The organism is Noviherbaspirillum aridicola (assembly GCF_019656455.1).
GTDB lineage: Bacteria > Pseudomonadota > Gammaproteobacteria > Burkholderiales > Burkholderiaceae_D > Noviherbaspirillum > Noviherbaspirillum aridicola.
Genome location: NZ_BPMK01000003.1, coordinates 1 through 109977 on the forward strand (window position 1 = coordinate 1; position 109977 = coordinate 109977).

The window sequence follows — 109977 nt, forward strand, 5'->3', positions numbered from 1 at the left end:
GAGCGCGCCGAAATGCTCCATCAGTGGAACCACCACTACAACTGGCACCGCCCGCACCAAGGTATCGGCGGCAAAGCACCAATGTCCAGACTCTCAACCAACCGAAATAACCTCTTGCAACTTCACACCTAGCCCGCCAGCTTCTTCTTGAGCAGCTCGGTCAGCTGGGCCGGGTTGGCCTTGCCGCGCGTGGCTTTCATTGCCTGGCCGATGATGGCGTTGAAGGCCTTTTCCTTGCCGGCGCGGTACTCCTCGACCGATTTGGCGTTGGCCGCCAGCACTTCATCGACGATCTTTTCCAGCGCGCCGCTGTCGGAAATCTGCTTGAGTCCCTTGGACTCGATGATTTCGTCGGCCAGCGCCGGGCTGTCGGACTTCGCTTCCCACATCGCGCCGAAGACTTCCTTGGCGATCTTGTTGGAGATGGTGCCGTCGGCGATGCGCTGCAGCAGCAGGGCGAGCTGTTCGGCCTTCACCGGCGCCTCGGCGATGTCGACGCCCTCGCGGTTGAGGGTGGAGGAAACATCGCCCATCAGCCAGTTGGCGGCGGGCTTGGCCTGCTCGCGGCCGGCCTTCGCCACCACGGCCTCGAAGTAGCCGGCCATCGCCTTGGACTGGGTCAGCACCGCGGCATCGTATTCGGGCAGGCCATAGTCGCCGACGAAGCGCTCGCGCATCGCGCCCGGCAGTTCCGGCATCGCGGCCTTCACCCTTTCCACCCACTCCGGCGCGATCACCAGCGGCGGCAGGTCGGGGTCGGGGAAATAGCGGTAGTCCTGCGCGTCTTCCTTGCTGCGCATGGAGCGGGTTTCCTTGCGGTCCGGGTCGTACAGCCGGGTTTCCTGCACCACGGTGCCGCCATCCTCGATCAGTTCGATCTGTCGGCGCACTTCGTAGTTGATCGCCTCTTCCAGGAAGCGGAAGGAGTTGAGGTTCTTGATCTCGCAGCGGGTGCCGAATTCCTTCTGCCCGAGCGGGCGCACCGAGACGTTGGCGTCGCAGCGGAAGGAGCCTTCCTGCATGTTGCCGTCGCAGATGCCGAGCCACACCACCAGCGAATGCAGGGCCTTGGCATAGGCGACCGCCTCGGCGGCGCTGCGCATGTCGGGTTCGGTGACGATCTCCAGCAGCGGCGTGCCGGCGCGGTTGAGGTCGATGCCGGTCATGCCGTGGTAGTCCTCGTGCAGCGACTTGCCGGCGTCTTCCTCCAGGTGCGCGCGGGTCAGCTGCACGCTGCGCACTTCGGCCTTGCCGTTCTGCTCGAGGATGAAGGACACGCGGCCGCCCTGCACCACCGGGATCTCGTACTGGCTGATCTGATAACCCTTGGGCAGGTCGGGATAGAAGTAATTCTTGCGGGCGAAGATGGACTTCGGCGCCACCGTGGCGCCGATCGCGAGGCCGAACTGGATCGCCTTTTCCACCGCGCCCTTGTTCATCACCGGCAGCACGCCGGGCAGGGCGAGATCGACCGGGCTGGCCTGGGTGTTGGGGGCGGCGCCGAAGCGGGTCGAACTGCCGCTGAAGATTTTCGATTCCGTCGAGAGCTGCGCATGCGTCTCGAGGCCGATCACGATTTCCCACTGCATAGTTTCCTCACTCATTCTTCATGACGGCACTTGCCGGTCTTCAGGTCGACCGACAGTTCCGTGAAATTCGGGCGCGATCCGCACAGCGCGGGGCAGGTCGGCTTCACCTGCAGGCTGTCGCCCTCGCGCACCAGGCGGATCGTGCAATTCATGCGGCGATCGAAGGTGTAGCCGCGCGCGTCGCGCGCCGCCCTTGCATCCCTGAGCGCGACCCGCCAGGTGGCCCGCGCGCCGTCCTCGCTCACCTCCGCGCTCAGGCCGTCGCTGTCGTCGATGCTGCAGTCGAAGCCGTGGGTGCTGCGGTGCAGCGCCGACTCCCAGCTGAAGGCTTCGATCCGGTCGCCCTTGAGCCGCATCGTCGCGACGTCGGTGTAGACGACTTTTTCACCATCCTCGTTGCGCTCGCTGCTGCAGGCGAAGCGGGCGTCCAGCGCCTGTCCCGCCGCCGCGCCGCAGGCGAGAGCAAGCAGTGCGGGCAGCAGGCGGCGCATGATCAGACTCCCTGCGGCACGCGCCGGTGCCAGTCGGTGGCCAGCTGGAACTGGTGCGCGATATTGAGCAGCTTCGCTTCGCTGAAGGTATTGCCGATCAGCTGCAGGCCGACCGGACGGCGCCCGTTCTTGTCGCCCTGGCCGAAGCCGCAGGGGATGGACATGCCGGGCAGGCCCGCGAGGCTGGTGGACAGCGTGTAGATGTCGGCCAGATAGTTGGCGACCGGGTCGTCCGCTTTGGCGCCGAGGTCCCAGGCCACGGTCGGTGACACGGGCCCCATGATCACGTCGCACTGGGTGAACGCGTTCTGGAAATCCTCGGCGATCAGGCGGCGCAGCTTCTGTGCCTGCAGGTAGTACGCGTCGTAATAGCCGTGCGACAGCACATAGGCGCCGACCAGGATGCGGCGCTTGACCTCGTCGCCGAAACCCTCGGAGCGGGTCTTGCGGTACATGTCGGCGAGGTCCTTGTAGTCGCTCGCGCGATGTCCGTAGCGCACGCCGTCGAAGCGGCTCAGGTTGGACGAGGCCTCGGCCGGCGCGATCACGTAATACACCGGGATCGACAGCTCGGTCTTGGGCAGCGAGATGTCGACCAGCGTCGCGCCCAGCTTTTCATACTCGGCGAGCGCCGCGCGCACCGCCTGCTCGACGTCGGCCGCGAGACCCTTGCCGAAATATTCACGCGGGATGCCGATGCGCAGGCCCTGCAGGCTGTTGCCGAGTTCGCGGGTGAAGTCTTCCGCCGGACGGTCGAGGCTGGTCGAGTCGCGTTCGTCGTGTCCCGCCATCGCATTGAGCAGCAGCGCGCAGTCCTCCGCGGTCTGCGCCATCGGACCGCCCTGGTCGAGCGAGGATGCAAAAGCGATCATGCCGAAGCGCGACACACGGCCATAGGTCGGCTTGATGCCGGTGACGCCGCACAGCGATGCCGGCTGGCGGATCGAGCCGCCGGTGTCGGTGGCGGTGGCCGCCGGCGCCAGGCGCGCGGCGATCGCGACGGCCGAGCCGCCGGAGGAGCCGCCCGGGATCGCTGTCCTGTCCCACGGGTTCTTCACCGGGCCGAAGAACGAGTTCTCGTTCGAGGAGCCCATGGCGAATTCATCACAATTCAATTTTCCGAGCGTGACCGTGCCCGCCTTGTGGAACTGATCCACCACCGCCGCATCGAAGGGGCTTGTGTAGCTTGAGAGCATCTTCGAGCCGGCGGTGGAACGCCAGCCGCGCGTGACGAAAATGTCCTTGTGCGCGATCGGAATGCCGGTCAGCGGCGTGGTGTCCCCGGAAGCGATGCGGGCGTCGGCCGCAGCGGCCTGCTGCAGCGTGAGCTGCTCGTCCACGTGGATGAAGGCATTCAGGTCGCTGCTCCCGATACGGTCGAGATACAGGCGGGCCAGTTCGGTCGCCGAGATCTGCCTTGCCTGCAGCAGCGCGGAAAGTTCTTTGATGGTCTTGGTATGCATGGGAAGGACTGGCGGCGCGAGGCGCCGGCCGTGTTATTCGATGACTTTCGGGACCAGGTAGAGGCCGTCCTGCACCGCAGGCGCCACTTGCTGGTATTCGTCGCGGCGGTCGGCCTCCGTGACGCGGTCCTCGCGCAGCGGCAGGGCGATGTTGTCCTGGTAGGCGGCGATCGGGTGGCTCAGGGGTTCGACGCCGGTGGTGTCGACGGCGCGCATCTGCTCCACCAGGGCGAAGATGCCGTTGAGCTTGTCGAGCGTCTTGCCCGCCTGTTCATCGTTGAGGTCCAGCTGCGCGAGGCGCGCGAGACGTTTGACATCGGTTAGGTCGAGTGACATGTCGGGGTGCCGGAGAGTGATCGTTGGGGGATCGTTGGAGTTCGTTGCAATCGGAAATATTCAGGAAGTCAAAGGCTGTTTTTGTTCTGGCAAAAGCTTGTCAAAAATGGCGTTGCAACAGGGGTTTCGCCGTGATTTTTGGAGTTTCCCTCGACTAATTTCACGTGAATTATAAGGTAGAATGACGGGCTTATCGCCGCCCCGCGCCAGCGCGGCAGAAGCGGCCCAGCCCGGGTTTTACCCACCATTGTTTAGCGCGCCTGTGATGCGCATCGGGACAATACATGTTTGGATTCTTACGCAGTTATTTTTCTAACGACCTGGCCATCGACCTGGGTACCGCGAACACGCTGATCTACGTACGCAACATGGGTATCGTGCTGGACGAGCCCTCGGTGGTGGCGATCCGCCAGCAGGGCGGCCCGAACGGCAAGAAGACCATTCAGGCGGTCGGCAAGGAAGCCAAGCAGATGCTGGGCAAGGTGCCCGGCAACATCGAGGCGATCCGCCCGATGAAGGACGGCGTGATCGCCGACTTCACCGTCACCGAGCAGATGCTCAAGCAGTTCATCCGCATGGTGCACGACTCCAAGCTGTTCAAGCCGTCCCCGCGCATCATCATCTGCGTGCCCTGCGGCTCGACCCAGGTCGAGCGCCGCGCGATCCGCGAATCCGCGCTCGGCGCCGGCGCCTCCCAGGTCTACCTGATCGAGGAGCCGATGGCCGCGGCGATCGGCGCCGGCCTGCCGGTGTCGGACGCGACCGGTTCGATGGTGGTCGACATCGGCGGCGGCACCACCGAGGTCGGCATCATCTCCCTCGGCGGCATGGTCTACAAGGGCTCGGTGCGCGTCGGCGGCGACAAGTTCGACGAAGCCATCGTCAACTACATCCGCCGCAACTACGGCATGCTGATCGGCGAGCAGACCGCCGAGCTGATCAAGAAGGAAATCGGTTCCGCCTTCCCGGGCTCCGAAGTCAAGGAGATGGAAGTCAAGGGCCGCAACCTGTCCGAAGGCATCCCGCGCTCGTTCACCATCTCCAGCAATGAAATCCTGGAAGCGCTGACCGACCCGCTCAACAACATCGTCTCCGCCGTCAAGAACGCGCTCGAGCAGACCCCGCCGGAACTCGGCGCCGACATCGCCGAGAAGGGCATGATGCTCACCGGCGGCGGCGCGCTGCTGCGCGACCTCGACCGCCTGCTGATGGAAGAGACCGGCCTGCCGGTGATCGTCGCCGAGGATCCGCTGACCTGCGTGGTGCGCGGCTCCGGCATGGCGCTCGAACGCATGGACAAGCTCGGTTCGATCTTCTCCTACGAGTAAGCCCTGCATCACGCGCATCCCGCCGCAGCGGGATGCGCCGGCGGACTCACACTGCACCGCACCTACCGCACTCGCTAGCCTCTGATGGATTACAGTCCACCGCCACTCTTCAAGCAAGGCGCCTCCGCCCGCGCCAAAGTGGTGATCTTCTCCCTGATAGCCCTGACCCTGCTGATCGCCGATGCGCGCCTGCGCTCGCTGGGGGCGATCCGCCAGGTCGTCGGCACCGCCCTCTACCCGTTGCAGGTGGTGGCGCTGCTGCCGCGCGACGGCGCCATGCTGGTCGCCGGCTATTTCTCGACCCTGTCGGCGGTGCAGCGCGAAAACCAGCGGCTCAAGCAGGAGCAGGTGGCCAACGCGCAGACGCTGCAGCAGATCCAGCAGCTGTCCGCCGAGAACGCGCAGCTGCGCAGGCTGCTCGATGCGAATGAGCGCCTGCCGGTGAAGTCGGTGATGAGCGAGATCCTGTACGACGCCCGCGACGCCTTCACCCGCAAGATCATCCTCGACCGCGGCAGCCGCAACGGCGTGCGCCCCGGCCAGCCGGTGATCGACGACCTCGGCGTGGTGGGCCAGGTCACCCGCGTCTACCCGTTCACATCGGAAGTCACGCTGCTGACCGACAAGGACCAGGCCATTCCGGTGCAGGTGGTGCGCTCCGGGCTGCGCAGCATCGCCTATGGCCAGGGCCATGCCGGCACGCTCGATCTGCGCTTCATGCCGGTCAACGCCGACGTGCGCAATGGCGACATTCTGGTGACCTCCGGCCTCGACGGCGTCTATCCGCCAGGCCTTGCGGTGGCCAAGGTGGCACAGGTCGAGAGCAAGTCGTCCGACGCATTCGCCCGTATCGTGCTGCAGCCGCTGGCCGGCATCGACCGCAATCGCCAGCTGCTGATCCTGCTCACCGAGGACAACTTCCCGCCGCGTCCGTCGGCGGACGATGCGGCGGCTCCCGCGCACAAGAAGCCCGCGGCCGAAGCCGCCAGGGATGGCAAGCAGGCGGCTCCGGCGGCAGCGGCCGCCAGCACGCCGCAGGCGCAGGCGCAGGCGGCGGCACCCGCCGCGCAACCCGCGGCCCAGCCCGCCGCCGCCAGCCCGGGACCGGCAAAACCCGCTTCACCCGCTGGCGCCGGGGCTGCCTCGCCGCCCGCCGTGACGCCGAAGGCACCGGCGCAGCCCGCGCCGGCCGCGGCCGCGCCCGCGGCACCCGCATCCAGACCCGCTACGGCCGCCGTAGCGCCTGCCGCGCCGACGCCTGCGCCGCCTGCCGCCGCGCCGGCACCGGCATCACCCGCACAGCCGAAGCCATGAACCGACCGCACTACATCCTGCTGCCCGCCAATCCGCTGTTCATCGCGGCGAGCATCGTCGTGGCCTTCCTGCTGAACATCCTGCCCTGGGGGCAGGCGGTCGGCGTGCCGGATTTCGTCGCCCTGGTGCTGGTGTTCTGGAGCATTCACCAGCCGCGCCGCGTCGGCATCGGCATCGCCTTCACCATGGGGCTGCTGATGGACGTGCACGACGCCAGCCTGCTCGGCGAAAACGCGCTGTCGTACACGCTGCTGTCGTATTTCGCGATCATGATTCACCGTCGCGTGCTGTGGTTCAAGGTCTGGACCCAGGCCGCCCACGTGCTGCCGCTGCTGTTGCTGATGCAGGCGGTGCAGCTGGTGATCAGGATGCTGGTGAGCGGCCGCTTCCCGGGCTGGAGCGTATTCCTCGAGAGCGTGGTGGCCTCGCTGCTGTGGCCTCTCGTGACGGCGATCCTGCTGGCGCCCCAGCGGCGCGCGGTCGACCGCGACGACACGCGACCCATTTGAGCGCGCCCCGACGGGCGCCTGTTGATCAGGACGTAGCACCCTAGCGCACGGCCTCCGGCCGTCAAGTCAAAAAGTCAGGTATGACCGAATTCAAGAACACGGAACGCGAACTGCATTTCTTCCGCATGCGGCTGTCGGTGGCGGCCGTGTTCGTGCTGATCTGCTTCGGCCTGCTGGTCTCGCGCTTCGTCTGGCTGCAGGTACTGCGCCACGACCATTACCAGGCCCAGGCCGAGGACAACCGCATCTCCATCGTGCCGGTGGTGCCCAACCGCGGCCTGATCCTGGACCGCAACGGCGTGGTCCTGGCGCGCAACTTCTCCGCCTATACCCTGGAAATCACGCCGTCCAAGATCCAGCAGCCGCTGGACAAGCTGATCGACGAACTGTCGACGCTGGTCGACATCCAGCCCAAGGACCGCCGCCGCTTCCGCCGCCTGCAGGAAGAGGCCAAGAACTTCGAGAGCCTGCCGATCCGCACCCGCCTGAGCGACGAGGAAGTCGCGCGCTTCACCGCGCAGCGCTACCGCTTCCCCGGTGTCGAAATCCAGGCCCGCCTGTTCCGCCAGTACCCGCAGGGCAAGGTCGCTTCGCACGTGATCGGCTACATCGGCCGCATCAACCAGCGCGAGGCCGCCCGCATCGAGGAGAGCGAGGACGCGGCCAACTACGCGGGCACCAACCATATCGGCAAGGAAGGCCTGGAAAAGCGCTACGAGCGCGAGCTGCACGGCACCACCGGCTACGAGGAAGTGGAAGTCTCCGCCGGCGGACGCGCGGTGCGCACGCTGTCGCGCACGCCGGCCACCCCCGGCCACAACCTGATCCTGTCCATCGACGTCGAACTGCAGAAGATCGTCGAGGAAGCCTTCGGCGACCGCCGCGGCGCGCTGGTGGCGATCGAGCCGGCGACCGGCGACGTGCTGGCCTATGTGTCCATGCCGACCTTCGACCCCAACCTGTTCGTCGACGGCATCGATCCGCAGAGCTGGAATGAACTCAACAACTCGCCCGACCGGCCGCTGCTGAACCGGCCGCTGATCGGCACCTATCCGCCCGGCTCCACCTACAAGCCCTTCATGGCGCTGGCCGCGCTCGAGCTCGGCAAGCGCACGCCGAACCAGGCGATTTCCGACCCCGGCTATTTCTGGTTCGGCAATCACAAGTTCCGCGACGACAAGGAGGGCGGGCATGGCATGGTCGACATGTACAAGTCGGTCGTGCATTCCTGCGACACCTACTACTACATCCTGGCCAATGAACTCGGCGTCGATACCATCCACGACTTCATGAAGCCTTTCGGCTTCGGCCAGCTCACCGGCATCGACCTCGAGCATGAAAAGCGCGGCATCCTGCCCTCCACCGAATGGAAGCGCAATGCCTACCGCCGCCCCGAGCAAAAGAAATGGTATGCGGGCGAGACCATCTCGATCGGCATCGGCCAGGGCTACAACTCGTTCACCATCCTGCAGCTCGCGCACGCCACCGCCAACCTCGTGAACAACGGCGTGGTGATGAAGCCGCACCTGGCCAAGATCATCGAGAACGGCGCCACCAAGGAGCGCACGCTGACCGTGCCCAAGGAAAGCTACCGCATCCCGCTCAAGCAGCAGAACATCGACTACATCAAGCACACGATGGAAGGCGTGGTGAAGGAAGGCACGGGCGCGCGCGCGTTCGCCAACGCCGGCTACCAGTCGGCGGGCAAGACCGGCACCGCGCAGGTGATCGCGATCAAGAAGAACGAGAAATACGACGCCAGCAAGATCGCCGAGATTCACCGCGACCACGCGCTCTATACCGCCTTCGCCCCGGTCGACAATCCGCGCATCGTGCTCGCGCTGATCGTCGAGAACGGCGGCTTCGGCGCGCAGGCCGCGGCGCCGATCGCGCGCAAGGCGATCGACTACTGGCTGCTCGGCAAGCGTCCCGAGGACAAGGCCGCGCCGCCAGCGGGCAAGCAGGCACCGGCGCTGCCGCCTGAGGCCGCTGCGGCCGGCAGCACCACGGTCAAGCCCGTGGCGCTGCAGACCCCCCAGCAGGTGCCGCAACAGGCGCCACAACAGGCGCCGGCGCAAGCGGCACCGCAGAGCGGGCAACCGCCGGTGCAGCAGCAGACACCGCAGACGCAGCAGGCACCCCGGGCGCAGGCGCCGCAGAAACCGCAGCCGCAACCCCAGCAGGCGCCCCGGCAGCAGCCGACTGCGGCGCAACCGCCCCAGCAGAGAGACTGACGACGATGCACAGCATGCACATTCCCGAGCGCCGGCATCCCTGGCAAGTCATCAAGCCGTATCTGAACGTGTTCGACGGGCCGCTGATGCTGATCCTGTTCCTGCTGCTGTCGGTCAGCAGCATGGCGATGTACTCGGCCGGCTATGACCACGGCAGCCGTTTCGACGACCACCTGCGCAACATCATGATTTCCTTCGTGGTGATGTGGATGGCGGCGCTGATGCCGCCGCAGATGCTGATGCGTCTGGCGGTGCCGCTGTACACCATCGGCGTCGGGCTGCTGATCGCGGTCGCGATGTTCGGCATCGTCAAGAAGGGCGCGCGCCGCTGGATCGACGTCGGCGTGGTGATCCAGCCCTCCGAGCTGCTCAAGATCGCGGTGCCGCTGATGCTTGCCTGGTTCTTCCAGAAGCGCGAGGGTACGCTGCGCTGGCAGGATTTCGCCGGCGCCGCCATCCTGCTGGTGATCCCGGTCGCGCTGATCGCCAAGCAGCCCGACCTTGGCACCTCGCTGCTGGTGCTCGCGTCCGGCTTCTATGTGATCTTTCTGGCCGGCCTGTCGTGGAAGGTGCTGCTCGGCCTGTTCCTGACCGGCATGGCGAGCCTGCCGATCGTCTGGTCGGTGCTGCACGACTACCAGCGGCAGCGGGTGCTGACCCTGATCGACCCGACCACCGACCCGCTCGGCAAGGGCTTCCACATCATCCAGTCGATGATCGCGATCGGCTCGGGCGGCGTGAGCGGCAAGGGCTGGTTCAAGGGCACGCAGGCGCACCTCGAATTCATCCCGGAGCGCACCACCGACTTCCTGTTCGCGGTGTATTCGGAGGAATTCGGCCTGATCGGCAACCTGGCGCTGCTGTTCATCTACCTGCTGCTGATCGGCCGCGGCCTGCTCATCGCGGCCAACGCGCCGACCGTCTTCACGCGTCTGCTCGCGGGCGCGCTGACGATGATTCTGTTCACCTATGCCTTCGTCAACATGGGCATGGTGAGCGGCATCCTGCCCGTGGTCGGCGTGCCGCTGCCCTTCATGAGCTACGGCGGCACCGCGTTCGTGACGCTCGGCCTCGGCGTCGGCATGCTGATGAGCATCCAGCGGCATCGCAAGCTGGTCCAGACCTGAACCATCCCCGGCCCTCGCCGGGGGCATCCTGTCGGTCCGGTAACAATTCTGTTGTTGCGGCAAAACTCTTGCCAAGGCACACTTTCCTCCTTCGCCGTCCGGCCCTCACGCCGGGCGGCCTTCGCGGCAGCGAGCCCTCGCGCCGCTCCTTGCCCAGAACCCGCACGGAGGAAACCACAGGATGCGCATTCGCTTCCAGGCCTGTCATCGCCATCTGAACACGTCCCTGCTGCTGCTGCCGCTCATCCTGGCCGGCTGCAGCAGCGTCCCGCTGAACGAGCCCGCGCCCGTCGCCACCGCGCCGGCCGTCGGCAAGAAGCCGTCCAATCTTCCCGCGCTGCCGCCCGCCGGTTCGGGACGCGGCGGCTACTACAAGGACGACGGCCCGGGCGACAATCCGCCCGACGGCCTGCTCGACACGCCCGACGCCGAGCCGCGGGTCGAGCCGCCGCTGGCGCGCGCCAACCGGCCCTATGTCGTGTTCGGCAAGACCTACACGCCGATGCCCGACGGTCGCCCGTACAAGCAGCGCGGCATCGGCAGCTGGTACGGCAAGAAATTCCATGGACAGAAAACCTCTTCCGGCGAGCTCTACGACATGTACAAGATGACGGCCGCGCATCCGACGCTGCCGATTCCCTCTTATGTGCGCGTGACCCATCTCGTCAACGGCAAGCAGGTCATCGTGCGCGTGAATGACCGCGGACCCTTCCATTCCGGCCGCATCATCGACCTGTCCTACACCGCGGCGCTCAAGCTCGGCTATCTCGGCAAGGGCAGCGGCGAACTCGAGGTCGAGCTGCTGCTGCCGGATGAAATCGCCCGCATCAACGCCGGCCGGACCCAGCTCGCCTCCCGGGCGGAGGCGCCGCAGCAGGCGGAGGTGATGGCGGTCTCGCTGGCCGGCGCCGATGCCGGCATCGAGACCCGGCCGCTGCCGCCGCCGGAAATCCTGCCCGCCGTGGTCCAGCAGTCGGCGCCGGCGGTCGTGCCGATGCCGGCGGGCGCCGCGGGCTACTATGTGCAGCTGGGCGCCTTCTCGCGCCAGGCGAATGCCGAGGCCGAGCGCGGCCGGCTGCAGCAGAACCAGGCGGCCGGCCCGCAAGCGATCGAGGTGGTGCAGGCCGGCGGACTGTACCGGCTGCACAGCGGTCCCTTCGCCTCGCGCGAGGAAGCCGCCGCCGCGGCCACGCGCCTGCAGTCGGCGAGCGGCGCCCGGCCGGTGATCGTGCAGCGCTGAGTCAGTCGCCCGACTTCATCTTCAGCGCCTGTTCATACAGGGCGTTCTTCTTCAGCCCGGTGATGCGGGCGGCCAGCGAGGCCGCCTGCTTCACGCTGCATTCCTCCAGCAGGATCGCGAGCAGCCGTCGTGCTTCCTGATCGTCGTCGCCATCGGCAGCCGATGCGCCTTCCACCAGCAGCACATATTCGCCCTTCTCGCGCTTGGCGTCCGCGGCCAGCCAGGCCGGCGCCTCGGCCAGGGAGCAGCGGTGAATCTCTTCGAACAGCTTGCTCAGTTCGCGTGCGAACACCACCTGCCTCTCGCCGCCGAGCACCGACAGCAGTGCCTGCGCGGTGTCGACGATGCGATGCGGCGCCTCGTACAGGACCAGCGTCGCTTCCACGTCCGCCAGCTTGCGCAGGGCATCCTCGCGCTGCTTCGCCTTCGACGGCAGGAAGCCGGCAAACAGGAAGCGGTCCTGCACCAGCCCGCTCGCCGACAGGGCCGCCACCGCCGCCGACGGCCCCGGCAGCGGCATCACCTGCAGGCCGGCCGCGCGTACCGCATCCACGATGCGCGCCCCCGGGTCCGATACCGCCGGCGTGCCCGCGTCCGACACCAGCGCGATACGCTGACCCGCCCGCAGACGCTCGACGATGCGCTGCGCCGCTTCGCGCTCATTGTGTTCGTGCGCGGCCAGCAGTTCCTTCGACAGGCCGTAGCGCGACAACAGCTGCCCGGTGTTGCGCGTGTCTTCGCAGGCCACCGCATCGGCGATCGCGAGCGCATTGATGGCTCGCAATGTGATATCCCCCGCGTTTCCGATGGGGGTGGCCACCACATATAATGTCGCGGTTGGCCATGCCTGCTGCGACACTTCCTGCATCAGGGCGGCAACAGAGGGAGTGGCGGAATGGGAAGCTGTCATAAGGAGAGGGCGATGGTGAGCCGGATGGCGAATGCGGTGCTGCTGGTCTGCGTGCTGAGCGGATTGTGCCTGCCCGTGCAGGCAAATACAACCGCGAAGGCCGCGACAGCCGTGACGGGCCCGGGCGCCTCTGCCGCCGTTCATCCGCCGCAGCTGCTGGCCCAGACCGATCTCGCGCTGCCACCCGTTCCGGTGCCGCTGACCGACCAGCCGATGGTGCGCATCGCGCTCCTGCTGCCGACCCAGTCCGAAGCGCTGCGTACCGCCGCCGAGATGGTGCGCGCGGGATTCCAGGCCGGTTTCGAGCGCGACCCGCACGGCGTGGATGTGCAGCTGGTCGAGACCGGCGATGCGCCCCAGGATGTGCTGACCGGCTTCAACGCGGCCAGCATCGAACACGACATCGTGGTGGGCCCCCTGTCGCGCACCGGCGTGACCGCGGTGGCGCAGAGCGCCAGCCTGCAGCGGCCCACCATCGCGCTCAACACGCCGGACGCCAACGCCAGCGGCGACGTGCCGCTCGCGCTGCCGGCGCAGATGCTGCCGATCGGACTGTCGGTCGAGGACGAGGCCAGGCAGGTGGCCGGCTGGGCCGCAAGCCAGCATCCGCGCGCCCGCGCCCTCATCGTATTCACCGGGACCGCGTGGCAGCGCCGCGCCGCCCGCGCATTCGAACAGCAGTGGCAGCAGCTCGGCCGCGAAAGCGAGCCGGTGGAGCTGCAGTCCAGCGACGGCTTCGTCAATGCGCGCGCGCTGTTGCAGATGAAGCCGCAGCTGGAGCAGCAGCCCGAAGTCCCGGTGCTGATCTTCGCCGCGCTCGACGCCCGCCAGGCGCGCCAGGTCCGCGCGCTGATGGGGCCGGAGCTGCCGCTGTACGGCACCTCGCAGCTCAATTCCTCGCCGCCGCCGCAACTGCAGGCCGCGACGCCGGGCATGCCGGACATGGACGGCGTGCGCCTGGTCGAAATCCCCTGGCTGCTGCAACCGGATCATCCCGCGGTGATGGCTTATCCCGTCTTGCCGCCGCTGCCGAACGCGCTGCGCAGCGCCGACCTTGAGCGGCTGTACGCGCTCGGCATCGACGCCTATCGCGTGGCGCACGAGATCGCGATGCAGCGCCGCAGCTTCGAACTCGACGGCGTCACCGGCAAGCTCGCGGTCAGTCTCGATGCCGCCGGCGCCCGCTTTTCGCGCAGCGCCGATCGGGCGGTGTATCGCAACGGCGCGGTCGTGCCCCTGCCGAACGGGCGTTGAGAAGGGCATGGGCCTGCTGGCGCGGCTGAAGGGCGTCCGCACCGCGCGCCAGCAGGCCGGCGACGCGGCCGAGGACAGGGCGCTGCATTACCTGGCGGCGCAGGGCATGCGACTGGTCGAACGCAATTTCCGCTGCAGGGGCGGCGAGATCGACCTGATCATGCAGTCCGGCGAAACCCTGATCTTCGTCGAAGTCCGCCAGCGCACCGGCGACAGCCATGGCGACGCCGCCGCCAGCATCACCCCGCGCAAGCAGGCACGCATACTGCTCGCCGCCCAGATCTTCCTGCAGCGCTACCGCGAGCCGCCGCCCTGCCGCATCGACGTGATCAGCATCGACGGCGCAAGGCTGCAGTGGCTGCGCAACGCTATCCAGGCCTGATTGCAATTGCTCAACACGCGGGAAATCCGCGCCAGACCGAGTCCTGCTCCTGCTCTATAATTCCACGCATCATGACGAACCAACGCATCCAGGCGCACTTCCAGGAAAGTGCCGACCTCAAGACGCGGTCCGCGGCCCTGCTGGCGGAACCGATTTCCGAAGCCGTGCAACTTATGTTCTCGGCATTGTCTAATGGCAACAAGATCCTTGCGTGCGGCAACGGCGGCTCGGCCGCCGACTGCCAGCATTTCGCTGCCGAACTGGTCGGACGCTTCGAGCGCGAGCGCCTGCCGCTGCCCGCGCTGGCGCTGACGACCGACACCTCGATCCTGACCGCGGTCGGCAACGACTACGCGTTCAACGACATCTTCAGCAAGCAGGTGCAGGCCTTCGGTCAGGCCGGCGACATCCTGCTGGCGCTGTCCACCTCGGGCAACTCCGCCAACGTGGTGGCGGCGGTGGAAGCGGCGCTCGAGCGCGACATGCGCGTGGTGGCGCTGACCGGCAAGGGCGGCGGCGCGATCGCCAGGATGCTGACCGACGCCGACGTGCACATCTGCGTGCCGCACGACCGCACGGCGCGGATACAGGAAGTGCATTTGTTGACGATTCACTGTTTGTGCGACGGCATCGACGTCGCCTTGTTTGGGGAGGATATGCATGAATAAACGTTTCACCCGCGCCGCGGCCAGGGCCGTGCTGTGCGGCGCCCTCGTCGCCAGCCTTGCCGGCTGCGTCGAGATGGCCGTCGGCACCGCCGTGCTCGGCACGCTCGCGGCCACCGATCGCCGCACCTTCGGCGCACAGACCGAGGACAAGGCCATCGTGTTCAAGGGCGAAACCCGGATTCCGAACATCGTCGGCAACGCCGGCCATGTCAACGTCACCGCCTTCAACCGCAAGGTGCTGCTGACCGGCGAAGTGCGCGACGAGCAGATGAAAGCCGCGGTCGAGCGCGAGGTGGCGGCGATCGAGGGCGTGCAGTCCGTCGTCAACGATCTCGCCGTCATGCTGCCGTCGAGCTTCGCATCGCGCTCTAACGACACGCTCATCACCGGCAAGGTCAAGGCGAGCTTCGTCGACGCCAAGGACCTGTACGCCAACGCCATCAAGGTGGTGACCGAGCGCGGCGAGGTTTACCTTATGGGACGCGTGACCGAGCGCGAAGGCCAGCGCGCGGCCGACCTGGTGCGCACCATCGGCGGCGTCACCAAGGTGGTCAAGGTGTTCGAGTACATCAGCGAGGACGACCTGCGCCAGCTCACCCGCACGTCGGATACCGCCCAGAGCGGCCAGACCCAGAGCGGCCAGGCCCGCTAGACAGGACGGAATATTTCCCCCGGGATGCTATAGTAGGCCGCGGACCGCAAGGATCCGCGGCCTTTTTCCTTGGAGGGAGTCATGACCTCAGCCATCGTCGCAGCCGTCATCGCGCTGCTCATCCTGTTCTGGGCCGTCGGCGCCTACAACCGTCTGGTCAGCCTGCGCAATCAGTTCAAGAATGCCTTCGCCCAGATCGACGTGCAGCTCAAGCGGCGCTACGACCTGATACCCAATCTGGTGGAGACCGCGCGCGGATACATGAAGCATGAGCGCGACACGCTGGAGGCGGTCATCAATGCGCGCAACCAGGCCGTCAGCGCCAGCACGAGAGCGGCCGCCGCGCCCGGCGACGCCGACGCGGTGCGCCAGCTGGCGGCAGCGGACGGCATGCTCAGCGCCTCGCTCGGCAAGATGTTCGCGTTGTCCGAATCCTATCCCGATCTCAAGGCCAACCAGAACATGATGCAGCTCACCGAAGAGCTGACCAGCACCGAAAACCGCATCGCCTTCGCCCGCCAGGCCTACAACGACGGCGTGATGGAGTACAACAACTCGCGCGAGCAGTTCCCCGGCTCCATCATCGCGGGCATGTTCGCCTTCACCCCTGCGCAACTGCTGGAAGCGACCGAATCGCCCGAAGAGCGCAAGCCGGTCAAGGTTTCTTTCTGACACCGCGATGAATTTCTTCGCGCAGCAGGAGCATGCGCGGCGGCAGACGCGCAAGCTGGTGGTGCTGTTTGCGCTCGCGGTGCTGGCCATCGTCGCCGCGGTCAACGCGGTGGTCGCGCTGGCATGGAGCTGGACGCAGACCGGCGCCGTGTTCGGCATCCGCGACTGGCCGCGCGGCTTCTTCGCCACCAACACCGGCGTGACCCTGGCGCTGATCGGCGTCGGCACGCTGATCGAAATGCTGAACCTGCGCGACGGCGGCGACGCGGTGGCGAAGATGGCCGGCGGCCGGCAGGTGCCGCCATCCTCCACCGACCTGCTGGAGCGGCGACTGCTCAACGTGGTGGAAGAAATGGCGATCGCCTCCGGCATCGCGGTGCCCCGCGTCTATCTGCTCGACCGCGAAACCGCGATCAATGCCTTCGCCGCCGGCTACAACCCCGACGAAGCGGTGGTCGCGGTCACCCGCGGCGCGCTCACCCGGCTTACCCGCGACGAGCTGCAGGGCGTGATCGGCCACGAGTTCAGCCACATCCTCAACGGCGACATGCGGCTCAACATCCGCCTGATCGGCCTGCTCGCGGGGCTGCAGATGATCGCCGGTTTCGGCCGCCATCTGATCGACTTCGGCTCCCACAGCTGGAGCGGGCGCGAGGAGCGCCGCAAGCAGGGCTCGCTGCGCGTCGTGCTGGTGCTGACCGGTTTCGGCATGCTTGTGGTCGGCTACATCGGCGTCTTCTTCGGAAGGGTGATCAAGGCCGCGGTATCGCGCCAGCGCGAATTCCTCGCCGATGCGAGCGCGGTGCAGTTCACCCGCAACGCGGACGGACTCGGCAACGCCCTGCGCAAGATCGCCGGTCTCTCGCGCAGCATCCAGCCCGGCTCGCGCATCGAGCATCCGAGCGCGGAACAGTTGTCGCATCTGTTCCTCGGCGCGGCGAGCGGGTCGCTCGCCGCCGGCTGGCTGGCCACCCATCCGCCGGTCGAGGAGCGGCTGCGCCGCATCTATGGCCGCAGCATGACGCCGCTCGACGCCGCCGAGATGCCGGCGCCCGCGGCGCGGCAAGAGACGCTGCCCGACATTCCCTATGAGGCGACCGGCTTCGCGGCGGCGTCGGTCATGGAACGGCCTCGCCTCGGCGATCCGGCGGTGCTGCCCGCGGATGTCGATGCCGCGCTGCGTCAGCCGCAGTCGGCCTGCGATATCGTGCATGCGCTGCTGCTGGAGCAGGGCGCCGCGCGCGCCGCGCAGCTCGCGACGCTGTCGCCGGCACGGGCACGCATGGCGGAATACCTGGCGGACAAGATCGCCGGCCTGCCGCAGAGCGCGCGCCTGCCGCTGCTCGATCTCGCGATGCCGGCGCTCAGGGAGCTCGATGCCGCCCGGCGGGCGCAGCTGCTCGCCTCGGTGGCCGGTCTCATTGCCGCCGACCGCCGCGTCACCCTCGTGGAATTCGTGATCCAGACCGTGCTCGCGCGCCGCCTGTCGCCACGCGCCGCCCGTCCGGTGCCGGTGCGCCATCACGATCTGTCCGGGATCCGGGACGCGTGCCGCGTGCTGCTGTCGATGGTCGTGCACCTCGCGTCCGCGGGCGGCGATGCCGGCGCGCGTTTCGCCGCCGGCGCAGCGCGCCTGCCCCAGGCTGGGCTATCATCCGAACTCGCGCTGCCGGTCGCGGAACTCGGTTTTCCGAGAGTCAATGAAGCGCTTGAGCAGGTGCACCGTCTCGCGCCGCTGGCCAAGCCCTTGCTGATCAAGGCATTGCTCGCGGCGGCCGGCGAGCCCTTGCCCCCGCAGGCCGCGGATCTGCTGCGCGCGATATGCGCCGCGATCGAGGCTCCGGTGCCCGAGGCGGTCTCCGCGAGCTATCCCCGTTTTCACTGGAAATCCTGATGAGAAGACAATTCCTCAAACTTGCCGCCGGCCTGCTGGCGGCCCTGGCGCTGCCGACGGCGGCGACGGCCGAAGAGCCGATGAAGGTGGTCTACCACCTGACCGAGGGCATCGACCAGGCCGCGCGCGCGATGGGCAACATCCGCAACCATCTCCGCGCCGAGCCCGATACCAGGATCGTGGTCGTCACCAACGGAGACGGCATCCGTTTCCTGCTCAAGGGTGCGCGCGAGCGCAACGGCCGGCCCTTCGACGCGGCCGTCGCCGCGCTGGCCGAGCAGGGCGTGGAATTCCGCGTATGCAAGAACACGCTGACCGCGCATGACGTGCCGCTCGACCAGCTGCTGCCGCAGGCCAGGCTGGTGACGTCCGGCGTGGTGGAAGCGGCGCGCCTGCAGACGCGCGAAGGCTACGCCTACCTGCGTCCCTGAAGCGCCGGGCGGCGCGGAGAACTATAATCGCGCTATCCGCACCTTCCCGCACCTTCTTACGCCGCCCCGTCATGGAAGCAGAAATCGCCAGTTCCCGTACCCGCAACCTGGTCAAGATCGCCATTGCGCTCATCGTCGCCGCGCTCGCCGTCGTCGGCTATCTGTCGCTGTCCACGTCCAAGCCCGCGCCCGAGGTCACCTTCAGCAGCATCACCGGCGAGAAGCTGCCGATGCAGAGCCTGCGCGGCAAGGTGGTGATGGTCAATTTCTGGGCGACCAGCTGCACCACCTGCATCAAGGAGATGCCGGCGATGGTCGAGACCTACAACAAGTACAAGGACCGCGGGCTGGATTTCGTCGCGGTGGCCATGAGCTACGATCCGCCCAACTATGTGCTCAACTATGCGCAGACCCGGCAGCTGCCGTTCAGGGTCGCGCTCGACACGCAGGGCGAGGTGGCGAAGTCCTTCGGCGACGTGCAGCTGACACCGACCACGTTCGTCATCGACAAGGATGGGCAGATCATCAAGCGCTATGTGGGTGAGCCGGATTTCGCGGCGCTGCATCAGTTGCTGGAGAAGGCGCTGGCGGCCTGAAAACGGCAGGGCAGGCGTTGCTGCCTGCTTCCGGCGCCGGTCCGGAGCAAGGCCTGTACCGCGGCATTCTCGGGCCGGCCCCGCCGTCTACTGAATACTCGTCCCGTCCTTCGCTGACGGACCCCGCCCCTCGCGCCATGCCCCCCGCGACACAGGCTGTTCGTGACCGGTGATGAGCAGGGTGACCTTGGTCAGCCATTGCTGGGTGGGCGCCGGATACACATAGGGCGCATGCAGCAGGGCGAGCAAGGAGAGCGACAGCCGCAGCGGGGTGAAGACGTGGCGGCGCAGCGTGCAGCTGGCGATCCAGAGGAAGCCGACGCTGACCGAGGCGCCGAGCAGGAAGCCGAGCGCGATTTCGGATACCGAATGCGCATGCAGCGCGACCCGCGAGACGCCGACCAGCATGCCCCCCGCGAGGCCGGCCAGTGCGCCGAGCGCCCGCAGGCTGCGCGGCGCCCGCTCCAGCATCAGGTAGAACAGTACCGGCAATACCGCCGTCGCCCGCATCGCGTGCCCGGAGAATCCGGCGAAGTCGATCGCGCGTATGCCGATGCCCCAGCCGATGAAGGCGATCTTGGTGGCGACCACGATCGCCATGCCGAACGAGAACAGCAGGCTCCACCAGAAGGCGAGACGCTGCTCGCCCTCGGCCAGCAGCCAGGCGGCGATGGCGAGTGCGGCGAAGGCGGTGATCGTGAGATCGCCGAAATGGGTGATTTCAGTCCAGGTGATCATGTCTGCAGGTAAGGCAGGGCAGGTCAGGTGAAGTTCGTTCCGCTTTGTAACCGGATTTGATGGGGGCGACAAATCTCAAGCGCCCGCTGCTGCGGCGCAGCATACAACCCCGGATTGTGCGCCCGGCGCGGGCTTCACCCCTTTAACTTCGTCAAACCCGCCGGCTGCCGTTGCGGACAGCCGACACAGCCGACAATCAGACGACGCCGGCGTTGTGCGCCTGCAGATCGGCGTGGTACGAACTGCGCACCATGGCGCCCACCGCCGCATGCACGAAGCCCATCTTGTAGGCCTCGTCCTCGAACATCCTGAACGTGTCCGGATGCACATAGCGGCGCACCGGCAGGTGGTCGCCGGAGGGCATCAGGTACTGGCCGATGGTGAGCATGGTGACGCCGTGCTCGCGCAGGTCGCGCATCACCTGCAGGATTTCATCGTCGGTCTCGCCGAGGCCGACCATCAAGCCGGACTTGGTCGGCACTTCCGGATGCAGGTCCTTGAAGCGCTTGAGCAGGCTCAGCGAATACTGGTAGTCCGAGCCGGGGCGGGCCTCCTTGTACAGGCGCGGCACGGTTTCCAGGTTGTGGTTCATGACGTCGGGCGGCGCGGCCTTGAGGATTTCCAGCGCGCGGTCCATGCGGCCGCGGAAGTCCGGTGTGAGGATTTCGATGCGGGTATTGGGCGACAGCTCGCGCACGCGTCGGATGCAGTCGGTGAAATGTCCGGCGCCGCCGTCACGCAGGTCGTCGCGGTCGACCGAGGTGATCACCACGTACGACAGGCGCAGCGCGGCGATGGTCTTCGCGAGGTTTTCCGGCTCGCTGGGATCGAGCGGATCGGGACGGCCGTGGCCGACGTCGCAGAACGGGCAGCGGCGGGTGCACTTGTCGCCCATGATCATGAAGGTCGCGGTGCCCTTGCCGAAGCATTCGCCGATGTTGGGGCAGCTCGCTTCTTCGCATACCGTCACCAGCTTGTTCTGGCGCAGGATGTCCTTGATTTCATAGAAGCGGGTGGTCGGCGACGCCGCCTTCACGCGGATCCAGTCCGGCTTGGCCAGGCGCTCGGCCGGCACGATCTTGATCGGGATGCGCGCGGTCTTGCCGGCGCCCTTCTGCTTCTCGCTGGGATTGTAGGCGGCCGGTTCGGCGGCGGCGGCAAGGGGGGCTTTGTCGGTGGTCATCTCGGTTCCTTCGTCCGCCGCTTCGGCGCAACGACAAGCGTGTCTCTCACGCTGTTAACAAATCGATCAGCTTGCGGCTCAATGCCCGCTGGACGTCGCCCAACGGGGCAGTGACGCCGACGGTTTTCATGTCCACCGTCTGCAGGCCGGCATAGCCGCAGGGATTGATCCATGAGAAAGGCGCGAGGTCCATGTCCACGTTCAGCGACACGCCGTGATAGGTGCAGCCGTTACCGCGGACCTTGAGCCCGAGCGCGGCGATCTTCGCGCCCTGGAAGCTGCCGTCGGCCATATAGATGCCCGGCGCGCCGGCCTTGCGTTCACCCGCGAGATTATACGCCTGCAGGGTCTCGATCACCGCCTGCTCGATCTTGTGCACGAATTCCCGCGCGAACAGCCGCGCCCCCGGTCGCCGGCGCAGATCCATCAGCAGGTAGACCACCACCTGGCCCGGCCCGTGGTAGGTGACTTCGCCGCCGCGGTCGGTCTGCACCACGTCGATGCCGTGGGCGTCGAGCACATGGCTGCGGTCGGCGCCGAGCCCGAGCGTGAACACCGGCGGATGCTCGACGATCCACAGCTGGTCGGCGGTGTCCGGCCCGCGCGCATCGGTGTAGGCGCGCATGGCGTCGAAGGTGGCCTGGTACGGCTCGCGGCCGCGCTCGATCAGTTCCGGTGTCTGCATGAAGGCTATAGCGGGATGGTGTAGAAGTGGTGCTGGTCCTTGTGCGGCGAATTGTCGATGACCTTCAGTATGGATGCGTCGATATCGCCGTCCTGCGGATCGAACAGCCCGCAGCGCCGCATCGCGCGGCGGCGGTCGATGTCCTTGCCGAGGAATTCGAATACTACCCGGGCGCAGGCGATCGCGCGCTGATTGCTCGACGAGACGCCGAGCATGAGTCCCGACAGCCGCGCCACCTTGTTCTTGTAGGTCGGGAACAGGATGGTCTGCGCGATCTCGTTGCCGGTCAGGGATTCATAGTCGACCAGGAAGATGCGGTCGTTGAGATAGAAGGCGCCGCCGAGGTATTTGCAGCGGTAGGTCTCGTCGAGATTGGCATGCCGCGGAAACCGCTCGAGCCGCTCGTGGTAGACCGCGCCGTCGTGGCTGAAGATGTGCACCAGGCCGCGCAGCACCTTTCCGGGCGAACTCATCGAATGGTAGTACTCGTAGTAATAGCCGAGATACTTGTCGAACTTGCCGGTGCTCTGGTGCTGCAGCCGGGCGATGTGCTCGGCATGGACGGCGCGCTCCATGCGCTGGCGCGGCCGCACCTGGACCACCTGCCGGAAGTGCTCGCGCGGCAGGAAAATCTCGGCCGCCTCCACCCCGAAGAAATCGCAGATGCGTTCCAGGGTATGGGTCGAGGGCTTGCTCGAGCCGTTCAGGTAGCGGTTGAACTGGGCGCGGTTGATGTTGAGCTTGCGGCAGACGTCCGCCACCGAGCGGTAGTAGCTGCACAGCATGCGCAGGTTTTCGCAGAATTCGCGCTGGGCCGCCTGCGCGCCGCGAACATGGGTGTCCGGCATGCCTTTCCTTTCTGTCTGGAATCGAGTTGATGCTGGTTGGCGCGAGTTTAGCATCAACCAGCATCAACTGGCGTCAGGTAGCGAAATGGCGCTCCTGCAGGATTGCTCCTAAAGTTGCGATCCAGTTGTGGCAGCTCTTTCAACAAAAGAGTCATACGGGGTCATCATTAAAAAAAAGCCACGACGGGCAATACCCGCAGCAGGGAAGGCCGGCCACAAACCGGACCGTTTCCGCCGCGGCGTAACCTCACAAAGGAGACATGGATGACACACGATTACCTGCTCGGGAATGCGGTCCTGCACGCCCGTTTCATCGCCACCACGCAGATTCTCGCCAAGATGGTCTCGCGCGCGCCGCGGGCGCTCAGCATTTCCCAGCTCGAAGACGAAACCGGCCGCCCCGCGCGCGAACTCGGCAAGCTTTGCCATGCGCTCGGCCGCGCCGGGGTGCTGTGCCGGGACGGGGAGTGCCTCGATCGCTGGCGCCTCGCCGGCGAGCCGAGCGAAGTGACGCTGGAAGACGTGTTCCGCTGCATCGTCGAGCAGCAGACGCCGGCCCGCCCGGGCAAGCCCGAGGCGGCGGCGAGCGAAGTGGACCTGCTGCTGATGCAGGCCATGATCGCGATCAACCAGAGCGTGTCAACACAACTGCGCCGTTTTTCGTTGGACCGGGTCCGGGCCAGCAGCAGCGCCCCGTTCCCCTTGCCGCGCCGCGCCGCCCTGGCGCGCGGCTTCGAGGACGAGGCTATACAGGATTCGCCCGTGCACGCGGCGGCATAGGCGAGCATTGCAGTACCTTCACTTCGTTCAAACCCTCAAGGAGAAAACAAGATGTTCAAGACAAAAATGATTCCGTTGGCGGGTGCGATTGCATTTGCCTTCGCAGGTGCTGCATCCGCGCAGGAAGAGGTCGTCCGCATCGGCCACGTCGGCCCGATCTCGGGCGCCATCGCTCACCTCGGCAAGGACAATGAAAACGGCGCCCGCATGGCGATCGACGAGCTCAACGCCAAGGGCGTGACCATCGGCGGCAAGAAGGTCAAGTTCGAACTGCTGGCCGAAGACGACGGCGCGGATCCGAAGCAGGGCACGGCCGCCGCGCAGAAGCTGGTCGACGCCAAGGTCCACGGCGTGATCGGCCACCTGAACTCCGGCACCACCATCCCGGCTTCCAAGATCTACCATGACGCCGGCATTCCGCAGATCTCCCCGTCCGCGACCAATCCGAAGTACACCCAGCAGGGCTTCAAGTCCGCCTTCCGCGTGGTGGCCAATGACGGCCAGCTCGGCGGCACCCTCGGCCGCTACGCAGCCGACCAGCTCAAGGCGAAGAAGGTCGCCGTCATCGACGACCGTACCGCCTACGGCCAGGGCGTGGCGCAGGAATTCATGAAGGGCGCCAAGGCCAAGGGCGTGGACATCGTCGCGCAGCAGTACACCAATGACAAGGCGACCGACTTCAACGCCATCCTGACCGCGATCAAGGCCAAGCAGCCCGACGTCGTGTTCTTCGGCGGCATGGATGCGGTGGCAGGCCCGATGCTGCGCCAGATGAAGGCGCTGGGCATCAACGCCAAGTTCATGGGCGGCGACGGCATCTGCACCGAGGCGCTGGCCAAGCTGGCGGGCGACGCGCTGGGCGACAACCAGGTCGTCTGCGCGGAAGCGGGCGGCGTGCAGGAAGCGCAGAAGAAGGGCATGGAAGACTTCCGCGCCAACTTCAAGAAGAAGTTCAACGCCGACGTCCAGATCTACGCACCGTACGTCTATGACGCCGTGATGGTCATGGCCACCGCGATGCAGAAGGCCAACTCGAGCGATCCGAAGAAGTACCTGCCCGAACTGGCGAAGATCAACTACCAGGGCGTGACCGGCAACATCGCCTTCGACAACAAGGGCGACATCAAGGAAGGCACGCTGACCCTGTACACCTACAAGGGCGGCAAGCGCGAGCAACTCGCCGTCGTGAAGTAAGCGACAGGCGGACCGACGGGGCCGGCGAAAACAGCCGGCCCTGTTTTTTTACATTCATCCATTCATGCAGACTCCGCGTATCGGCATCATCACCGGATCCGGCCCGGAAGCGGGCATCGATCTCTGGACCAAGCTGCTGCGTGCCAACCGGCGGCTGTATGGCGCCGCCTACCGCGGCGACCTCGACGCGCCCGCGGTCTCCATCGTGTCGGAACCCGCGCTCGGACTGTCGATGGAACTCGAGCAGAACGACATCGCCGTGTGGGACTGCCTGCGCCGCTGCGCCACCGATCTCGCGCAGCGCGTCGACTACTACGCGATCGCCTGCAACACACTCAATCACTATCAGGACCGGCTGGAAGCGCTCGGACTGCCGGCGCGGCTGGTGTCGTTCGCCGATGTCGCGCTGCATGCGCTGCGCGCGCAGGGCATAGACCGTGTGGCCCTGCTCGGCGCGCGGCCGGTCACCGATCTCGGTCCCTGGTCGCATTACCGGCGGCTGGCGCAGCATGTGCAGGTGGAACTGCCGCAGCCGGCACAGGCGCGCGAGCTGCACCGGCTGATCTACGAGGTCAAGGCGGCAGGCGGCGACGCGCCCGGCGTGCGGCAGCAGTTCGCCGGCTTGATCGACCGCCTCGAATCGGATACGGTGCTGCTGGCCTGCACCGAGCTGCCGCTGATCCCGCTGCTGCCGACGCGCAAGCAGGTGATCGATGTCACCGATCTCGTCGCGCAGCGGCTGGCCGAACTCGTTCAACCCCATTACTGGAACACGCGCGCATGAGCCGCAGACATATCGCTCTCCTCTACACCGGCGGCACGGTCGGCATGACCCGCACCGCGCAGGGCTATGCGCCGATGGAGAACTTCGCGGAGGTGCTGTCGGACCTGCTCGACGGCTACGGCGACCGGCTGCCGCGCTGCACGCTGCATGCCTACGCCGACCCGATCGACAGCTCCAACGCGACGCCCGCCGACTGGCTGCGCATCGCGGCCGACATCGCCGCCCGCTACGACGACTACGATGGTTTCGTGGTGCTGCACGGGACAGACACGATGGCCTACACCTCGGCCGCGCTGTCCTTCATGCTGCGCGGCCTGCGCAAGCCCGTGATCGTCACCGGGTCGCAGATTCCGCTCGGCGTCGAGCGCTCGGACGCGGCGCGCAACCTGATCACGGCGCTGCAGCTGGCCGCATCCGACGACCTCAGCGAAGTCGCGCTCTTCTTCGACCAGCGGCTGTTGCGCGGTAACCGCGCGACCAAGGTCAGCGCGCAGCGCATGGCGGCCTTCGACAGTCTCAACTATCCGTGGCTGGCGGAAGCCGGCATCGACATCGTCTTCAACCGCGCGGCGCTGCTGCCGCGCCCGCAGCGCGAAGCATTTGCCCTGCCCGCCGCCTTCACGCACACCGTGCTGCCGCTGCGCTTCGTGCCCGGCATGCCGCTGGCGGCGCTCGACGCGCTGCTCGGGCTGCGTCCGCGGGGACTGATCCTGGAATGCTACGGCTCCGGCAACGCGCCCGACCGTGACCCGGCCCTGCTCGACATGCTCGGCCGGGCGAGCGCCGACGGCTGCGTGGTCGTCGCCTGCAGCCAGTCGCCGCATGGCCGGGTGGCGATCGGCACCTACGCCGCCGGCGCCGGCATGCGTGCAGCGGGCGTCATCGGCGCCGCCGACATGTGCTTCGAGGCGGCCTACGCCAAGCTGCATTGCCTGCTTGCCCTCGGAATGAGCGCAGAAACCGTGCGCGATCAGTTTCCGGTCAGCCTCAGCGGAGAGGTCGGCGCCTGAGCCATCCACGTGCCGTCGGTCTCAGCCGCCGCGCAGCTCGCGGGCAGCGTCCACCATGTTCTTCAATGCCGGCCTGACTTCCTCCCAGCTGCGTGTCTTCAATCCGCAGTCGGGGTTGACCCACAGCCGGGCGGGAGGAATGCGGCGCGCCGCCTCGCGCATCCGTGCCACGATCTGCCCGCGTCCGGGAACGTTGGGAGAGTGGATGTCGTAGACGCCGGGGCCGATGGCGTTCGGGTACTCGAAGCTGTCGAAGGCGTCGAGCAGTTCCATGTTCGAGCGCGACGTCTCGATGGTGATGACATCCGCATCGAGCGCCGAGATGGCATCGACGATATCGTTGAACTCCGAGTAGCACATGTGGGTATGGATCTGGGTGTCGTCCCGCACGCCGCCGGCGGCGATGCCGAACGCCTCGACCGCCCACCGCAGGTACTCGCGCCATTCGGAGCGGCGCAGCGGCAAGCCTTCGCGCAGCGCGGCTTCGTCGATCTGGATGATGCGTATGCCCGCGCGCTCCAGGTCCAGCACCTCCTGCCGCACCGCGAGCGCCAGCTGACGGCATGTCGCCGCGCGCGGCTGGTCGTCCCGTACGAACGACCAGTTGAGCAGGGTGACGGGGCCGGTGAGCATGCCTTTCATCGGTTTTTCGGTCAGCGACTGGGCGTAGACCATCCAGTCCACCGTCATGGCTTTCGGACGGCGGACGTCGCCGTACAGCAGCGGCGGTTTCACACAGCGCGAGCCGTAGGACTGCACCCAGCCGTGTTCGGTGATCGCGCAGCCTTCTAGCTGCTGGCCGAAATACTCGACCATGTCGTTGCGCTCGGCTTCGCCGTGCACCAGCACGTCCAGGCCCAGGGCCTCCTGTTCGCGCACGCATCGGGCAATCTCTTCCCGCATCAGAAGGCGGTAGGCATCGTCGCCGAGGTCGCCGCGCCGCAGGCGTCTGCGCGCCTCGCGAATGGCGGCGGTTTGCGGAAACGATCCGATCGTGGTGGTCGGATAGAGCGGCAGCTTCAGCGCCGCCGCCTGTTTCTCCCTGCGCTGCGCGTAGCGGCTGACGCGCCTGGCGTGCGACGCGTCGAGCTTCCTCAGTGCCTGCTGCACCTCGGGCTTGTGCACGCGCGCGGATGCGCGCCGTCTTGCGATGGCGGCGTTGTTCGCCACCAGCGCTTCCTGCACATGCGCCCGCCCCTTGTTCAGGGCGCCCGCCAGCACTTGCAGTTCTTCCAGTTTCTGCACGGCGAAGGCCAGCCAGTAGCGGATATCAGCATCGAGCCTGTCTTCGCCCGCGAGATCCATGGGTACGTGAAGAAGCGAGCACGAGGGCGCGAGCCAGAGCCGCTCGCCCAGCAGGTGGTGAAGGGGTTCCAGCCATTCCAGCGTTGCGTGCAGATCGGTCTTCCAGACATTGCGGCCATTGATGACGCCGAGCGACAGGATGCGGTCCGCCGGCAGCAGCCTGACGGCCGCCGCGATCTCGGCGCGCGCGCTGATCGCGTCGATATGCAGGCCGTCGACGGGCAGCGCGCAGGCCAGCGGCAGGTTCTCGCGCAATTCGCCGAAGTAGGTGGTCAGCAGCAGCCTGACGCCGCAGCCGCCGAGGGCCTCGTATGCCCTTGCACAGGCGTCGCGCCACCCCGCGTCCAGTTCGGTCACCAGCGCGGGTTCGTCGACCTGCACCCACTCCGCGCCGGCGGCGGCGAGCTGCCGCAGCAGTTCGCGATACACCGGCAGCAGGCGCGGCAGCAGGGCAAGCCTGTCGGACTGGTCCCGGGCCTTGCCCAGCCACAGGTAGGTGAGGGGGCCGATGATGACCGGCCTGCCGCGCACGCCGGACTGCCTTGCTTCTTCCAGCTGGCTCAGAAGCCGGGAGGCGTCGAGCGAGAACGCGGTGTCGGCGCTGAACTCGGGCACGATGTAGTGGTAATTCGTATCGAACCACTTCGTCATTTCGCCCGCGGCCGCGCAGGCGCAGTCTCCGTGCGCCGCGCTGCCGCGGGCCACGCGGAAATACTCGTCGAGCGCATCGCTGCCCGGCCTGCGCGCCCGCTGCGGAACATTGCCGAGCGTGAAGCTCATGTCCAGCACATGATCGTAGAACGAGAAATCGCCGACAGGCACCTGGTCGAGCAGGGCCTGGCTGGCCAGGTGCCGCCGGCGAAGCTCCGTGCCGACGGCGGTCAGCTCGGCGCGGGAAGCTTCTCCGCGCCAGTATTTTTCGAGCGCGAACTTCAGTTCGCGATGCGCGCCGATGCGCGGATAACCGAGGTTGTGCGTCGTAGCCAATGCCTGCTCCCTGTGAATGGACGGGAGCATGGTAGGGCTTCTCCCCCATGAGCAGAAGTGGCATTATTTCAGGAATTTATTAATTCTGTTCATATATGACGATAGAGAGGAGCCACCTGGCGATCATCCGTGAAGTCGACCGCAAGGGTTCGCTCACGGCGGCGGCGGATACCCTGTGCCTGACGCAGTCGGCACTCAGCCACGCGATCAAGAAGATGGAGCAGGCGCTCGGCATCACGGTGTGGCGGCGCGAGGGCCGGCAGCTGCGGCTGACGCAGGCCGGGCGCCACCTGCTGGCCCTGGGCGAGCGGGTGCTGCCGCAGCTGGAGCATGCCGAGAACCTCATGCGCGAGTATGCGCAGGGGCAGCGGGGCATCCTGCGCATCGGCATGGAGTGCCACCCCTGCTATCAATGGCTGCTCAAGGTGGTGTCGCCCTACCTGGCGGCGTGGCCGGACGTCGATGTGGATGTGAAGCAGAAGTTCCAGTTCGGCGGTCTCGGGGCGCTGCTCGGCTACGAGATCGACCTGCTGGTCACGCCCGATCCATTGCCCCGGCGCGGCCTGCGCTTCGAACCGGTATTCGACTACGAACAGGTGCTGGTGGTCGGCAGCGGCCATCGTCTCGCCGCGCAAGGCCGGGTCTCGCCGGAGCAGTTGTGCGAAGAAACGCTCATCACCTATCCGGTGCCGGTCGAACGCCTGGACATCTACACCCATTTCCTGCTGCCGGCGGGATGCCAGCCGCGCAGGCACAAGGTGATTGAAACCACCGACATCATGCTGCAGATGGTGGCCAGCGGCCGCGGCGTCGCCGCGCTTCCCGCCTGGCTCGTCGCGGAGTATGCGCGGAAGGTCGACGTGCGCGCGCTGCGGCTGGGGCGCTCGGGCATCGCCAAGCAGATATTCCTCGGCATGCGCGAGTCCGACGGCGACATCGATTACCTGTCGGCCTTCGTCGAGCGTGCCCGCGGCACCGCGGCGGATGCCGGCCGGCCTGCTTCCCGGCGCCGCTCGCGCCAGGGAGCGTGCGGAAAAGCAAGCACCTGAGGCAGCGGAAAACTGTGTCAAATTGGCGCAGTTTCCGCCGCCGCGGCGGTGCTACACTGCGCTGACGATGCAGCCGGGACCATGATTCCCGGCGCCGCCGGTGGAGACAAGACATGACCCAGACCGCAGACCCGCGAGCGGGAAAGCCGGGCACGGACGCATCCCGCGTGCCGGCCCCGCAGGAGTGCGCCGTTCCCGAACCGGCCGCCATCGGCCGCATCATCGAACAGTCCTGGCAACGCTCCGCCGCCTACGGTCTCGATGCCCACAGCCTGCCCGACTTCAGCCCGCTCGGCCGCGCCGAACTGGCGCTGCTGGTCGAGCGCAACCGCCTCCTGTACCGGCACGCGCTGCCGGTGATGGAAACCCTGCACGAACAGATCGCCGGCACCCACAGCATGGTGGTGCTGACCGATGCCGGCGGCACCATCGTGCATTCCGTCGGCGATGACGATTTCCTGCGCAAGGCCGACCGCGTCGCGCTGCGGCCGGGCGCCGGCTGGTCCGAGCAGTGCAAGGGCACCAATGCGATCGGCACCGCGATCGCCGAACGGGTGCCGTCGCTGGTGCACGCCGGCCAGCACTATCTGCGCGCCAATCATTTCCTGACCTGTTCCGCCGCGCCCATCTTCGACCACGAGGGCAAGGTGGTCGGCGTGCTCGACGTCAGCGGCGAACAGCACAGCTACCATCGCCACACGATGGCGCTGGTGCGCATGTCGGCGCAGATGATCGAAAACCAGCTGTTCTCGGCGGTGTTCCAGGACGCGATCACGCTGCACTTCCACAGCCGGCCGGAATTCATCGGCACCCTGATGGAGGGTATCGCCTCGTTCACGCCCGGCGGGCGCTTCCTCTCCGCCAACCGCAACGGCCTGTTCCAGCTCGGCCTGCCGCTGGCCGCGCTGCGCGCGCACAGCCTGCCGTCGCTGTTCGGCCTTCCGGTGTCGGCGCTGATGGACCACTACCGCTCGGCGGCGCCCGGGCTGCTCGACCTGTGCCTGCACAGCGGCGTGCGGGTCTATGCGCGGGCCGAGCTGCGGCTGGCGAACCGGCTGTCGCCGGCCGAGCTGCCCGCCGCCGCCGCGGCGCCGCGCATGGCCAGCCTGCGCGCGCTCGACACCGGCGATGCGCAGGTCGCCGGCCTGCTGGCGAAGGTGGAAAAAGTCATCGGCCGCGACATCCCGGTGATGATCACCGGCGAGACCGGGACCGGCAAGGAATTGCTCGCGCGCGCCATCCACCAGGATTCGCCGCGCGCGGGCGGACCCTTCGTCGCCGTCAACTGCGCGGCGATTCCGGAAAGCCTGATCGAGTCGGAACTGTTCGGCTACGAGGACGGCGCCTTCACCGGCGCCAGAAAGAAGGGCAGCGCCGGCAAGATCGTGCAGGCCCACGGCGGCACCCTGTTCCTCGACGAGATCGGCGACATGCCGCTGGCGATGCAGGCGCGGCTGCTGCGCGTGCTGCAGGAAAGAACGGTGACGCCGCTCGGCGGCCGCGCGGCGATTCCGGTCGATGTCGCGCTGGTGTGCGCCACCCACCGCAACCTGCGCGACATGATTGCCGCGCGCGCCTTCCGCGAAGACCTGTACTACCGGCTCAACGGCCTGGTGGTGAAGCTGCCGGCGCTGCGCGACCGCAGGGATCTCGCGCAGGTGATCGACAGGCTGCTGATGCTGGAATCGGCGGGCAGTAGGCCGGCCCGGGTAAGCGAGGAAGCGATGGCGCTGTTCCGCCGCCATGCCTGGCCGGGCAATATCCGCCAGCTCGCCAGCCTGTTGCGTACCGCATTGCTGATGGCCGGCGAGGGCGGCGAGATCCGGCCCGAACACCTGCCTGAGGATTTTCTGGAAGACGTGACCGCCGATACGGCGCAGACCGGGCACGCGCAGCCGGCGGGGCTGCAGCAGATCGCGCTGTCGGCGATGGAGCAGGCACTGCGCGAACATGGCGGCAACGTCAGCGCCGCCGCCAGGGCGCTCGGCATTTCGCGCAACACCATGTATCGCCGCCTCAGGCCAGCGCAGCGCACTCCTCGTCAGTGAAGAGCCGGGAGCGCGTGAGGAAGCGCTTGCCGGTGCCGTTGTCGAGCGAGAACATGCCGCCGTTGCCCGGCACGACATCGATGATGAGCTGCGTGTGCCGCCAGTATTCAAACTGCCCGTGGCTCATGTAGAACGGCACGCCGCCGATCTCGCCGAGCAGCACATCCGCCTCCGACAGCGGAAAATCCCCGTTTGCGAAGCACAGCGGCGCGCTGCCGTCGCAGCAGCCGCCGGACTGGAAGAACATCAGCTCGCCGTGCGACGCGCGCAGCCGTTCGATCAGCTGCAGTGCGTCGCCGGTCGCGACGACCCGTGGCGGTTTCTGCGTCATCTGCCTCTCCCAGAAATGCGGGCGGCCCGCGCCGCCCGCGCCGCGCTCAGAAGAAGCCCAGTGCGTTGGGGCTGTAGCTGACCAGCAGGTTCTTGGTCTGCTGGTAGTGGTCGAGCATCATCTTGTGGGTCTCGCGGCCGATACCCGACTGCTTGTAGCCGCCGAAGGCCGCATGCGCCGGATAGAGGTGGTAGCAGTTGGTCCACACGCGGCCGGCCTGGATGTTGCGGCCCATGCGGAAGGCGCGGCTGCCGTCGCGCGTCCACACGCCGGCGCCGAGGCCGTACAGCGTGTCGTTGGCGATCTCCAGCGCTTCATCCTCGTCCTTGAAGGTGGTGACCGAGACCACCGGGCCGAAGATCTCTTCCTGGAAGATGCGCATCTTGTTGTGGCCGCGGAAGACGGTGGGCTTCACGTAGTAGCCGTCGGCGAGATCGCCGCCGAGCAGATTGCGCTCGCCGCCGGTGAGCACCTGCGCGCCTTCCTGGCGGCCGATGTCCATGTAGGACAGGATCTTTTCCAGCTGCTCCTGCGACGCCTGCGCGCCGAGCATCGTGCCGCGGTCGAGCGGATTGCCCTGGCGGATCGCCTCGACCCGCTTGATCGCGCGCTCCATGAAGCGGTCGTAGATCGACTCCTGGATCAGCGCGCGCGACGGGCAGGTGCAGACCTCGCCCTGGTTCAGCGCGAACATCGCGAAACCTTCCAGCGCCTTGTCGAAGAAGGCATCGTCCTGCTCCATCACGTCGGCGAAGAAGATGTTGGGCGACTTGCCGCCGAGTTCCAGCGTGACGGGGATGATGTTCTGCGCCGCGTACTGCATGATCAGGCGGCCGGTGCCGGTCTCGCCGGTGAAGGCGATCTTGGCGATGCGCTTGCTGGTGGCGAGCGGCTTGCCGGCTTCCAGGCCGAAGCCGTTGACGACGTTGACCACGCCCGGCGGCAGCAGGTCCCCGATCAGTTCCACCAGCACCATGATGGACGACGGCGTCTGTTCGGCCGGCTTGAGCACCACGCAGTTGCCGGCGGCGAGCGCGGGCGCCAGCTTCCATACCGCCATCAGCAGCGGGAAATTCCAGGGAATGATCTGGCCGACCACGCCGAGCGGCTCATGGAAATGATAGGCGTAGGTGTCGGCGTCGATCGGCGCGATGCTGCCTTCCTGCGCGCGGATGCAGCCGGCGAAATAGCGGAAATGATCGATCGCCAGCGGCACGTCGGCGGCCAGGGTTTCGCGGATCGGCTTGCCGTTGTCGAGGGTCTCGGCGGTGGCCAGCAGCTCGAGATTGGCTTCCATGCGGTCGGCGATGCGGTTGAGGATGTTGGCGCGCTCCGCCGGCGAGGTCTTGCCCCAGGCGGCGCGGGCGGCGTGCGCGGCGTCCAGCGCGAGCTCCACATCCTCGGCGGTCGAGCGCGCCACTTCGCAGAAGGCCTGGCCGACCACCGGGCTGATGTTTTCGAAGTACTCTCCCTTGGCCGGCGGGGTCATGCGGCCGCCGATATAGTTGTCGTAGCGCTGCCTGAACGGGTTCTTGATGCCGAGCTTGCTGATGTCCGCGAGATTCATGTCTTCCTCCTGTGATTGATATGGATGGGTGCAGCGCGGAGGTCATCGCAAGCCGCATGCCATCCACGGGCGCGCGGGGTTTTCAGAGGGAGAGGCGGCGCATCGGGCCGCGAAGACGGTGCCGGCACTGTGCCATTTCGTGACAGTGTCGCGGGACACTGTGACAGACGGGCGCACCGATGCGCCGAACAAAATCCGGACCGATCCATGCCACAATGCCGCTCTCGTTTCGCCGGGATGCATCATGTCTGTCTTCAGGGATTTCTCGCTCTCCGCGCTGGCCGCCGGTTTCGTCACCGTGCTGGTCGGCTTCACCAGTTCCGCCGTCATCGTGTTCCAGGCCGCTGCGGCACTCGGCGCCGGTCCGGCGGAGATCGCCTCATGGATGGGCGCGCTCGGGCTGGGCATGGGGCTGACCTGCATCCTGCTGTCGCTGCGCTACCGGATGCCGGTGGTGACCGCCTGGTCGACGCCGGGGGCGGCGATGCTGATCACCGGCGCCGCCGGCGTCGGCCTCGGCGAGGCCACCGGCGCTTTCCTCGTGTCGGCGGCGCTGATCGCGGTCTGCGGTTTCTCGGGGTGGTTCGAGCGCGCGATTAACCGCATTCCCGTCTCCATCGCCTCCGGCATGCTGGCCGGGGTGCTGCTGCGTTTCGGCATGGATGCCTTCGTCGCGATGAAGACGCAGTTCGCGCTCGCCTTCGCGATGTTCATCGTCTATCTGCTCGGGCGGCGGCTGTTCCCGCGCTATGCGGTGATCGCCACGCTCGCGCTCGGCGTGGCGGTCGCGGCCGGGCAGGGGCTGCTGCATTTCGGCGACGTGCGGCTGGAGCTGGCGCGCCCCGTGTTCACGGCTCCGTCGTTTTCCTTCGCGGCCTTGATCGGTGTGGCGCTGCCGCTGTTCATCGTCACCATGGCGTCGCAGAACGTGCCCGGCGTCGCGGTGATCCGCGCCTCCGGCTACAGTCTGCCGATCTCGCCGGTGGTGGGCTGGACCGGCGTCGCCAACCTGATGCTCGCGCCCTTCGGCGGCTATGCGCTCAACCTCGCCGCGATCACCGCCGCCATCTGCATGGGACGCGAAGCGCATGAAGATCCCGCCCGGCGCTATACCGCCGCGATGGCGGCCGGCGGCTTCTACCTGCTGGTCGGCCTGTTCGGCGCCACCGTGGGCGCGGTGTTCGCCGCGTTTCCGAAGGAGCTGGTGCTGGCGATCGCGGGTCTCGCGCTGTTCGGCACCATCGGCAACGGACTGGCGGCGGCGATGGCCAATGAAAAGGAAAGGGAGCCGGCGCTGGTGACCTTTCTCGTCACGGCGTCGGGCGTGACGCTGTTCGGCGTCGGCTCGGCGTTCTGGGGGCTGGTGGCGGGTGCGCTGGCGCTACTGCTGCTGAATTTCCGGCGCTGACAGGCGCTTGCAGAGGAAGCTGGCGGAGGCCGGGCACAGGCCGGAAAACTGCGCGGTCGCGCGGATCGCATCCGGCGCATGCGCACGGTCCGCGGGCATGTACTGGCGGGCGCTGAAGAACCCGGCGGCGGTCGTCGTCAGCAGGAAGAGCGTGTCGGCGCCCGCGGCCGCCGCTTCATGTTCGGCATGGCGCACCAGTATCCCCGCAAGTCCCCGCCCGCGATAGTCGGGCGCGACCGCGAGCGAACGCAGCAGCGCGCAGCTTCCATGCGGCTCCAGCCCCACGCATGCGACCAGCTGCCCGTCCTCGCGGATGCCGAAAAAGCGCATCCGCGATGAAAGATCCGACAGCGGCAGACCGGCGTCGGCGAGCAGCGCGCGCAGCTCCGCATCGGGAAGGATGACCTCGACGACCGGCGCGGGCGTGGCCATCAGGTGTCCTGCCGCAACGACTTGGCGTAGCTGGCGCGGTCGATGTCGATGATCTCCGCGCACAGTTGCAGGTGCAGGCCGGGCACGCGCGGCGTGGCCGCCTGCAGGGCTTCGAGCAGGGTCTCCGACACCCGCTTCTTCGTGTCCTCGCTGCGGCCCGACAGGATGGCCAGCTTCGCATGAATGAAGCCGCGCTGGTCTTCCTCGGTGCCGACGATGAAATCCTCCACCCGGCGCGCGCGCGCCTTGATGTCGATCTCCTTGAACTCGCCGGTGGCGGCGAGCGCCCGGTTCATCGCGCGCAACGCCGGCAGCGGGTCGAAACCCGCGACATTGGCGCTGTATTCCACGGTCAGATGCGGCATCAGACGCTCCCTTCCTTCTCGACCACCAGGATGCGGGCGGCGCCGCGCGGATGGGCGACGTGTTCGCAACCGATGCCGGCGAAGAACACATCGCCCGCGCTGAGCGCCGCGATTTTTTCCACGCCCTGTTCGCGGTAGTGCATGTCGACGCTGCCGTCGAGCACCGCGAAGACTTCCTCGCCATCGTTGACATGCCACTTGTACGGCTGGTCGGTCCAGTGGAGGCGGGTGGTGACGCCGTTCATGCTGGCGATGTCGAGCGCGCCCCAGGCGCGCTCTGCGGTGAATTCACGGCTGCGGATGATTTTCAAGTGGGCTCCCTTTGTTGTCGTCATGCCTGTGCGGCGGCCGCCTCAGCAGGCGCTGTTGCAGGCGCGGTCGCGCTGCAGCGAGGTCTTGACCGTCGGCGCCACGGTCAGGCCGCGGCCGGCGCGGGTCAGCAGCCGGCCGGCCAGGCGCAGCAGGGCAAACGGCTGGCTGCGGCGGCGCTCGATGCGCGCATCCTGCTCCGCCTGCAGCACCGTCAGGCGGCCCGGGACGGCGGTGAAGCTGTCGCCGGCATGCAGGAAATAATCATGGCTGATGCCTTCCACCGTGATCCAGACCCGGCCCTGCCTGATGTGCAGGGTCTCGGCCCGCGCGGCGGTGCCGGAAAGCACTTCGCCGGTGTTCAGGGAATGTGACAGGTTTGTGAAAAGGTCTCTCATGATTTGATGCTCCTCTCGGTGGAGGGTGCGCCGCCGCGGTATGCGGGAGCAGGCTTTTCCCTTGGTGATGGGAGGATTCTAGTGCTTGTCTTCGGCATGTCTAAACGATATATTTTCGATTCCCTTGTTAGGAATTCTCACAATGCACGACTTCCGCCGCCTGCCCAACCTGGCCGCCCTGCGCGCCTTTGAAGCCGCCGCCCGCCACGGCAATTTCACGCGCGCGGCGGAAGAGATCCACGTCACCCACGGCGCCATCAGCCATCAGGTGCGGGCGCTGGAGGAAGAGCTGGGGGTGACGCTGTTCGCCCGCCACGGCAAGCGCATCACCGTCACGCCGGAGGGCGAGCGCTTCGCCGAAACCCTGCGCCGGGCGCTCGGCGACATCGCCGGTGCCGCCGACGCCTTGCGCGCCGACTCGCGCCACAACAAGCTCACCATCACCGCGCTGCCCTCGTTCGCCGCGCGCTGGCTGTCGCCGCGCATCGGCCGCTTCATCGAGCAGCATCCGGACCTCGAAGTCATGCTGCAGTCGAGCAGCGGCCTCACCGACTTCGTGCGGGAGTCGGTCGACCTCGGCATCCGTTTCGGGCTCGGCAACTACCCGGGCATGCATTCCGAAAAAATCATGGATGACCATTACTACCCGGTCGCCAGCCCGCGCTACAACGGCGGCAGGCTGCCGGCGACGCCGCGGGAGCTTGCCGCCAGCACGCTGCTGCGATGCGAGATGGAGCCATGGACGCCCTGGTTCCGCGCCGCCGGCCTGAGCGCGATCGAGCCCACGGGCGGACTGGTGTTTCAGGATTCATCGATGCTGGTGCGGGCGGCGGCGGAGGGGCATGGCATCGCCCTGGCGCGCCATGCGATCGCGATGACCGAGCTGGCCTCGGGCGAACTGGTGCGGCTGTTCGATATCAGCATCCCCTGCCCGGATTCCTATTTCTTCGTGTGCCCGCCGCAGTCGCTCGACAAGCCGCAGGTGCAGGCCTTCCGCAGCTGGCTGCTCAAGGAGCTGGAGGAGGTGCCCGGCGTGTAGCGGCCGGCGCCTGAGCCGGTTCATCCGCTGCGGTCGCGGTCGCGCCGCCGCGCAGCACGTCGTTGGCCTGGTCCGCCAGCCGGTGCAGTTCGCGCCGCTGCGCGCGGGTCGCCCGCATCCGGTAGGCGACCGCCGGTCCGAGCAGCGGATCGGTGGTGGAGTCCACCGCATCCGCGACGCCGCCGACCACCTTTTTCCAGACCGACTTCGCGCGGCCGAGACGGCCGAGGCTGCGCTGCTGCTGGTAGTAGTAGGGCTGCAGATCGGTCAGGCCATTGATCTGTCTTTGCGTCTTGCCCCCGTGTTCCCACTCGAAGGCGACCGATTGCGGCACGCGACCGGACTTGAGCAGCGAGACCACCGCGTCCGGCGGAAGCTGGTAGGGCGTCGCCGGTTTATCGGACGCATGCAGTTGGAGCGTGACCGGCGCGTTGTCCCCGGGCGCGGCAGCCGGATCCGGCGCATGCCGTTTGTAGGCCGGGCCGAGCGGGGAGACGACAAAGGACGGCGGCACGGTGGCGCCGAAACCGCCGGCAGTGATGGCACCGTCGCTGAGATCGGCGGCGCGCAGGCAGTTGTTGACGGCGCCGTACACGCCGCCCGCCATCAGGCCGGTCATGGCGCCGGCGCCGAGGCAGTAGCGATAGCGGTCGGCCACGTCCTTCTGCAGCGACAGTGCGCGTGCCGCCGCTCGCGTCTGCTCTTTCATGTCGCGCTCGAACAGGGCGCGCGCCTCGTCGTCGCGCACCGCGAGCAGATGGTCGGCCGCCGCGGCCAGCGCCCGGTCGCGGCGCTCGTGGTCGCCGTTGCGATCGGCGTCGCCGGCTTCGCCGGCCAGTTCACCGGCACGCCGGAGGTTGAACACGTCGGTCAGAAGATATCTTGCAGTCAGTACGGCCTCCCCGGGATTGCCCTTCCCCTCGCGGCTGACGGCTCTCATCAATGCCACGTCTTCGGAGACCATGCCCGCGGGTCCCGTCCGGGCAAGCTTGTCGAGGACCTCGGCCAGCTTGCCGCGCAACAGGACGCTTGCCATCGACATGCGCATCGAGACGGGCAGGACGATCAGCGCACTCAGCTTGCCCGCGTCGATGGCGCCGGCGCGGTTCAGCTCATTCGCGAGATCCTCGCGCGTCATCCTGCCGCTTTCAAACTTTTCGTACATCTCGGCGATGCGCGCCGGCGCCATCTTGCGGCGGTCGATCCAGTCGGCGCTCTTGATGAAATTGAACAGCTGTTTCAGCTTGCCGCGGCTGGCATCCTTTCCGTCCCAGTCGCTGACCCGGTACATCAGGTGCAGTCCCGCCGCCCCCGCGAGCGCCGCCGGAATCGCGATCGGCGCGGCGGGCGGAGCAAAGGCGGCGGCGACCGAGCCGCCGGCGATCAGTCCGGCGGCGCCGGAACGCACCGCCGCTTCGCGCCATCTGCATGCCCAGTTTTCCGCCGAAATATTCAGCCGATGCTTGATCGCGTTTTCGCTGGCAAACACGGTCTCGTCCGCTTCCTTGAGCAGCGCTTCGAGCGCGCTTCTGCCTCCGGGCTCCTCCGCCGCCTCGATCGCTTCCCGCAGGCGCTTCGCCAGCGCGGGTGCCTTGCGCATCCGGTCGGTGAGTTTCGCCGCGGTGTTCATGGCCGGCGTGCTCGCCGCCCGCTTGGCGAGATTGACGCTTAGCGCCGCGGCCAGGTCTTCCTGCGGCTTGCGCACCATGCGCTCACGGCCTGTATTGAGCTCGTTGTAGGCCTGCGCCAGCGCCATGCCGCTGCTGACCGTGGCAGCGGCGGCGGCCGACTCGACACCGGTGAGCATGGCGAAGGCGCCGAGCTGCGAAAGATAGTTCGACCAGATCGACTTGCCCTTCTGCTCGTAGCCGGTCGAACCGGCGGCATAGCCCTGGCTCAGGGTTTCGATGTCCAGCGTCTCGTCCATCGAAAATGCCCTGAGCAATGCCGATATCGCCTCATCGCGCCACCGCCGGTCCCCGTCGGCACGCCAGCGCTCGCCGCAGGCGATCGCGTGCGCCAGTTCCACCACGTCGGCCTGCCCGGGATCGAGCTTGCGCTGTTCCCAGTGCAGGGTGCGCACCAGTTCCGTCGCCGCCGTGGGCGACCACCCGCCGAGTTGAATTGCCGGCGGCGCTTCGCAGGACGACAGCGTGGCCGCGCCGGCCAGCCGTTCGCGCAGCCGTTCCGCCATGCCGGTCCGGCTGGCCTGGTGACGTCTTTCCTTCTGGTCGTGCATGAACTGCTCGGCCGAGCGCGGCGCCGGCGGATCCTGCGGCTCATGCGCCGAGGACGCCGTCGCGGAAGAGGCACCGGTCGAGCGGGATGTCTTCGGCAAATGCGTGGCGAAGACCTGGGTCCAGGACGGACGCCGGTCCATCTTCCGTTTCATGTCCGACGATGTGTACCGGTCCTCTTCATTGGAGGGCGGTTTGGCCGCGGCGTCGGATGCCGCGCGTTTTGCCGGCCATGACGGCAGGCGTAGGGAACACACTCTTGCGGCCATGGATGTCTCCTCGCATGGAACGCTCAGTAACTGCTGTATGGCGCCGCATGCACACCCCCTTTCAATGAGCTGTCGGGGGGGGCTTCAGGCGGGCGCCGGCTTGTAATTGTCTTGCTTACTGTTTGGGTGTGACGCAGCGAAGAAACGTATCCATGCCCCGCTCCTTTTTTTGATGTGCGCCGCGGCATGGTATACGGCGGGCGGGATGGTTATGCGACGAGGGCAGCGTGTCAGCCAGGTACCAGCGCGGAACGGAGTACGAGGTGTTGGACGACGAGGATTACTTGTCGGTTCTCATTGCGTCCCGGTTGTCCTCCGAGTGGAGTTCGTCGTCGATCTCGATATTGGTACGCACGATATCTCTGCAAAGTGGTGTCTGTGCACACACTCGTACATGGCGCGTTTCGGCGCAAGTCCGCTCCGCTGTTCCCCGGCCGAAGCGACCGGCAGCAGTATGGGATACTGCCCCTTCCCGCCGACCGGCGGCCGTTCACCGACAGGAGAAAACGTGATTTCCCACATCTTCATCGGCATCGCCGACTTCGATCGCGCGCTGGCTTTCTACACCGCGCTGGCGGATTGTCTCGGCTGGCCCGCGCGTTTTTGCGACCGAAGCAGGCCATGGGCCGGATGGGAGCAGCCCGGCGGCGGCCGTCCGCTGCTCCTGATCGGCAAGCCCTTCGACGGCCAGCCGCATCACCCCGGCAATGGCCAGATGATTGCGTTCGCCGCCGCCACCCGCGAGGCGGTGCGCCGGGCCTATCATCTCGCGCTCGCCCATGGCGGCAGCGACGAAGGCGGGCCGGGATTGCGGCCGCATTATCACCCGGACTACTATGGCGCCTACTTCCGCGACCCGGACGGCAACAAGCTGTGCGTGGTCTGCCATGAAGCGGAATGACGGCACGCTGCCCGTCTCACCTCACACGAAAGGATCGCACCCATGAAACTCATCGGCATGCTCGACTCCCCTTATGTGCGCCGCGTGGCGGTCTCGCTGCAACTGCTCGGCCTGCGTTTCGAACATGAGGCGCTGTCGGTGTTTCGCACCTTCGAGCAGTTCCGGCAGATCAACCCCGTGGTGAAGGCGCCGACGCTGGTGTGTGACGACGGCGGCATCCTGCTCGACTCCACCCTGATTCTCCAGTACGCCGAAGCGCTTGCCGGACGCAGCCTGCTGCCGACGGCCCTGCCGGCACTGCAGCGGGAACTGAAGATTATCGGTCTGGCGCTGGCCGCCTGCGAAAAGGCGGTGCAGATCGTCTATGAGCATGAATTGCGGCCGGCCGAGAAGCTGCATCAGCCCTGGGTGGACCGCGTCCACGCGCAGTTGCTGTCGGCCTGGCGGATGCTGGAAGAGGAGGCGCTGCGGGCGCCGCTGCCGGTGACGAGCGCGACCATGTCGCAGGCCGGCGTCAGCGTCGCGGTGGCGTGGCAATTCACGCAGCAGATGTTGCCGGGGGCGGTGCCGGCCGGGGACTTTCCGGTGCTCGCCGCCTGGTCCGCCCGGGCGGAGGCGCTGCCCGAATTCCAGGCGGCGCCGCACGGCCTCGGGACCGTGCGGGCCGGGTGATTACAGCACCACCTTCACCATCGGATGCGAGCTCAGCTCCCGATACAGGTTATCGAGCTGCTCGCGGCTGGTGGCGACCACGGTGACGGTCAGCGACAGATAGGTGCCCTTGGACGAGGGCCGCATTTCCATCTTGCCAGCGTGGAAGTCGGGGTCGTGGCGGGTGACGACCTCGACCATGGTTTCTGCAAAATTGTCCTGCATCAGCCCCATGATCTTGATGGGGAAGTCGCTCGGATATTCGATGAGGGTATCGGTGGGAGTGGTCATGATGGTGTGGCGCGCGACGCGGTTGCCGCGCCGCGCCGCCGAAGAAGGCACGCGCCCTGGCGCAATGCGCGTATTTTACGCCTTCCTCGCCTCCACATAGGCCGCATGCAGCGCCCGGAAGACCGGGCCGGGGCGGCCGTCGCCGACCGGGCGTCCGTCGATGCTCGCCACCGCCAGCACTTCCTTGCTCGCCGACGACAGCATCACTTCATCGGCCTGCATGACTTCCTCGCGGCTGATGCGGCGCGATTCGAACGGTATGCCGCGCGCCGCGCACAATTCCTCGATGAAGCCGTAGCGTATGCCTTCCAGGATCAGCTCGTCGCGCGGCGGCGCCATCATCTTGCCGTCCTTCACCACCCACACATTCGACGACGAGCCTTCGCTCAGCCAGCCGTCGCGGAACTGGATCACCTCGGCCGCATCGTGCTCGACCGCGTACTGCGCGGCGAGGACATTGCCGAGCAGGGAAATGGACTTGATGTCGCAATGCAGCCAGCGCTTGTCTTCCATGGTCACGCAGGCCACGCCGTTCTCCACCGCCTGCGCCGACGGAAGCGTCATCGGGTTGGTCATGATGAAGACCGTCGGCGTCACCGCTTCCTTCGGAAACGCATGGCCGCGTTTCGCGACGCCGCGCGTCACCTGCAGATAGATCAGCTGATCGTCGGACGGGTGGGCGTGCGCCACCTTGCCGATCAGCGCCATCCATTCCTCCTCGCTGTGCGGATTTGTAATCGACACCGCCTTCAGGCTGCGGAACAGGCGGGCGAGATGCTGCTTCGCACGGAATAACTTTCTTGCATACATCGGCACGACTTCATAGATGCCGTCGCCGAAGATGAAGCCGCGGTCGAGCACCGGGATGCGCGCCTCCGACAGCGGAGTCAGGGTGCCGTTGAGGTAGACGAGGGGGTCTTGCATGGTTGGAGCCTTTCGGGTGGGGAGAGCTTATTTTTGCACAGGCGGTGGCGGGTGATCATGCAAAAAAAGAATGGTTCGGCATGTTACGGAAAGCGTAGTGGCGCGTTCAGCCCGAAGAACCAGCACGAAAGTAGGGCCGGCCTCCCTGCCGGCGCCAGTGGCGGCAGCGCGGAGAAAGAGCAAAGCCTCTCTCCGTATCCGGCGTGGTTTGTGCCGGCACGGAGGCCGGCACCACCTGGACCTGCACCCGAAAGTAGGGCCGGCCTCCGTGCCGGCCCCGCCGGCGGCAGCGCGAAGAAAGAACAAAGCCTTTCTGCGTATCCGGCGTGGTTTGTGCCGGCACGGAGGCCGGCACTACCTGGTCCACGAACGGAGAACCTGCACCCGAAAGCAGGGCCGGCCTCCGTGCCGGCCCCGGCGGCGGCAGCGCGAAGAAAGAACAAAGCCCTTTCTCCGTATCCGGCGTGGTCTGTGCCGGCACGGAGGCCGGCACCACCTGGACCTGCACCCGAAAGTAGGGCCGGCCTCCGTGCCGGCCCCGGCGGCGGCAGCGCGAAGAAAGAGCAAAGCCTCTCTCCGTATCCGGCGTGGTTTGTGCCGGCACGGAGGCCGGCACCACCTGGTCCACGAACGGAGAACCTGCACCCGAAAGCAGGGCCGGCCTCCGTGCCGGCCCCGGCGGCGGCAGCGTGAAGAATGAACAAAGCCTTTCTCCGTATCCGGCTTGGTTTGTGCCGGCACGGAGGCCGGCACTACCTGGTCCACGAGCGGAGAACCTGCACCCGAAAGCAGGGCCGGCCTCCGTGCCGGCCACAACGGTGGCAGCGCGAAGAAAGAATCAAACCTCCTTCCCCCCCAATCCCCGCCAAACCCACCGCACAAAAAAAACGGCAGCCCGGAGGCTGCCGCACACACATCCTGCGATCAGACGATCACTTCATCCAGAGCCGTACCGAATCCACCGCACGGCCGAAGATGCTGGCCTGGTTCACCTGTTCCAGCGCCACCACCGGCAGCTCGGTCAGCGGCTTGCCGTCGACGACCATCTTCAGGGTGCCGACCCTGGTGTTCTGGTTGACGGGCGCGACCAGCGGGTCGGTGCGCTCGAGTACCGGCTTCATCTTGTCGGCCACGCCCTTGGGCACGGTGACGAAGACGTCGCGGGTGAAGCCGATCTTGACCTGGTTCTGCGAACCCTTCCAGACTTCCGGCGTGGCCACCGGCTGGCCCTTCGCGTACAGGCGCACGGTGTCGAAGTTCTGGAAGCCCCAGTTCAGCAGCTTCTGGCTTTCCTGCGCACGCACCTGATCGGAGACCGTGCCGAGCACCACCGACACCAGGCGGCGGTCGCCGCTCGGGCCGTTCGGGCGCTTGGCGGTGGAAATCAGGCAGTAGCCGGCGGCGGCGGTGTGGCCGGTCTTCATGCCGTCGACCGTCGGGTCCAGCCACAGCAGGCGGTTGCGGTTGGGCTGCTTGATCTTGTTGTAGGTGAACTCCTTGGTGGAGTAGATCTTGTAGAAGTCCGGATGGTCGTTGACCATGCGCGTGGCGAGGATGGAAAGATCGCGCGCGGTGGTGTAGTTGTTGGGGTCGGGCAGGCCGTGCGGATTGGCGAAGCGCGTGTTCTTCATGCCCATGCGCTCGGCCTCGCGGTTCATCAGCACCACGAAGGCATCCTCGGTGCCGGCCACCGCTTCGGCCAGGGCCACGGCGGCGTCATTGCCGGACTGGACGATCAGGCCGTACAGCAGGTCGTTGACCGAAACCGGGGTGGCCGGATCGATGAACATCTTCGAGCTGCTCGGATCGACCTTCCATGCGCGCACGGAGACATTGACCATCTGGTTGATGTCGAGGCGCTTTTCCTTGAGCGCGGAAAAGGTCAGGTAGGCGGTCATGATCTTCACCAGCGAGGCCGGCTCGACCCGCATGTCGGGATCCTGGGCGGCGAGCTGCTGGCCGCTGGTCGCATCGAGCAGCAGCCAGGACTTGGCGGCGATCGTCGGAGGAGGAAGCGCCTGCGCGAATGCGACAGACACCGAGAAGGCAGCGGCTGCCAGGGCAGCTAGAAGTTTTTTCATGGGCGTAGCGTTGAAATACCGCCAGGGCGGCGGATGACAAGGGAAAACAAGGACCGAATTATAGCGGCGCCGACTTGCCCCTCAGACAGATTCCGTATTCTTTGCCAGAACCAAAATCATTTCTTTCAAGAAAGTCAGCGATGCCAGCTTTCGACCACGAAATTCTTAATGTGTTGCAATTTGCGGTGAAAAAAATGATCGGCGCCCGGAATGACCAGCACAGGCAGCTCCTGCGGCCGCGCCCAGTCGAGCACGTCGGACAGCGGTATGGTCTCGTCATACTCGCCGTGGACGAGCAGGGTATTGGCGGGAACGGGCGGCACTTCCCATTTGCCGGCGGCGGTGCCGACCAGGACCAGGCGCTCGGCCGGCGTGCCGGCTTCGGTCAGGCGCTGCTGCAGCCGGGACTGCACGACGGTGCCGAAAGAGAAACCCGACAGCGCGACCGGCACGCCGGGATACTGTTCCCGCATGTAGGCCAGCAGCGCGGCCATGTCGTCGGTCTCGCCGCGGCCTTCGTCGTACTTGCCCTCGGACTTGCCGACGCCGCGGAAGTTGATGCGGGCGGCGGCATAGCCGAGCGCGACGAAGGCGCGCGCCAGCGTCTGCGCCACCTTGTTGTCCATCGTGCCGCCGTACAGCGGATGCGGATGCGCGACCAGCGCGATGCCGCGCGGCGCGTCATCGGGCAGGTCGAGCGCGCCTTCGAGCGCACCGGCGGGGCCGGCGAGGGTGAAGCGGCGGGTCTGCGCGTTCATATCTTCAGGCGCTCCACCGGGCGGCCGTTGACCAGGTGCTCGTCGATGATCTCGTCGATGTCTTCCTTGTCGACATAGGTGTACCAGGTGCCTTCCGGGTAGATCACCATCACCGGGCCCTCCTCGCAGCGGTCGAGGCAGCCCGCCTTGTTGATGCGGACCTTGCCCTGGCCGGAGAGGCCGAGCTGCTTGACGCGGGCTTTCGCGTGTTCCTGGGCGGCCTGCGCGCCCTTGTCGGCGCAGCAGGGACGGCCTTCTTCGCGGTGGTTCAGGCAAAAGAAGACATGGTGTTGGTAATACGGCTTGTCTGACATGTCGGTGCAGGGAGGGATGCGCGAGGAAAGAGCGCATGATACACCCGGCGCGCGGGCCTTTCAGGCGGGGCGCAGGGCGCGGCTAGCGATGGGTGGCGGATGTCCTGCGCCGGTGCATCGGATGCAGCAGGAACCAGAGCGCGAACACCGGCCAGCACACCGACAGGAAGTGCGCGGCGCCGTTGAAGTTGAGGAATTTGCCCTGGGTCCAGGCCTGCAGCGTGGCCACGAAATACGGGTTGGCGGGCACCAGGTTGATGATGGCCAGCCCGACCAGCAGGCAGGCCACCGCGAGGCGGCGCTGGGCCACGGCCGGCGCATAGGCCAGCCCGCTCATCATCAGCGCGCCGATCACCAGCCCGCCCTTGGCGCCGGGCGTGAGCCAGGCCAGCGCATTGGCGGGCGTAAACAGCACCGCGTTGGCGAGCGCCTTGGCGACCAGCGCCGCCAGCGCCAGCGCCGTCACCAGCAGTGCCGTCGGCGCCTGCTTGCGCAGCAGGCATGACATGGTCAGCAGCGCGCCGCACATGCCGAAGCCGGTGATCAGGATCTCCGCCAGCCAGTAGTCCTGCACGTCGAGCCCGAGCCCGGGCGCCAGCAGCGCCGCAAGGTCGATGTCGGTCTCGCTCCAGTCCGACAGCCATTCCGACAGGATCGGCAGCAGCTGGCCGTGGCCGAACAGGTAACCCTGCGGATAGATCTGCGCCAGCGGCCACAGCCCGAGCACGATCAGCCCGCGTCCCGCCTCCGGCACGAACCAGTTGCGCCGCAGCCGCACCAGCCGGCTCTGTTCGAGAAAGGTGCGGGTCAGCAGCAATCCGGCGAGGCTGCCGGCGACGGAGCCGCTGGCATTGGTGATGAAATCGAGATTGGACGACACGCGGTTGGGCAGGAAGGTCTGCACCGCCTCGAGCGAGCCGGACAGCAGCATGCCGCCCGCGATCGCGATGGCCGCCGCGCCCGCGCCGCGCACGGCGGGGTAGAGCGCGAACACGATCAGCGCGCCGAACGGCATGTAGCCGATCACATTGGTCACCACGTCGAAGCCCGTCCAGTAATGGGGCAGCGGCATCAGCAGGAAACCCCACATCGGCAGCCCGATGTCCTGCCAGTTGGCGAACGGATAGAGGCTGGCGTAGACGATGAGGAAGCCGTACATCAGCAGCCCGACGCGCGCGAAGGTCGACACCTGCGCGCTGTGGGCGCGGGCGTCGGCGTCGAGCGGCTGGTTGTCGTCGTGCGGAGCCATGCGATGTGGGACGGAAACGGAAAGCCTATTCTCGCAGATGCGCCGCCCCCGGCAAGCTATTTCAGCGGCAGCGTGCCGAGCCAGGCGATCAGGTCGCCGGTCACGGCATCGGTGGCGGCGGCGAGCGCGGCCGCCCCGCCGCCGGCGTCGGCGCTGGGCGCCGGCACCTGCCGCGCGAAGGACTTGTGCGCCAGCAGCGTGCGTCCGCGGTAGACCGAGGCACGCAGGCTGACCTGGCCGCGGCTGGCCTCACGGCTGTCGAAGACCTGGCTGAAATCATCGGTCTCCAGGCGCAGCACCGGCACGTTGAGCGCGCCCTCCGCCGCGGCCAGCGGTGCGCCGCCGGCGTCGGCGATGCGCGCCTTGATCCGCTGCAGCAGCAGCTGCGCGGGTGACATCGTCCAGCGCGCATTGGCATAGGGCAGGGGCTGCTGCGGCTGGTCGTAGTTGAGCCGGTAGAACATGCGGTTGCTGTCGAGCCAGGGCGGCGCGGCGACGGCGGCCACGGCCACCGGCGGCAGCGCGGGCAGTGCCTGTCGCGCGTGAGCGGGCAGGGGGCCGAGATCGTAGAGCGTCGGTCGCTGCGGCGCGCCGGCGCAGGCCGACAGCAGCGCGCAGCAGGCGGCCAGCAGCAGCGCGGCCGGCATGTGCGATCGGTTGCGCATGGTGTTTTCCTCAGTCTTCATTGAATCCGTCCTCTCCCGGTCCCGGCCGCGCCCGCGCGCCCCCGAACAGAATGCTTTGCGGGCGTTCGTTGAGATTGTCCAGCGTCCGGTTCAGCGAACGCAGCGTGACGCCGAGATCGGTGGTCAGCGGCGCCAGATCGTACTCCAGCCGTTCGGCCAGCATGCCGACCCGGTCCACGCTGTGGGTGATCGAGGCGATCGGCCCGGTCGGCTGCTGCAGGCTGGTCGAGAGCCGGTCGAGATTGGTGAGCAGGCCGCTGGCGTCCCGCGACAGGGTATTGAGCGAGCCCAGCGTCTGCTGCGCCTGCGCCGTCAGCGCCGGCATGCGCTGCAGCGTCGGCTGCAGCTGGCGCGGAATGGCTTCGAGCTGGTTGGCGGCCGAGCCGATGGAGTCGAAGGCGGCGAGGATCTTTTCCTGGTTCTCCGGCTGCAGCAGGTTGTTGATGCGCTTGGCGACTTCCTCGGTCTGCTGCAGGATGGCCAGGCCGCGGTTCTGCAACTGGTCGAACAGGCTCGGCCGCATCTCGATGCGCGCGACCTTGTCCGGTCCGCTTTCGAGCTTGACCCGCTGGCTGCCGTCGTCGTCGAGCTGGATGTAGGCGATGCCGGTCACGCCCTGGTAGCCGAGCGTGGCGAAGGTCGAGCGGGTGATCGGCGTGTCCGGCCGCACGCTGATGTGCACCAGGATCTGGCCGACCACCTCCGGGTCGAAGCTGATGTCGTCCACCTTGCCGACGTCGAGTCCGCGATAGCGCACCGCCGCCTGCGGATTGAGGCCGGGGATCGATTGCTTGGTCGCGATCTGGTACGGCACGTACTCGACGCGGTCGCGGTTGAACCACAGCGCGACGAGTATCGCCGCGGCCAGCAGCGCGATGGTGAACAGGCCGGCGGCCAGGGCATGCGATTTATTTTCCATGATCGTGTTCCATTCGTTTCTCGCGCAGCACTTCCATTGCGCGCAACCCGCGGCCGCCGAGGAAGAAGCGTTCCACGAACGGATGCGGCAGCGCCACGATGCGCTCCGGCGTGTCCGCCGCGATCACCCGCTTCTCGGCCAGCACGGCGATGCGCGTGGACAGCGCGAAGAGCGTGTCGAGATCGTGCGTGACCATCACGACGGTGAGTTTCAGTTGCCGGTGCAGGCCGGCGATCAGTTCGACGAAGCTGTCCGACAGGTCCGGGTCGAGCCCGGCGGTCGGCTCGTCGAGAAACAGCAGCTCCGGTTCCAGCGCCAGCGCGCGCGCCAGCGCGACCCGCTTGACCATGCCGCCCGACAGGTCGGCCGGCATCTTCAGCGCGTCGGCGGGGGAGATGCCGACCATGCTCAGTTTCAGCAGGACGCTGTCGCGGATCAGGTCCTCCGGCAGCCGGTGCAGTTCCCGCATCGGCTGCGCCACGTTGTCGAAGGCGGTCAGCGCGGAGAACAGCGCGCCGTGCTGGAACAGCATGCCCCAGCGTGCGCGCAACTGGCGCCGGCGCTGTCCCACCAGGCGGTTGATGTCTTCGCCGAACACGCGGACGTTGCCGCTCGCCGGCCGCTCCAGCCCGAGGATCTGGCGCAGCAGCGTGGTCTTGCCCGAGCCCGAGCCGCCGACCAGCGACAGGATCTCGCCCTGCTGCACGGTGAGGTCGAGATCCTGGTGCACCACCACGTCGCCGAAGCGGGTGCACAGCCTGTCGACCTGGATGACCGGGCCCGCCATCAGTAAAAACCCACGCCCTTGAAGACGATCGCGAACACCGCGTCGGCCAGGATGACGACGGTGATCGCCGTGACCACCGACAGCGTGGTGCCCTGGCCGAGGCTTTCGGTATCGGGCTCGATGCGCAGGCCGAAATGACAGGCCACCAGCGCGATCAGCACGCCGAACACCACCCCCTTGGCCAGGCCGATCCAGTAGTTCGCGATCGGCACCGCCTCCGGCAGCTCGCGCAGGAAATAAGCGGGCGGCAGGCCGAGCTCCAGCCGTGCCGCCGCCATGCCGCCGAGCAGCGCGACCGCGTCGGTCCAGACCACCAGCAGCGGCATCGACACCGCCAGCGCCAGCACGCGCGGCATGATCAGCCTGAAGCCGTGCGGCATGCCCATCACCAGCATGGCGTCGAGTTCCTCGGTCACCCGCATCACGCCGAGCTGCGCGGTGATCGCCGAACCGGAACGGCCGGCGACGAGGATCGCCGCCAGCAGCGGGCCCAGTTCGCGGATGATGGACATGCCGAGGATGTTGACCAGATAGATGTCGCCGCCGAAGGTGTGCAGCTGCTGCGCCGACAGATACGACAGCACGACGCCGATCAGGAAGCCCACCAGCGCGGTGATGCCGAGCGCACGGTAGCCGATATGGAAGACATGCGCCGAAATCTCCTTCCACGGCCCGCGCTGCGGCCGCGCGGCGAAGGCGGCGAGGTCGAGCGTCAGTTGTCCGAGCAGCATGACGAAAGCGCGCAGATGGTCGTAGCCCGTGCCCGCCAGCCTGCGGAAGCCGGCGGCCGACAGTCCCGTCCGCGCGCGCGCGGGCAGCCGCAGCGCGCCGGCCTGTTCCAGCCGGCCGAAGACTTCTTCATGCGCTGGCGCAAGCGACAGGGACGCCGGACGCGTCTTGCCCCAGGCATTCCAGAGGAGTTGCGCGCCGATATGGTCGAGCGCGACGATGCCGCGCAAGTCCCAGGCGCCGGCGGCCCGCATGCCGGCCAGCTGCGATTCGATCTTGCGCAGCACGCCCGCGCGCGCCAGCGCATGCACCTGCCACGCGCCGCTTGCCGCCACGGTCTGCTTCTCCCTGTCGAAGCTCAATGCTGGTAGTTGTAGTTCTGGCATCCGGCTAGTGTAAGGGAAGATTTGGCAAGGGGCATGGATACATGTCAGGCATCTTTCCCTGCTGCATGGCGGTGCCGAAAGCCAGCCGCTACAATGCCGGCATGACCGCCTTACTCACTCCGGAGCAGATCGCCGCCCTGTGCCGTCCCGCCGCGCAGCGGGTGGACGTGCGCGTGGTGGAGGAAACCGGCTCCACCAATGCCGACCTGATGGCCGCCCTGCCGGGGCTGACCGGACCGCGGCTGCTGATCGCCCGCCACCAGCGCGCCGGGCGCGGACGGGCAGGGCGCCCGTGGCAATCGCGTCCCGGCCAGTCGCTGACCTTTTCGCTCGCCTGGAAATTCGAGCGCGGACTGCAGGCGCTGGTCGGACTGCCGCTTGCCGTCGGCGTGACGCTGGCCGAGACGCTCGCCCTGTTCGGCGCCGAGGTCAGGCTCAAATGGCCGAACGACCTGCTGCTGGAGGGTCGCAAGGCGGCCGGCATCCTGATCGAATCGGCCGCCGCCGGACCCGGCAGCTGGGCGGTGATCGGCATCGGCATCAATCTCGCGCTCGACGAGGAAACCGTGGCCGGCCTGGACCGGCCGGTCGCCAGCCTGGCCCCGCTCGCCGCCATCGACCAGAACCTGCTGATGGCCGCGCTGCTGTCGGCCCTGGCGGAAATGCTGGAGGAGTTCGCGCAGCAGGGGCTGGCGCCCTTTGCCGCACGCTGGAACCGCCTGCATGCCTACGCCGGGCAGCCGGTGGCGATCCTCGAGAACGGCCGTGCGCTGCATGAAGGCATCGGCGTCGGCGTGGACGAGGTCGGCCGCTTTCTGATCGATACCGGTGCCGGACGGGTGGCGGTGATGGCCGGCGACGTGTCGCTGCGGCCGAAGGAGTAGACGATGCTGCTGCTGATCGATGCCGGCAATACCCGGGTCAAGTGGGCGATCGTGCCGCCCGCCGCGCACGGCCCCCATCCGCTCGGACAATGGCTCGCCTCCGGCATGGTCGAGCACGCCGGCGTGCGCGGGCTGAGCGAGGCCTGGAAGGGGCATCGCATCGACCATGTGCTGATCTCCAATGTCGCCGGCGCCGCCATGCGCGAGATGCTGGAGGCGGTGCTCGGCCTGCAGCCGGTGCCGCTCGAATGGTTTGCCTCGGCGCCGCAGCGCGCCGGCCTGCGCAACAACTACCGCAACCCGGCGCAGCTCGGCTGCGACCGCTTCGCATCGGCCATCGGGGCGCATGCGATGTACCCCGGCGAACCGCTGCTGGTCGCCACCTGCGGCACCGCGACAACGGTCGACGCCGTCGGCGCGGACGGCGTTTTTCTCGGTGGTATGATCCTGCCCGGACTCGGGCTGATGGCGAGTTCGCTGGCGCGCAACACCGCGCAGCTGCCCGAGGTGGCGCAGCACCTGGATGTGTCCGAACCCTTTGCCGACCATACCGATGCCGCCATCGTCAGCGGCTGCCTGTCGGCCCAGGCGGGCGCGATCGAGCGCGCGCTGGCGGCGCACGCGAGGCGGCACGGCGCGCCGCGCTGCATCCTCTCCGGCGGCGCCGCGCGCATCATCGCGCCGCATCTCGCCGCCGCCCCGACCATCGTCGATAACCTGGTGCTGATCGGCCTGCACCACGTCGCCATGAGTGCCTGATGCTGAAAGTTCTCTTCGCGGTTCTTCTGCTTGCCAATGCCGGCCTGTTCGCCTGGCAGCGCGGCCATCTCGACAGCCTGATTCCAAGCGGGCGGGAGCCGGCGCGCGTCGCCAACCAGCTCAATGCCGACAAGGTGAAGCTGGTGCCGCCGCAGCCGCCGGAGAGCGCGGCGCCGGTGCCCGCGCCCGGACCGGCCGTCCCCCCCGAGCCGCAGCCGGCCGAGGAGGCCGTGCAGCCCGCGCCCGCATCCGACAACGGCGAGCGCACTCCGGCGCTGGTCCCCGCCGCCGACAGGAAGCCCGACGCCGCGCCCGAGCCGCAGGTGCTCGCCTGCGCCGAGATCGGCGACTTCGGCCCGGAAGAGGCCCGGCGCTTCAGCGGCCAGCTGGCATCGCTCGACCTCGGCAACCGGCTCGCGCGCAAGCCCGTCCTGCAGCCGGCTTCCTGGGTGGTGCACATTCCGCCGCAACCGGACAAGGAAGCGGTGGAACGCAAGGCCGGCGAGTTGCGTCGCCTCGGCGTCGAAGACTTTTTCATCATCCTCGACAACTCCCCGCTGCGCTGGGGGATCTCGCTCGGCGTCTTCAAGCAGGAAGGCGCCGCCAGGGCACACCTCGCGGCGCTTGCCGAAAAAGGCGTACGCACCGCGCGCATCACGCCGCGCCTGAGTCCCACCGGCGACGTCTCCTTCCAGTTGCGCAAGCTGGCGCCGCAGGAAAAAGCGGCGCTCGACAGGATTGCCGCCGGCTATGCCGGGCAGCGGCTGCGTGCGTGTGACTGAGCAGCCCCGCAGTTTCACGGCGCCTCCGCCCACCAGGTAGTGCCGGCCTCCGTGCCGGCACCAGCGCCGGCCGTCCGAAGAATGAAGAACCGCCGCGACCTCCGCCAGGCCGGCAGGGACGCCGGCCCCACCACAGCGAGCCCCCGCCCACCAGGTAGTGCCGGCCTCCGTGCCGGCACCAACGCCGGCCGTCCGAAGAATGAAGAACGCCGCGATCGCCGCCACCTCCGCCAGGCCGGCAGGGACGCCGGCCCCACCACAGCGAGCCCCCGCCCACCAGGTAGTGCCGGCCTCCGTGCCGGCACCAAAGCCGGCCATCCGAAGAATGAATAACCGCAGCGACCTCCGCCAGGCCGGCAGGGACGCCGCCCTACCACAGCGAGCCTCCGTCAACCAGGTAGTGCCGGCCTCCGTGCCGGCACCAACGCCGGCCGTCCAAAGAATGAATAACCGCAGCGACCTCCGCCAGGCCGGCAGGGACGCCGCCCCACCACAGCGAGCCCCCGCCCACCAGGTAGTGCCGGCCTCCGTGCCGGCACCAGCGCCGGCCGTCCGAAGAATGAAGAACCGCAGCGACCTCCGCCAGGCCGGCAGGGACGCCGGCCCCACCACAGCGAGCCCCCGCCCACCAGGTAGTGCCGGCCTCCGTGCCGGCACCAACGCCGGCCGTCCGAAGAATGAAGAACCGCAGCGATCGCCGCCACCTCCGCCAGGCCGGCAGGGACGCCGGCCCCACCACAGCGAGCCTCCGCCCACCAGGTAGTGCCGGCCTCCGTGCCGGCACCAACGCCGGCTGCCCGAAGAATGAAGAACCGCAGCGATCGCAGCGACCCCCGCCAGGCCGGCAAGGACGCCGGCCCTACCACAGCGAGCCCCCGCAAACCGCCCAAAACCCCCGCCAGGCAAAAGCTATCGTTCCGAATCCCGATCAGGCGAACAGCGGACCGGCTGTCCGTCGCGCTGCGAATCCAGCAGCGCCCGCAGGCAGGCCGGACAGAAGCACGCGTCGGCACCGGGATCGCCGTCCCTGGTCACGTAGGCCGAAGGCGGCAGCGCCGGCAGCGCCACGCACCAGCAGGGCGCGTCGTCCGCGCCGTCGGCCATCGCGCAGGTAAAAGCGGCGCCGCACCGTGCGCACACGCTCATGGCTTGTCCTTCTCGTCGCCGTCCGGCGTCATCCTGCGCATGGCCTCGCGCAGCAGCCGCATCTGGCCGGCGAAATTGCGGCAGGCCTCGCAGCGCAGCAGGTGCAGACGGACGCCCGCGCGCTCGCCGAGCGACAGCGGGCGGTCCATGCCTTCCGATGTCAGCCGGTGCACCTCTTTGCAATGGGTGCCGATCTTCATCCCGCCCTCCCGAACCAGTTGAGGTCGAGGCATTCGCGCAGCTGCAGGCGCGCGCGAAACAGGATGACCGCCGCGTTCGCGCTGGTGATGCCGGCCTCGCGGCAGATCTCGTCGGTGCCGAGTTCGAGCCACTCGCGCATGATGAACACGCGCGCCATGCGCGGCGGCAGCCGTTCCAGGCAGATCTCCATCACGCGGAAAAAGTCCTTCTGTTCCAGCGTCGCCTGCGGGTCGCCCCGGTCGCGCGGCGGCGCCAGCACATGGCCGTCCGCGCGGAACAGCATGTCGATGAAGTCTTCGTCCGACTCGCCGTCGCGCGGCTCGAAAGAAACTTCGCGCTGGCGGCTGCGCAGGCTGTCGAGGATCTTGTGCTTGAGGATGCCGGTCACATAGGTGCGCAGCGACGACTGCCCGGCGAAGCGGTCCGGCTTTTCCAGCACCGCCACCAGGGTGTCCTGCACCACATCCTCGGCCACCCCGGGATTCCTCAGCTGCAGCAGCGCGAAACGCACCAGCGCGGGGCGCAGGGATTCGAGATCGCGATGGAGCGGGGCGCTGTTCATCCGGAGCGGCTTGTCATTTGGGCAAAAGCCCGGAGCGGCTAGTCTACCGCAGCGAGCCGGCGCGCGCGAAAATCCCCGGAAATCGCGCGCGGGGCCTGCAAGCCGGCCGGGCTTTGCCTTAAAATCGCGAAGTTCTTTTTCGGGATCCAACATGACCAACCCTGCCGCTCCCGCCGCCGATCTGAGTGCGGTTTCTCCGCAGATCAAAGCGGAAATCCTGGCCGAAGCCCTGCCCTACATCCGCAAATTCCACGGCAAGACCATCGTCATCAAGTACGGCGGCAATGCGATGACCGAAGAGCGCCTCAAGCACGGCTTCGCGCGCGACGTCATCCTGCTCAAGCTGGTCGGCATGAACCCGGTGGTGGTCCATGGCGGCGGCCCGCAGATCGACAACGCGCTCAAGAAGATCGGCAAGCAGGGCACCTTCATCCAGGGCATGCGCGTGACCGACGAGGAAACCATGGAAGTGGTGGAGTGGGTGCTCGGCGGCGAAGTGCAGCAGGACATCGTCATGCTGATCAACCACTACGGCGGCCAGGCGGTCGGTCTCACCGGCAAGGACGGCGGCCTGATCCGTGCGCGCAAGATGCAGATGCCCGACCGGGAAAAGCCGGGCGAATTCCTCGACATCGGCTTCGTCGGCGAGATCGAGGCGATCAATCCGGCGGTGGTCAAGGCGCTGCAGGACGATGCCTTCATCCCGATCATCTCGCCGATCGGCTTCGGCGAGGACGGCCAGGCCTACAACATCAACGCCGACGTGGTCGCCGGCAAGATCGCCGAAATCCTCAAGGCCGAGAAGCTGATCATGATGACCAACATCGCCGGCGTGCAGGACAAGCAGGGCAATCTGCTGACCGACCTGAGCGCGCGCGAGATCGACGAAATGTTCGCCGACGGCACCATCTCCGGCGGCATGCTGCCCAAGATTTCCTCCGCGCTGGATGCCGCCAAGTCGGGGGTCAATACGGTGCACATCATCGACGGCCGCATCGAGCACTCGCTGCTGCTCGAGGTACTTACCGAGCAGGCATTCGGCACGATGATCCGGTCGCACTGACCATCGTAGCGAAGCGGGCGGCGGCGCGGCGCAATCGCTAGGCGCCGGGCCCGCGGACTTTGCATCGGGGCTTGCGCGTGTTTACGCCTGCTGAGAAGGCCCTGCGGATGCCCCCGCGGATCCGACATTCGCTGGAACCGGGGGTGCCGCGCGCCAGAGTCCCGCGTTGGGCAGATACAGGTCCACGATGTAGTGTTTGTTTGGATTCACATACGCCTGCCATGTGCGGTCGCTCGCAAGATTCTTGAGTCCATCGAAACTGATATCCAACCCATTGGACTGAAAGTCAGCCAGCGTTTTCATGAGGAAGTTCTTATCGATCCTCTTCGTTTCGCGCGACACCTCGTAAGGTGGACGCCCGTGAAGCGACCGCGGAGTATTGAGGAATGCATCGATATCCTCCTGGATCTCTTCAGACAGCTGATCGCGAATTCGGTCCATTCTGTTGACTGCACCGACACCCCGGCCTTTCGGGTCTCCGGCCAGGTACCCGAGGTAACGATCGACGTCGCCGATGTGCTTGTGATCGATGTGCCGCTTCCAATCCTCCGTGGACGCAAGCTCGCGCAGCGACGACAGGTTGATGGACTGCCCCGTTTGCCCAAGCTTATGTAGTGCACTCAGGATCGACGCTTTGACCTCTTTCTTGCGGGTTTTCCCCAGCGGATGCGGGTCGCGCAAGGTCTTCAACTGTTGCACGTACTGCTGGACGTCAGCCCGCACCTCTTCCGGAACCCCCGGTCGGCTGCTTGCCCCGCTGGCAGAGGCAGCCGGCCCTGAGGAAGGCCGCGCGTGCGATGAACGGACCGGCGGTCCGCCAGGCCCGGGACCGGATGCCGCTGCCATCGCGAGGAGTGCGGCGGCGGCCTCTTGCTCCATGTCGGGCGTGTTCTCCCTCGGACGTTTCGCCGCCGGTTCCTGCGGCGACTGGCTCCGGGTAAGCCGATGCCTGCCGCCGCGATCCGCGGCTGCGGAAAGCCCCGCCCTGTCCGTCGGGTGGACGGGGCCGAGGCCGCTGCCCGAAGGCACGGGCGGTGCCGGCGGTTCTTCGCGATTGGGGGTGGCCGCGCGGGAGGCGACCGGGGGCGGCGGGTGATTGAGGATGCGATGCAAATCCATGAACTGCTCCCAGTGAGGTTGACGGTTGGGTACGGGGCAGGTATGTGGCAGCGCAACCGCCGGGTGTTCCATCCGCCGCACGGGGGACTTGCAGCCGCATCGCCGCCGGGGACGGGATCAGTGGACCTTCTCGACTTCCATCCCGTGCGCCTTCAGCAGCGCCGGCAATCCCGCCTCCCCGACAAGATGCAGCAGTCCCACGCCGACGAACGCACTCTCGCCGCTCTCCAGCATGCGAACGATCTTCTCGGCCATCTCGGGATTACGCTTTTCCAGCAGGACGCGATAGGCGAAGGATGAGGACAGCGTGCCGTCCCGCAGCGAGTCGCGCACGATGTTCTCGAGCGCCTCGCCGTTGCCGCTCGCCCAGGCGCCGATGAGGGCCCGCGCCTTCTGCATCGCCTTGCCGTCGTCGAGTTCGGCGAGCTGCTCGCGCAGGTACTGCTCCTGCGTCGCATCGTCCATCGCGTCGAACAGCGACATCTGGTATTCGGCCGATTCCAGTTCATGCACGGTCCGGGTCCCGGCGATCGACAGCAGGAACATTTCCGCGCCGTGCGCACGCTGGTATCCACCCTGCTCGAGATCGAGGCCGACCAGCAGGTTGGCCAGCAGCCAGGGCTTGAAGCGACGCATGGCGTGCCATTCGAGCCCCGCGCGCGACAGCGCGCGCTGCAGCAGCGACAGCGTCGCCGGCGAAAGGTGGCGGCTGACATCGTCGCCATCCTGATAGACGCCGTGCTTGTCGAGCGCGGCCTGGAACGGCGCCGCCTGGCGCGTGTCGATTTCGAGCACCAGCTTGCCCGCCTCGGCCAGCGCGCGCGTGACCTCGGGCGCGAGCGGAAAGAGCGACGGCGTGCCGACATGCACGGTGCCGAACAGGTAGCTGGTCGATCCGCGATGGCGGATCCGGTAGAGCGCCCCGCGGGCAGGCGCGGAAGAGGGCGGGGCGCTTATGGCTTGTGTAGCGGCAGCGGCTGCTGCATCATTCCCTGCTGCGACGGGCTGCCACAGCAGACCCGCGACCACGCTTAATAAAACAGCAATCCCGCGCTTCATGTTTCTCCCTGCGCGCCTGGCGCACCCCCGGCCCAGGCGTCGAACCGACTCTAACAGATGCCCAAACCGATTTGGTTGTTCGACCTCGACAACACCCTGCACAACGCGTCGCACGCGATTTTCCCCGCCATTAACGCCAACATGAATGCCTACATCGCGGAGGTGCTCGCACGGCGCGGCCTGCCCGCGGATGCCGACGCCGTCAATGCCGCGCGCCTGCTCTACTGGAAGCGCTACGGCGCGACGCTGCTCGGCATGGTCCGGCACCACGGCGTGAGCGTCGACGAATTCCTGCATGCCGCGCACGAGTTCGACGACCTGTACGCGATGATCCGCGCCGAGCGCGGACTCGCGCGCCTGTTCCGGCGTCTGCCGGGCCGCAAGATCCTGCTGACGAACGCGCCGCGCCGCTACTCGCAGGAAGTGATGCGCCATCTCGGCCTGCATCGCCACTTCGCCAGGCACATCCCGATCGAGGCGATGCGCGTGCACGGCAAGCTGCGGCCCAAGCCATCGCGACAACTCTTGCGCAAGCTCGTGGCTAAAGAACGTGTCCCCGCAAGCCGTTGTGTACTGGTGGAGGATACGATCGATACGCTCAAGGCGGCACGTGCGGTGGGGATGCGCACGGTGTGGGTCACGGGCTACCTGAGAATGAATCCCAGTTACAGCCGCAGCGCTCCCGGATTGCCGGCGCCGGCCTTCACGAAGCGCCCCGGCTACGTCGATGTCAAAGTAAAATCGGTAACGCAGCTGCCAGGGAGGCTGCGTGAATAAATAAACAACTACATATAAAAATCATGGCAAGCATGAAACCCGGAGAACGCAAGCTGCAGATTCTGCAGACGCTTGCAACGATGCTGGAGCAGCCTAAGGGGGAAAAGATCACGACGGCGGCGCTGGCTGCGAAGCTGGAGGTGTCGGAGGCTGCGCTGTACCGGCATTTCGCCAGCAAGGCACAGATGTTCGAAGGCCTGATCGAGTTCATCGAGACCTCGGTGTTCGGCCTGATCAACCAGATCGGCGAGCAGCAGGAGAACGGTCTGGCGCAGGCGGAAGCCATCGGCACCATGCTGCTCGGCTTCGCCGAACGCAATCCGGGCATGACCCGGGTCATGATCGGCGATGCGCTCGTCAATGAGGATGAACGGCTGCAGCAGCGCATGAACCAGTTCATCGAGCGCATCGAGCTGGCGCTGCGGCAGTCGCTGCGGCTGGCCGTCACGCAGAACCAGGCACAGGAAGCCGAGACCGCGTTGCGCGCCAGCCTGATCACCGCGTTCGTGCTCGGCCGCTGGCACCGTTTCGCCAAGAGCGGCTTCAAGCAGAGCCCGACCGAGAACTCGCAGGCGCAGCTGGCGATCCTGCTGCGCTGAATCCCGACCGATACGTCGGCCGAAGATTCGCTGTTTTTTCAGGCGATACTCCGAATTCGCACTGAACCGGAGAAGGGGAGAGGTTTTTCGCCGCGCCCGCGAGCGCGCTACACCTTCCGTAATATTCGGCCGCCGCCCGCTTTAGCGAGCCGAACAGAACCGCTCAGCGGCCGCCTGCAATCCTGAGTACACTCACGGCTTCGCAAAATCCGCCGTCCGCGCCGCAATCCCATGGCAGAACCCAAGCACTTCCCCGTCCTCGCATTCGCCGCGCTGCTCGTGGGCGGCATGTCCATCGGCTTCGCCGGCATCTTCATGCGGCTGTCCGACGTCAATCCCATCGCTTCCGCCTTCTGGCGCATGGCGCTCGCCGCGCCCTTCCTCTGGGCCTGGGCATTCGCGGTGCGGGGCCAGGACAGGGCCGCCGGCAAGCGCACCGATTTCACGCTGGCGCTGGTGCTCGCCGGTGTCTGGTTCGCGGGCGACATGGCGCTGTGGCACCTGTCGCTGCATTACACGACGGTCGCCAATGCCACGCTGCTGTCGAACTTTGCGCCGATCTTCATCGCGCTGTGGGTGTGGTTCGCGCACAAGGTACGCTTCTCGCGCATCTTCATCGTCGGCATGAGCTGCGCGCTGGTCGGCGCGGTGATGCTGGTGGGACCCGGCGCGGCAGGGGCGCCGGGCGGCGGCAGCAAGCTCGCGGGCGATGCGCTCGGACTCGCCAGCGCGGTGTTCTATGCGGCCTACCAGCTGTCGGTCAAGGACGCCCGCAGCGCCTACTCGACCGCGCGTCTGATGGCATGGAGCACCACCGTCACCGGCCTGGCGCTGCTGCCGTTCGCGCTGCTGTCGCCCGGCGCCTTCTGGCCGGAGGCAGCCGCCGGCTGGCTGCCGCTGCTGGCGCTGGCGCTGGTCGCGCAGATCGGCGGCCAGACGGTGATCGCCTATGCGCTCGCGCACCTGCCCGCATCGCTGTCGTCGGTGAGTCTGCTGATCCAGCCGCTGACCGCCGCGGTCGCCGCATGGCTGATCTTCCAGGAAGCGCTCGTGCCGCTGCAGATGCTCGGCGGCGCGCTGCTGCTGTGGGGGATTTATCTCTCCAAGCGCGGCAGCTGAACACGGGATTACAATGCGGCCTTCCCGCGATTTTCCGATGCCCGCATGATGCTTCCCGCCTGCTACGCCCTGCTCGACGATGCCGGGGCCAGCGAGGCCGAACCCCGGTCCCGGCTCTATACCGGCTACCTGCGCAGCCTGTGCTGCAGCGACGGCGCGGCATTGCCCGCGCTGCTGGCGGAGATGGAGGCCGCGCTGGGCGAGGGGCAGTTTGCGGTCGGCCTGTTCGACTATGAACTCGGCGCGCGGATGCACGGCATCGCGGACCGCGAGGGCCATGTGCCGCAGGCCCGCATCCTGCTGTTCGAACGCTGCGAAAAGCTGTCGGCGCGGCAGGCGGCGGACTGGCTCGCGCGGCACGACCGGCACCCGGGCGTAGCGGGAATTGGCGGCCTCGAGACCGACACCGGCCGCGGCGACTTCGAGGCGGCCATCGCCCGCATCCACGACTACATCGCCGCCGGCGATACCTACCAGGTCAACTTCAGCCTGCGCCTGCGCTTCGATGCCTGGGGCGATCCACTCACGCTCTACCGCCGTCTGCGCGAGCGGCAGCCGGTGCCCTACGGTGCGCTGATCGGCCTGCCCGAGGGCGGCAGCGTGCTGTCGCTGTCGCCGGAACTCTTCATCCGCTGCGACGCCGGCCTGCTCACCGCGCGTCCGATGAAGGGCACCGCCGCCGCCAGCGGCGACGCGGACACCGATACGGCACGGGCGGAGGCGCTCGCCGCCGACGCCAAGAACCGCGCCGAAAACCTGATGATCGTCGATCTCCTGCGCAACGACCTCGGCCGCATCGCCGAATTCGGCTCGGTGCAGGTGCCCGACCTGTTCCGCGTCGAGCGCTACCGCAGCGTGCTGCAGATGACCTCCACGGTGCACGCGCGGCGGCGCGCGGACGCCGGACTGGCCGAGGTGTTCGCCGCGCTCTATCCCTGCGGCTCGATCACCGGCGCCCCCAAGCGGCGCACGATGCAGATCATCCGCGAACTCGAATCCAGTCCGCGCGGCCTCTATACCGGCGCGATCGGCTGCTTCGACGCCGGCGGGGATTTCTGCCTGTCGGTGCCGATCCGCACCCTGCGCCTGCGGCCGCCGGATGCAGAAGGCCTGCGCCGCGGCGAACTCGGCGTCGGCGCCGGCATCGTGCACGACAGCCGGGCGGCGGATGAATACGCGGAGTGTCTGCTCAAGGCGCGCTTCCTGACCGGGCTGCCCCAGGACTTCGAGCTGTTCGAGACCATGCATGCGGAGACGGCGGGCATCCGTCATCTCGACCGCCACTTGCGGCGTCTCGCGGACTCCGCGCGCTACTTCGGCTTTTCATTCGACGAGGCGGCGCTGCGCGCGCGGCTGGAGGCAGCCTGTGCCGGCCTCGGCGCAGGCCCGCACCGCCTGCGCCTGTCGCTGCGGCAGGACGGCGCCTGCGCGCTGCAGACGGCACTTTTGACACCCGTGGCCGGGCCGGTCGACGTATTCCTCGCACCGCAGCCCTGCGCGATCGCGCAACCCTTCCTGCGCCACAAGACAAGCCTGCGCGCAGACTACGACGCCGGCTGGCGCGGCGCCGAGGCGCGCGGCGGCTTCGACACCCTGTTCTTCAATGCACGGGGCGAGCTGACCGAAGGCGGGCGCAGCAATGTCTTCGTCAGGCTCGATGGCCGCTGGGTCACGCCGCCGCTGTCGGCCGGCGTGCTGCCGGGTGTGATGCGCGCGGTGCTGCTCGACGATCCCGCCTGGCAGGCGAGCGAACGCAGCCTTCGACGCGAGGACCTGCTGCGCGCGGAAGCGGTGGTGGTCTGCAACGCCTTACGCGGAGCCCTGCCGGCGCGCCTCGTTCCCGACTGACGGCGGCTGGACCACCACCAGCCAGGTCGCCGCGATCACCAGCGCGGCGCCCGCCATCATGCCGGCGGTGATGGTCTCGCCGAGGAAGAGCGCGCCCCAGCCCAGCGCGAACAGTGGAATCAGGAAGGTCACCGTCAGCGCGCGCGTCGGCCCGATATCCGCGATCAGCCTGAAATAGATGAAATAGGCGACCGCGCTGCACAGCAGCGCCAGCAATGCCGCGCACAGCAGCACGGTTGTGGTCGGTTCGGCGCGCATCGGCGCCAGCGGCAGGAAAGGCAGCAGCACCAGGGCCGCCGCGACCTGCGAGCCGGTGGCCATCTGCGGCGCGGCCACATTCCCCGACTTGCGCTTCGAATAGACGCCCGCCAGCGCATAGCACAGCGCCGCCATCGCGCAGGCGAGCGCGGCGAGCAGCACCTGCGGCGTCAGTTCGGCCGGGCCGAGGCGCACCAGCAGCGACACGCCGGCGATGCCGGCGGCGAGTCCCGCCAGCTTGCGCGCGCTCAGCCGTTCGCCGAGCAGCAGCGCGCCCACCAGCGCGCCCCACAGCGGACTGGTGGCATTGAGAATCGCGGCATAGCCCGCGGGGATCGTCAGCGCCGCATACGCATACAGCGCAAACGGCAGGGCCGAGTTCATCGTGCCCAGCACCAGATAGTGTCTCCAGTGCTGTCCAAACTGCATCGGCTTGCCGCGCATCGTCATGAACAGCAGCATCGCTGCGCCGGCCAGGCCCACGCGGATCTCTGCCGTCCAGAGCGCGCCGAGCACCGGCGCCACCACGCGCATGAAGATGAAGGACGCGCCCCAGATCGCGGCCAGCGTCAGGAGGCGGAACAGGTCAACGCTTCTCATGGAAGCTCCAGTACAAGTCGCTGAACCGCAAGCGTAGAACGCGCGGCGGCATGATGCTGGCCGCATTCGGACACCGCTTCATGCCTGCCGCCCGGACGAGAGCACCAGGGCCATCGCCAGCAATACCACCACGCCGCCGACGATGGTGGCCGCGCCGACGGTTTCACCGAGAAACAGCACGCCCCACACCATGCTGAACAGCGGGATCAGGAAAGACACCGACATCGCCCGCGTCGGTCCGATCCTGACGATCATCGGAATGAACAGCGCCTGCGCGAGGCCAGAGGACAGCAGTGCCATCGCCAGGATGCAGGCGAGCGCGGTGGGCGACGGTATCGCCGGCGGCAGCGCGAAGGGCAGGGCAGGCAGCATCATCGAACCGCCAAGCGCGAGCGAGCCGGCCGCCATCGCGATCGGATGGATATCGCCCGGACGGCCGGTCTTCTTCACCACCATCGTCGACATCGCGTAGCACATCGCCGCCACCAGGCAGGCGCCGACCGCGAGCAGCGTTTGCGGCGACACCGCCAGCGTGCCGGCGCCGACCAGGATGGCGACGCCGCCTATGCCCATCAGCAGGCCCGCCAGCTTGCCGAGCGTCAGCCGTTCGCCCAGCATCAGCACCGACAGCAGCGCGGAAAACAGCGGCGCGGTCGCATTGAGCACCGCCGAGTAGGCGGCAGGCAGCACCAGCGCCGCATATGAAAAGCAAGTGAATGGAATCGCGCCGGCGAACAGGCCGACCAGCGCGAAGGCTTTCAGATTGCGGCGCCAGTCCATCGTCACGCCGCTTATCCGCGCATAGGCGAGCAGGGCGAGCCCGGCCAGCACAGTCCGCAGGATGGACGTCAGCAGGGGGCCCGCCTCCGGCACGGCCACGCGCAGAAAGATGAAGGAGCCGCCCCAGATGGCAGAAAGGAAAACCAGCTTGGCCAGGTCGGCTGCGGTCATGTGAAGTTGATTACTGCAGGGAAAGAAGCGATCGATTGTAGCACCCGCGCACCGCAGCCCGCTGCCGCCGCTTGGCGCTTCGCAAGCGCAGTTGCGAACGGGTTTGCGCGATTGAGATCGCCCAAAGGCAGGCTGATCGAAGCAGCGAATAATCACTCGCGAAAGAGAGAACATCCCATGCCCCTGTCCACCCTCCCGTACCGCTTGCGCACGCTGCTGCTCGGCGCCGCCTGCCTGCTGCCGCTGGCGGGCTGCGACGGCGCCGCGCGGGATGCGCATGCCGAGGGTAACGCGGTCGTGCCGGGTCAGCTTGCCGAACGCGAGGCACGGCATTTCGAACTCTATACGCGGTACCGCGCCGTATTCGACCGTCCGCGCCGCCTGCTCAGCGACGCCCTGCAGGACGATACCGAACTGCCGCCCGGCGGGATGCATTTCCTTTCCGGTTACGCGGGCGCCTGCTCGATGCTCGGCGCGGGAAGCGACTAGAAGACGATGCCTGAGGCCAGGGCAGCGCGGAGGGCTTGACCTGCGCTCAGTGCCCGTGGCCGCCGCACACGCTGCAGCTCGCGTTGCGCGCGACCCGGATATCCGTCCACTCCATGTTGCGCACATCCAGCAGCAGCAGCCTGCCCGCCACCGACTGCCCGATGCCCGCCACCAGCTTCAGCGCCTCGGCCGCCTGCATCGTGCCGATGATGCCCACCAGCGGCGCGAACACGCCCATGGTCGAGCACAGCACTTCCTCGAAAGCCTGGTCCGGCGGGAACAGGCAGGCATAGCAGGGCGCGTCCGCGCGGCGGCTGTCGAACACGGAAAGCTGACCGTCGAAGCGGATCGCCGCGCCGGACACCAGCGGCACCCCGTGCCGCACGCAGGCGGCATTGACTGCATGGCGGGTGGCGAAATTGTCGCTGCAGTCGAGCACCACATCGGCACCGGCGACCAGCTCCGCCAGCCGTTCGCCGTCCAGCCTTTCCTGCAATGCGTTCACCTGCACGCCCGGATTGATCTGCGCCAGCGCGGTCTTTCCCGACTCCGCCTTCGGCATGCCGACCCGCTCGGTGGTGTGCATGATCTGCCGCTGCAGATTGGTCAGGTCGACGGTGTCATTGTCGACCAGCGTGATGCGCCCGATGCCGGCCGAGGCCAGATAGAGCGCGGCAGGGGAACCGAGGCCGCCCGCGCCGACCACCAGCGCGTGGGCATCGAGCAGCCTCTGCTGTCCCTCGATGCCGATGTCGTCGAGAAGGATATGGCGCGAATAGCGCAGCAGCTGGTCGTCGTTCATGTTTCGGATGGGTTGGTCGCGCAATGAAAAAGGCCGCATCGCTGCGGCCTTGGGCGGTGGCGGCGGACCTTACTTCTTCTCGCTGCCGTTGCCGTTCTTGGTTTCGTTGATCGTGTTTTCCTTCTTGCTTTCGACCTTGGCCGACTTGGACAGCTGCACCGGCTGGCCCTTCAGGTGATTCAGCGCCTGCGCCAGCTGGAAGTCGTCCTTGCTGCCGAGTTCGAGCGGCTTGCGCTTCTTCTCGAGGGCGGCCAGACGCTGCTCTTCCTCGAGCTCGTCGAGCTTGCGCGCGGCCTCTTCCTTGTCGCGGTCGTTCTGAAGGTGCTTGGTCAGGTCGGCCTCGCGCAGGCGCATGCCGTTGAGGCCGTCGCCTTCCGCGGTTTCGTCCACCAGCAGGTCCGGCACGATGCCCTTGGCCTGGATCGCGCGGCCGTTCGGCGTGTAGTAGCGGGCGGTGGTCAGCTTGACCGCGGTGTCGGAGGTCAGCTGGCGGATGGTCTGCACCGAGCCCTTGCCGAACGTCTGCGTGCCCATGATGGTCGCGCGCTTGTAGTCCTGCAGCGCGCCGGCCACGATCTCCGAGGCCGACGCCGATCCGGCATTGACCAGCACCACCATCGGCACCTTCTTCACGGCGTCCGGCAGGCGCGCCAGCGGGTCGCTGCCGGACATGCGCGAGGAGGTGTAGAACTCGCGCCGCGCATAGAAAGTCTGCTTGGAGTCGGCCAGCTGGCCGTTGGTCGAGACCACCGGCACATCCTTCGGCAGGAAGGCCGCCGATACGCCGATCGCGCCGGGCAGCACCCCGCCCGGATCGTTGCGCAGGTCGAGCACCAGGCCCTTGAGGTTGGGTTCCTGCTGGTAGATCGCGGTCAGCTTCTTGACCATGTCGTCGACCGTCGGCTCCTGGAACTGCGCCACCCGCAGCCAGGCGTAGCCGGGTTCGATGATTTTAGACTTGACGCTCTGCACCCGGATTTCCTGGCGCACGATGGTCACGATGACCGGCTTGTCCTCTTCCTTGCGGGCGATGGTCAGCGTGATCTTGGTATTCGGTTCGCCGCGCATGCGCTTGACCGCCTCGTCCAGGGTCAGGCCCTTGACCGGCGTGTTGTCCAGCCGCGTGATCAGGTCGCCCGCCTTGAGGCCGGCCTTGAACGCCGGCGAATCCTCGATCGGCGAGATCACCTTGACATAGCCGTCTTCCATGCCGACCTCGATGCCGAGGCCGACGAACTTGCCCTGCGTGCCTTCACGCAGTTCCTTGAAAGCCTTCTTGTCCAGGTAGGCGGAGTGCGGGTCGAGGGAGGCGACCATGCCCGAGATGGCCTCGGTCAACAGTTTCTTGTCCTCGACCGGCTCGACATAGTCGCTCTTGATCAGACCGAACACGTCCGCCAGCTGGCGCAGTTCTTCCAGCGGCAGCGGCGCCGCGCTTTTCTGCGCGCTCGCCTCGAATTGCATCGATCCCGCAATGCCGGCGACGACGCCGAGACCGATCAGGCCGAAATTCTTGAGTTTGCTGCCCATGTATCACCTAGTAGTTATCCACTCGAACGGGTCGATGGCGCGGCCTTGATACCGCATTTCAAAGTATAAACCCGATTGTTCGTTGCCGCCGCTGTTACCGGCACTGGCAATCGTGTCCCCGGTTCTGACCGAATCGCCGACCCTTTTCAGAACCGCCTGGTTATTGCCGTAGATCGTCATGTACTGCCCGCCGTGATCGACGATCACCAGGTTGCCGAAACCGCGAAGCCACTCCGCGAAGATCACTTGACCGGCCGCGACCGCCCTGACCTCGGCGCCTTCGGCCGCCTTGATGAAGAGCCCCTTCCAGGCCGGGCCGTCGCTGCGCCGGCTGCCGAACTTTGCGATCAGCTCGCCGCGCACCGGAAGCCGCAGCCGCCCCTTGAGCGACCCGAAGGCCTGGGCCGGGCCACCGCTTTGGACGGTGGGCTCCGGCACGAGTTCATTTCGCGCAAGGGTTTTCGGCGGTTCGACGTCGTCAATTGCATCAGGATTGGACGGTGCCGTCTTGACCGAACTCATTCTGGAGGATGCCGCCGCCTCGCGCTTTGCCTTTGCTCTTGCCAGCTGTTCCTGGCGGCGTTTTTCGGCGGCCTTTTCCGCCGCCTCCGCTTCCGCCCGGCGTTGTTCTTCGATCAACTTGCCGAGGCGTTCCACCAGCGTCGACAGCCGCTGCGCGTCGCGCTCGATGTTGCCGACCTCCTTGCGCTGCGCGCTGAGCTTGCTCGACAGCTGGGTCAGCAGGGTCGCGCGGCGCGCCTTTTCCTTTTGCAGCTGTTCCTTCTGCTGGCGCTGCTCGACCGCGATCTCGTCGAGTTCGTCCTTGGCTTCCTGGGTCTGCGCGCGGGTCTTCTCGATCTGCGACAGGTTGGCCTGCAGCGAATCGATCAGGCGGGCCTGCGCCTGCGACACGTATCCCATGTACTGCAGCTCGCGGTTGATGCGATTCGGGTTGTCGCCGGACAGCAGCAGCTTCATCCGGTCTTCGTTGCCGGCCACGTATTGCCCGTGCAGCAGCCGGGACAGCCGCTTCTGCTGGGTCGAGATGGTTTTTTCCAGCTGCTCCTGCTGCTGTGCAAGACGCTGCAGCCGCGCCTGCACGTCGCGCTGCTCGCCGTCGAGCTCATGCAGCGCGCGATTGGCTTCGGAAATCGCTTCCTCCGAGCGCGCGAGGGCTTCCGCGGCATCGCTCCTGGCGGCTTCTGTCTGCGTGATGTCGCGCTTGAGGGCCGAGAGCTTCTGCTGCAGCTCGGCGCGTTCGGCTTCCGCCGCGCGCTTCTGGCGGGTGCGCTCGCTGACCTTGTTCGCGTGGGCCGGCGGCAGGCAGAGCAGCAGTGCCGCGGCGAGCGCGGACAGGATTCCCGGGATGCGGGTCTTGCACATGGGCTTCAACGGGAATTCCTGTCCTGCATGGAGAGTATGGCGGATGCGATGGTGATTACTTGGCCTTGCCCTGGCTGGCGACCGCCTTCATCGCCGCCTCGATCGCCGCCTGGTCGCCGAGGTAGTAGCTCTTGATCGGCTTGAGGTCGGCATCCAGTTCATAGACCAGCGGCTGGCCGTTGGGGATGTTGAGGCCGACGATGTCCTGGTCGCTGATGCCGTCGAGGCTCTTGATCAGCGCGCGCAGGCTGTTGCCGTGCGCGGAGATCAGGATCTGCTTGCCGGCGCGGATCGCGGGCGCGATCGAGTCGTCCCAGGCCGGCATCACGCGCGCCACGGTGTCCTTGAGGCACTCGGTCAGCGGAATCTGCTCGCGCTTGAGTCCGGCGTAGCGCGGGTCGTCATACGAGGTGCGCGGGTCGTCGGCGCTCAGCGGATTCGGCGGCACGTCGTAGCTGCGGCGCCAGACCAGCACCTGCTCGTCGCCGTACCGGGCGGCGGTCTCGGCCTTGTTCAGGCCCTGCAGCGCGCCGTAGTGGCGCTCGTTCAGGCGCCAGTCGTGCACGACCGGCAGCCACATCAGGTCCATCTCGTCGAGCGTAAGCCACAGCGTGCGGATCGCGCGCTTGAGCACCGAGGTGTAGCACAGGTCGAAGCTGAACCCGGCTTCCTTGAGGATGCGCCCGGCCTGGCGGGCTTCATTGATCCCCTTTTCGGTGAGGTCGACGTCGGTCCATCCGGTGAAGCGGTTTTCGAGGTTCCAGGTGGACTCGCCGTGGCGCATCAATACGATTTTGTACATGGTAGGAGAATGGAAAAGACAAGAAAACGGTTAGGGCGGGAAGCGATGGGAAATCCTATATCGTCTTCTATTTTATAATGTTGGGATTGCTTAAAACCATTGGAGTACCGTGAAATTTCTCATTGATAACGTGTGGCTGATCGCGATCGCCCTGATCTCCGGCGGCGCGCTGCTGTGGCCTTCCTTCCAGCGCCGCGGCAAGACCGTGAGCACGCTGCAGGCCACGCAGCTGATCAACCAGGGCAAGGCGGTGATCGTCGACGTGCGGGATCCGGCCGCGTTCAACGCCGGCCACCTGCGCGACGCCAAGAACATCCCCGGCAAGGAATTGTCGAACCGGATCGGCGAGCTCGACAAGTTCAAGTCCAAAACCGCCATCATCGTCTGCCAGTCGGGCGCCCAGGCCGCGAAGGCCGCGGCGCAGCTCAAGAAGGCCGGCTTCGCCGAAGCCGTGTCGCTCGACGGCGGCATCGCCGCATGGCAGGCGCAGGGCCTGCCGCTCACCAAGTAAGGAAATCACATCATGACCGCACGCGTCCTCATGTACAGCACCGGCGTCTGCCCGTATTGCGTCATGGCCGAGCGCCTGCTCAAGGCCAAGGGCGTCGACAACATCGAGAAGATCCGCGTCGACCTCAACCCCGAGCAGCGCGCGGAGATGATGCAGAAGACCGGGCGCCGCACCGTGCCGCAAATCTACATCGGCGAGACCCACGTCGGCGGCTTCGACGACCTCAGCGCGCTGGATCACGCGGGCAAGCTTGATCCACTGCTGCAGAGTGCCTGATTTCGCCGGGTATTGCTGGCGATAGTGCTAACATTGCGTCTCTTCAGGACGGCGCAGTGCCGTCCTTTTTAACGGCGCTGCGCCGTCCTTATTACTCCCGACCACAAAGAAAGTAGCTCATGTCCGACCAGAACCAACAGCCCGTTTTCCAGATCCAGCGCGTGTACCTGAAGGATCTGTCGCTGGAACAGCCGAACTCGCCGGCGATTTTCCTGGAGCAGGAAGGTCCGAACATCGAAATCTCGATCGACGTCGGCGTCGAGGCGCTGGCCGAAACCATCTTCGAGTCCACCGTCACCATCACCGTCACCGCCAAGGTGCAGGACAAGGTCGCCTTCCTGGTCGAAGGCAAGCAGGCCGGCATCTTCGAAGCCGCCAACATCCCGCCGGAACAGCTCGACCCGCTGCTCGGCATCGGCTGCCCGAACATCATCTACCCCTACCTGCGCGCCAACATCGCCGACATCATCACCCGCGCCGGCTTCCCGCCGGTGCATCTGGCCGAGATCAACTTCGAAGCCTTCTACCAGCAGCGTCTGCAGCAGCTCTCCCAGCAACAGCAGCAGGGCGGCGCCGGCCTGGTGAGCCCGAGCGGCGCACCGCTGTCCTGATCATCATCGCGGGCGGGCCGTGGTCGGTCCGCCATGTCTTACAGTCAGGGAGAGCCCGATGAAAACAATCCGTCTGGCCCTGCTGGCGGCCGGCCTGCTCGCGGCGGGCGCCGCACAGGCGCTGGAATACAGGTCGGTCGGCGCCGCGCCGGCCATTCTTTACGACGCGCCGTCGAGCAAGGGACGCAAGGTATTCGTGGCGCCGCGCGGCATGCCGGTCGAAGTGGTGCTCAGCTACGGCGAGTGGGTCAAGATCCGCGACGCCGCGGGCAGCCTGGCCTGGGTCGAGTCCAGGGCGCTGGCCGCCAGGCGCACCGTCGTGGTGGGCGCCGCCGGGGCACGCGTGCGCGATGCCGCGTCCGATACCGCGCCGCTGGTGTTCACCGCCGAGCGCGGCGTGCTGCTCGACTTCCTCGATGCCACCAACCCGGGCTGGGTGCGCGTGCGCCACGCGGACGGCCAGGCCGGCTTCGTCCGCGCCGGCGAAGTGTGGGGCGAGTAAGCGTCCGGAATTCTTCTTCATGAACATCACGATACTCGGCGCCGGCGCCTGGGGCACGGCGCTTGCCATCCTCCTGGCCGAGCGACATCCGGTCATGCTGTGGGGCCGCGAGGCGCAGGCGATGCGCGACGCCGACAGCCTGCGCGAGAACCGGGCCTATCTGCCGGGATTCACGCTGCCGCGGGCGCTGCGGCCGACCGCGGACTTCGATGCCGCGGTGGCGCACGCGGGCGAAGACGGCCTGCTCATCGTCGCCACCTCCGTGTCCGGCCTGCGGCCGGTGGTCGAACGGCTGCGCGGCAGCCCGGTTCCCAACCTCGTCTGGTTGTGCAAGGGACTGGAGGAAAACACCCGGCTGCTGCCGCACCAGGTGGTCAGTGAGGTGTTCGGCCGCGCGCTGCCGCATGGCGCGCTGTCCGGTCCGTCCTTCGCCCAGGAAGTGGCCGCCGGCCTGCCGTGCGCGCTGACCGTGGCCTCCGCCTCGCCCGAGCTGCGCGAGCGCGTGGTGAAGGCAGTCCACGGCCGCTCGATGCGGGTATATGCGAGCGAAGACCTGGTCGGGGTGGAAGTGGGCGGCGCAGTGAAGAACATCCTCGCGATCGCGACCGGGGTGCTCGACGGCATGGGGCTCGGCCTCAATGCGCGGGCGGCGCTGATCACCCGCGGCCTGGCCGAAATCACGCGCCTCGGCGTCGCCCTCGGCGGCCGCGCCGAGACCTTCATGGGACTGACCGGGGTGGGCGACCTGATACTCACCTGCACCGGCGACCTGTCGCGCAACCGTCGCGTCGGTCTCGGGCTGGCCGAAGGCAAGAAGCTGGAAGCGATCGTGCAGGAACTCGGTCATGTGGCCGAGGGCGTGCGCTGCGCCGGCGCGGTGCGCGCGCTGGCAGGGGACATCGGCATCGAGATGCCGATCGCGGACGCCGTGGCGCGCGTGCTGTTCGATGGCGATTCGCCCGCGGCGATGGTGGAAAAGCTGCTGTCGCGCGATCCGCGCAACGAGACCTGAGGGCCGCTCTCAGTCGTCGTCGTCCTTGCTGTTCTCTCCCTTGCGCAGCATGGTCATCAGCAGCGAGGCGTCGTCGAGCGCGGCGATCGAGTAAGGCGTGCGCCCGTACAGGTAAAGCATCTCCCCGGCCTGCAGCTGCTGGGTCCCGTCCCCGGTGCGCACCTCGACCACGCCCTCCAGGCATTGCAGCGTCATTTCGCCTTCGACGTGATGCTCGGGCACGGTCTTGCCCCTGGGCAGAACCAGGCGCATCACCTCGACGTCATCGGTGCGGAACAGGGCCGTCGATGACGAGTCGCCCAGCCGCGCGCCGAGCGGGCGAACGTCGATCGGTTCGCAGGGACCGGGATGGGGCAGGGACATGATCGCTCTCCTCTGATGTCGTCATGTCATCCAGACTGCGGCGCGCGCCGCTTTGTTCCTTCCCGCCATGAGAGGCCAAAAAGGCAAGCAGGAAAAATTTCCGCAGCGGGCAAAACTATTTGATGCCGCTCAAGTCAGAGGCAGTGCAGGAGGGGCAATCTGCCGCCTGCCGCCCACCCATAACTACAGTAACGGGCGTACGCCGCCGGCCGGCATGCGAGAATGCTTCGATCTGCTCAAAGTTCTCTCCGGAAATCCGCAAGATAATGCGCCTCTCCTCAACCAGGACGGCTACGGATTTATACTTGCAAGTTGTTTGTTCAACACTTTCATAAAAAACCATGCGCAATCCACTCGCCCAGCACTCCCGCATCAACAGCCGCGTCCGTTCGCGCGGCTTCACCCTGATTGAGATCATGGTCGTGGTCGTCATCATGGGCATCCTCGCCGCGCTGGTGGTGCCGAAGCTGATGGGCCGCGCCGACGACGCGCGCATCACGGCCGCCCGCCAGGACATCGCCACCCTGATGTCGGCACTCAAGCTCTACCGGCTCGACAACCAGCGCTATCCCACCACCGACCAGGGCCTGCAGGCGCTGATCAGCAAGCCGACCAGCGGTCCGGCGGCCAACGGCTGGAAGAACGGCGGCTACATCGACAAGCTGCCCAAGGATCCGTGGGGCGGCCAGTATCAGTACCTGTCGCCGGGCGTGAAGGGCGAAGTGGACGTGTTCTCCTACGGCGCCGACGGCCAGCCCGGCGGCACCGGCAATGACGCCGACATCGGCTCGTGGGAGCAGTAATACCTTTCCTGCCGGCGCACCGCCGGCGTTCGCAAGGCTTCACGCTGCTGGAGCTGCTGGTGGTGCTGGTCATCGCCGGCATCCTGCTCGGCATGATCGCCTTCAATGCCATGCCCGGCGAGCGGCAGGCGCTGCAGAACGACGCGCAGCGCCTCGCGCTGCTGATGCAGCTCGCGCGCGATGAAGCCATCGTGCGCAACCGGCCGATCGCCTTCGAGGCCGATGGCGTGCAGTACCGTTTCCTGGTGCGCGACGGACAGGAATGGCAGCAGCTCGGCGATGACGAACTGCTGCGCGCGCGGGAATTCGCCCGCTCGCCGCTGGGCCTGTCGATCTCGCCGCAGACCGGCGGAGAGGACCAGCCGCTGCGCATCGTGTTCGGCCGCGAGCCGGTCGACAAGCCCTTCCTGCTCACGCTCTCCTATGGCGAAAGCAGCGTATCCATCCGCGCCGACGGCATCGGCCATTTCACGATCGAGTAAGGCCATGACGCCCAGCCCGCTTTGCCCCGCCCCGCAGGAAGCCCGCAGCCGCGGCTTCACGCTGCTGGAAGTGCTGGTGGCGCTGGTCGTGGTCGGCACGGCGCTCGGCGCCAGCCTGCGCGCGGTCGCCAGCCTGACCCAGAACAGCGTGGGCCTGCGCTCGGCCATGATGGCCACCTGGTCGGCGGAAAATCACCTCGCCAATATCCGCCTGCGCAATGAATTTCCGGAGTTCGGCAAGCGCAGCCTCGAATGCCCGCAGGGCGAGCTGAGGCTGATATGCGAAGAGGAAGTCATCGCCACCCCCAATCCCTATTTCCGCCGCGTCGAAGTCAATGTCTATGATGCCGAGAATCCGGGCCGGCGCATCATCAAGCTGTCGCAGATCGTGGGGCGCTGAGATGAAACCCTTGCGCCGCCGCCGCGGCTTCACCCTGATCGAACTGCTGGTGGCCATCACCGTGATGGCGATCGTTGCCGTGCTCGGCTGGCGCGGGCTCGACAGCATCATTCGCGCACGCGTTTCCCTCAACGATGAACTGACCTCGACCCGCGGCCTGCAGCTGGCCTTCGCCCAGATGCAGAGCGACTGCTCCAACATCGCGCTGTCCGCCGACATCGGCAACCGGCCCACGCTCGCGGCCCAGCCCGGCCGGCTGGCGCTGGTGCGCATGACCTATGCGGAGAACCAGCCCTCGCGCATACAGGTGGTCAGCTATCGCGTCGAGAACGGCAGCCTGGTACGGCGCGAGTCCGTCCCGACGCGCGACCTGCGGGCGCTCGACGCGGCATGGACCACCGCCATCAGCGACCGCGACGCCACCGAGCCGGTCGCGCTGAGCGGCAATGTCGGCGGCATGGCGGTCCGCAACTGGAATCCCAACGGCGGCTGGCAGACGAGCAACGGCATCATCTCGAATGCCCAGCAGACCGCGATCCCGGGCGCGGGCCCGGCGGCAGCGGCGGCGGCAAACGCCGCGGCGCAGGCGGCACAGGGGCCGACCGGCATCGAAGTCTCGCTGCAGCTGCAGGGGCAGCCCGCGAGCCTGATCAAAGTCTTTCTGCTGGGGGCGGCATGAGCGCGCGCATGGACCGCCAGCGCGGCGTCGCGGTGATCACCGCGCTGCTGCTGACCACGCTGGCAATCACCATCGTCGCCAGCCTGTTCTGGCAGCAGCAGGTGCAGGTGCGTTCGATCGAGAACCAGCGCCTGCAGCTGCAGAAGCAGTGGATCCTGCGCGGCGCGCTCGACTGGAGCAGCCTGATCCTGCGCGAGGACAGGGTCATCGATACCCGCGGCGGCAAGCAGGGCATCGATCATCTCGGCGAACCTTGGGCGGTGCCGCTGGCGGAGACCCGGCTCGACCAGTACGTCGACAATCCGCAGGCGGCCGGGGACATCCCCGACGCGGCGCTGTCGGGCGGCATCATCGATGCCACGTCGCGCTACAACCTGGGCAATCTGGTGCAGAACGCGCAGATCAAGCCCGAGGAAGTCGCCGCGTTCTCCCGCCTGCTCGGCTTCCTGCAGCTCAATCCCTCGCTGGCGCAGGCGACCGCGCAAGTAATGCAGCGCGCCGAAGCGGCCTCGCGTACCAGCACGGCGCCCGGGCAGGCGCCGGCCACCAGTTCCGAGCAGCCGCTGCGCATGATGCAGATCGACGACCTGCTGGCCGTCCCCGGCTTCACGCCGGAGGCGGTCGAGAAGCTGCGCGATTACGTCGTGTTCATCCCGGTCGATGACGCCAGCAAGCCGGTGAAGATCAATGTCAATACCGCGCCGGCGGAGGTGCTGGCCGCAAGAATTGCTACACTTGCACTTTCCGAAGCGACCAGCATTGTTGCCAAACGTCAAAACGCGGCATTCTCGGATGTGCAATCTTTCGTGACCGCGCTGGGGAAGGGCACTTCCGACGTCAGCTCCAATGCGCTGGCCGTGAGCACCGACTACTTCCTGGTGAACGGCAATGTACGGCTCAACCGGGCAGGGATGGAAATGCAAGCACTGATCTATCGGGGCGGCCAGAATGCCAGGAAGCCCAAGGTCTTGTGGATCCGCCAACGCTAAGAAAAAGAGAACCGATATCTTGAGCACACTCTTCATCCGCCTGCCATCCCAGGCCGCCGCCCAGAGCCTGCAGCCCGGCATGCCCCTGTACTGCGAGTTCGCGGTCGCCGGCCGCGGACTCGAGCGCGAGGGCGTCGCGGCGCTGCCGGACATGGGCGAGCTGGTGTCGCGCGCGCAGCGCGTGGTGCTGCTCCTGGCGGCTTCCGACGTGACGCTTCTGCGGGTGCAGGTGCCGCCGCTGTCGCCGGCGCGCCTGCGCGCCGCGCTGCCCAACCTGGTCGAGGACCAGCTGATGAGCGACCCGGCCGAGTGCGTGGTGGTGGCCGACGGCAGCCGCGATACGATGCGCACCGTCGCCGTGGTCCAGCGCAACTGGCTCGAGGTGCTGTCGCGCACCCTGGTCGGTCTCGGCGCGCGCAGCATCGCCGCCTATCCCTCGCAGCTGTGTCTGCCGGTGACGCCGGGCACCTCCAGCGCCGCGGTCGCCGAACAGAGCGGCGACATCGACGTCGCGGTCCGGCTGTCCGCGCATGAGGGCCTCGGCCTGTCCATCGTCGCCGACCAGCAGGAGTCGGCCGCCTTCGAGGTGCTGCAGTCGCTGGCGACGGTGGTGCGCGAGGGACCGATCGATCTCTATGTGCCGGCACCGCGCCTGCGCGACTACGAAGAATCCCTGCACATCGCGCCCGCGCTGAACGAGCGCATCCGCCTGCATGCCGACGGCTGGCCGCGCTGGCTCGACGGCGCCGCGGCCGCGCCGGTGGAACTCATGAGCGGCCTCGGCGCCGCCGCCGGTCCGAAGCTCGACTGGCGCCGCTGGCGCTGGCCGCTGGCGCTCGCGGCCGCGCTGCTGCTGATCAATATCATCGGTCTCAATGTCGAATGGCTGCGCATGCGGCGCGAGGCCGATGCCCTCGGTGCCGGCATGATCCAGGCCTACCGCAATGCCTTCCCCAAGGATCCGGTGGTGATCGATCCGCTCGCGCAGTTGCGGCAAAAGCTGTCCGCCTCCCAGCGCGGCACCGGACAGCTCGCACCCGACGATTTCCTCGCGCTGGCCGCGGCCTTCGGCGAAGCCTGGAACGGCGCCGGCCAGGATGCCGGCGCGCTGGCCGGACTCGAGTATCGCGACCGCGTGCTGAGCGTCAAGCTCAAGCCCGGCGCCAAGGTCGCGCTCGAGCCGCTGCAGAGCGCGCTCGCCTCGCGCAATCTCTCGCTGGCGCAGAGCGGCGACAACCTCTTGCAGATCAGGAGCGGCAAATGAACGCGGCAACCAGGACGGCGGGCACCAGCAGCCCGAGGAATCGCTTGGGCGGCCTGAAGCAGTCGGCCTCCACCTTCTGGAACGAGCGCAACCAGCGTGAGCGGCGCATGCTGTCGCTGGCCGCGGTGGTGGTGGTGCTCGGCCTCATCTATGCGCTGCTGATCGATCCCGCCATGTCCGGCCGGGCCGACCTCGAAAAACGTCTGCCGGCGCTGCGCCAGCAGGCGGCGGAAGTGCAGGCGCTGGCCAGGCAGGCCGCCAGCGCGCCCGCGGCTCCCGCCAATACCGCCGCGCCGCCGGCCATGACCCGGGAGAGCCTGGAAACCTCGCTCTCGCGCAAGGGCATCAAGGCGCAGAACCTGAGCGTCACCGGCGAACTGGCCAAGGCGCAGTTCAATGGCGTATCCTTTGCCGCACTGGTCGACTGGCTGACCGAGATGCAGGGCGCGCCGCGCATCTCGGTGCTCGATGCAAACGTCGAGGCCCAGGCGCAGCCCGATACCGTCAACGCCACGCTGACGCTGCGACAGCAGCGCGGCGAGGCCGGGCGCTGACGAGGAGCGGGCGTGCGGCGTGGACTGACATGGCTGTTGGCCGGCGTGCTCGCGGTGCTCGCCACCGTGATCGTTTTTTGCCCCGCATCCTGGATGTCGGTGCTGGTGGAGCGCCAGACCGGCGGCCGCCTGACGCTGGGCGATGCGCAGGGCACATTGTGGAACGGGTCGGCCTTCATCGGCGGCGCGCCGAGCGGCAGCGATCCGGTGACGCCGCTGGTGCCGGGCCGCTTCGCGTGGACGCTGTCGCCGCTGGTGCTGCTCGGCCAGGTCGATATCCGGCTGAGCAATCCGGATGCGCTGACCCAGCCGGTCAGCATCACCGGCAGCTGGAACCAGTGGCAGGTCAGTCCGGGCGGCATGATGCTGCCGGCGGAGCGGCTGGCCGGACTGGGCGCGCCGCTGAACACGATACAGCCGGCGGGCCGCATGCGAATGACCTGGACGCCGCTGCGCATCGCGCGCGAAGGCAATGGCGTGGCGGTCAGCGGCACCACCACGCTGCACATGGACGACATGTCCTCGCGTCTGTCACCGATCAAGCCCCTGGGCGCCTACCAACTGATAATGGACTGGCGCGGGAGCCAGGCGGCGCTGGAACTGAAGTCGGTACGCGGGCCGCTTTTGCTTAACGGCAGCGGCAAGCTGGTCAATGGCAGACTGCAGTTTTCAGGCAGGGCAGAGGCAGAAGAAGGGCAGGAAGACAGGCTGGCAAATCTCTTGAATTTGCTGGGTCAGCGCCGCAGGATCGGCGACAAGGACGTTATCGCGCTAGAGTTCAAATGAAAAAAAATCCATCAGCATCCACATCGGGCAAGGGCGGCTGGCGCCGCCTCGGAGCAACCGCACTGCTGGCCTGTTTCATCGCCGGCCAGCCCGTGGTCGTTCATGCCCAGGATCCCTCGTCCAACCAGGCTACCCTCAACTTCGTCGGCGCCGACATCGAGTCGGTGGTGAAGGCGATCGGGCATTACACCCGCACCACCTTCATCATCGATCCGCGGGTCAAGGGCACGATCAACCTGGTCTCGGAAAAGCCGGTCACCAAGCCGCAGGCGCTCGACATGCTCGGCTCCGCGCTGCGGCTGCAGGGCTATGCGATGGTCAGGAGCGGCAATGTCACCAAGGTGGTGCCCGAGGCCGAGGCCAAGCTGCAGGCGGGGCCGATCCAGACCGGCGAGGTGCGCGGCGACCAGATCGCGACCCAGATCTTCCGGCTCAACTATGAATCGGCCAACAACCTGGTGCAGATCCTGCGCCCGCTGATCTCGCCCAACAACACCATCAACGTCAACCCCGGCAACAACAGCATCGTCATCACCGACTATGCGGACAACCTGCGCCGGCTCAGCCGCATCATCGCCTCGCTCGACATGCCGGCGACCGGCGACATGGACGTGGTGCCGATCCAGCATGCGGTGGCGAGTGACATCGCGGTCATGGTCAACCGTCTGATGGAGCAGGGCGCCGCGGCGCCCGGCGCCGCCGATCCCGGCCGGGTGCTGGTGCTGGCCGATACCCGCACCAATTCCCTGATCATCCGCGCGCCGTCGCCGGCCCGCGCCAACCTTGCCAAGTCGCTGATCATGAAGCTCGATCAGCCGACCGCGCAGCCGGGCAACGTGCACGTGGTCTACCTGCGCAATGCCGACGCCGTGCGGCTGGCGCAGACGCTGCGCGCGGTGGTGGCCGCCGATTCGTCCACCCAGACCGGCCAGGCGACCCCGCAGCAGAACCAGCCGCAGCAGCAGAACACCGCCTTCGGCAACCAGGGCAACCAGCAGGGCGGCGGCCTCGGCCAGGGCGCGATGTCGCCCTCCGGCCAGCCGACCCCGACCGCGCTGCCGACCGGCGGTCCTGGCGGCTTCATCCAGGCCGACCCGGCGACCAACACGATCATCATCACCGCCAGCGAGGCGGTCTACCGCAACCTGCGCACCGTGATCGACCAGCTCGACGCGCGCCGCGCCCAGGTCTACGTGGAATCGCTGATCGTCGAAGTGTCGGCCGAGAAGGCGGCCGAACTCGGCGTGCAATGGCTGGGCCTGTCGGGAGACGAAGGAAGCCGCTACCGCGTCGGCGGCGGCACCGCATTCTCCGCCGGCGGCAACAACATCATCAACCAGGCGGTCACCGCCTACGGCCGCAACGTCGGCGGCGCGGCCGCCGGCGCGCTGCAGGCACCCGGCAACGGCCTCACGCTCGGCGTGTTCCGCCAGATCAACGGCGCGCTCGGCCTCGGCGCGCTGGCCCGCGCACTCGAATCCGACGCCGGTGCCAACATCCTGTCGATTCCGAACCTGATCACGCTCGACAACGAAGAAGCGCGCATCATCGTCGGCCAGAACGTGCCCTTCATCACCGGCCAGTACACCACGCAGGCTTCGGGCGGCGCCGCCGGCGTCAATCCCTTCCAGACGGTCGAGCGGCGCGACGTCGGCCTGTCGCTGCGCGTGCGCCCGCAGATCTCCGAGGGCGGCACCATCAAGCTGGCGATCTACCAGGAGACCTCCAGCATCCGCGATACCACCAATGCGGCCGGCATCATTACCAACAAGCGCTCGATCGAATCCAACGTGCTGGTCGACGACGGCCAGATCATCGTGCTCGGCGGCCTGATCCAGGAAGAAGGCCAGGACGGCAACGAGAAAGTCCCGGGCCTGGGCGACGTGCCGGTGCTGGGAAATCTCTTCAAATATCAGACCCGGCGGAACACCAAGACCAATTTGATGGTCTTCCTCCGTCCGACCGTGATTCGCACCGCCGAGCAGAGCGTGGACGTGATGGCAAACCGTTACGACTACATCCGCGGCGTGCAGGCGCAGGGCCAGAATCCCAATCCCCTGCTGCTGCCGAACGCGGTGCCGCCGACCCTGCCGCCGATGCAGGACGGCCGTCCGGTCGGCGGCGCGATGCTCAACATCGAGCCGCGCAGCCCGCAGCAGCCGCAACAGGGACAGACGCAGCAGCCGCTCCAGCAGCCGCTGCCGCAGCAGCCCGGCGTGCCCGCCGCGCCCGCGCCCAACCCGAACAGCCCGGCCCCGCCCGGGCAGAACCCGAACAGACTGCAGTAACAAAGGATGAGCAACACCATGACCGACGCCCGACTTCTTCCCTATGCCTTCGCACGCGACCACGCCGTGCTGGCGCGCCGCAGCGAGTCCGCGGCCAATGCGATCGAGCTCTGGGTGTCGGAAACGACGGCGCCCTCGGCGATTTCCGAGGTCAGCCGCCGTTTCGGCCGCGTCAAGCTGAAGTCGCTGACCCGCGAAGAGCTGGAGGCGGCCATCGCCAAGGCCTACGCCAATTCCGGCAGCGACGCCGCGCAGGTGGTGGACGAGGTGGAGTCCGACCTCGACCTCGCCAAGCTGATGCTCGACATGCCGGCGATCGAGGACCTGCTGGAATCGGCCGACGACGCGCCGGTGATCCGCATGATCAACGCGCTGCTGACCCAGGCCCTGCGCGAAGAGGCGTCCGATATCCATATCGAACCGTTCGAGCAGGTGTCGGTGGTGCGCTTCCGCGTCGATGGCGCGCTGCGCGACGTCGTGCGGCCGAAGAAGGCGATCCACGCCTCGCTGATCTCCCGCATCAAGATCATGGCCCAGCTCGACATCGCCGAGAAGCGCCTGCCGCAGGATGGCCGCATCGCGCTGCGCGTCGGCGGCAAGGCGGTCGACGTGCGTGTCTCCACGCTGCCCACCGGCCATGGCGAGCGCGCGGTGCTGCGTCTGCTCGACAAGGAAGGCGGCCGCATGGACCTGAGCCATCTCGGCATGAGCCCCGACGTGCAGCAGCGCTTCGACAAACTGATCAGCCAGCCGCACGGCATCGTGCTGGTGACCGGGCCGACCGGTTCGGGCAAGACCACCACGCTCTATGCGGCGCTCACCAAGCTCAACGCGCCGGCGACCAACATCCTGACGGTGGAAGACCCGATCGAATACGAGCTGGCCGGCGTCGGCCAGACGCAGGTCAACGCCCGCATCGACATGACCTTCGCCAAGGCCCTGCGCGCGATCCTGCGCCAGGATCCGGACGTCATCATGATCGGCGAGATCCGCGACCTGGAAACCGCGCAGATCGCGGTGCAGGCCTCGCTCACCGGCCACCTGGTGCTGGCGACGCTGCACACCAACGATTCCGCCGCCGCGATCACGCGTCTGCTCGACATGGGCATCGAGCCCTTCCTGCTGTCATCCTCGCTGCTCGGCGTGGTCGCCCAGCGCCTGGTGCGCAAGCTGTGCCCGGTGTGCCGCCGCCATGACGGCCACGAGTGGCACGCGGTCGGCTGCGACAAGTGCGGCATGACCGGCTACCAGGGACGGGTCGGCATCTATGAACTGCTGGAGACCACGGACGAAATCCGCTCGCAGATCCACGACCGCGCGCCGGAGTCCGAGATCCGCGTCACCGCGCAGCGCAACGGCATGCGCACCATGCGCGAGGACGGCGATCGCTGGCTCGCCGACGGCACCACCACGCTGGCCGAACTGCTGCGGGTCGCCAAGGAGTAAGGAGGCGCCATGCCCGCATTCCGCTATGAAGCCGTCGACGCCGCCGGCGCCACCCGCAAGGGTGTGATCAATGCCGACAGCCCGCGCGGCGCGCGCTCGGACCTCCGCGCCCAGGGCCTGGTGCCGATCGTGGTCGACGCCATCGCCGCCCAGGTCGATGAACTCGGCCACGCCCGGAGCCGCGCCTTCGGCGACAAGCTGTCGACCACCGAACTCGCGCTGTTCACCCGCCAGCTCGCCAGTCTGCTGGAAGCCAGCCTGCCGCTGGAGCAGGCATTCACGGCGCTGCTCGAACAGGCGGAGCGCACCTATGTGCGCGACCTCGTCGCCTCCATCCGCTCCGAGGTGATGGGCGGCTCATCGCTGTCGGACGCGCTGTCCCGCCATCCGCGCGACTTCACCGACATCTACCGCGCGCTGGTGGCCTCGGGCGAGCAGATCGGCCAGCTGTCGCGCGTGCTCTCGCGCCTGGCCGACTACATCGAGCGCCGCAACTCGCTGGTGCAGAAGGTGCGGCTCGCCTTCACCTATCCCGCCATCGTCACCGTGGTCGCCTTCGCGATCGTGATCTTCCTGCTCGCCTACGTGGTGCCGCAGATCGTCTCGGTGTTCGCCAACACCAAGCAGAAGCTGCCGCTGCTGACGGTGATCATGCTGGCGATTTCCGATTTCGTGCGCGCCTACGGATGGATCGTCGCGCTCGGCGCGGTCGGCGCCTTCCTCGCCTGGCGCAGGGCGCTGAAGAATCCCGACATCAAGTATCGCTGGCACCGCTGGCTGCTGACCGCGCCGCTGTACGGCAAGTTCGAGCGCAGCCTGAACACCGCGCGCTTCGCCAGCACGCTGGCCATCACCACCGGTTCCGGCGTGCCCATCCTGCGTGCGCTGCAGACCAGCCGCGACACGCTGTCCAACGTGGCGATGCGCGAACAGGTGGAGGACGCGACCACCAGCGTGCGCGAGGGCGTCGGCCTGGCGCGGGCGCTGTCGGCGCACAAGCATTTTCCGCCGATGCTGGTGCACATGATCCGCGCCGGCGAGGCCACGGGGGAACTGCCAGCCATGCTCGAGCGCGCCTCCAACGCGCAGGAAGCGGACCTGGAGCGGCGCGCACTGACCATCGCGGGCCTGCTCGAGCCGGCGCTGATCCTGGTCATGGGCGTGGTGGTGCTGCTGATCGTGCTGGCCGTGCTGATGCCGATCATCGAGATCAACCAGCTGGTGCGCTGAGCATGGGCACGACCGGCTACAAGGGAGAAAAAACAAAATGAGGCGCCTGCCGCTGGTCGCGAGTTTCCTGCTGTTCATTCTGCTGTGCGCGTCCGCCGCGTACTGGGCGATGCAGCTGTTCAAGCCGCCGCTGAGGCCGGTCGCGGCGCCACCCCGCGCCGCGCAGCCGGAGATCCGGCCGCAGGCCGCCGCCGCGCTGTTCGGAGCGCGCAGCCGTGCGGTCGCCGCCGCCAGCAACTACCAGCTGCGGGGCGTGATCTTCTCCGGCAGCCCGCGCGACAGCGTGGCCATCATCAGCGCCGACGGCAAGCCGGCGCAGGCATTCAGGGTGGAGTCGGAAATCGTGCCGGGGGTGACGGTGAAGGAAGTGCACCGCGGCTACGTGCTGATCGCCGAGGGCGGCGCGACCAAGCGCATCGAACTGCCGGAAGACGCGCCGGCGCAGGCCGGCGGCGTCACCGTCAATCCCGCCCTGCCGCCGGTGACGCGCACGCCGGTGCCGACGCCGGCCGTGCCGCCGCCGACCCGGGCCCAGACCGCCGCATCCGGCGGCGCGGTGCCGCCGATCGGACCGCAACAGGGCGCGGCCCAGCCGGGCACGCCCAACAATCCGCCGCCGCCTCAGCCGCCAGCGGTGCCGCAGCCCGCGCCGCAGCAGGCGCCGATGGGCAATACCACCGCGCCGCCGCCGAACATGGGCTTCGTGCCGCCGCAGACGCCGGTGACCGACGGGCTCGCCGCGCCGCCGCCCCCGATGGCCACGCCGCCCGGCGCCACGCCGGGACAGCAGTAAGCCGCCTCAGTCATCCCCGGGATTCAGGAAAACCGTTTCAGCAGCCGCTCGTGCAGGCGGGCAGGGGCCGGTCCGCGCGCGGCGCCGCCGCCCGCGGGCTTTTGCCCGGCCGCCGGCACCGCGGGCTTGCGCGCCTTGCCCGCCTTCTGCGAGGGCTCGACGCGTATCGTCATCTTCTGACGCTTGGCGAGTGCCTTGTTTGCCATGACTTACAGAACGTAGCGCGACAGGTCTTCATCCACCGCCAGCGCGCCGAGCTTGTCGTCGACATAGGCGGCATCGATGGCGATGGTGTCGCCGCTGGCGTCGGTCGCGGTAAACGAAATCTCTTCCAGCAGCTTTTCCATCACCGTGTACAGGCGGCGCGCGCCGATGTTCTCGGTCTTCTCGTTGACCGAGTAGGCGATCGCCGCGATGCGCGAAATGCCGTCGGGCGTGAAGTTCACCTGCACCCCCTCGGTCTGCAGCAGCGCCTCGTACTGGCGGGTCAGGCAGGCGTCGGTGCTGGTGAGGATGCGTTCGAAGTCGGCGGTGGACAGCGACTCCAGCTCGACGCGGATCGGAAAGCGTCCCTGCAGCTCCGGGATCAGGTCCGACGGCTTGGCGAGGTGGAAGGCGCCGGATGCGATGAACAGGATGTGATCGGTGCGGATCATCCCGTACTTGGTGTTGACCGTGGTGCCCTCGACCAGCGGCAGCAGGTCGCGCTGCACGCCGGCGCGCGAGACGTCCGCGCCGCCCGTCTCCGAACGGGTCGCGATCTTGTCGATCTCGTCGAGGAACACGATGCCGTTCTGCTCGACGTTGGCGATCGCCTTCTGGCGCAGCTCGTCTTCATTGACCAGCTTGGCCGCTTCTTCCTCGACCAGCAGCTTCATCGCCTCCCGGATCTTGAGCTTGCGCTTCTTCTTGCGCGCGCCGCCCAGGCCGGAGAACATCGACTTGATCTGCTCGGTCATCTCTTCCATGCCGGGCGGCGCCATGATCTCCATGTGCGGCACGGTGTCGGCCACCTCGATCTCCACCTCGCGGTCGTCGAGCGCGCCTTCGCGCAGGCGCTTGCGGAAGGTCTGACGGGTAGCGTTGCCGCCGCCGTCCTCGCCGGTGCTGGGCGTGCTGGAGAATCCGAAGTCGCGCGGAGGCGGCAGCAGGATGTCGAGCACCCGGTCTTCCGCCGCATCCTCGGCGCGCGCGCGCACCTTGCGCATCTCGGCTTCGCGGGTCTGCTTGATGCCGATCTCGGCCAGGTCGCGCACGATGGTGTCGACGTCGCGGCCCACATAGCCGACCTCGGTGAACTTGGTCGCCTCGATCTTGATGAAGGGCGCATCGGCCAGCTTGGCCAGGCGGCGCGCGATCTCGGTTTTGCCGACGCCGGTCGGTCCGATCATCAGGATGTTCTTCGGCGTGATTTCATGCCGCAGCGGCTCGGCCACCTGCTGCCGGCGCCAGCGGTTGCGCAGCGCAATCGCCACCGCGCGCTTGGCGCGTCCCTGGCCGACGACATGCTTGTCCAGTTCGGACACGATTTCTTGCGGAGTCATGTTCATGGTGTCTCGCTCCGGGTTATTCGAGGGTTTCGATGATGTGCGACAGATTGGTGTAGATGCAGAGTTCGCCGGCGATGGTGAGCGCCTTGCTGACGATCTCCTTCGGCGCCAGTTCGGTGTTTTCCTGCAGCGCCTTGGCGGCGGACTGGGCGTAGACGCCGCCGGAGCCGATGGCCCCGATGCCGGCTTCCGGTTCGAGCACGTCGCCGTTGCCGGTGATGATCAGTGTCGATTCACGGTCGGCCACCAGCAGCATCGCTTCGAGCCTGCGCAGGATGCGGTCGGTGCGCCAGTCCTTGGCAAGCTCGACCGAGGAGCGCATCAGGTTGCCCTGGTGCTTTTCCAGCTTGGCCTCGAAGCGCTCGAGCAGCGTGAAGGCGTCCGCCGTGCCGCCGGCGAAACCGGCGAGGACCTTGCCCTGATACAGCTTGCGCACCTTGCGCGCGGTACCCTTCATGACGACATTGCCGAGCGTGACCTGGCCGTCCCCGCCGAGCGCGACGACGTTGCCGCGCCGTACGGAGAGGATGGTGGTGCCGTGAAATTGTTCCATGCTTGCCTCAGATAACCCCGCCCTGCGGTAATTGGCTGCAGGTGAGGGCGGCAGGCGGGATTACAAGTAGGCCGGGGCGCCCTAGCTCTTGCGCGGAACCACGCGGGCCATGGCGTCCAGCCCGATCACGTGGAACAGTTCGGTGACCAGGTGATTGACGTGCTGGAATTCCAGGGACTTGCCGACGCCGCAGAAGGGACCGAGTCCGGTGAGCAGCCTGCCCGCGGCGTTGAAGTCGACGCGCTGCAGGCGCGAACAGTCGATCACGGTGACTTCATGCTCGTCGGACCAGGCGGCAATGGCGAGGATCAGCTCATCGACCCGGCCCTCGACGATTTTCGGCATCGCAAAGGCTTCGGCGGTTTCCGGCGCCGATTCGCCGGCCGCGGTGGTCACCTTGCCCTGCGGCGCGGTGAAGGCGGGCGGGGATACCTCGAAGGTCACGCAATAGTCGATGCTGGTTTCCTCGAATTCCTGCTCGCGATTGAGCAGGCGCAGGATTTCCAGCAACAGCAGCCAGGGGGCCTCGGTGTCTTCGCGGCGGCCGACCTGGATGATCGCGCGGATTTTTTCGGCGAGTTCCGAGGCGCCGACCAGGATCAGGTCATGCCCGGTCTTCTGCAGCTTGACGAGTTCATCCAGCAGCAGGGCGCAGCCCGCCGCGTCCACCTGGGCGACGCGCGCGAATTCCAGGCGCAGCGTGCGGTGGCTGGCGGCCAGGTTGCGGATGCGCTCCACCTGCTTGGCGCAGCCGGCGTCCAGGCTGGCCGGGAACGGTACCGCCGGCGTGGCGGCCTGCGCCGGAGGCGGCGCGGCATCCGCGCTTGCCGCCCAGCCGGGGGGAGAGGTCTCGAACTTGTTCGCGTACTCGATGGCGAGCTGCTCGAATTCCTGCTGCCTGCCGGCGAGCTGGTACAGGTCGAACAGCATCAGCCACGCGCGCGGCGCGGCGTCGCCCAGCCGGTCCTCGGCGATGGCCGCGGCCAGCATCTGTTCCACCAGCTCCTGCTGCCCGTTCGCATACAGGATCGCCGCTTCGCTGATCACCGACTCGGCATCGGCGGAAGGCTCGGCCATCGCGCTGACCGCGGTCTGGCCGTCGAGCAGCATGACGGTGGTGTTGCCCATTTCGCTGGCCGGCGCATCTGCGGTTTCGGGCCGGGAGGCGGTGGTGGGCGCGGTGTCGGGAGCAGGCCTGGAGGCGGTGCCGCGCGACGAGGGGCGCGGCTGGGTGGTGGGTACCGTCACGAACTCGGACGACATTTCGGATTCGATCGCATCGATCTTCAGGGCGGTGGCGCGTGCCGCATGCGGGTCGCGCTTGACGGCCGACGACCCGCCCTGCGACCTGGCGCTGCCCGACCGGCTGCCGCTGCCGCCGCTGCCGCTCTTGCCGCCGCTGCTGCTGCGCCTGGCACGGGCCGCGTCGTTTTCATCCGCAGCGGCCTCCTGCCGGTCCTTCTTCCCGAAAATCGAAAAAATCCCCACGACTATCCTTGTCTGCTGCGAAGCGCTTCTTCCCGGTGCGGGAAGATGAGCGTTGCCGGTTTGGAAAGGTAACACAAGAAATTGCCGGCGGCCCATCATTACAGCCGCGGACAGAGGCTTTGTCAAACAGGCGACCGCCGGTTTTTGCAATCCTGCAACCGCCCGCCGGTATTCGCCGGCCGAAAAGCAAACAAGCGCACGTGCCGAGGCAACGTACGCTTGTCCTGGTGTGCGGCTGAAGCGACAGCCTTAGTCGCCGTACAGCTTTTGCTTGAGTTCGCGCCGCTGCTGCGCTTCGAGCGACAGCGTGGCGGTCGGCCGCGCGAGCAGGCGGGGGATGCCGATCGGCTCGCCGGTTTCCTCGCACCAGCCGTAGTCGCCGGCGTCAATGCTGGCGATCGCCTGCTGAACCTTCTTGAGCAGCTTGCGCTCGCGGTCGCGGGTACGCAGTTCGAGCGCGTGTTCTTCTTCGATCGTCGCACGGTCGGCGGGGTCCGGGACCAGTACCGTTTCGCGCAGATGCTCCGTGGTCTCGCCGGCGTTCTTCAGCAGGTCGCGCTCCAGTTGCTGCAGCCGCGCCTTGAAGAAGGCCAGCTGGGCCTCGTTCATGTAATCCTCTTCGGACATCTTGAGGATTTCTTCTTCGGTCAGCAGGTTGCCGCCGGCAGGGGCGGACGGAGTCTGTTTAGTTGTTTTGGTAGCCACTTCGCTTACTTTCGAAACTACGGGGTTTTCCATTGTATCTGTTAATGCCGGGGCCTCAGGATGGGCCGACGCCTCCGGTGCGTCGGTTTTCCTGGCGGCGCTTTTCGCTGCGGCACCCCTGGGGGCGGCCGCCTTCCTCGCCGTCGCCGGCTTCGCTCGCGCCTCCACCGCGGCAAGGCTGCTTTTTACCGTGCTTTGGGCTGGTTTGGCAATGGATTTCGTCTTGCCGGCGGCGGCGCTCCTGGCGGGCGCCGGCTTTGCAGGCGCCGCCGACTTGGTCTCTGCCTTGGCTTTGGCGGTCTTGGCAGTGCTGCCCTTGGCGGCAGATCTTGTTGCGGTTGCGTTCATGTTGTCCCCTCATTGAACTGCCCGAAACCTTCGATCGCGCCCAGGTCGAGGCCGGTCGCGTACAGCGCCTTGAGGCACTGTGCCAGCGCGCCGGCACGCGCACTTGAACCTTGATCAAAAGTACAAATAGTTTATACCAAACACTGTTCCAGACCCCGAATAAAAGTTTCCTTTGGGAGATTCTTGCCGATGAAGACCATCTTGCTGCCGCGCGCCTCGCCGTCGGCCCACCTGGCGCCGATATCGGTGCCCATCATCTGGTGCACGCCCTGGAACACCACTTTGCGGTCGGCGCCTTCCATCCACAGCACGCCCTTGTAGCGCAGCATGCGCGGGCCGTAGACCTGCAGCAGCCCGCCGAGGAATTCGTCGAGGCGCGCCGTGCTGAAGGGGCGGTCGCTGCGGAAGGAGAAGGCCGCGATGTCGTCGGAATGATGCGCGTGGTGATGGTCGTGGGCGTGGTCGTGGCCGCAGTGCTCGCCGCATTCATGGCCGTGCTCATGCTCGTGCGCATGCGCGTCTTCCGAGGCCAGGAAGTCCGGGTCGAGTTCCAGCTTGTCATTGAGGTTGAAACCCCGCAGGTCGAGCACTTCGGAAATCGGCACCCGGCCGAAGTCGGTCTTGCCGATAGGCGCGCGCGGGTTGATGCGGGTGAGACGGGCGGTCAGCGCGGCGAGCTGCGCGGCATCGACCAGGTCCGTCTTCGACAGCAGCAGCCTGTCGGCGAAGCCGACCTGGCGCTGCGCCTCCTCGTGCTCGTCGAGCTGCTGCATCGCGTGGCGGGCGTCGACCACCGTCACCACCGCATCGAGCACATAGCTGGCCGCCACTTCGTCGTCCATGAAGAAGGTCTGTGCCACCGGGCCGGGATTGGCCAGCCCCGTGGTCTCGATCACCACGTGATCGAAATCCAGCTCGCCGGCGGCGCGTTTCTGCGCCAGCGTGGCGAGCGCGAGGATCAGGTCGCCGCGCACGGTGCAGCAGACGCAGCCGTTGCTCATCTCGACGATCTGTTCGTTGCTGTCCTGGACCAGGATTTCATTGTCGATGTTCTCCTGGCCGAATTCGTTTTCGATCACCGCGATCCGGTGGCCGTGCGGCTCCTTGAGGATGCGGTTGAGCAGGGTCGTCTTGCCGGCGCCGAGAAAGCCGGTGAGTATGGTGGCGGGTACGAGTTTCATCGGTTGAGTCGCTTGTCTGGCCCGGGTCACTGCGCGCAGTCGGCGCACCAACCCTTGACGGTGAATTCGATATCGTGGCTGCGGAATCCCTTGCCGAGCGAATCCTGCAGCGCCTTTTCCAGCAGTTCTGCCTCGGCGATGCTGTCGAGGCAGAACACGCGCGCGCAGCGGGTGCACTTGAAATGGCCGTGCTGATGGTGCGTGCTGCCGTGATCGGCGCCGGCGCTGTAGCGGAAGACCCGGTCGTCGCCCGCGATCTTGTGCGCCAGGCCGGCGTCGGTGAGGCAGTCGAGCGCGCGGTAGAGCGTGACGCGGTCCATGCCGGCCAACGCATCCTGCATGTCCTGGTGACTGCAGGCGCGGCCGGCGTCGAGCAGGGCGGCCAGTACCTTCACCCGCGCGCTGGTGATGCGCACGCTGGCCGCGCGCAGCTGCGCCTCGGCCAGGGCTGCCCGGGCATCCTGGCCGGCGGCGTCGATCGCATGTCTTGTCCTGCTGCTCATGTGCTTGCTTCCGGAAGCGAGATGCGAAATTATGCCCCGATTTTGCAATCAAGTTGCAAAAATTGGCAGCGGAGAAACGCCGGGTTCAATCCTTGTACAGCATCAGGCCCTTGAGGTATTCCCCCTCCGGGAAGGCCGCGCTCATCGGATGGTCGGCGCCGGCCGACAGGCGCCTGAGGACGCGGGCATCGACCCGGGCGTCGCTGGCGGCGCCGGCGACGATCTTCTGGAACAGATCGGCCGGGATGGCGCCGGAGCAGGAATAGGTGAACAGCATGCCCCCCGGACGCAGCAGCTGCAGGCCGAGCAGATTGATGTCCTTGTAGGCGCGCGCCGCCCGGTCCGCGTGCGCCGGCGAGGAGGCGAACTTCGGCGGATCGAGCACGATCAGGTCGAACTGCCGGCCTTCCTCGCGCAGGGTGCGCAAGACCTTGAAGACGTCGGCGTCGCGCCACTCGGCGCGCGTGGCGTCGAAGCCGTTGAGCGCGACGTTGCGGGCGCCGGTCGCCAGCGCCTCGCCCGAGGAATCGATCGACATCACGCTCCGGGCGCCGCCCTTGAGCGCGGCCAGCGAAAAGCCGCCGGTATAGCAGAAGCAGTTCAGCACCTCGCGCTGCGCCGCATGTTCCATCACCAGGCGGCGGTTGTCGCGCTGGTCGATGTAGAAGCCGGTCTTGTGGCCGTGGCGGATGTCGACCGCGTAGCGGATGCCGTTCTCGGTGACCAGCGTCTCCGGCCCCGGCTCGTCGCCGGCGAGCACGCCGGTCACCAGCGGCATGCCTTCACGCTCGCGCACCGAGGCGTCGGAGCGCTCATAGACATTCGGGCAGCCGGTTTCGGCGATCAGCGCCTGCACGATCGGCACCTTCCAGGCCTCGACCCCGGCCGACTGGAACTGGCACACCAGCCAGCCCTCGCGCCCGCCGTACCAGTCGGCGACGAGACCGGGGAAGCCGTCGGCTTCGCCGAAGATCAGACGGATGGCGTCGGTATCGCGCACCATGGCGGCGCGATAGGCGAGCGCGCGCCTGACGCGGCGCTTGATCATCGCATGGTCGACCGCTTCATTCTCGTCGAAGCTCCAGACGCGGGCGCGGATCTGCGAATGCGGACTGTAGGCCGCGCGCGCCAGGAACTGGCCCGTCGCCGAGCGCAGCACCGCGGTGGCGCCGGGCTTGCTGCGCTCTTCCGGCTTGCCCTCGACGCGCTCGATCGCGGTCGGAAATATCCAGGGATGGCGCCGCAGCAGGCTTTTTTCCTTGCCCGGCTTGAGTGTGATGGTCAGCATGATGTGTGAGGAAGGGGGTTCAGCCCGTCTTGTCCGATTTCTTGGCGCGCGGGTGGGCGGCGTCATAGACCTGGGCCAGGCGCTGGAAATCCAGCGAGGTATAGATCTGGGTGGCGGCGATCGAGGCATGGCCCAGCATTTCCTGCACCGCCCGCAGGTCGCCCGAGGACTGCAGCACATGGGTGGCGAACGAGTGGCGCAGCACGTGCGGATGCACGTTGGCGGGAATGCCGAGCGCGCGCGCGTGGGTGGTCAGGCGCTGATGCACCGCGCGCGGGCTGATGCGGTTGCCGCGCGCGCTCAGAAACAGCGGATTGGGGTCGCCCTTGACCAGGGTGTCGCGCACTTCCAGCCAGGCCCGCAGCGCGTCGATGGCCGGTCCGCCGACCGGCACCCGGCGCTGCTTGCTGCCCTTGCCGGTGACCTGCACCTCGCGCTCGTCGAGATCCACCCAGCCCGCGGACTGGTAGTCGCCGTCGCGCACGAAGCGCACATCCAGCCCCGACAGTTCGGACACGCGCAGGCCGCTCGAATACAGCAGTTCGAACATCGCGCGGTTGCAGCGCTGATCCGCGCTGGCCGGATCGCGGCCCGGCATGCTTTCGGCGACCACGCGCACCGCGTCGTCCGCCGACAGCGCCTTGGGCAGGGGCTTGCTGCGCTTGGGCGGCTTGACGCCGTCGACCGGGTTGGCGGCCAGCGGTTCCTGGTCGGCCAGCCAGTCGAAGAAGCCGCGCCAGGCGGACAGCTTGCGCGCGATCGAGCGGGGATTCAGACCGCCGGCATGCAGCTGCGAAGCGAAGCGGCGCACCTGGAAATGATCGACGGCGGCGAAGGCGGGCGCGCCCGGCAGCCTGGCGACCATGTCGGCGAGGTCGCGCAGGTCGCGGCCGTAGCTGGAAAGGGTATGCGCGGAGAGCTTGCGCTGCTTCAGGCTGTCGAGATAGCCGGCGATACGCGCGGCATGGGACGGACTGGTGGCGGCATCCACGGCGGGCGCTGCATCAGTCAAGCAGGCAGACCAGCGCCGCGCTGGCGGTGTCGCCGATCTTGCTCAGGAAGTCGGTCGCCATGTCGCTGGTGAAGCGGGCCGGGTCGGGCGAGCCGAGCACCAGCAGGCCGAAGGCCTGTTCCGCGCCCTCGGCGCGCAGCGGCAGCATCGCGATCGATTGCGGCGTTTCCTGCGCATCCTCGATCCAGCCGGCGGCCTCGAATTCCTGGTTCGGTCCGCAGTAGGGCGCGGTCAGGCCGTTGCAGAAGATGCGCGCGTCGTCGGACACCGGCGCCGCGAACCAGGTGTGGGCGAAGGATTCCGCCACGCCCCAGATGCGCAGCGTCGCATGCGGCACGCCGAAGATGTTCTGCAATCCCGCCACCAGCGTGTGCGGCATGTCGACATCGTTGCGCGCGGCCAGCAGCGAGCGGGTCCAGCGGTGGAATTTCTCGGTGATCTCGTCGTTTTCCTGGGCGATGCGCAGCAGTTCCGCAAGCCGCAGCTCCATCACCTTGAGCTTTTCGCGCAGGACTTCCATCTGGCGCTCCTGCAGCGACACCGTGCGGCCGGTCACCGGACTCGACAGCTTCACCCGGGACAGCAGCTCGCTGTGCTGTTCGAAGAACTCCGGATTGTCGATCAGGAAGTCGGCGAGGGCTTGGGTGTCGATTTGGGAAGTCATGGCTGGCAGGAGTAAGCGCCCGGCGGCGCAGGGCAGTGATTGTAAATCAGATCTCGATGGTGCCTTCGAATACGCAGACGGCGGGGCCGGTCATCATGACCGGCGCGTTGCCGCCCTCCCAGGCGATGCTCAGCTCGCCGCCACGGGTGCTCACGCGCACCGGCGAGTCGAGCAGGCCGCGGCGGATGCCGGACACGACCGCGGCGCAGGCGCCCGTGCCGCAGGCGAGCGTCTCGCCGGCGCCGCGCTCGTACACCCGCAGCTTGATGTGATGGCGGTCGATCACCTGCATGAAGCCGGCATTGACGCGGTTCGGAAAGCGCGGATGGCGCTCGATCAGCGGACCGTCGGTCTCCACCGGCGCGCGCTCGGCATCCTCGACCACCTGCACCGCATGCGGATTGCCCATCGAGACCGCGGAGATCAGCGCGGTCCTGCCGTCGACCTCCAGCGGCCACAGGGTGTCCTCGCCCAGCGCCTGCGGCGTCAGGCCGGCGGCGTCGAAGGGCACGCGCTCCGGCTGCAGCACCGGGGCGCCCATGTTGACCGTGATGCCGCCGTCGTCTTCCAGCCGGGGCTCGATCACGCCGGACATGGTCTCCACCCTGATCGCGCGCTTGCCGGTCAGGCCCTTGTCGGTGACGAAGCGGACAAAGGCGCGGGCGCCGTTGCCGCACTGCTCGACCTCGCCGCCGTCGGCGTTGTAGATGCGATAACGGAAGTCGGTTTCCGGCGTGCGGGCGCGCTCGACCACCAGGATCTGGTCTGCGCCGATGCCGAAGCGGCGGTCCGCCAGGCGCTTCCACTGGGCCGGGCTGAAGTCGATCTGCTGGTTGACGGCATCGATGACGACGAAGTCGTTGCCGGCGCCGTGCATTTTGGTGAAGGTGAGTTTCATGCGGCGATTATAGTGGTTACGCCCGGGCCGCGGCAGGCCGCGCCACGCCCTTCGGCGCCTTGTAGCGGTGGTAGCTCCAGAAATACTGGGCCGGGCAGCGGGCGATGAGTTCTTCCATCGCCGCATTGATCGTGCGCGCCTGCTGCTCCGCGGTGTCGCCGAGCGCGCGGTCGAGGCGGAAAAAGCGCAGCACGAAGCCGGCGCCGCGCGGCAGGCGCTCGGCATAGGTGAGGATCACCGGCGCGCCCGACATCTGCTGCAGCTTGCCGGGCAGGGTCATGGTGTAGGCGGGGAGGCCGAAGAAATCCGCCCACACGCCTTCGCCGTTCTGCGGCACCTGGTCGGGCAGGATGCCGATCGGCTCGCCGCTCCTGAGGGTCTTGAGCAGGGTGCGCACGCCGGACAGGGTGGCCGGCGCCAGCCTGAGCCGGCCGCGCGCGCGGGCGCCTTCGATCAGCGGCTTGAGCGCCTCCTTGCGCGGCGGCCGGTACATCACCGTCAGCGGCGTCCGCGTCGCCACCACCTGGGCGGTGATTTCGAAGCAGCCGAGATGAGGCGTCAGGAAAATGATGCCGCCGCCCGCGTCCAGCGCCTGCTGCACCACGTCCCAGTCTTCCACCCGCACGCTGTCGAGCACCCGCTGCGGCGGCGCGCACCAGACGAAGGGCAGTTCGAGCACATTCTTGCCGGCTTCGCGCACGGCCTGCGGCAGGCTGTCGCCGAATCCTGCGCGGCGTATGTTGGCGGCCATGCGGCGGCGGTATTTCGGGGAGACCAGGTAGACCAGCCAGCCGAGCGCGGAACCGACGGCATGCAGGATTGGCAAGGGCAGCCGGGACAGCAGGCGGAAAAGCGTGACAAGCATCAAGGAAAGGGCGGCGGCGCCGCGCGCGACGGTTGGTGATTTCTTTGCAGACGCGTAAAATAACACACCGCCGCGCTTCCTTTCCCGGAAGACGCAGGCGCCGCCGAGTTAATCAGACAACTTGCGAGGCGGTTGATAAATCTCGCTAAAGCGTCGCAGGCTCAAGGATCTGGCCGCGACATGGTCAATCACGCAACAGAAGGAGCCTGCGATGGCAAATGAATACCTCTTCACCTCCGAATCCGTCTCCGAAGGACATCCCGACAAGGTCGCGGACCAGATCTCCGACGCGATTCTCGACGCCATTCTCGCGATCGATCCCAAGGCGCGCGTCGCCGCCGAGACCCTGTGCAACACCGGCCTCGTGGTGCTGGCCGGCGAGATCACCACGCATGCCAACGTCGACTACATCGGCGTGGCGCGCGACACCATCAAGCGCATCGGCTACGACAACGCCGACTTCGGCATCGACTACAAGAGCTGCGCGGTGATGGTCTGCTACGACAAGCAGTCCCCGGACATCGCCCAGGGCGTGGATGAAGGCCGCGGCCTCGACCTCGATCAGGGCGCCGGCGACCAGGGCCTGATGTTCGGCTATGCCTGCGATGAAACCCCCGAGCTGATGCCGGCCGCGATCTACTACGCGCACCGCATCGTCGAGCGCCAGTCGCAGCTGCGCAAGGATGGCCGCCTGCCGTGGCTGCGTCCCGACGCCAAGTCGCAGGTCACGCTGCGCTACGTCGACGGCGTGCCGGTCGCGATCGACACCGTGGTGCTGTCGACCCAGCACGCGCCGGAAATCGAGCATGCGCAGATCAAGGAAGCCGCGATCGAGGAAATCATCAAGCCGGTGGTCCCGGGCGACTGGCTCAAGGACACCCGGTATCTGATCAACCCGACCGGACGCTTCGTCATCGGCGGCCCGCAGGGCGACTGCGGCCTGACCGGCCGCAAGATCATCGTCGACACCTATGGCGGCGCGGCTCCGCACGGCGGCGGCGCGTTCTCCGGCAAGGACCCGTCCAAGGTCGACCGCTCGGCCGCCTACGCCGGCCGCTACGTGGCCAAGAACATCGTCGCCGCCGGCCTGGCCAAGCGCTGCCAGATCCAGGTCTCCTACGCGATCGGCGTCGCCCGTCCCACCTCGGTGATGGTCACCACCTTCGGCACCGGCAAGATCAGCGACGAGAAGCTGGCGCAGCTGGTGCAGGAGTTCTTCGACCTGCGTCCGAAGGGCATCGTGCAGATGCTCGACCTGCTCCGTCCGATCTACGGCAAGACCGCGGCCTACGGCCACTTCGGCCGCGAAGAGCCGGAGTTCTCCTGGGAGCGCACCGACAAGGCAGCCGCGCTGCGCGCCGCCGCCGGCCTCTAGGAAAACATGCCGCGCGCGTCGCACCTGCTTGCGGCTGCCATGCTGGCGCTCGCCTGCGTCGCCAGCCAGGCCGCCACTCCGGCGGCGCAGCTCGGCGAGCTGTGCAAGCAGCTCACGCCGCGCCTGCCGCGCATCACCCAGCAGACCTGCGAGCGCAGCCAGCTGAGCGCCACCGGCGCCGTGTCGCGCAACGGTTTTCCCATCCTGATGCGCGCGGTGCCGCCGAAGACCGGCAAGAAGGACCCGCTGCGGGTCCTGCTGCTCGGTGGCATACACGGCGACGAGCTGACCGCAGCGGCCATCGTGTTCGAATGGATGCAGTGGCTGCAGGGGCCGCAGTCGCAGGAATTCCACTGGCACGTCGCGCCGGTGGTCAATCCCGACGGCCTGCTTGCCGCCAGGCCGCAGCGCGTCAATGCCAATGGCGTGGATCTCAACCGCAACTTCCCGACGCCCGGCTGGGAACGCGATGCGCGGCATTACTGGGTCAAGACCACCGGCCGCGACCCGCGCCGCTTCCCCGGACAGGCGCCGCTGTCGGAGCCGGAGTCGCGCTGGCTGGACCAGGAAATCGACCGCTTCCGCCCGCATGTGATCATCTCGGTGCATGCGCCGTTCGGCGTGCTCGACCTCGACGGACCGGCCAAGGCACCGCGCCAGTTCGGCAAGCTGTTCTTCAACCGCGTCGGCGTCTATCCGGGCTCGCTCGGCAACTACGGCGGCGTGCACAAGAACGTGCCGGTGATCACCATCGAGCTGCCGAATGCGCTGGAAATGCCCGACAAGGCGGAGACGCGCCGGATCTGGGTCGACATGATCGACTGGATCGTCAGGAGCGTGCCGACCCACGGCAAGACGGCGCAGCGCGTGTCGACGCGGCCGGAAGCGAACGAACACTGATTTTTGAGGTACACCCGGGTATAATCCCCGGCTCCAAGGAGCGTTGCAGCATCGCCGCCCGGCGATGTCAGGCTTGGAATGAATACGCAACGGCGCTCACGTTACTTTTTTTCTATCTTCAACAGGAAAGGAGGGCGTGATGAGCGCCGTTATCTCTACCCAGCAAAACTCCCAGCAGGACTTCTACGTGGCCGACCTCGGCCTGGCCGACTGGGGCCGCAAGGAAATCAAGATCGCCGAGACCGAAATGCCGGGCCTGATGGCGATCCGCGAGGAATACGCCGCCAGCCAGCCGCTCAAGGGCGCGCGCATCACCGGCTCGCTGCACATGACGATCCAGACCGCGGTGCTGATCCAGACGCTGGAAGCGCTCGGCGCCCAGGTGCGCTGGGCATCCTGCAACATCTACTCCACTCAGGACCATGCGGCCGCCGCGATCGCCGCCAACGGCACGCCGGTGTTCGCCTTCAAGGGCGAGACGCTCGACGAGTACTGGGAGTTCACCCACCGCATCTTCGAATGGGCGGACGGCGGCTATTCCAACATGATCCTCGACGACGGCGGCGATGCCACGCTGCTGCTGCACCTCGGCGCCCGCGCCGAGAAGGACCTGTCGGTGCTGGCCAACCCGGACTCCGATGAAGCCACCTGCCTGTTCAACGCGATCCGCAAGCGCCTCGCCCTGGACCCGGCCTGGTACTCGACCCGCCTCGCCCAGATCAAGGGCGTGACCGAAGAGACCACCACCGGTGTGCACCGCCTGTACCAGATGCACAAGGAAGGCAAGCTGGCCTTCCCGGCGATCAACGTCAACGACTCGGTCACCAAGTCCAAGTTCGACAACCTCTACGGCTGCCGCGAGTCGCTGGTCGACGGCATCAAGCGCGCCACCGACGTCATGGTCGCCGGCAAGATCGCCGTGGTGTGCGGCTACGGCGACGTGGGCAAGGGCTCGGCCCAGGCGCTGCGCGCGCTGTCGGCCCAGGTCTGGGTCACCGAGATCGATCCGATCTGCGCGCTGCAGGCCGCGATGGAAGGCTATCGCGTGGTGACGATGGAATATGCGGCCGAGCATGGCGACATCTTCGTCACCGCCACCGGCAACTACCATGTGATCACCCATGAGCACATGAAGCGCATGAAGGACCAGGCCATCGTCTGCAACATCGGCCACTTCGACAACGAGATCGAAGTCGCCGCGCTGCGCCAGTACCAGTGGGAAAACATCAAGCCCCAGGTCGACCATGTGATCTTCCCGAACGGCAAGCGCATCATCCTGCTGGCCGAAGGCCGCCTGGTCAACCTCGGCTGCGGCACCGGCCACCCGTCGTACGTGATGAGCTCTTCCTTCGCCAACCAGACCATCGCCCAGATCGAGCTGTACACCAATACCGCGGCCTATCCGGTCGGCGTGTACACGCTGCCCAAGCACCTGGATGAAAAGGTCGCGCGCCTGCAGCTCAAGAAGCTCAACGCCCAGCTTACCGAGCTGACCGACGAGCAGGCGGCCTACATCGGCGTGTCCCGGCAGGGCCCGTACAAGCCGGATCACTACCGCTACTGATCCGGTAGCGAAGCGGTACGCGCCGCCGGCCGTGAAAACGGGCGGCGGCATGATCACAACAAATCGAACGAGGGAGTCCCGCCATGCGCCTGCTGCTGACCTGGCTGATCAACGCCGTCGCGCTGTTTGCCTTGCCGTACCTGATGCAGTCGATCCGCGTGGAGAACTTCGGCGCCGCGCTGATCGCGGCGCTGGTGCTCGGCCTGGTCAATACCCTGGTCAAGCCGATGCTGTTCCTGCTGACGCTGCCGGCGACCGTGCTCACGCTCGGCCTGTTCATCTTCGTGCTCAACGCGCTGATGTTCTGGATGGTGGCCACCTTCGTCGATGGATTCCAGGTCGCGGGCTTCTGGTCGGCGCTGTTCGGCGCCATCCTCTACAGCCTGATTTCCTGGGCCTTGTCGGCCCTCCTGCTCGACTCAAAGAAATGACAGACAAAAACTTCAGCATCGAATTCTTCCCGCCGAAGACGCCCGAGGGCGTCGAGAAGCTGCGGGCGGTGCGCGCAAAGCTTGCGGTCATCGACCCCAAGTACTATTCGGTGACCTTCGGCGCCGGCGGCTCGACCCAGAAGGGCACGCTCGAGACCGTGCTCGAGATCAAGGGCGAAGGCCGAGACGCGGCGCCGCACCTGTCCTGCATCGGCAGTTCGCGCGAGAGCCTGCGTGCGATCCTCAATGAATACAAGGCGAGCGGCATCCGCCGCGTGGTCGCCCTGCGCGGCGACCTGCCGAGCGGTTATGGCGGCTTCGGCGAAGTCCGCTACGCCAACGAGCTGGTCGAGTTCATCCGTGCCGAGACCGGCGACTGGTTCCATATCGAGGTGGCCGCCTATCCGGAAATGCATCCGCAGGCGAAATCCCCGCAGGACGACCTGCAGAGCTTCGTGCGCAAGGTCAGGGCCGGTGCAGACGCCGCCATCACCCAGTATTTCTACAATGCCGACGCCTATTTCCAGTTCGTCGAGGCGGCCGCACGCGCGGGCGTCGACGTTCCGGTCACCGCCGGCATCATGCCGATCACGAATTACTCTCAGCTGATGCGCTTCTCCGACATGTGCGGCGCCGAAATCCCGCGCTGGATCCGGCTGAAGCTGGCCAGCTTCGGCGACGATACCGAGTCGATCAGGGCCTTCGGGCTCGACGTGGTGACCGCGCTGTGCGAACGCCTGCTCGCAGGCGGCGCGCCCGGCCTGCATTTCTACACGCTCAACCAGGCCAACGCCACGCTGGAAATCTGCCGCCGGCTCGGCATCGGCCGCGCCTGAACCCGCCCCCATCCTTTCTTCCGCCGCGCCCGGGCTGTTGCGCAGACCCCGCCCGGGCGCCGGAATTTTCCCCCGCATCTCCCATTTCTCTTCGGAAACGTTTTATTATTCCGGAGTAGCGTATGTTCGCGTGGCATCCGCAATGAACAGAGCGACAGACTCTGGATGGAAAAACATTTGGGAGACGACGATGAATTTTTTCAAACTCGGTATGGCCGCCCGGCTGACCATGGCTTTTGCGGCGGTACTCGTTCTGGCGGCGGTGCTGCTCGCGGTCGCGGCACTCAATACCAGCGGCGACGCCAACACCGTGGTGCTCGCCTGCGGCCTGCCGGTGCTGGCGCTGATCGCCGCCACCGGTTTCTGGGCCACCCGCGCCACGCTCGGCGCGCTGCACCAGGTGGTCGACACCGTCGAACGCATCAGCAACGGGGACCTCACGATCCAGGTGGAGGCGGGCAGCGAGGACGAGGTCGGGCGCATGCTCACGGCGCTCGGCGGGCTCAAGGACAAGATGTTCGGCATCGTGTCCCGGGTGCGCAGCGGCACCACCGCGGTCGCCACCACCGCCTCGCAGATCAACCGCGACAACACGGCGCTGGCCACGCGCACCGAGACCCAGACCGCATCGCTGGAAACCACGGCGTCCTCGCTCGAGGAGCTGACTTCCACGGTCAGGCACAACGCCGACAACGCGCAGCAGGCCAATGAGCTGGTGGCCTCGGCCGCCACGCTTGCCACCCGGGGCGGCGAAGTGGTGACGCAGGTGGTCGACACCATGGGTTCGATCAAGGACAGTTCGCGCAAGATCGTCGACATCATCAGCGTGATCGACGGCATCGCTTTCCAGACCAATATCCTGGCGCTCAACGCGGCGGTGGAAGCCGCGCGTGCCGGCGAGCAGGGACGCGGCTTCGCGGTGGTGGCGGCTGAAGTGCGCACGCTGGCGCAGCGCTCGGCCAGCGCCGCCCGGGAAATCAAGGAACTCATCGGCGACTCGGTGGAAAAGGTCGAGGCCGGCAACCGGCTGGTGGATGACGCCGGCAAGACCATGGGCGACATCGTGCAGGCGGTGCGGCACGTCGCCAGCCTGGTGCGCGACATCAGCGAAGCCAGCCGCGAGCAGAGCATCGGCATCGAGACGGTCAACCAGGCGGTGACCGAGATCGACGGCATGGTCCAGCAGAACGGCGTGCTGCTGCAGGATGCGATGAAGACGGCGGGCAGTCTCAATGAGCAGGCCGTCTCGCTGCTGCAGCTGGTGGCCGGCTTCAATCTCGGTTCGCGCGAGTACGGCACGCCGGAGGAAGCGGTGGCGCTGGTCAAGGCCGGCGTGGACTTCATGAAGCAGCACGGCCGGGAGGCGCTGATCGCGGAAATCAACAAGCTGGGCAAGGGCCGTTTCGTCGACCGCGACCTCTACCTCTCCGCCTACAGCGTCGACACGCACAAGGTGATCGCCCACGGCAGCAATCCGCGCGTGATCGGCATGGACGGCACGCAGAGCAAGGACACCGACGGCAAGTTCTTCCTGCGTGAAATGATCGCCACCGCCAGGAGCCGCGGCAATGGCTGGGTGGAGTACAAGTGGGCGCACCCGGTCACCAACGCCAACGAAGTCAAGAATTCCTACTTCGAGCGCTGCGGCGACCTGTCGATCGCCTGCGGCGTATACAAGCGCTAGTCGGTGATGATCGTGTCGAGCGCGATGTCGAAGCCGTCGGCCGCGAATGGCACGCGGCTGAAGGCATAGGCGATGCCCGCGGTCGCGGGACGCGGACTGGCGGCCAGCGTGCGGTCGTAGAAGCCGCCGCCGTATCCCAGCCTGAAACCGGCGTCGTTGAAACCCACGCAGGGCACGAGCAGCGCCTGCGGCGCGACGGTTTCGCCCGCCGCCGGCACCTGCACCCCGTAGGCGTCGCGCACCGTCGGCGCGCCCGGTTCCCATGCAACAAAGACAAGCGGCGACTGCCTGCCGGCGACGGTCGGCAGGGCCAGCCGCACGCCCTGGCGCGCCAGCTGCGCATACACGGAATGCAGGTCCGGCTCGCCCCTGATCGGCCAGAACACGCCGAGGCTGCCGAAGCGATGTCGATTCCACCACGCCAGCAAGCCCGCGCCGATGCGCGCATCCATCGCGTGCCGAACTTCAGCCGGAATGGCTTGTCTCTGTGCAAGCAGACGCGTCCGCAGCGCCGCCTTGGTCATGCCGTCTTCATTGATGCCGGGCGCAGGATGGTCGTGGTTTCGCATGCTATTCTAAGAGCCGTTGTCTCAACCGTTCGAGAAAGCCCGATTGATGTTATCCCCGAAATGGATTGCCGGCGTTGCGCTCGCAACCGCCTCCGTCGTCCTGGTCGCTCCCGCCGTGCAGGCGAAGAAACCGGCCGCACCCTCGGCGCCGACCTTCGCCAGCGATGACGAGGTGTTCATGGCGCTGCGCGAGGCCGCGCGCAACAACGACGCCGCGCGCGCCGCCGACCTGGCTGCCCGGCTTGGCAATTATGCCATTCCCTCGTATGTCGACTACTACCGGCTCCGGCCGCGCATCCTGTCGGCCCCGGAACAGGAAATCCGTGACTATCTCGCGCGCTACGAAGGCCAGGCGATCGCCGACCGTCTGCGCAACGACTGGCTGCTGGAACTGGGACGCAGCCGCAACTGGACGCTGTTCGACGAACAGTATCCGCAGTTCGTGCTCAACGACGACCTGCAACTGAAATGCTATGCGCTGATGTCGAAGGCGCTCAAGGGGCAGAAGGTCGCCGACGAAGCGCGCGCCCTGCTCGTCACGCCGCAGAACTATGGCGAAGCCTGCCCGGCGCTGATCGCCACCCTGGTCGAGGCCGGCCAGTTCGACGCCGACGATGTGTGGGCCCAGGTGCGGCTGGCGTCCGAGCTCGATGCCGGCTATGTGATCCGCCGCCTGGCGCCGCTGACCGACGTCGCCGAAGCCACGCTGATGCAAGCCTACGACAAGCCCGCGACCGCCGTCGCCCGCGGGCCGGGCGGCAGCCGCGGCAGCCGCGAGACCTTCATCGTCGCGCTCGGCCGCGTCGCGCGCAGCGACATCGATGCCGCGATCAAGGCGCTGACCACCGGCGCCGAACGCCTGAACGAGAAGGAAAGGGCGCATGCCTGGGCGCAGGTGGCCTATGCCGCCTCGTTCAAGCTGATGCCCGAGGCGCCGGTCTTCTGGCGCCGCACCGACGGCGTGCCGCTCTCGCTCGAAGCCCATCGCCGCAAGGCGCGCATGGCGCTGCGCGCGGGCGAATGGAAGCAGCTGCGCGACACCATCGAAGCCATGCCGTCCACGCTGCGCACCGAGCCGACCTGGATCTACTGGCAGGCGCGCGCGCTGCACGCGGAAGGCCGGAAGGAAGAGGCGCAGAAGCTGTTCGAGTCGATTTCCGACCACACCGGTTTCTACGGCCAGCTGGCGGTGGAAGAGCTGGGCCGCAAGATCAGCGTGCCGCCGCGTCCCGCGCCGGTGGGCGCCGACGAAGTCGCCCGCATGGCCGGCAACGAGGGCCTGCAGCGGGCACTCAAGTTCTTCGACATGAACCTGCGCTTCGAAGGCGTGCGCGAATGGAACTGGGAACTGCGCAAGATGAACGACCGGCAGCTGCTCGCCGCCGCCGAGTTCGCGCGCCAGAAGAATGTGCTCGACCGCATGGTCAATACCTCCGAGCGCACCAAGGCCGAACTCGACTTCACCCAGCGCTTTCCGACCCCGTTCCGCGACATCATGACGGCCGCCACCTCGCGCCTCGGGCTGGACATGGCCTGGGTCTACGGCCTGATCCGCCAGGAGTCGCGCTTCCTGATGAACGCGCGCTCCCATGTCGGGGCCTCGGGCCTGATGCAGGTGATGCCAGCGACGGCCAAGTGGGTGGCGCGCAAGATCGGCCTGGCCGACTTCACCCCGCACAAGATGAACGACGTCGACACCAACATCATGCTGGGCACCAATTACCTCAACATGGTCCTCAACGATCTCGAGGGTTCGCAGGCGATGGCGACCGCCGCCTACAACGCCGGTCCGGGACGTCCGCGCGCCTGGCGCTCCACGCTCACCGGCGCGATCGAGGGCGCGGTCTTCGCCGAATCGATTCCGTTCAACGAGACGCGCGACTACGTCAAGAACGTGCTGTCCAACGCCACCTACTACGCCGCGCTTTTCGAGGGCAAGCCGCAGTCGCTGAAGGCGCGCCTCGGCACCGTCGCTCCCCGCGGCTTCGAGCCGAGCGAGCTGCCCTGACGCCCGCCTCGGCCGGCCGGCGGAAGCCCTGTTTCCGCCGGCCGCCGCACGCGGCGGGGTTTGGCAAACGCCTGCAAAAGCTTTATCCTCGAAGACCGCCCGGCGATCACCCAAGGGGCGCATCTCCAGTACAGGATACGGACGCATGCAAAGCACTGAACTCGACCCCACACTTTCCCAGACCCTGGATGCCGCCGGCCGCGCCGGCCTCAAGCTGGTCATCGGCAACAAGAACTATTCCTCCTGGTCGATGCGGCCGTGGCTCGTGCTCAAGGCCTTCGGCATCCCGTTCGAGGAGATCCGCATTTCCCTCGGCCGGCCGGACACTTCCGCGCGCATCGCCCGGTACACCGCGGCGGGCAGGGTGCCGGTGCTGATCGACGGCGAAATCACGGTCTGGGACTCGCTGGCGATCTGCGAATACCTCGCCGAGCAATTCCCTGACAAGGGCATGTGGCCGCGCGATGTCGCCGCCCGCGCCCACGCCCGCTCGATCTGCGCGGAGATGCACGGCGGCTTCGGTGCGCTGCGTTCGGCGATGTGGATGAACATCCGCGCCAGCTTTCCCGGCAAGGGCCGTACGCCGGAAGCGCAGTCCGATATCGCCCGCATCTGCGAAATCTGGGAGGAGTGCCTGGAGCATTCCGGCGGACGCGGCTTCCTGTTCGGCGATTTTTCCATCGCCGACGCCTACTATGCGCCCGTGGTCATGCGCTTCCGCACTTACGGCGTGTGGCTGGCGCCCGCGGTGCAGGCCTATGTCGACCGCGTGATCGCCCATCCCGCCGTCGCGCAGTGGATGCGCGAGGCGCAGGACGAGAACGACCGCCTGGAAAAATACGACGTCTATCCATGAAAACCTATGTCGTCGGCGGCGCCGTGCGTGACGCCCTGCTCGGCCTGCCGGTGCAGGACCGCGATCACGTGGTGGTGGGCGCGACGCCCGAAGACATGATCGCGGCGGGCTACACGCCCGTCGGCAAGGATTTCCCGGTCTTCCTGCATCCCGTCACCCACGAGGAATATGCACTGGCCCGCACCGAGCGCAAGACCGCGCCCGGCTACAAGGGATTCGTCTTCCACGCCGACAGCAGCGTGACGCTGGAGCAGGACCTGGTGCGGCGCGACCTGACCGTGAATGCGATGGCGCGCGACGAAGCCGGCAACATCATCGATCCCTTTGGCGGCCGCCGCGACCTGGAGGCCAGGATCTTCCGCCACGTGTCGCCCGCGTTTGCCGAAGATCCGGTGCGCATCCTCAGGCTGGCACGCTTCGCCGCGCGCTTCGACGGCTTTACCGTCGCGCCCGAGACCGAGGCCCTGATGCGCGGCATGGTCGAGGCCGGCGAAGTGGACGCGCTGGTCCCCGAGCGGGTGTGGCAGGAACTGTCGCGCGGCCTGATGGAGCGCCGCCCCTCGCGCATGTTCGAGGTGTTGCGCGCCTGCGGCGCGCTGGCGCGGATACTGCCCGAGCTCGACGCACTGTGGGGCGTGCCGCAGCCGGAAAAGCATCACCCCGAGATCGACACCGGCGTGCACGTGATGATGGTGATCGACATGGCGGCCGGCCTCGGGCTCGACCTGCCGGAGCGCGTGGCGGCGCTGATGCACGACCTCGGCAAGGGGACGACCCGGCCGCAAGAGTGGCCGAAGCACCACGCGCATGAAGCACGCAGCGTGCGGCTGGTGGAGCAGGTCTGCAAGCGTCTCAGGATCCCCAACGACTGCCGCGACCTCGCCGTGATGACCGCGCGCGAACACGGCAACGTCGGCCGGGCGCTGGAGCTGCGGCCGAATACCATCGTCACGCTGCTCGAGCGCTGCGACGCCTTCCGCAAGCCGCAGCGTTTCATTGCCATGCTCAGGGCCTCGGAATGCGACCATCGCGGCCGGCTCGGCTTCGAGGAGCGCCCGTTCCCCCAGGCCGCCCGCCTGCAAACGGCACTGCAGGCCGCGCAATCGGTGAACGCCGGCGAGATCGCCAGGAGCTGCGCCGACCAGCCCGCGCGCATCCCGGAGGCGATTCACGCGGCGCGGGTGAGAGCGGTCAGCGCGGCGCTCGCGACGGAACAGTAGGGCCGGCGTCCCTGCCGGGCCTGCGGAGGTGGCGGGATCACCTGCGTCTCTTCATTCTCTGGACATGCGCCCTTGGTGCCGGCACGGAGGCCGGCACTACCTGATCGGGGTAGTCTCCGGTAGGGCCGGCGTCCCTGCCGGCCACGCGGAGGTCGCGGCATCACCTGGGTATCTACATTCTCCGGACATGCGCCGTTGGTGCCGGCACGGAGGCCGGCACTACCTTATCGGGGTAGTCTCCGGTAGGGCCGGCGTCCCTGCCGGCCACGCGGAGGTGGCGGAATCACCTGGGTATCTTCATTCTCCGGACATGCGCCGTTGGTGCCGGCACGGAGGCCGGCACTACCTGATCGGGGTAGTCTCCGGTAGGGCCGGCGTCCCTGCCGGCCACGCGGAGGTCGCGGCATCACCTGCATATCTTCATTCTCCGGACATGCGCCCTTGGTGCCGGCACGGAGGCCGGCACTACCTGATCGGGGTAGTCTCCGGTAGGGCCGGCGTCCCTGCCGGCCGCGCGGAGGTCGCGGCATCACCTGGGTATCTTCATTCTTCGGACATGCGCCCTTGGTGACGGCACGGAGGCCGGCACTACCTGATCGATGCAGGGATCGGCGTGACCCATGAAAAAACCCCGGGGCAGCGCCACCGGGGTGGTATCCGACCGCACGAGACGTTCAGCGAATGAACCGGCCGTTCTTTCCGATCATCGTCAGCTCCACGAATTCGCTGCCGGTATGGTCGTTCGGGCCGTAGGTCACCATCAGGCCGCCGAAATCCACCCGCTGCATCGATTCCAGCGCACGCACGAAACCCTCGCGGGTGAGGTTGGGGCCGGCGCGGCGCAGGCCTTCGACCAGGACCTTGGCGTTGACGAAGCCTTCGATCGCCGGATAGGAGATGGTGACCTTGCGCTTCCTGGCCAGCACGTTGAATTCCTGCCCGAGCTTGGTAGACAGCAGGTGCGGTGCCGGCGTGACCTGCGTGACGATGACGCCGGCGCCCGCGGGACCGAGGTCCTTGACGAAGGCGTCGGAGGAATTGTTCGACATGGTCATGATCTGCATGTTGCCGCCCTGGGCGCGGATTTCCTTGATCACGTCGACGGTGTTCTTGGCCGAGCTGACGACGATCAGCGCGGCCGGATTGGCCTTGATGACTTCGGCGGCGGCGGCCTTCACGTCCGGCTTGACGCGCGCGAACTTGAAGATGCCGACCGGCGTGAGCTTCTGCGCCTCCATGCCCTTCCTGAAACCTTCCAGCCCGTCCTGGCCGAACGCGTCGTCCACGTGCAGGATGGCGATCGCGCGCACGCCCACCGTATTGAAGTGCTCGATCGCGCGCACCACCTCGTCCTGGTACTTGGCGCGGATGTTGAACAGCAGCTTGCGCACCGGCTGGTGGAACTGGGCCGCGCCGGTGCTCGGCGCCAGCAGCGGCACGCCGTTTTCCTCCAGCAGCGGCAGCAGTGCCTGGGTATGCGGCGTGCCGCGCCCGAGGAACATCGCGAACACGCCTTCCTTCTTGATCAGGGTCTCGCCGTTGGCAACGGTGAGCGCCGGGTCGAACTTGTCGTCCAGCGTCTTCAGTTCGATCTTGCGGCCGTGCACGCCGCCCTGGGCATTGATTTCGTCGAAGTAGGCCTGCGCGCCTTCATTCATTTCCTTCACCGGGGCGGCGACAGTGCCGGTGAGGCCGACCGTCTGGCCGATCAGGATGGTGCTGGCGCTGACGCCGGTTTCGGCGCGCGCGCCGAACATCGTGGCGCCAAGCAGGAGGGGAAGCAGGAAACGTTTGCGCAGCGCGAGCATGGAAAGCCTTTCAATAAGGGTGCAAGGCATTGTTGTTGGCGGGAAATAGGGCGACAATTGTGGGAATTACGTAGGCAGCTTTTCCATCCCGCCCGGTTTTTCCTTGACCCGCGTCAGGCGGCCCGAAACAGTTTCTTCCTGCCATCGCGCGCGCTGGAGCGATGGCTTAGAATGCGCCTGGTGCACCGCACAATTTATTTTCCGTCCAACCACATGCCGCAGCCACTGCGATGAATCCCCTGACCGTGACCGACAAGCCTTCCGCACCCCGCCCGACGGTACGCGTCAAGGCGCTGTCGGTCCGCGACCGGCGCCGCCTGCTCGTGCATTTCCTCGCGCTCGACAGCAGCGACCGGCTGCTGCGTTTCGGCAGCACCCTGCCGGACGAACTGGTGACCCGCTACGTGGAGCAGATGGATTTTTCGCGCGACCGGGTGTTCGGCGTCTACAGCGGCCGCCTGCGGCTGATCGGCGTCGGCCACCTCGCGTTCGCTCCGCGCGAGGCCTCGCCGGTGCTGCACAATGCCACGCTCAAGGAGCGCATCGCGGAGTTTGGCGTCTCCGTGCTTCCCGAGGCGCGGGGCCTCGGCGTCGGCTCCCGGCTGTTCGAGCGCGCGGCCATTCATTGCCGCAACGAGGACGTGGACACGCTCTACATGCATTGCCTCGCCTCGAACCAGACCATGATCCATATCGCCGCCAAGGCGGGCATGAAGATCCACCGCGACTATGGCGAAGCCGATGCCTACCTGCGGCTCGAGCCGGCGAGCCCGGGCACCATGCTGGCGGAAGCGATGCAGGAGCAGTTCGCCTCGCTCGACTACGGTTTCAAGGCCAATGCGAAGGCGGCGCTCAAATGGCTGCGCCGCCTGCCCGGTTTCCGGCGCAAATGATCACACCAGCGGCAATGCGGTGGTGTCCTTGATCCGCTGCAGCGCGAAGCTCGACTTCACATCCAGCACCGCGGGATGCTTGAGCAGCGTGTCCATCATGAAGTGGGAGAAATGCTCCATGTCTTCCACGTGCACCCGCAACAGGAAATCCATCTCGCCCGTCATCGCGTAGCAGGCCACCACTTCCGGCCATGCCGCGACCGATGCCGAAAAATCGGCGCGCGGCGAGCGCCCGATCGCGCCCGGCACTTCGCTGTGCTTTTCCAGCCGCACGTTGACATAGGCGAGCAGGCCGAGGCCGATCTTTTCCGGGTCGAGCAGGGC

116 protein-coding genes and 1 riboswitch (1 of these 117 only partly in view) are annotated in these 109977 nt (G+C 67.2%); of the genes, 62 read left to right on the top strand and 54 right to left on the bottom strand.

Going from position 1 to position 109977, the window contains the following annotated elements:
• Nucleotides 1–132, top strand: a 132-nt coding sequence (locus NCCP691_RS03540; RefSeq protein ID WP_220807176.1) for an integrase core domain-containing protein, incomplete at its 5' end; no start/stop codon positions are given.
• On the opposite strand, the gene gatB is transcribed toward NCCP691_RS03540, so the two are convergent.
• Genes gatB through gatC form a run of 4 tightly spaced genes read right to left on the bottom strand, consistent with a single transcriptional unit; the run spans nt 129 to nt 3879 of the window.
• On the bottom strand, nt 129–1589 hold the full coding sequence (gatB, locus tag NCCP691_RS03545; RefSeq protein ID WP_220806878.1) for an Asp-tRNA(Asn)/Glu-tRNA(Gln) amidotransferase subunit GatB: 1461 nt from the start codon (nt 1587–1589) through the stop codon (nt 129–131). The two genes, NCCP691_RS03540 and gatB, sit on opposite strands and share 4 nt — an antisense overlap.
• Nucleotides 1590–1600: 11 nt before the next feature.
• Nucleotides 1601–2080 (bottom strand): hypothetical protein, encoded by a 480-nt coding sequence (locus tag NCCP691_RS03550; RefSeq protein ID WP_220806879.1) that lies wholly within the window; start codon nt 2078–2080, stop codon nt 1601–1603.
• 2 nt (nt 2081–2082) lie between these two features.
• Nucleotides 2083–3543, bottom strand: coding sequence for an Asp-tRNA(Asn)/Glu-tRNA(Gln) amidotransferase subunit GatA (gene gatA / locus NCCP691_RS03555; RefSeq protein WP_220806880.1), 1461 nt, complete (start codon nt 3541–3543; stop codon nt 2083–2085).
• Nucleotides 3544–3576: 33 nt separating this feature from the next.
• Nucleotides 3577–3879, bottom strand: a complete 303-nt coding sequence (gatC, locus tag NCCP691_RS03560) for an Asp-tRNA(Asn)/Glu-tRNA(Gln) amidotransferase subunit GatC (protein WP_220806881.1) — start codon at nt 3877–3879, stop codon at nt 3577–3579.
• A 284-nt stretch (nt 3880–4163) separates the two neighbouring features.
• Between gatC and NCCP691_RS03565 the strand changes: the two genes are divergently transcribed.
• The 6 genes from NCCP691_RS03565 to NCCP691_RS03590 all read left to right on the top strand — a co-directional run bounded on the left by NCCP691_RS03565 (nt 4164) and on the right by NCCP691_RS03590 (nt 11631).
• Nucleotides 4164–5207, top strand: a complete 1044-nt coding sequence (locus NCCP691_RS03565) for a rod shape-determining protein (RefSeq protein WP_040041654.1) — start codon at nt 4164–4166, stop codon at nt 5205–5207.
• 84 nt (nt 5208–5291) lie between these two features.
• Nucleotides 5292–6521, top strand: a complete 1230-nt coding sequence (gene mreC / locus NCCP691_RS03570; protein ID WP_220806882.1) for a rod shape-determining protein MreC — start codon at nt 5292–5294, stop codon at nt 6519–6521.
• Nucleotides 6518–7030, top strand: coding sequence for a rod shape-determining protein MreD (mreD, locus tag NCCP691_RS03575; RefSeq protein ID WP_220806883.1), 513 nt, complete (start codon nt 6518–6520; stop codon nt 7028–7030). Before mreC ends, mreD begins: the two co-directional genes overlap by 4 nt.
• 80 nt (nt 7031–7110) lie before the next feature.
• Nucleotides 7111–9264, top strand: a complete 2154-nt coding sequence (gene mrdA / locus NCCP691_RS03580) for a penicillin-binding protein 2 (protein WP_220806884.1) — start codon at nt 7111–7113, stop codon at nt 9262–9264.
• 14 nt (nt 9265–9278) lie between these two features.
• The gene (rodA, locus tag NCCP691_RS03585) at nt 9279–10391 is read left to right on the top strand and encodes a rod shape-determining protein RodA (RefSeq protein ID WP_220806885.1); all 1113 of its coding nucleotides are present in this window, start codon (nt 9279–9281) and stop codon (nt 10389–10391) included.
• Between the two features lie 181 nt (nt 10392–10572).
• Nucleotides 10573–11631 (top strand): septal ring lytic transglycosylase RlpA family protein, encoded by a 1059-nt coding sequence (locus NCCP691_RS03590; protein ID WP_220806886.1) that lies wholly within the window; start codon nt 10573–10575, stop codon nt 11629–11631.
• Between the two features lies 1 nt (nt 11632).
• Here the strand turns inward: NCCP691_RS03590 and rsmI are convergent, their stop codons facing one another.
• Nucleotides 11633–12541: a 16S rRNA (cytidine(1402)-2'-O)-methyltransferase gene (gene rsmI, locus NCCP691_RS03595; RefSeq protein WP_220806887.1), complete on the bottom strand. Its 909-nt coding sequence runs from the start codon at nt 12539–12541 to the stop codon at nt 11633–11635.
• A 12-nt stretch (nt 12542–12553) separates the two neighbouring features.
• Here rsmI and NCCP691_RS03600 point away from each other — a divergent pair, with 12 nt between their 5' ends.
• From NCCP691_RS03600 to NCCP691_RS03635, 8 genes are all read left to right on the top strand, one after another.
• Nucleotides 12554–13795, top strand: a complete 1242-nt coding sequence (locus NCCP691_RS03600; protein WP_238482299.1) for a penicillin-binding protein activator — start codon at nt 12554–12556, stop codon at nt 13793–13795.
• 7 nt (nt 13796–13802) lie between these two features.
• Entirely contained in the window at nt 13803–14177 is a 375-nt protein-coding gene (locus NCCP691_RS03605; protein ID WP_220806888.1) for a YraN family protein, read from the top strand.
• Nucleotides 14178–14248: 71 nt separating this feature from the next.
• Nucleotides 14249–14845, top strand: coding sequence for a phosphoheptose isomerase (locus tag NCCP691_RS03610; RefSeq protein WP_220806889.1), 597 nt, complete (start codon nt 14249–14251; stop codon nt 14843–14845).
• Nucleotides 14838–15497 carry a BON domain-containing protein gene (locus NCCP691_RS03615; RefSeq protein WP_220806890.1) on the top strand — a complete coding sequence of 220 codons (660 nt, stop codon included), beginning with the start codon at nt 14838–14840 and terminating at the stop codon, nt 15495–15497. Before NCCP691_RS03610 ends, NCCP691_RS03615 begins: the two co-directional genes overlap by 8 nt.
• 81 nt (nt 15498–15578) lie before the next feature.
• Nucleotides 15579–16169 (top strand): LemA family protein, encoded by a 591-nt coding sequence (locus NCCP691_RS03620; RefSeq protein WP_220806891.1) that lies wholly within the window; start codon nt 15579–15581, stop codon nt 16167–16169.
• Nucleotides 16170–16176: 7 nt separating this feature from the next.
• Nucleotides 16177–18063 (top strand): M48 family metallopeptidase, encoded by a 1887-nt coding sequence (locus tag NCCP691_RS03625; RefSeq protein ID WP_220806892.1) that lies wholly within the window; start codon nt 16177–16179, stop codon nt 18061–18063.
• Nucleotides 18063–18494, top strand: coding sequence for a DsrE family protein (locus NCCP691_RS03630; RefSeq protein WP_220806893.1), 432 nt, complete (start codon nt 18063–18065; stop codon nt 18492–18494). The genes NCCP691_RS03625 and NCCP691_RS03630 overlap by 1 nt, the downstream gene beginning before the upstream one ends.
• Nucleotides 18495–18565: 71 nt before the next feature.
• Nucleotides 18566–19090: a TlpA family protein disulfide reductase gene (locus tag NCCP691_RS03635; RefSeq protein ID WP_220806894.1), complete on the top strand. Its 525-nt coding sequence runs from the start codon at nt 18566–18568 to the stop codon at nt 19088–19090.
• Nucleotides 19091–19177: 87 nt separating this feature from the next.
• Here NCCP691_RS03635 and NCCP691_RS03640 read toward each other — a convergent pair whose 3' ends face one another.
• The 4 genes from NCCP691_RS03640 to NCCP691_RS03655 form a co-directional block, all read right to left on the bottom strand.
• Nucleotides 19178–19828: a phosphatase PAP2 family protein gene (locus NCCP691_RS03640; protein WP_220806895.1), complete on the bottom strand. Its 651-nt coding sequence runs from the start codon at nt 19826–19828 to the stop codon at nt 19178–19180.
• A 196-nt stretch (nt 19829–20024) separates the two neighbouring features.
• Nucleotides 20025–21011, bottom strand: a complete 987-nt coding sequence (lipA, locus tag NCCP691_RS03645) for a lipoyl synthase (RefSeq protein WP_220806896.1) — start codon at nt 21009–21011, stop codon at nt 20025–20027.
• A 46-nt stretch (nt 21012–21057) separates the two neighbouring features.
• Complete coding sequence (gene lipB / locus NCCP691_RS03650; protein WP_220806897.1) at nt 21058–21696, bottom strand: lipoyl(octanoyl) transferase LipB; 639 nt, start codon at nt 21694–21696, stop codon at nt 21058–21060.
• Nucleotides 21697–21701: 5 nt separating this feature from the next.
• Entirely contained in the window at nt 21702–22544 is an 843-nt protein-coding gene (locus NCCP691_RS03655; protein WP_220806898.1) for a helix-turn-helix domain-containing protein, read from the bottom strand.
• Nucleotides 22545–22808: 264 nt separating this feature from the next.
• On the opposite strand from NCCP691_RS03655, the gene NCCP691_RS03660 reads away from it, so the two are divergent.
• The 4 genes from NCCP691_RS03660 to NCCP691_RS03675 all read left to right on the top strand — a co-directional run bounded on the left by NCCP691_RS03660 (nt 22809) and on the right by NCCP691_RS03675 (nt 26312).
• Entirely contained in the window at nt 22809–23324 is a 516-nt protein-coding gene (locus NCCP691_RS03660) for a hypothetical protein (RefSeq protein WP_220806899.1), read from the top strand.
• 51 nt (nt 23325–23375) lie between these two features.
• Nucleotides 23376–24518 carry a branched-chain amino acid ABC transporter substrate-binding protein gene (locus tag NCCP691_RS03665; RefSeq protein ID WP_220806900.1) on the top strand — a complete coding sequence of 381 codons (1143 nt, stop codon included), beginning with the start codon at nt 23376–23378 and terminating at the stop codon, nt 24516–24518.
• A gap of 64 nt (nt 24519–24582) precedes the next feature.
• A complete protein-coding gene (locus NCCP691_RS03670) occupies nt 24583–25302 on the top strand; it encodes an aspartate/glutamate racemase family protein (RefSeq protein WP_220806901.1) in 720 nt (239 codons plus the stop codon).
• A complete protein-coding gene (locus NCCP691_RS03675) occupies nt 25299–26312 on the top strand; it encodes an asparaginase (RefSeq protein WP_220806902.1) in 1014 nt (337 codons plus the stop codon). Before NCCP691_RS03670 ends, NCCP691_RS03675 begins: the two co-directional genes overlap by 4 nt.
• Nucleotides 26313–26333: 21 nt before the next feature.
• Here the strand turns inward: NCCP691_RS03675 and metE are convergent, their stop codons facing one another.
• Entirely contained in the window at nt 26334–28604 is a 2271-nt protein-coding gene (gene metE / locus NCCP691_RS03680; RefSeq protein WP_220807178.1) for a 5-methyltetrahydropteroyltriglutamate--homocysteine S-methyltransferase, read from the bottom strand.
• A gap of 95 nt (nt 28605–28699) precedes the next feature.
• On the opposite strand from metE, the gene NCCP691_RS03685 reads away from it, so the two are divergent.
• Both NCCP691_RS03685 and NCCP691_RS03690 read left to right on the top strand, forming a co-directional pair.
• A complete protein-coding gene (locus NCCP691_RS03685) occupies nt 28700–29653 on the top strand; it encodes a LysR family transcriptional regulator (protein WP_220806903.1) in 954 nt (317 codons plus the stop codon).
• Nucleotides 29654–29766: 113 nt separating this feature from the next.
• Nucleotides 29767–31701, top strand: a complete 1935-nt coding sequence (locus NCCP691_RS03690; RefSeq protein ID WP_220806904.1) for a sigma-54-dependent Fis family transcriptional regulator — start codon at nt 29767–29769, stop codon at nt 31699–31701.
• Here the strand turns inward: NCCP691_RS03690 and NCCP691_RS03695 are convergent.
• Together NCCP691_RS03695 and adh are read right to left on the bottom strand one after the other, a co-directional pair.
• Nucleotides 31670–32032: a DUF779 domain-containing protein gene (locus NCCP691_RS03695; RefSeq protein ID WP_220806905.1), complete on the bottom strand. Its 363-nt coding sequence runs from the start codon at nt 32030–32032 to the stop codon at nt 31670–31672. The genes NCCP691_RS03690 and NCCP691_RS03695 overlap by 32 nt on opposite strands.
• A gap of 46 nt (nt 32033–32078) precedes the next feature.
• Entirely contained in the window at nt 32079–33599 is a 1521-nt protein-coding gene (gene adh / locus NCCP691_RS03700; protein ID WP_220806906.1) for an aldehyde dehydrogenase, read from the bottom strand.
• A 244-nt stretch (nt 33600–33843) separates the two neighbouring features.
• Between adh and NCCP691_RS03705 the strand changes: the two genes are divergently transcribed.
• Nucleotides 33844–35007 (top strand): benzoate/H(+) symporter BenE family transporter, encoded by a 1164-nt coding sequence (locus tag NCCP691_RS03705; RefSeq protein ID WP_220806907.1) that lies wholly within the window; start codon nt 33844–33846, stop codon nt 35005–35007.
• Here the strand turns inward: NCCP691_RS03705 and arsN2 are convergent.
• The 4 genes from arsN2 to NCCP691_RS03725 are packed head-to-tail and all read right to left on the bottom strand — an operon-like array spanning nt 34981 to nt 36511.
• Entirely contained in the window at nt 34981–35439 is a 459-nt protein-coding gene (gene arsN2, locus NCCP691_RS03710) for an arsenic resistance N-acetyltransferase ArsN2 (RefSeq protein WP_220806908.1), read from the bottom strand. The genes NCCP691_RS03705 and arsN2 overlap by 27 nt on opposite strands.
• Nucleotides 35439–35804, bottom strand: coding sequence for a 5-carboxymethyl-2-hydroxymuconate Delta-isomerase (locus NCCP691_RS03715; RefSeq protein WP_220806909.1), 366 nt, complete (start codon nt 35802–35804; stop codon nt 35439–35441). The genes arsN2 and NCCP691_RS03715 overlap by 1 nt, the downstream gene beginning before the upstream one ends.
• The gene (locus NCCP691_RS03720; protein ID WP_220806910.1) at nt 35804–36115 is read right to left on the bottom strand and encodes a cupin domain-containing protein; all 312 of its coding nucleotides are present in this window, start codon (nt 36113–36115) and stop codon (nt 35804–35806) included. The genes NCCP691_RS03715 and NCCP691_RS03720 overlap by 1 nt, the downstream gene beginning before the upstream one ends.
• 42 nt (nt 36116–36157) lie before the next feature.
• Nucleotides 36158–36511, bottom strand: a complete 354-nt coding sequence (locus NCCP691_RS03725) for a DUF2917 domain-containing protein (RefSeq protein WP_220806911.1) — start codon at nt 36509–36511, stop codon at nt 36158–36160.
• Between the two features lie 142 nt (nt 36512–36653).
• Here NCCP691_RS03725 and gcvA point away from each other — a divergent pair, with 142 nt between their 5' ends.
• Nucleotides 36654–37550: a transcriptional regulator GcvA gene (gene gcvA / locus NCCP691_RS03730; RefSeq protein WP_220806912.1), complete on the top strand. Its 897-nt coding sequence runs from the start codon at nt 36654–36656 to the stop codon at nt 37548–37550.
• Here the strand turns inward: gcvA and NCCP691_RS03735 are convergent.
• On the bottom strand, nt 37519–39930 hold the full coding sequence (locus tag NCCP691_RS03735; RefSeq protein WP_220806913.1) for a hypothetical protein: 2412 nt from the start codon (nt 39928–39930) through the stop codon (nt 37519–37521). The two genes, gcvA and NCCP691_RS03735, sit on opposite strands and share 32 nt — an antisense overlap.
• A gap of 634 nt (nt 39931–40564) precedes the next feature.
• Between NCCP691_RS03735 and NCCP691_RS03740 the strand changes: the two genes are divergently transcribed.
• Together NCCP691_RS03740 and NCCP691_RS03745 are read left to right on the top strand one after the other, a co-directional pair.
• Nucleotides 40565–40957 carry a VOC family protein gene (locus tag NCCP691_RS03740; RefSeq protein ID WP_220806914.1) on the top strand — a complete coding sequence of 131 codons (393 nt, stop codon included), beginning with the start codon at nt 40565–40567 and terminating at the stop codon, nt 40955–40957.
• A gap of 42 nt (nt 40958–40999) precedes the next feature.
• On the top strand, nt 41000–41629 hold the full coding sequence (locus NCCP691_RS03745) for a glutathione S-transferase (RefSeq protein WP_220806915.1): 630 nt from the start codon (nt 41000–41002) through the stop codon (nt 41627–41629).
• On the opposite strand, the gene NCCP691_RS03750 is transcribed toward NCCP691_RS03745, so the two are convergent.
• The 10 genes from NCCP691_RS03750 to NCCP691_RS03795 form a co-directional block, all read right to left on the bottom strand.
• A complete protein-coding gene (locus tag NCCP691_RS03750) occupies nt 41630–41899 on the bottom strand; it encodes an HP0495 family protein (RefSeq protein ID WP_220806916.1) in 270 nt (89 codons plus the stop codon). It lies immediately after the preceding gene.
• Nucleotides 41900–41974: 75 nt separating this feature from the next.
• On the bottom strand, nt 41975–42823 hold the full coding sequence (locus NCCP691_RS03755; RefSeq protein WP_220806917.1) for a D-amino acid aminotransferase: 849 nt from the start codon (nt 42821–42823) through the stop codon (nt 41975–41977).
• Between the two features lie 932 nt (nt 42824–43755).
• Nucleotides 43756–44904, bottom strand: coding sequence for a D-alanyl-D-alanine carboxypeptidase family protein (locus NCCP691_RS03760; protein ID WP_220806918.1), 1149 nt, complete (start codon nt 44902–44904; stop codon nt 43756–43758).
• Between the two features lie 134 nt (nt 44905–45038).
• The gene (locus tag NCCP691_RS03765) at nt 45039–45662 is read right to left on the bottom strand and encodes an alpha/beta hydrolase (RefSeq protein ID WP_220806919.1); all 624 of its coding nucleotides are present in this window, start codon (nt 45660–45662) and stop codon (nt 45039–45041) included.
• Nucleotides 45659–45976 carry a (2Fe-2S) ferredoxin domain-containing protein gene (locus NCCP691_RS03770; RefSeq protein ID WP_220806920.1) on the bottom strand — a complete coding sequence of 106 codons (318 nt, stop codon included), beginning with the start codon at nt 45974–45976 and terminating at the stop codon, nt 45659–45661. The genes NCCP691_RS03765 and NCCP691_RS03770 overlap by 4 nt, the downstream gene beginning before the upstream one ends.
• Before the next feature lie 82 nt (nt 45977–46058).
• A complete protein-coding gene (locus NCCP691_RS03775) occupies nt 46059–47225 on the bottom strand; it encodes a VanZ family protein (RefSeq protein ID WP_220806921.1) in 1167 nt (388 codons plus the stop codon).
• A 56-nt stretch (nt 47226–47281) separates the two neighbouring features.
• Nucleotides 47282–47911 carry an ABC-type transport auxiliary lipoprotein family protein gene (locus NCCP691_RS03780; protein ID WP_238482300.1) on the bottom strand — a complete coding sequence of 210 codons (630 nt, stop codon included), beginning with the start codon at nt 47909–47911 and terminating at the stop codon, nt 47282–47284.
• The gene (locus NCCP691_RS03785) at nt 47901–48830 is read right to left on the bottom strand and encodes an MlaD family protein (RefSeq protein ID WP_220806922.1); all 930 of its coding nucleotides are present in this window, start codon (nt 48828–48830) and stop codon (nt 47901–47903) included. The genes NCCP691_RS03780 and NCCP691_RS03785 overlap by 11 nt, the downstream gene beginning before the upstream one ends.
• Nucleotides 48820–49617, bottom strand: coding sequence for an ABC transporter ATP-binding protein (locus NCCP691_RS03790; RefSeq protein WP_220806923.1), 798 nt, complete (start codon nt 49615–49617; stop codon nt 48820–48822). The genes NCCP691_RS03785 and NCCP691_RS03790 overlap by 11 nt, the downstream gene beginning before the upstream one ends.
• Nucleotides 49617–50732, bottom strand: a complete 1116-nt coding sequence (locus NCCP691_RS03795) for an MlaE family ABC transporter permease (RefSeq protein ID WP_220806924.1) — start codon at nt 50730–50732, stop codon at nt 49617–49619. The genes NCCP691_RS03790 and NCCP691_RS03795 overlap by 1 nt, the downstream gene beginning before the upstream one ends.
• A gap of 41 nt (nt 50733–50773) precedes the next feature.
• Here NCCP691_RS03795 and NCCP691_RS03800 point away from each other — a divergent pair, with 41 nt between their 5' ends.
• The 3 genes from NCCP691_RS03800 to NCCP691_RS03810 are packed head-to-tail and all read left to right on the top strand — an operon-like array spanning nt 50774 to nt 53157.
• Complete coding sequence (locus NCCP691_RS03800) at nt 50774–51616, top strand: biotin--[acetyl-CoA-carboxylase] ligase (protein ID WP_238482301.1); 843 nt, start codon at nt 50774–50776, stop codon at nt 51614–51616.
• A gap of 3 nt (nt 51617–51619) precedes the next feature.
• Entirely contained in the window at nt 51620–52375 is a 756-nt protein-coding gene (locus tag NCCP691_RS03805) for a type III pantothenate kinase (protein ID WP_220806925.1), read from the top strand.
• The gene (locus tag NCCP691_RS03810) at nt 52375–53157 is read left to right on the top strand and encodes an SPOR domain-containing protein (protein ID WP_220806926.1); all 783 of its coding nucleotides are present in this window, start codon (nt 52375–52377) and stop codon (nt 53155–53157) included. Before NCCP691_RS03805 ends, NCCP691_RS03810 begins: the two co-directional genes overlap by 1 nt.
• Nucleotides 53158–54066: 909 nt before the next feature.
• Here NCCP691_RS03810 and NCCP691_RS03815 read toward each other — a convergent pair.
• The 3 genes from NCCP691_RS03815 to NCCP691_RS03825 are packed head-to-tail and all read right to left on the bottom strand — an operon-like array spanning nt 54067 to nt 55066.
• Nucleotides 54067–54303, bottom strand: coding sequence for a cysteine-rich CWC family protein (locus NCCP691_RS03815; protein ID WP_220806927.1), 237 nt, complete (start codon nt 54301–54303; stop codon nt 54067–54069).
• Nucleotides 54300–54503: a zf-HC2 domain-containing protein gene (locus NCCP691_RS03820; protein WP_220806928.1), complete on the bottom strand. Its 204-nt coding sequence runs from the start codon at nt 54501–54503 to the stop codon at nt 54300–54302. Before NCCP691_RS03820 ends, NCCP691_RS03815 begins: the two co-directional genes overlap by 4 nt.
• Nucleotides 54500–55066, bottom strand: coding sequence for a sigma-70 family RNA polymerase sigma factor (locus tag NCCP691_RS03825; protein WP_220806929.1), 567 nt, complete (start codon nt 55064–55066; stop codon nt 54500–54502). The genes NCCP691_RS03820 and NCCP691_RS03825 overlap by 4 nt, the downstream gene beginning before the upstream one ends.
• Nucleotides 55067–55217: 151 nt before the next feature.
• Between NCCP691_RS03825 and argB the strand changes: the two genes are divergently transcribed.
• Nucleotides 55218–56129, top strand: a complete 912-nt coding sequence (gene argB, locus NCCP691_RS03830) for an acetylglutamate kinase (RefSeq protein ID WP_220806930.1) — start codon at nt 55218–55220, stop codon at nt 56127–56129.
• 81 nt (nt 56130–56210) lie between these two features.
• Here the strand turns inward: argB and NCCP691_RS03835 are convergent, their stop codons facing one another.
• Nucleotides 56211–57248, bottom strand: coding sequence for a hypothetical protein (locus tag NCCP691_RS03835; protein WP_220806931.1), 1038 nt, complete (start codon nt 57246–57248; stop codon nt 56211–56213).
• 117 nt (nt 57249–57365) lie between these two features.
• Entirely contained in the window at nt 57366–58307 is a 942-nt protein-coding gene (locus NCCP691_RS03840; RefSeq protein ID WP_220806932.1) for a TraB/GumN family protein, read from the bottom strand.
• 57 nt (nt 58308–58364) lie between these two features.
• Here NCCP691_RS03840 and NCCP691_RS03845 point away from each other — a divergent pair, with 57 nt between their 5' ends.
• The 4 genes from NCCP691_RS03845 (at nt 58365) to pabB (ending at nt 62650) form a co-directional block, all read left to right on the top strand.
• A complete protein-coding gene (locus tag NCCP691_RS03845; RefSeq protein WP_220806933.1) occupies nt 58365–59084 on the top strand; it encodes an HAD-IA family hydrolase in 720 nt (239 codons plus the stop codon).
• A 23-nt stretch (nt 59085–59107) separates the two neighbouring features.
• Entirely contained in the window at nt 59108–59683 is a 576-nt protein-coding gene (gene slmA, locus NCCP691_RS03850) for a nucleoid occlusion factor SlmA (protein ID WP_220806934.1), read from the top strand.
• 231 nt (nt 59684–59914) lie between these two features.
• Nucleotides 59915–60802 carry a DMT family transporter gene (locus tag NCCP691_RS03855; protein ID WP_220806935.1) on the top strand — a complete coding sequence of 296 codons (888 nt, stop codon included), beginning with the start codon at nt 59915–59917 and terminating at the stop codon, nt 60800–60802.
• A 45-nt stretch (nt 60803–60847) separates the two neighbouring features.
• Nucleotides 60848–62650, top strand: a complete 1803-nt coding sequence (pabB, locus tag NCCP691_RS03860; RefSeq protein ID WP_220806936.1) for an aminodeoxychorismate synthase component I — start codon at nt 60848–60850, stop codon at nt 62648–62650.
• On the opposite strand, the gene NCCP691_RS03865 is transcribed toward pabB, so the two are convergent.
• Both NCCP691_RS03865 and NCCP691_RS03870 read right to left on the bottom strand, forming a co-directional pair.
• The gene (locus tag NCCP691_RS03865) at nt 62612–63508 is read right to left on the bottom strand and encodes a DMT family transporter (protein ID WP_220806937.1); all 897 of its coding nucleotides are present in this window, start codon (nt 63506–63508) and stop codon (nt 62612–62614) included. The genes pabB and NCCP691_RS03865 overlap by 39 nt on opposite strands.
• Nucleotides 63509–63586: 78 nt before the next feature.
• On the bottom strand, nt 63587–64459 hold the full coding sequence (locus NCCP691_RS03870; RefSeq protein WP_220806938.1) for a DMT family transporter: 873 nt from the start codon (nt 64457–64459) through the stop codon (nt 63587–63589).
• Between the two features lie 177 nt (nt 64460–64636).
• Between NCCP691_RS03870 and NCCP691_RS03875 the strand changes: the two genes are divergently transcribed.
• Nucleotides 64637–64948: a hypothetical protein gene (locus tag NCCP691_RS03875; protein ID WP_220806939.1), complete on the top strand. Its 312-nt coding sequence runs from the start codon at nt 64637–64639 to the stop codon at nt 64946–64948.
• A 46-nt stretch (nt 64949–64994) separates the two neighbouring features.
• Here the strand turns inward: NCCP691_RS03875 and NCCP691_RS03880 are convergent, their stop codons facing one another.
• From NCCP691_RS03880 to gpmA, 4 genes are all read right to left on the bottom strand, one after another.
• On the bottom strand, nt 64995–65750 hold the full coding sequence (locus tag NCCP691_RS03880) for a HesA/MoeB/ThiF family protein (protein ID WP_220806940.1): 756 nt from the start codon (nt 65748–65750) through the stop codon (nt 64995–64997).
• Nucleotides 65751–65819: 69 nt separating this feature from the next.
• Nucleotides 65820–67280 (bottom strand): S41 family peptidase, encoded by a 1461-nt coding sequence (locus tag NCCP691_RS03885; RefSeq protein ID WP_220806941.1) that lies wholly within the window; start codon nt 67278–67280, stop codon nt 65820–65822.
• A gap of 3 nt (nt 67281–67283) precedes the next feature.
• Nucleotides 67284–68663, bottom strand: a complete 1380-nt coding sequence (locus NCCP691_RS03890) for a murein hydrolase activator EnvC family protein (protein WP_220807181.1) — start codon at nt 68661–68663, stop codon at nt 67284–67286.
• Between the two features lie 55 nt (nt 68664–68718).
• Nucleotides 68719–69465, bottom strand: a complete 747-nt coding sequence (gpmA, locus tag NCCP691_RS03895; protein WP_220806942.1) for a 2,3-diphosphoglycerate-dependent phosphoglycerate mutase — start codon at nt 69463–69465, stop codon at nt 68719–68721.
• A gap of 109 nt (nt 69466–69574) precedes the next feature.
• Between gpmA and NCCP691_RS03900 the strand changes: the two genes are divergently transcribed.
• The 5 genes from NCCP691_RS03900 to NCCP691_RS03920 all read left to right on the top strand — a co-directional run bounded on the left by NCCP691_RS03900 (nt 69575) and on the right by NCCP691_RS03920 (nt 72377).
• Nucleotides 69575–69976 (top strand): rhodanese-like domain-containing protein, encoded by a 402-nt coding sequence (locus NCCP691_RS03900; protein ID WP_220806943.1) that lies wholly within the window; start codon nt 69575–69577, stop codon nt 69974–69976.
• Between the two features lie 12 nt (nt 69977–69988).
• Nucleotides 69989–70252, top strand: coding sequence for a glutaredoxin 3 (gene grxC, locus NCCP691_RS03905; protein ID WP_220806944.1), 264 nt, complete (start codon nt 69989–69991; stop codon nt 70250–70252).
• A gap of 119 nt (nt 70253–70371) precedes the next feature.
• The gene (secB, locus tag NCCP691_RS03910; RefSeq protein ID WP_220806945.1) at nt 70372–70863 is read left to right on the top strand and encodes a protein-export chaperone SecB; all 492 of its coding nucleotides are present in this window, start codon (nt 70372–70374) and stop codon (nt 70861–70863) included.
• Between the two features lie 58 nt (nt 70864–70921).
• Nucleotides 70922–71365, top strand: a complete 444-nt coding sequence (locus NCCP691_RS03915) for an SH3 domain-containing protein (protein WP_220806946.1) — start codon at nt 70922–70924, stop codon at nt 71363–71365.
• Between the two features lie 19 nt (nt 71366–71384).
• A complete protein-coding gene (locus NCCP691_RS03920) occupies nt 71385–72377 on the top strand; it encodes an NAD(P)H-dependent glycerol-3-phosphate dehydrogenase (RefSeq protein ID WP_220806947.1) in 993 nt (330 codons plus the stop codon).
• Nucleotides 72378–72386: 9 nt separating this feature from the next.
• Here NCCP691_RS03920 and NCCP691_RS03925 read toward each other — a convergent pair whose 3' ends face one another.
• The gene (locus NCCP691_RS03925; protein ID WP_220806948.1) at nt 72387–72740 is read right to left on the bottom strand and encodes a cupin domain-containing protein; all 354 of its coding nucleotides are present in this window, start codon (nt 72738–72740) and stop codon (nt 72387–72389) included.
• Between the two features lie 341 nt (nt 72741–73081).
• On the opposite strand from NCCP691_RS03925, the gene gspG reads away from it, so the two are divergent.
• Genes gspG through NCCP691_RS03985 form a run of 12 tightly spaced genes read left to right on the top strand, consistent with a single transcriptional unit; the run spans nt 73082 to nt 84454 of the window.
• Nucleotides 73082–73543, top strand: coding sequence for a type II secretion system major pseudopilin GspG (gspG, locus tag NCCP691_RS03930; protein ID WP_220806949.1), 462 nt, complete (start codon nt 73082–73084; stop codon nt 73541–73543).
• Entirely contained in the window at nt 73531–74025 is a 495-nt protein-coding gene (locus tag NCCP691_RS03935; RefSeq protein WP_238482302.1) for a GspH/FimT family pseudopilin, read from the top strand. The genes gspG and NCCP691_RS03935 overlap by 13 nt, the downstream gene beginning before the upstream one ends.
• A 4-nt stretch (nt 74026–74029) precedes the next feature.
• Nucleotides 74030–74425, top strand: coding sequence for a type II secretion system minor pseudopilin GspI (gspI, locus tag NCCP691_RS03940; RefSeq protein ID WP_220806950.1), 396 nt, complete (start codon nt 74030–74032; stop codon nt 74423–74425).
• A gap of 1 nt (nt 74426) precedes the next feature.
• Nucleotides 74427–75104, top strand: coding sequence for a PulJ/GspJ family protein (locus tag NCCP691_RS03945; RefSeq protein ID WP_220806951.1), 678 nt, complete (start codon nt 74427–74429; stop codon nt 75102–75104).
• Between the two features lie 8 nt (nt 75105–75112).
• On the top strand, nt 75113–76093 hold the full coding sequence (gspK, locus tag NCCP691_RS03950) for a type II secretion system minor pseudopilin GspK (RefSeq protein WP_238482303.1): 981 nt from the start codon (nt 75113–75115) through the stop codon (nt 76091–76093).
• 19 nt (nt 76094–76112) lie between these two features.
• Entirely contained in the window at nt 76113–77357 is a 1245-nt protein-coding gene (gene gspL, locus NCCP691_RS03955) for a type II secretion system protein GspL (protein WP_238482304.1), read from the top strand.
• Nucleotides 77354–77911: a type II secretion system protein M gene (locus tag NCCP691_RS03960; RefSeq protein WP_220806953.1), complete on the top strand. Its 558-nt coding sequence runs from the start codon at nt 77354–77356 to the stop codon at nt 77909–77911. Before gspL ends, NCCP691_RS03960 begins: the two co-directional genes overlap by 4 nt.
• Nucleotides 77912–77923: 12 nt before the next feature.
• On the top strand, nt 77924–78697 hold the full coding sequence (locus NCCP691_RS03965; RefSeq protein ID WP_220806954.1) for a type II secretion system protein N: 774 nt from the start codon (nt 77924–77926) through the stop codon (nt 78695–78697).
• A complete protein-coding gene (gspD, locus tag NCCP691_RS03970; RefSeq protein WP_220806955.1) occupies nt 78694–80985 on the top strand; it encodes a type II secretion system secretin GspD in 2292 nt (763 codons plus the stop codon). Before NCCP691_RS03965 ends, gspD begins: the two co-directional genes overlap by 4 nt.
• A gap of 18 nt (nt 80986–81003) precedes the next feature.
• Complete coding sequence (gspE, locus tag NCCP691_RS03975; protein ID WP_373870320.1) at nt 81004–82431, top strand: type II secretion system ATPase GspE; 1428 nt, start codon at nt 81004–81006, stop codon at nt 82429–82431.
• 9 nt (nt 82432–82440) lie between these two features.
• Nucleotides 82441–83661 (top strand): type II secretion system inner membrane protein GspF, encoded by a 1221-nt coding sequence (gene gspF / locus NCCP691_RS03980; protein WP_220806957.1) that lies wholly within the window; start codon nt 82441–82443, stop codon nt 83659–83661.
• 37 nt (nt 83662–83698) lie between these two features.
• Nucleotides 83699–84454 carry a type II secretion system protein N gene (locus NCCP691_RS03985; protein WP_220806958.1) on the top strand — a complete coding sequence of 252 codons (756 nt, stop codon included), beginning with the start codon at nt 83699–83701 and terminating at the stop codon, nt 84452–84454.
• Nucleotides 84455–84477: 23 nt separating this feature from the next.
• Here the strand turns inward: NCCP691_RS03985 and NCCP691_RS03990 are convergent, their stop codons facing one another.
• From NCCP691_RS03990 to dksA, 5 genes are all read right to left on the bottom strand, one after another.
• Nucleotides 84478–84660, bottom strand: a complete 183-nt coding sequence (locus tag NCCP691_RS03990; protein WP_220807203.1) for a hypothetical protein — start codon at nt 84658–84660, stop codon at nt 84478–84480.
• A gap of 3 nt (nt 84661–84663) precedes the next feature.
• A complete protein-coding gene (gene hslU / locus NCCP691_RS03995; protein WP_220806959.1) occupies nt 84664–86004 on the bottom strand; it encodes an ATP-dependent protease ATPase subunit HslU in 1341 nt (446 codons plus the stop codon).
• Nucleotides 86005–86020: 16 nt separating this feature from the next.
• Nucleotides 86021–86557, bottom strand: coding sequence for an ATP-dependent protease subunit HslV (gene hslV, locus NCCP691_RS04000; RefSeq protein WP_220806960.1), 537 nt, complete (start codon nt 86555–86557; stop codon nt 86021–86023).
• 81 nt (nt 86558–86638) lie between these two features.
• Nucleotides 86639–88045: an STAS domain-containing protein gene (locus NCCP691_RS04005; RefSeq protein ID WP_238482305.1), complete on the bottom strand. Its 1407-nt coding sequence runs from the start codon at nt 88043–88045 to the stop codon at nt 86639–86641.
• Between the two features lie 249 nt (nt 88046–88294).
• Nucleotides 88295–88783, bottom strand: a complete 489-nt coding sequence (dksA, locus tag NCCP691_RS21675) for an RNA polymerase-binding protein DksA (RefSeq protein ID WP_309295107.1) — start codon at nt 88781–88783, stop codon at nt 88295–88297.
• Between dksA and NCCP691_RS21680 the strand changes: the two genes are divergently transcribed.
• Nucleotides 88740–89114 (top strand): hypothetical protein, encoded by a 375-nt coding sequence (locus tag NCCP691_RS21680; protein WP_220806962.1) that lies wholly within the window; start codon nt 88740–88742, stop codon nt 89112–89114. The two genes, dksA and NCCP691_RS21680, sit on opposite strands and share 44 nt — an antisense overlap.
• 115 nt (nt 89115–89229) lie before the next feature.
• Here NCCP691_RS21680 and NCCP691_RS04020 read toward each other — a convergent pair whose 3' ends face one another.
• From NCCP691_RS04020 to NCCP691_RS04050, 7 genes are all read right to left on the bottom strand, one after another.
• Nucleotides 89230–90279, bottom strand: coding sequence for a CobW family GTP-binding protein (locus NCCP691_RS04020; protein ID WP_220806963.1), 1050 nt, complete (start codon nt 90277–90279; stop codon nt 89230–89232).
• A gap of 26 nt (nt 90280–90305) precedes the next feature.
• Nucleotides 90306–90782 carry a Fur family transcriptional regulator gene (locus NCCP691_RS04025; RefSeq protein ID WP_220806964.1) on the bottom strand — a complete coding sequence of 159 codons (477 nt, stop codon included), beginning with the start codon at nt 90780–90782 and terminating at the stop codon, nt 90306–90308.
• A gap of 85 nt (nt 90783–90867) precedes the next feature.
• The gene (locus NCCP691_RS04030; RefSeq protein WP_220806965.1) at nt 90868–92070 is read right to left on the bottom strand and encodes a class I SAM-dependent rRNA methyltransferase; all 1203 of its coding nucleotides are present in this window, start codon (nt 92068–92070) and stop codon (nt 90868–90870) included.
• A 19-nt stretch (nt 92071–92089) separates the two neighbouring features.
• On the bottom strand, nt 92090–93061 hold the full coding sequence (locus NCCP691_RS04035; RefSeq protein WP_220806966.1) for a tyrosine recombinase XerC: 972 nt from the start codon (nt 93059–93061) through the stop codon (nt 92090–92092).
• 13 nt (nt 93062–93074) lie between these two features.
• Entirely contained in the window at nt 93075–93746 is a 672-nt protein-coding gene (locus NCCP691_RS04040) for a DUF484 family protein (protein ID WP_220806967.1), read from the bottom strand.
• A gap of 46 nt (nt 93747–93792) precedes the next feature.
• Nucleotides 93793–94644 (bottom strand): diaminopimelate epimerase, encoded by an 852-nt coding sequence (gene dapF, locus NCCP691_RS04045; protein WP_220806968.1) that lies wholly within the window; start codon nt 94642–94644, stop codon nt 93793–93795.
• 16 nt (nt 94645–94660) lie between these two features.
• Entirely contained in the window at nt 94661–95509 is an 849-nt protein-coding gene (locus NCCP691_RS04050; protein WP_220806969.1) for a lysophospholipid acyltransferase family protein, read from the bottom strand.
• A 211-nt stretch (nt 95510–95720) separates the two neighbouring features.
• On the opposite strand from NCCP691_RS04050, the gene metK reads away from it, so the two are divergent.
• The 6 genes from metK to NCCP691_RS04080 all read left to right on the top strand — a co-directional run bounded on the left by metK (nt 95721) and on the right by NCCP691_RS04080 (nt 102299).
• The gene (gene metK, locus NCCP691_RS04055) at nt 95721–96884 is read left to right on the top strand and encodes a methionine adenosyltransferase (protein WP_220806970.1); all 1164 of its coding nucleotides are present in this window, start codon (nt 95721–95723) and stop codon (nt 96882–96884) included.
• 6 nt (nt 96885–96890) lie between these two features.
• On the top strand, nt 96891–97784 hold the full coding sequence (locus NCCP691_RS04060) for a M14 family murein peptide amidase A (RefSeq protein ID WP_238482307.1): 894 nt from the start codon (nt 96891–96893) through the stop codon (nt 97782–97784).
• A 29-nt stretch (nt 97785–97813) separates the two neighbouring features.
• Nucleotides 97814–97889: riboswitch (S-adenosyl-L-homocysteine riboswitch) on the top strand.
• A 34-nt stretch (nt 97890–97923) separates the two neighbouring features.
• On the top strand, nt 97924–99348 hold the full coding sequence (gene ahcY, locus NCCP691_RS04065) for an adenosylhomocysteinase (RefSeq protein WP_220806971.1): 1425 nt from the start codon (nt 97924–97926) through the stop codon (nt 99346–99348).
• 83 nt (nt 99349–99431) lie between these two features.
• Nucleotides 99432–99779, top strand: a complete 348-nt coding sequence (locus tag NCCP691_RS04070; protein WP_220806972.1) for a phage holin family protein — start codon at nt 99432–99434, stop codon at nt 99777–99779.
• Nucleotides 99776–100615 (top strand): methylenetetrahydrofolate reductase [NAD(P)H], encoded by an 840-nt coding sequence (gene metF / locus NCCP691_RS04075; protein WP_220806973.1) that lies wholly within the window; start codon nt 99776–99778, stop codon nt 100613–100615. Before NCCP691_RS04070 ends, metF begins: the two co-directional genes overlap by 4 nt.
• 190 nt (nt 100616–100805) lie before the next feature.
• Nucleotides 100806–102299, top strand: a complete 1494-nt coding sequence (locus tag NCCP691_RS04080) for a methyl-accepting chemotaxis protein (RefSeq protein WP_220806974.1) — start codon at nt 100806–100808, stop codon at nt 102297–102299.
• On the opposite strand, the gene NCCP691_RS04085 is transcribed toward NCCP691_RS04080, so the two are convergent.
• Entirely contained in the window at nt 102296–102868 is a 573-nt protein-coding gene (locus tag NCCP691_RS04085) for a 5-formyltetrahydrofolate cyclo-ligase (RefSeq protein WP_238482308.1), read from the bottom strand. The two genes, NCCP691_RS04080 and NCCP691_RS04085, sit on opposite strands and share 4 nt — an antisense overlap.
• 46 nt (nt 102869–102914) lie before the next feature.
• Here NCCP691_RS04085 and NCCP691_RS04090 point away from each other — a divergent pair, with 46 nt between their 5' ends.
• The 3 genes from NCCP691_RS04090 to NCCP691_RS04100 all read left to right on the top strand — a co-directional run bounded on the left by NCCP691_RS04090 (nt 102915) and on the right by NCCP691_RS04100 (nt 106952).
• Complete coding sequence (locus tag NCCP691_RS04090; protein WP_220806975.1) at nt 102915–104876, top strand: lytic transglycosylase domain-containing protein; 1962 nt, start codon at nt 102915–102917, stop codon at nt 104874–104876.
• Nucleotides 104877–105021: 145 nt separating this feature from the next.
• Nucleotides 105022–105732 carry a glutathione S-transferase family protein gene (locus NCCP691_RS04095; RefSeq protein ID WP_220806976.1) on the top strand — a complete coding sequence of 237 codons (711 nt, stop codon included), beginning with the start codon at nt 105022–105024 and terminating at the stop codon, nt 105730–105732.
• Nucleotides 105729–106952, top strand: coding sequence for a multifunctional CCA addition/repair protein (locus tag NCCP691_RS04100; protein ID WP_220806977.1), 1224 nt, complete (start codon nt 105729–105731; stop codon nt 106950–106952). Before NCCP691_RS04095 ends, NCCP691_RS04100 begins: the two co-directional genes overlap by 4 nt.
• A 674-nt stretch (nt 106953–107626) precedes the next feature.
• On the opposite strand, the gene NCCP691_RS04105 is transcribed toward NCCP691_RS04100, so the two are convergent.
• Nucleotides 107627–108760, bottom strand: a complete 1134-nt coding sequence (locus NCCP691_RS04105) for an ABC transporter substrate-binding protein (protein ID WP_220806978.1) — start codon at nt 108758–108760, stop codon at nt 107627–107629.
• Between the two features lie 230 nt (nt 108761–108990).
• On the opposite strand from NCCP691_RS04105, the gene NCCP691_RS04110 reads away from it, so the two are divergent.
• On the top strand, nt 108991–109653 hold the full coding sequence (locus NCCP691_RS04110) for a GNAT family N-acetyltransferase (RefSeq protein ID WP_220806979.1): 663 nt from the start codon (nt 108991–108993) through the stop codon (nt 109651–109653).
• Here NCCP691_RS04110 and NCCP691_RS04115 read toward each other — a convergent pair whose 3' ends face one another.
• A protein-coding gene (locus tag NCCP691_RS04115) for an Lrp/AsnC family transcriptional regulator (protein WP_220806980.1) crosses the window boundary here: on the bottom strand, nt 109654–109977 show its 3' portion. 168 nt of this gene lie beyond the right edge of the window; the window shows 324 of its 492 coding nt (coding positions 169–492); its start codon lies off the right edge, out of view; its stop codon occupies nt 109654–109656. It lies immediately after the preceding gene.

Coding starts and splice junctions, on each gene's coding strand:
- gatB (WP_220806878.1), bottom strand. CDS start 1,589: ATGCAGTGGGAAATCGTGATCGGCCTCGAGACGCATGCGCAGCTCTCG.
- NCCP691_RS03550 (WP_220806879.1), bottom strand. CDS start 2,080: ATGCGCCGCCTGCTGCCCGCACTGCTTGCTCTCGCCTGCGGCGCGGCG.
- gatA (WP_220806880.1), bottom strand. CDS start 3,543: ATGCATACCAAGACCATCAAAGAACTTTCCGCGCTGCTGCAGGCAAGG.
- gatC (WP_220806881.1), bottom strand. CDS start 3,879: ATGTCACTCGACCTAACCGATGTCAAACGTCTCGCGCGCCTCGCGCAG.
- NCCP691_RS03565 (WP_040041654.1), top strand. CDS start 4,164: ATGTTTGGATTCTTACGCAGTTATTTTTCTAACGACCTGGCCATCGAC.
- mreC (WP_220806882.1), top strand. CDS start 5,292: ATGGATTACAGTCCACCGCCACTCTTCAAGCAAGGCGCCTCCGCCCGC.
- mreD (WP_220806883.1), top strand. CDS start 6,518: ATGAACCGACCGCACTACATCCTGCTGCCCGCCAATCCGCTGTTCATC.
- mrdA (WP_220806884.1), top strand. CDS start 7,111: ATGACCGAATTCAAGAACACGGAACGCGAACTGCATTTCTTCCGCATG.
- rodA (WP_220806885.1), top strand. CDS start 9,279: ATGCACATTCCCGAGCGCCGGCATCCCTGGCAAGTCATCAAGCCGTAT.
- NCCP691_RS03590 (WP_220806886.1), top strand. CDS start 10,573: ATGCGCATTCGCTTCCAGGCCTGTCATCGCCATCTGAACACGTCCCTG.
- rsmI (WP_220806887.1), bottom strand. CDS start 12,541: ATGACAGCTTCCCATTCCGCCACTCCCTCTGTTGCCGCCCTGATGCAG.
- NCCP691_RS03600 (WP_238482299.1), top strand. CDS start 12,554: ATGGTGAGCCGGATGGCGAATGCGGTGCTGCTGGTCTGCGTGCTGAGC.
- NCCP691_RS03605 (WP_220806888.1), top strand. CDS start 13,803: ATGGGCCTGCTGGCGCGGCTGAAGGGCGTCCGCACCGCGCGCCAGCAG.
- NCCP691_RS03610 (WP_220806889.1), top strand. CDS start 14,249: ATGACGAACCAACGCATCCAGGCGCACTTCCAGGAAAGTGCCGACCTC.
- NCCP691_RS03615 (WP_220806890.1), top strand. CDS start 14,838: ATGAATAAACGTTTCACCCGCGCCGCGGCCAGGGCCGTGCTGTGCGGC.
- NCCP691_RS03620 (WP_220806891.1), top strand. CDS start 15,579: ATGACCTCAGCCATCGTCGCAGCCGTCATCGCGCTGCTCATCCTGTTC.
- NCCP691_RS03625 (WP_220806892.1), top strand. CDS start 16,177: ATGAATTTCTTCGCGCAGCAGGAGCATGCGCGGCGGCAGACGCGCAAG.
- NCCP691_RS03630 (WP_220806893.1), top strand. CDS start 18,063: ATGAGAAGACAATTCCTCAAACTTGCCGCCGGCCTGCTGGCGGCCCTG.
- NCCP691_RS03635 (WP_220806894.1), top strand. CDS start 18,566: ATGGAAGCAGAAATCGCCAGTTCCCGTACCCGCAACCTGGTCAAGATC.
- NCCP691_RS03640 (WP_220806895.1), bottom strand. CDS start 19,828: ATGATCACCTGGACTGAAATCACCCATTTCGGCGATCTCACGATCACC.
- lipA (WP_220806896.1), bottom strand. CDS start 21,011: ATGACCACCGACAAAGCCCCCCTTGCCGCCGCCGCCGAACCGGCCGCC.
- lipB (WP_220806897.1), bottom strand. CDS start 21,696: ATGCAGACACCGGAACTGATCGAGCGCGGCCGCGAGCCGTACCAGGCC.
- NCCP691_RS03655 (WP_220806898.1), bottom strand. CDS start 22,544: ATGCCGGACACCCATGTTCGCGGCGCGCAGGCGGCCCAGCGCGAATTC.
- NCCP691_RS03660 (WP_220806899.1), top strand. CDS start 22,809: ATGACACACGATTACCTGCTCGGGAATGCGGTCCTGCACGCCCGTTTC.
- NCCP691_RS03665 (WP_220806900.1), top strand. CDS start 23,376: ATGTTCAAGACAAAAATGATTCCGTTGGCGGGTGCGATTGCATTTGCC.
- NCCP691_RS03670 (WP_220806901.1), top strand. CDS start 24,583: ATGCAGACTCCGCGTATCGGCATCATCACCGGATCCGGCCCGGAAGCG.
- NCCP691_RS03675 (WP_220806902.1), top strand. CDS start 25,299: ATGAGCCGCAGACATATCGCTCTCCTCTACACCGGCGGCACGGTCGGC.
- NCCP691_RS03685 (WP_220806903.1), top strand. CDS start 28,700: ATGACGATAGAGAGGAGCCACCTGGCGATCATCCGTGAAGTCGACCGC.
- NCCP691_RS03690 (WP_220806904.1), top strand. CDS start 29,767: ATGACCCAGACCGCAGACCCGCGAGCGGGAAAGCCGGGCACGGACGCA.
- NCCP691_RS03695 (WP_220806905.1), bottom strand. CDS start 32,032: ATGACGCAGAAACCGCCACGGGTCGTCGCGACCGGCGACGCACTGCAG.
- adh (WP_220806906.1), bottom strand. CDS start 33,599: ATGAATCTCGCGGACATCAGCAAGCTCGGCATCAAGAACCCGTTCAGG.
- NCCP691_RS03705 (WP_220806907.1), top strand. CDS start 33,844: ATGTCTGTCTTCAGGGATTTCTCGCTCTCCGCGCTGGCCGCCGGTTTC.
- arsN2 (WP_220806908.1), bottom strand. CDS start 35,439: ATGGCCACGCCCGCGCCGGTCGTCGAGGTCATCCTTCCCGATGCGGAG.
- NCCP691_RS03715 (WP_220806909.1), bottom strand. CDS start 35,804: ATGCCGCATCTGACCGTGGAATACAGCGCCAATGTCGCGGGTTTCGAC.
- NCCP691_RS03725 (WP_220806911.1), bottom strand. CDS start 36,511: ATGAGAGACCTTTTCACAAACCTGTCACATTCCCTGAACACCGGCGAA.
- gcvA (WP_220806912.1), top strand. CDS start 36,654: ATGCACGACTTCCGCCGCCTGCCCAACCTGGCCGCCCTGCGCGCCTTT.
- NCCP691_RS03735 (WP_220806913.1), bottom strand. CDS start 39,930: ATGGACCGGCGTCCGTCCTGGACCCAGGTCTTCGCCACGCATTTGCCG.
- NCCP691_RS03745 (WP_220806915.1), top strand. CDS start 41,000: ATGAAACTCATCGGCATGCTCGACTCCCCTTATGTGCGCCGCGTGGCG.
- NCCP691_RS03750 (WP_220806916.1), bottom strand. CDS start 41,899: ATGACCACTCCCACCGATACCCTCATCGAATATCCGAGCGACTTCCCC.
- NCCP691_RS03755 (WP_220806917.1), bottom strand. CDS start 42,823: ATGCAAGACCCCCTCGTCTACCTCAACGGCACCCTGACTCCGCTGTCG.
- NCCP691_RS03760 (WP_220806918.1), bottom strand. CDS start 44,904: ATGAAAAAACTTCTAGCTGCCCTGGCAGCCGCTGCCTTCTCGGTGTCT.
- NCCP691_RS03765 (WP_220806919.1), bottom strand. CDS start 45,662: ATGAACGCGCAGACCCGCCGCTTCACCCTCGCCGGCCCCGCCGGTGCG.
- NCCP691_RS03770 (WP_220806920.1), bottom strand. CDS start 45,976: ATGTCAGACAAGCCGTATTACCAACACCATGTCTTCTTTTGCCTGAAC.
- NCCP691_RS03775 (WP_220806921.1), bottom strand. CDS start 47,225: ATGGCTCCGCACGACGACAACCAGCCGCTCGACGCCGACGCCCGCGCC.
- NCCP691_RS03780 (WP_238482300.1), bottom strand. CDS start 47,911: ATGAAGACTGAGGAAAACACCATGCGCAACCGATCGCACATGCCGGCC.
- NCCP691_RS03785 (WP_220806922.1), bottom strand. CDS start 48,830: ATGGAAAATAAATCGCATGCCCTGGCCGCCGGCCTGTTCACCATCGCG.
- NCCP691_RS03790 (WP_220806923.1), bottom strand. CDS start 49,617: ATGGCGGGCCCGGTCATCCAGGTCGACAGGCTGTGCACCCGCTTCGGC.
- NCCP691_RS03795 (WP_220806924.1), bottom strand. CDS start 50,732: ATGCCAGAACTACAACTACCAGCATTGAGCTTCGACAGGGAGAAGCAG.
- NCCP691_RS03800 (WP_238482301.1), top strand. CDS start 50,774: ATGTCAGGCATCTTTCCCTGCTGCATGGCGGTGCCGAAAGCCAGCCGC.
- NCCP691_RS03805 (WP_220806925.1), top strand. CDS start 51,620: ATGCTGCTGCTGATCGATGCCGGCAATACCCGGGTCAAGTGGGCGATC.
- NCCP691_RS03810 (WP_220806926.1), top strand. CDS start 52,375: ATGCTGAAAGTTCTCTTCGCGGTTCTTCTGCTTGCCAATGCCGGCCTG.
- NCCP691_RS03815 (WP_220806927.1), bottom strand. CDS start 54,303: ATGAGCGTGTGCGCACGGTGCGGCGCCGCTTTTACCTGCGCGATGGCC.
- NCCP691_RS03820 (WP_220806928.1), bottom strand. CDS start 54,503: ATGAAGATCGGCACCCATTGCAAAGAGGTGCACCGGCTGACATCGGAA.
- NCCP691_RS03825 (WP_220806929.1), bottom strand. CDS start 55,066: ATGAACAGCGCCCCGCTCCATCGCGATCTCGAATCCCTGCGCCCCGCG.
- argB (WP_220806930.1), top strand. CDS start 55,218: ATGACCAACCCTGCCGCTCCCGCCGCCGATCTGAGTGCGGTTTCTCCG.
- NCCP691_RS03835 (WP_220806931.1), bottom strand. CDS start 57,248: ATGGATTTGCATCGCATCCTCAATCACCCGCCGCCCCCGGTCGCCTCC.
- NCCP691_RS03840 (WP_220806932.1), bottom strand. CDS start 58,307: ATGAAGCGCGGGATTGCTGTTTTATTAAGCGTGGTCGCGGGTCTGCTG.
- NCCP691_RS03845 (WP_220806933.1), top strand. CDS start 58,365: ATGCCCAAACCGATTTGGTTGTTCGACCTCGACAACACCCTGCACAAC.
- slmA (WP_220806934.1), top strand. CDS start 59,108: ATGGCAAGCATGAAACCCGGAGAACGCAAGCTGCAGATTCTGCAGACG.
- NCCP691_RS03855 (WP_220806935.1), top strand. CDS start 59,915: ATGGCAGAACCCAAGCACTTCCCCGTCCTCGCATTCGCCGCGCTGCTC.
- pabB (WP_220806936.1), top strand. CDS start 60,848: ATGATGCTTCCCGCCTGCTACGCCCTGCTCGACGATGCCGGGGCCAGC.
- NCCP691_RS03865 (WP_220806937.1), bottom strand. CDS start 63,508: ATGAGAAGCGTTGACCTGTTCCGCCTCCTGACGCTGGCCGCGATCTGG.
- NCCP691_RS03870 (WP_220806938.1), bottom strand. CDS start 64,459: ATGACCGCAGCCGACCTGGCCAAGCTGGTTTTCCTTTCTGCCATCTGG.
- NCCP691_RS03875 (WP_220806939.1), top strand. CDS start 64,637: ATGCCCCTGTCCACCCTCCCGTACCGCTTGCGCACGCTGCTGCTCGGC.
- NCCP691_RS03880 (WP_220806940.1), bottom strand. CDS start 65,750: ATGAACGACGACCAGCTGCTGCGCTATTCGCGCCATATCCTTCTCGAC.
- NCCP691_RS03885 (WP_220806941.1), bottom strand. CDS start 67,280: ATGGGCAGCAAACTCAAGAATTTCGGCCTGATCGGTCTCGGCGTCGTC.
- NCCP691_RS03890 (WP_220807181.1), bottom strand. CDS start 68,663: ATGTGCAAGACCCGCATCCCGGGAATCCTGTCCGCGCTCGCCGCGGCA.
- gpmA (WP_220806942.1), bottom strand. CDS start 69,465: ATGTACAAAATCGTATTGATGCGCCACGGCGAGTCCACCTGGAACCTC.
- grxC (WP_220806944.1), top strand. CDS start 69,989: ATGACCGCACGCGTCCTCATGTACAGCACCGGCGTCTGCCCGTATTGC.
- secB (WP_220806945.1), top strand. CDS start 70,372: ATGTCCGACCAGAACCAACAGCCCGTTTTCCAGATCCAGCGCGTGTAC.
- NCCP691_RS03915 (WP_220806946.1), top strand. CDS start 70,922: ATGAAAACAATCCGTCTGGCCCTGCTGGCGGCCGGCCTGCTCGCGGCG.
- NCCP691_RS03920 (WP_220806947.1), top strand. CDS start 71,385: ATGAACATCACGATACTCGGCGCCGGCGCCTGGGGCACGGCGCTTGCC.
- NCCP691_RS03925 (WP_220806948.1), bottom strand. CDS start 72,740: ATGTCCCTGCCCCATCCCGGTCCCTGCGAACCGATCGACGTTCGCCCG.
- gspG (WP_220806949.1), top strand. CDS start 73,082: ATGCGCAATCCACTCGCCCAGCACTCCCGCATCAACAGCCGCGTCCGT.
- gspI (WP_220806950.1), top strand. CDS start 74,030: ATGACGCCCAGCCCGCTTTGCCCCGCCCCGCAGGAAGCCCGCAGCCGC.
- NCCP691_RS03945 (WP_220806951.1), top strand. CDS start 74,427: ATGAAACCCTTGCGCCGCCGCCGCGGCTTCACCCTGATCGAACTGCTG.
- gspK (WP_238482303.1), top strand. CDS start 75,113: ATGGACCGCCAGCGCGGCGTCGCGGTGATCACCGCGCTGCTGCTGACC.
- NCCP691_RS03960 (WP_220806953.1), top strand. CDS start 77,354: ATGAACGCGGCAACCAGGACGGCGGGCACCAGCAGCCCGAGGAATCGC.
- gspD (WP_220806955.1), top strand. CDS start 78,694: ATGAAAAAAAATCCATCAGCATCCACATCGGGCAAGGGCGGCTGGCGC.
- gspE (WP_373870320.1), top strand. CDS start 81,004: ATGACCGACGCCCGACTTCTTCCCTATGCCTTCGCACGCGACCACGCC.
- gspF (WP_220806957.1), top strand. CDS start 82,441: ATGCCCGCATTCCGCTATGAAGCCGTCGACGCCGCCGGCGCCACCCGC.
- NCCP691_RS03985 (WP_220806958.1), top strand. CDS start 83,699: ATGAGGCGCCTGCCGCTGGTCGCGAGTTTCCTGCTGTTCATTCTGCTG.
- NCCP691_RS03990 (WP_220807203.1), bottom strand. CDS start 84,660: ATGGCAAACAAGGCACTCGCCAAGCGTCAGAAGATGACGATACGCGTC.
- hslU (WP_220806959.1), bottom strand. CDS start 86,004: ATGAACATGACTCCGCAAGAAATCGTGTCCGAACTGGACAAGCATGTC.
- hslV (WP_220806960.1), bottom strand. CDS start 86,557: ATGGAACAATTTCACGGCACCACCATCCTCTCCGTACGGCGCGGCAAC.
- dksA (WP_309295107.1), bottom strand. CDS start 88,783: ATGGAAAACCCCGTAGTTTCGAAAGTAAGCGAAGTGGCTACCAAAACA.
- NCCP691_RS04020 (WP_220806963.1), bottom strand. CDS start 90,279: ATGAAACTCGTACCCGCCACCATACTCACCGGCTTTCTCGGCGCCGGC.
- NCCP691_RS04025 (WP_220806964.1), bottom strand. CDS start 90,782: ATGAGCAGCAGGACAAGACATGCGATCGACGCCGCCGGCCAGGATGCC.
- NCCP691_RS04030 (WP_220806965.1), bottom strand. CDS start 92,070: ATGCTGACCATCACACTCAAGCCGGGCAAGGAAAAAAGCCTGCTGCGG.
- NCCP691_RS04040 (WP_220806967.1), bottom strand. CDS start 93,746: ATGACTTCCCAAATCGACACCCAAGCCCTCGCCGACTTCCTGATCGAC.
- dapF (WP_220806968.1), bottom strand. CDS start 94,644: ATGAAACTCACCTTCACCAAAATGCACGGCGCCGGCAACGACTTCGTC.
- NCCP691_RS04050 (WP_220806969.1), bottom strand. CDS start 95,509: ATGCTTGTCACGCTTTTCCGCCTGCTGTCCCGGCTGCCCTTGCCAATC.
- metK (WP_220806970.1), top strand. CDS start 95,721: ATGGCAAATGAATACCTCTTCACCTCCGAATCCGTCTCCGAAGGACAT.
- NCCP691_RS04060 (WP_238482307.1), top strand. CDS start 96,891: ATGCCGCGCGCGTCGCACCTGCTTGCGGCTGCCATGCTGGCGCTCGCC.
- ahcY (WP_220806971.1), top strand. CDS start 97,924: ATGAGCGCCGTTATCTCTACCCAGCAAAACTCCCAGCAGGACTTCTAC.
- NCCP691_RS04070 (WP_220806972.1), top strand. CDS start 99,432: ATGCGCCTGCTGCTGACCTGGCTGATCAACGCCGTCGCGCTGTTTGCC.
- metF (WP_220806973.1), top strand. CDS start 99,776: ATGACAGACAAAAACTTCAGCATCGAATTCTTCCCGCCGAAGACGCCC.
- NCCP691_RS04080 (WP_220806974.1), top strand. CDS start 100,806: ATGAATTTTTTCAAACTCGGTATGGCCGCCCGGCTGACCATGGCTTTT.
- NCCP691_RS04085 (WP_238482308.1), bottom strand. CDS start 102,868: ATGCGAAACCACGACCATCCTGCGCCCGGCATCAATGAAGACGGCATG.
- NCCP691_RS04090 (WP_220806975.1), top strand. CDS start 102,915: ATGTTATCCCCGAAATGGATTGCCGGCGTTGCGCTCGCAACCGCCTCC.
- NCCP691_RS04095 (WP_220806976.1), top strand. CDS start 105,022: ATGCAAAGCACTGAACTCGACCCCACACTTTCCCAGACCCTGGATGCC.
- NCCP691_RS04100 (WP_220806977.1), top strand. CDS start 105,729: ATGAAAACCTATGTCGTCGGCGGCGCCGTGCGTGACGCCCTGCTCGGC.
- NCCP691_RS04105 (WP_220806978.1), bottom strand. CDS start 108,760: ATGCTCGCGCTGCGCAAACGTTTCCTGCTTCCCCTCCTGCTTGGCGCC.
- NCCP691_RS04110 (WP_220806979.1), top strand. CDS start 108,991: ATGAATCCCCTGACCGTGACCGACAAGCCTTCCGCACCCCGCCCGACG.